This window comes from Rhodococcus sp. NPDC004095, assembly GCF_053604015.1.
Window position 1 is genome coordinate 287329 of sequence record NZ_JBSGGS010000003.1, and the last position, 112047, is coordinate 399375.

Annotated in this window: 111 protein-coding genes, 1 tRNA gene, 1 pseudogene and 1 riboswitch (2 of these 114 cut by a window edge); of the genes and pseudogenes, 60 read left to right on the forward strand and 53 right to left on the reverse strand. The window is 70.0% G+C overall.

Annotated features, from left to right (window positions below; translation table 11 throughout):
• Both ACWEPG_RS07400 and ACWEPG_RS07405 read left to right on the forward strand, forming a co-directional pair.
• Nucleotides 1-156: the final stretch of a DUF2786 domain-containing protein gene (locus ACWEPG_RS07400; protein WP_450113233.1), read on the forward strand. It extends 969 nt beyond the left edge of the window; only the last 156 of its 1125 coding nucleotides appear in the window; its start codon lies beyond the left edge, outside the window; its stop codon occupies nt 154-156.
• Between the two features lie 61 nt (nt 157-217).
• Entirely contained in the window at nt 218-1504 is a 1287-nt protein-coding gene (locus ACWEPG_RS07405; protein ID WP_452594170.1) for an aminodeoxychorismate synthase component I, read from the forward strand.
• Here ACWEPG_RS07405 and ACWEPG_RS07410 read toward each other — a convergent pair.
• Nucleotides 1501-5550, reverse strand: a complete 4050-nt coding sequence (locus tag ACWEPG_RS07410; protein WP_452594171.1) for an nSTAND1 domain-containing NTPase — start codon at nt 5548-5550, stop codon at nt 1501-1503. The genes ACWEPG_RS07405 and ACWEPG_RS07410 overlap by 4 nt on opposite strands.
• 419 nt (nt 5551-5969) lie before the next feature.
• Complete coding sequence (gene rsmI / locus ACWEPG_RS07415; RefSeq protein WP_450113236.1) at nt 5970-6800, reverse strand: 16S rRNA (cytidine(1402)-2'-O)-methyltransferase; 831 nt, start codon at nt 6798-6800, stop codon at nt 5970-5972.
• 23 nt (nt 6801-6823) lie between these two features.
• On the opposite strand from rsmI, the gene ACWEPG_RS07420 reads away from it, so the two are divergent.
• Nucleotides 6824-8383, forward strand: coding sequence for a dolichyl-phosphate-mannose--protein mannosyltransferase (locus ACWEPG_RS07420; RefSeq protein ID WP_450113237.1), 1560 nt, complete (start codon nt 6824-6826; stop codon nt 8381-8383).
• Between the two features lie 61 nt (nt 8384-8444).
• On the opposite strand, the gene ACWEPG_RS07425 is transcribed toward ACWEPG_RS07420, so the two are convergent.
• From ACWEPG_RS07425 to ACWEPG_RS07440, 4 genes are all read right to left on the reverse strand, one after another.
• Nucleotides 8445-8873 (reverse strand): DoxX family protein, encoded by a 429-nt coding sequence (locus ACWEPG_RS07425; protein WP_450113238.1) that lies wholly within the window; start codon nt 8871-8873, stop codon nt 8445-8447.
• Nucleotides 8874-8942: 69 nt separating this feature from the next.
• A complete protein-coding gene (locus ACWEPG_RS07430) occupies nt 8943-9332 on the reverse strand; it encodes a DUF2784 domain-containing protein (RefSeq protein ID WP_452594258.1) in 390 nt (129 codons plus the stop codon).
• Between the two features lie 44 nt (nt 9333-9376).
• The gene (locus ACWEPG_RS07435) at nt 9377-9736 is read right to left on the reverse strand and encodes a GntR family transcriptional regulator (protein ID WP_450113239.1); all 360 of its coding nucleotides are present in this window, start codon (nt 9734-9736) and stop codon (nt 9377-9379) included.
• A 45-nt stretch (nt 9737-9781) separates the two neighbouring features.
• The gene (locus tag ACWEPG_RS07440) at nt 9782-10219 is read right to left on the reverse strand and encodes a nuclear transport factor 2 family protein (protein ID WP_450113240.1); all 438 of its coding nucleotides are present in this window, start codon (nt 10217-10219) and stop codon (nt 9782-9784) included.
• A 67-nt stretch (nt 10220-10286) separates the two neighbouring features.
• On the opposite strand from ACWEPG_RS07440, the gene arsC reads away from it, so the two are divergent.
• A complete protein-coding gene (gene arsC / locus ACWEPG_RS07445) occupies nt 10287-10661 on the forward strand; it encodes an arsenate reductase (glutaredoxin) (protein ID WP_450113241.1) in 375 nt (124 codons plus the stop codon).
• A gap of 55 nt (nt 10662-10716) precedes the next feature.
• Here the strand turns inward: arsC and ACWEPG_RS07450 are convergent, their stop codons facing one another.
• From ACWEPG_RS07450 to ACWEPG_RS07460, 3 genes are all read right to left on the reverse strand, one after another.
• A complete protein-coding gene (locus tag ACWEPG_RS07450; RefSeq protein ID WP_450113242.1) occupies nt 10717-11934 on the reverse strand; it encodes an arginine deiminase in 1218 nt (405 codons plus the stop codon).
• An 88-nt stretch (nt 11935-12022) separates the two neighbouring features.
• Nucleotides 12023-12646, reverse strand: coding sequence for a response regulator (locus ACWEPG_RS07455; RefSeq protein ID WP_450113243.1), 624 nt, complete (start codon nt 12644-12646; stop codon nt 12023-12025).
• A gap of 90 nt (nt 12647-12736) precedes the next feature.
• Nucleotides 12737-13963, reverse strand: a complete 1227-nt coding sequence (locus ACWEPG_RS07460) for a sensor histidine kinase (protein WP_450113244.1) — start codon at nt 13961-13963, stop codon at nt 12737-12739.
• 128 nt (nt 13964-14091) lie between these two features.
• Between ACWEPG_RS07460 and ACWEPG_RS07465 the strand changes: the two genes are divergently transcribed.
• Nucleotides 14092-15159 (forward strand): ABC transporter permease, encoded by a 1068-nt coding sequence (locus tag ACWEPG_RS07465; RefSeq protein WP_452594172.1) that lies wholly within the window; start codon nt 14092-14094, stop codon nt 15157-15159.
• A 24-nt stretch (nt 15160-15183) separates the two neighbouring features.
• A complete protein-coding gene (locus tag ACWEPG_RS07470; RefSeq protein ID WP_450113246.1) occupies nt 15184-15879 on the forward strand; it encodes an ABC transporter ATP-binding protein in 696 nt (231 codons plus the stop codon).
• Nucleotides 15880-15941: 62 nt separating this feature from the next.
• Here ACWEPG_RS07470 and ACWEPG_RS07475 read toward each other — a convergent pair whose 3' ends face one another.
• From ACWEPG_RS07475 to ACWEPG_RS07485, 3 genes are all read right to left on the reverse strand, one after another.
• The gene (locus ACWEPG_RS07475) at nt 15942-17339 is read right to left on the reverse strand and encodes an Ig-like domain-containing protein (protein ID WP_450113247.1); all 1398 of its coding nucleotides are present in this window, start codon (nt 17337-17339) and stop codon (nt 15942-15944) included.
• A 228-nt stretch (nt 17340-17567) separates the two neighbouring features.
• Nucleotides 17568-18404 (reverse strand): SDR family oxidoreductase, encoded by an 837-nt coding sequence (locus ACWEPG_RS07480; RefSeq protein ID WP_450113248.1) that lies wholly within the window; start codon nt 18402-18404, stop codon nt 17568-17570.
• A 105-nt stretch (nt 18405-18509) separates the two neighbouring features.
• Entirely contained in the window at nt 18510-18665 is a 156-nt protein-coding gene (locus tag ACWEPG_RS07485) for a hypothetical protein (protein WP_450113249.1), read from the reverse strand.
• Between the two features lie 134 nt (nt 18666-18799).
• Here ACWEPG_RS07485 and ACWEPG_RS07490 point away from each other — a divergent pair, with 134 nt between their 5' ends.
• Nucleotides 18800-20569, forward strand: a complete 1770-nt coding sequence (locus tag ACWEPG_RS07490) for an AMP-dependent synthetase/ligase (RefSeq protein ID WP_450113250.1) — start codon at nt 18800-18802, stop codon at nt 20567-20569.
• 65 nt (nt 20570-20634) lie between these two features.
• On the opposite strand, the gene ACWEPG_RS07495 is transcribed toward ACWEPG_RS07490, so the two are convergent.
• The 7 genes from ACWEPG_RS07495 to ACWEPG_RS07525 all read right to left on the reverse strand — a co-directional run bounded on the left by ACWEPG_RS07495 (nt 20635) and on the right by ACWEPG_RS07525 (nt 28496).
• Nucleotides 20635-22068 carry an Ig-like domain-containing protein gene (locus tag ACWEPG_RS07495; protein WP_452594173.1) on the reverse strand — a complete coding sequence of 478 codons (1434 nt, stop codon included), beginning with the start codon at nt 22066-22068 and terminating at the stop codon, nt 20635-20637.
• A gap of 61 nt (nt 22069-22129) precedes the next feature.
• The gene (locus ACWEPG_RS07500; protein WP_452594174.1) at nt 22130-24151 is read right to left on the reverse strand and encodes an Ig-like domain-containing protein; all 2022 of its coding nucleotides are present in this window, start codon (nt 24149-24151) and stop codon (nt 22130-22132) included.
• 294 nt (nt 24152-24445) lie between these two features.
• Nucleotides 24446-24521, reverse strand: a tRNA-Ala gene (locus tag ACWEPG_RS07505).
• 99 nt (nt 24522-24620) lie between these two features.
• Nucleotides 24621-25436: a divisome protein SepX/GlpR gene (gene sepX, locus ACWEPG_RS07510; protein WP_450113253.1), complete on the reverse strand. Its 816-nt coding sequence runs from the start codon at nt 25434-25436 to the stop codon at nt 24621-24623.
• Nucleotides 25437-25631: 195 nt separating this feature from the next.
• Nucleotides 25632-26288 (reverse strand): GNAT family N-acetyltransferase, encoded by a 657-nt coding sequence (locus ACWEPG_RS07515; protein ID WP_450113254.1) that lies wholly within the window; start codon nt 26286-26288, stop codon nt 25632-25634.
• Nucleotides 26289-26292: 4 nt separating this feature from the next.
• A complete protein-coding gene (glp, locus tag ACWEPG_RS07520) occupies nt 26293-27552 on the reverse strand; it encodes a molybdotransferase-like divisome protein Glp (RefSeq protein ID WP_450113255.1) in 1260 nt (419 codons plus the stop codon).
• A 23-nt stretch (nt 27553-27575) separates the two neighbouring features.
• Entirely contained in the window at nt 27576-28496 is a 921-nt protein-coding gene (locus ACWEPG_RS07525; protein WP_450113256.1) for a UTP--glucose-1-phosphate uridylyltransferase, read from the reverse strand.
• Between the two features lie 75 nt (nt 28497-28571).
• Here ACWEPG_RS07525 and ACWEPG_RS07530 point away from each other — a divergent pair, with 75 nt between their 5' ends.
• From ACWEPG_RS07530 to mscL (ACWEPG_RS07550), 5 genes are all read left to right on the forward strand, one after another.
• Nucleotides 28572-29171, forward strand: a complete 600-nt coding sequence (locus ACWEPG_RS07530) for a 5-formyltetrahydrofolate cyclo-ligase (protein ID WP_452594175.1) — start codon at nt 28572-28574, stop codon at nt 29169-29171.
• A 97-nt stretch (nt 29172-29268) separates the two neighbouring features.
• Entirely contained in the window at nt 29269-29565 is a 297-nt protein-coding gene (locus ACWEPG_RS07535) for an FmdB family zinc ribbon protein (RefSeq protein WP_450113258.1), read from the forward strand.
• Between the two features lie 87 nt (nt 29566-29652).
• Complete coding sequence (locus tag ACWEPG_RS07540) at nt 29653-30321, forward strand: SAF domain-containing protein (RefSeq protein WP_450113259.1); 669 nt, start codon at nt 29653-29655, stop codon at nt 30319-30321.
• A 120-nt stretch (nt 30322-30441) separates the two neighbouring features.
• On the forward strand, nt 30442-30831 hold the full coding sequence (gene mscL, locus ACWEPG_RS07545; RefSeq protein ID WP_450113260.1) for a large conductance mechanosensitive channel protein MscL: 390 nt from the start codon (nt 30442-30444) through the stop codon (nt 30829-30831).
• Between the two features lie 194 nt (nt 30832-31025).
• On the forward strand, nt 31026-31418 hold the full coding sequence (gene mscL, locus ACWEPG_RS07550; RefSeq protein WP_450113261.1) for a large conductance mechanosensitive channel protein MscL: 393 nt from the start codon (nt 31026-31028) through the stop codon (nt 31416-31418).
• Between the two features lie 93 nt (nt 31419-31511).
• Here mscL (ACWEPG_RS07550) and ACWEPG_RS07555 read toward each other — a convergent pair.
• The 11 genes and pseudogenes from ACWEPG_RS07555 to mrf all read right to left on the reverse strand — a co-directional run.
• Nucleotides 31512-31601 (reverse strand): annotated as a pseudogene (locus ACWEPG_RS07555) (MspA family porin); the annotation flags it as partial.
• Between the two features lie 65 nt (nt 31602-31666).
• On the reverse strand, nt 31667-31858 hold the full coding sequence (locus ACWEPG_RS07560; protein WP_450113262.1) for a hypothetical protein: 192 nt from the start codon (nt 31856-31858) through the stop codon (nt 31667-31669).
• Complete coding sequence (locus ACWEPG_RS07565; protein WP_450113263.1) at nt 31855-32352, reverse strand: MogA/MoaB family molybdenum cofactor biosynthesis protein; 498 nt, start codon at nt 32350-32352, stop codon at nt 31855-31857. The genes ACWEPG_RS07560 and ACWEPG_RS07565 overlap by 4 nt, the downstream gene beginning before the upstream one ends.
• A 71-nt stretch (nt 32353-32423) precedes the next feature.
• Nucleotides 32424-33956 carry a trypsin-like peptidase domain-containing protein gene (locus ACWEPG_RS07570; RefSeq protein ID WP_452594176.1) on the reverse strand — a complete coding sequence of 511 codons (1533 nt, stop codon included), beginning with the start codon at nt 33954-33956 and terminating at the stop codon, nt 32424-32426.
• Nucleotides 33957-34062: 106 nt separating this feature from the next.
• Complete coding sequence (locus ACWEPG_RS07575) at nt 34063-35532, reverse strand: ATP-binding protein (RefSeq protein ID WP_450113265.1); 1470 nt, start codon at nt 35530-35532, stop codon at nt 34063-34065.
• Nucleotides 35532-36218: a response regulator transcription factor gene (locus ACWEPG_RS07580; RefSeq protein WP_450113266.1), complete on the reverse strand. Its 687-nt coding sequence runs from the start codon at nt 36216-36218 to the stop codon at nt 35532-35534. The genes ACWEPG_RS07575 and ACWEPG_RS07580 overlap by 1 nt, the downstream gene beginning before the upstream one ends.
• Nucleotides 36219-36291: 73 nt before the next feature.
• Nucleotides 36292-36903, reverse strand: a complete 612-nt coding sequence (locus ACWEPG_RS07585) for a trimeric intracellular cation channel family protein (protein WP_450113267.1) — start codon at nt 36901-36903, stop codon at nt 36292-36294.
• Nucleotides 36904-36954: 51 nt separating this feature from the next.
• Nucleotides 36955-38415, reverse strand: a complete 1461-nt coding sequence (cycA, locus tag ACWEPG_RS07590) for a D-serine/D-alanine/glycine transporter (RefSeq protein WP_450113268.1) — start codon at nt 38413-38415, stop codon at nt 36955-36957.
• 140 nt (nt 38416-38555) lie between these two features.
• The gene (rpmF, locus tag ACWEPG_RS07595) at nt 38556-38729 is read right to left on the reverse strand and encodes a 50S ribosomal protein L32 (RefSeq protein ID WP_450113269.1); all 174 of its coding nucleotides are present in this window, start codon (nt 38727-38729) and stop codon (nt 38556-38558) included.
• A 25-nt stretch (nt 38730-38754) separates the two neighbouring features.
• On the reverse strand, nt 38755-39015 hold the full coding sequence (locus tag ACWEPG_RS07600; protein WP_450113270.1) for a type B 50S ribosomal protein L31: 261 nt from the start codon (nt 39013-39015) through the stop codon (nt 38755-38757).
• Nucleotides 39012-40265: a ribosome hibernation factor-recruiting GTPase MRF gene (gene mrf, locus ACWEPG_RS07605; RefSeq protein ID WP_450113271.1), complete on the reverse strand. Its 1254-nt coding sequence runs from the start codon at nt 40263-40265 to the stop codon at nt 39012-39014. The genes ACWEPG_RS07600 and mrf overlap by 4 nt, the downstream gene beginning before the upstream one ends.
• Nucleotides 40266-40368: 103 nt before the next feature.
• Here mrf and rpmB point away from each other — a divergent pair, with 103 nt between their 5' ends.
• The 5 genes from rpmB (at nt 40369) to ACWEPG_RS07630 (ending at nt 42419) form a co-directional block, all read left to right on the forward strand.
• Nucleotides 40369-40605 (forward strand): 50S ribosomal protein L28, encoded by a 237-nt coding sequence (rpmB, locus tag ACWEPG_RS07610; protein WP_450113272.1) that lies wholly within the window; start codon nt 40369-40371, stop codon nt 40603-40605.
• Nucleotides 40602-40772, forward strand: a complete 171-nt coding sequence (gene rpmG / locus ACWEPG_RS07615) for a 50S ribosomal protein L33 (RefSeq protein ID WP_450113383.1) — start codon at nt 40602-40604, stop codon at nt 40770-40772. The genes rpmB and rpmG overlap by 4 nt, the downstream gene beginning before the upstream one ends.
• A complete protein-coding gene (gene rpsN / locus ACWEPG_RS07620) occupies nt 40772-41077 on the forward strand; it encodes a 30S ribosomal protein S14 (RefSeq protein ID WP_450113273.1) in 306 nt (101 codons plus the stop codon). The genes rpmG and rpsN overlap by 1 nt, the downstream gene beginning before the upstream one ends.
• A 17-nt stretch (nt 41078-41094) precedes the next feature.
• Nucleotides 41095-41352 carry a 30S ribosomal protein S18 gene (gene rpsR, locus ACWEPG_RS07625; RefSeq protein ID WP_050062834.1) on the forward strand — a complete coding sequence of 86 codons (258 nt, stop codon included), beginning with the start codon at nt 41095-41097 and terminating at the stop codon, nt 41350-41352.
• A gap of 140 nt (nt 41353-41492) precedes the next feature.
• A complete protein-coding gene (locus ACWEPG_RS07630) occupies nt 41493-42419 on the forward strand; it encodes an AEC family transporter (RefSeq protein WP_450113274.1) in 927 nt (308 codons plus the stop codon).
• Nucleotides 42420-42471: 52 nt separating this feature from the next.
• On the opposite strand, the gene ACWEPG_RS07635 is transcribed toward ACWEPG_RS07630, so the two are convergent.
• Both ACWEPG_RS07635 and ACWEPG_RS07640 read right to left on the reverse strand, forming a co-directional pair.
• On the reverse strand, nt 42472-44418 hold the full coding sequence (locus ACWEPG_RS07635) for a VWA domain-containing protein (protein WP_450113275.1): 1947 nt from the start codon (nt 44416-44418) through the stop codon (nt 42472-42474).
• Nucleotides 44418-45827: an ATP-binding protein gene (locus ACWEPG_RS07640; RefSeq protein WP_450113276.1), complete on the reverse strand. Its 1410-nt coding sequence runs from the start codon at nt 45825-45827 to the stop codon at nt 44418-44420. The genes ACWEPG_RS07635 and ACWEPG_RS07640 overlap by 1 nt, the downstream gene beginning before the upstream one ends.
• A gap of 178 nt (nt 45828-46005) precedes the next feature.
• Here ACWEPG_RS07640 and ACWEPG_RS07645 point away from each other — a divergent pair, with 178 nt between their 5' ends.
• The 5 genes from ACWEPG_RS07645 to ACWEPG_RS07665 all read left to right on the forward strand — a co-directional run bounded on the left by ACWEPG_RS07645 (nt 46006) and on the right by ACWEPG_RS07665 (nt 50487).
• The gene (locus tag ACWEPG_RS07645) at nt 46006-46278 is read left to right on the forward strand and encodes a DUF3311 domain-containing protein (RefSeq protein ID WP_450113277.1); all 273 of its coding nucleotides are present in this window, start codon (nt 46006-46008) and stop codon (nt 46276-46278) included.
• Nucleotides 46275-47948 carry a monocarboxylate uptake permease MctP gene (mctP, locus tag ACWEPG_RS07650; protein ID WP_450113278.1) on the forward strand — a complete coding sequence of 558 codons (1674 nt, stop codon included), beginning with the start codon at nt 46275-46277 and terminating at the stop codon, nt 47946-47948. The genes ACWEPG_RS07645 and mctP overlap by 4 nt, the downstream gene beginning before the upstream one ends.
• Nucleotides 47949-48052: 104 nt before the next feature.
• Entirely contained in the window at nt 48053-48625 is a 573-nt protein-coding gene (locus ACWEPG_RS07655) for a DUF4126 domain-containing protein (protein ID WP_452594177.1), read from the forward strand.
• Nucleotides 48626-48673: 48 nt separating this feature from the next.
• On the forward strand, nt 48674-49645 hold the full coding sequence (locus ACWEPG_RS07660; RefSeq protein WP_450113280.1) for an alpha/beta hydrolase family protein: 972 nt from the start codon (nt 48674-48676) through the stop codon (nt 49643-49645).
• Nucleotides 49646-50295: 650 nt separating this feature from the next.
• Nucleotides 50296-50487, forward strand: coding sequence for a hypothetical protein (locus ACWEPG_RS07665; protein ID WP_450113281.1), 192 nt, complete (start codon nt 50296-50298; stop codon nt 50485-50487).
• A gap of 55 nt (nt 50488-50542) precedes the next feature.
• Here the strand turns inward: ACWEPG_RS07665 and purH are convergent, their stop codons facing one another.
• The 6 genes from purH to sucC all read right to left on the reverse strand — a co-directional run bounded on the left by purH (nt 50543) and on the right by sucC (nt 57627).
• Nucleotides 50543-52096 carry a bifunctional phosphoribosylaminoimidazolecarboxamide formyltransferase/IMP cyclohydrolase gene (purH, locus tag ACWEPG_RS07670; RefSeq protein ID WP_452594178.1) on the reverse strand — a complete coding sequence of 518 codons (1554 nt, stop codon included), beginning with the start codon at nt 52094-52096 and terminating at the stop codon, nt 50543-50545.
• Nucleotides 52093-52734 carry a phosphoribosylglycinamide formyltransferase gene (gene purN / locus ACWEPG_RS07675; protein WP_450113384.1) on the reverse strand — a complete coding sequence of 214 codons (642 nt, stop codon included), beginning with the start codon at nt 52732-52734 and terminating at the stop codon, nt 52093-52095. Before purN ends, purH begins: the two co-directional genes overlap by 4 nt.
• Nucleotides 52735-52806: 72 nt before the next feature.
• A complete protein-coding gene (locus tag ACWEPG_RS07680) occupies nt 52807-54417 on the reverse strand; it encodes a cell division protein PerM (RefSeq protein ID WP_452594179.1) in 1611 nt (536 codons plus the stop codon).
• Between the two features lie 13 nt (nt 54418-54430).
• A complete protein-coding gene (locus ACWEPG_RS07685; protein ID WP_450113284.1) occupies nt 54431-55333 on the reverse strand; it encodes a DUF5336 domain-containing protein in 903 nt (300 codons plus the stop codon).
• Nucleotides 55334-55530: 197 nt separating this feature from the next.
• A complete protein-coding gene (gene sucD / locus ACWEPG_RS07690) occupies nt 55531-56445 on the reverse strand; it encodes a succinate--CoA ligase subunit alpha (protein WP_450113285.1) in 915 nt (304 codons plus the stop codon).
• 12 nt (nt 56446-56457) lie between these two features.
• A complete protein-coding gene (gene sucC, locus ACWEPG_RS07695; protein ID WP_450113286.1) occupies nt 56458-57627 on the reverse strand; it encodes an ADP-forming succinate--CoA ligase subunit beta in 1170 nt (389 codons plus the stop codon).
• Between the two features lie 763 nt (nt 57628-58390).
• On the opposite strand from sucC, the gene ACWEPG_RS07700 reads away from it, so the two are divergent.
• Nucleotides 58391-59371 (forward strand): M23 family metallopeptidase, encoded by a 981-nt coding sequence (locus ACWEPG_RS07700; protein ID WP_452594180.1) that lies wholly within the window; start codon nt 58391-58393, stop codon nt 59369-59371.
• 4 nt (nt 59372-59375) lie between these two features.
• On the opposite strand, the gene ACWEPG_RS07705 is transcribed toward ACWEPG_RS07700, so the two are convergent.
• Nucleotides 59376-59753, reverse strand: a complete 378-nt coding sequence (locus tag ACWEPG_RS07705; RefSeq protein WP_450113288.1) for a hypothetical protein — start codon at nt 59751-59753, stop codon at nt 59376-59378.
• A 158-nt stretch (nt 59754-59911) separates the two neighbouring features.
• On the opposite strand from ACWEPG_RS07705, the gene ACWEPG_RS07710 reads away from it, so the two are divergent.
• Together ACWEPG_RS07710 and ACWEPG_RS07715 are read left to right on the forward strand one after the other, a co-directional pair.
• Nucleotides 59912-61114, forward strand: a complete 1203-nt coding sequence (locus ACWEPG_RS07710) for a sensor histidine kinase (protein ID WP_450132889.1) — start codon at nt 59912-59914, stop codon at nt 61112-61114.
• Between the two features lie 17 nt (nt 61115-61131).
• On the forward strand, nt 61132-61800 hold the full coding sequence (locus ACWEPG_RS07715) for a response regulator transcription factor (RefSeq protein WP_450113385.1): 669 nt from the start codon (nt 61132-61134) through the stop codon (nt 61798-61800).
• A 31-nt stretch (nt 61801-61831) separates the two neighbouring features.
• Here ACWEPG_RS07715 and pcrA read toward each other — a convergent pair whose 3' ends face one another.
• Nucleotides 61832-64330, reverse strand: a complete 2499-nt coding sequence (gene pcrA, locus ACWEPG_RS07720) for a DNA helicase PcrA (RefSeq protein ID WP_450113290.1) — start codon at nt 64328-64330, stop codon at nt 61832-61834.
• Nucleotides 64331-64611: 281 nt separating this feature from the next.
• On the opposite strand from pcrA, the gene ACWEPG_RS07725 reads away from it, so the two are divergent.
• The 4 genes from ACWEPG_RS07725 to ACWEPG_RS07740 all read left to right on the forward strand — a co-directional run bounded on the left by ACWEPG_RS07725 (nt 64612) and on the right by ACWEPG_RS07740 (nt 68254).
• A complete protein-coding gene (locus tag ACWEPG_RS07725) occupies nt 64612-64932 on the forward strand; it encodes a chorismate mutase (RefSeq protein WP_450113291.1) in 321 nt (106 codons plus the stop codon).
• Nucleotides 64933-65275: 343 nt separating this feature from the next.
• On the forward strand, nt 65276-66337 hold the full coding sequence (locus ACWEPG_RS07730; RefSeq protein ID WP_452594181.1) for an ABC transporter substrate-binding protein: 1062 nt from the start codon (nt 65276-65278) through the stop codon (nt 66335-66337).
• Nucleotides 66338-66453: 116 nt separating this feature from the next.
• The gene (locus ACWEPG_RS07735; protein WP_450113386.1) at nt 66454-67446 is read left to right on the forward strand and encodes a FecCD family ABC transporter permease; all 993 of its coding nucleotides are present in this window, start codon (nt 66454-66456) and stop codon (nt 67444-67446) included.
• A 22-nt stretch (nt 67447-67468) separates the two neighbouring features.
• Nucleotides 67469-68254, forward strand: a complete 786-nt coding sequence (locus ACWEPG_RS07740) for an ABC transporter ATP-binding protein (RefSeq protein ID WP_452594182.1) — start codon at nt 67469-67471, stop codon at nt 68252-68254.
• 16 nt (nt 68255-68270) lie between these two features.
• On the opposite strand, the gene ACWEPG_RS07745 is transcribed toward ACWEPG_RS07740, so the two are convergent.
• Nucleotides 68271-69326, reverse strand: coding sequence for an ABC transporter substrate-binding protein (locus ACWEPG_RS07745; RefSeq protein ID WP_452594183.1), 1056 nt, complete (start codon nt 69324-69326; stop codon nt 68271-68273).
• A gap of 58 nt (nt 69327-69384) precedes the next feature.
• A riboswitch (cobalamin riboswitch) is annotated at nt 69385-69526 on the reverse strand.
• A 176-nt stretch (nt 69527-69702) separates the two neighbouring features.
• Complete coding sequence (locus ACWEPG_RS07750; RefSeq protein ID WP_452594184.1) at nt 69703-70302, reverse strand: TetR/AcrR family transcriptional regulator; 600 nt, start codon at nt 70300-70302, stop codon at nt 69703-69705.
• A 146-nt stretch (nt 70303-70448) separates the two neighbouring features.
• On the opposite strand from ACWEPG_RS07750, the gene ACWEPG_RS07755 reads away from it, so the two are divergent.
• The 15 genes from ACWEPG_RS07755 to ACWEPG_RS07825 all read left to right on the forward strand — a co-directional run bounded on the left by ACWEPG_RS07755 (nt 70449) and on the right by ACWEPG_RS07825 (nt 87309).
• Nucleotides 70449-72395 carry a multicopper oxidase family protein gene (locus ACWEPG_RS07755; RefSeq protein ID WP_452594185.1) on the forward strand — a complete coding sequence of 649 codons (1947 nt, stop codon included), beginning with the start codon at nt 70449-70451 and terminating at the stop codon, nt 72393-72395.
• A gap of 7 nt (nt 72396-72402) precedes the next feature.
• Nucleotides 72403-73170: an MlaE family ABC transporter permease gene (locus ACWEPG_RS07760; protein WP_450113302.1), complete on the forward strand. Its 768-nt coding sequence runs from the start codon at nt 72403-72405 to the stop codon at nt 73168-73170.
• A gap of 25 nt (nt 73171-73195) precedes the next feature.
• Nucleotides 73196-74050 (forward strand): MlaE family ABC transporter permease, encoded by an 855-nt coding sequence (locus ACWEPG_RS07765; protein WP_450113303.1) that lies wholly within the window; start codon nt 73196-73198, stop codon nt 74048-74050.
• Nucleotides 74050-75213: an MCE family protein gene (locus tag ACWEPG_RS07770; RefSeq protein ID WP_452594186.1), complete on the forward strand. Its 1164-nt coding sequence runs from the start codon at nt 74050-74052 to the stop codon at nt 75211-75213. Before ACWEPG_RS07765 ends, ACWEPG_RS07770 begins: the two co-directional genes overlap by 1 nt.
• Nucleotides 75210-76223 carry an MCE family protein gene (locus ACWEPG_RS07775; protein WP_450113305.1) on the forward strand — a complete coding sequence of 338 codons (1014 nt, stop codon included), beginning with the start codon at nt 75210-75212 and terminating at the stop codon, nt 76221-76223. Before ACWEPG_RS07770 ends, ACWEPG_RS07775 begins: the two co-directional genes overlap by 4 nt.
• Nucleotides 76220-77275, forward strand: a complete 1056-nt coding sequence (locus tag ACWEPG_RS07780; protein WP_450113306.1) for an MCE family protein — start codon at nt 76220-76222, stop codon at nt 77273-77275. Before ACWEPG_RS07775 ends, ACWEPG_RS07780 begins: the two co-directional genes overlap by 4 nt.
• Nucleotides 77272-78465 carry an MCE family protein gene (locus tag ACWEPG_RS07785; RefSeq protein WP_450113307.1) on the forward strand — a complete coding sequence of 398 codons (1194 nt, stop codon included), beginning with the start codon at nt 77272-77274 and terminating at the stop codon, nt 78463-78465. The genes ACWEPG_RS07780 and ACWEPG_RS07785 overlap by 4 nt, the downstream gene beginning before the upstream one ends.
• Nucleotides 78462-78962 (forward strand): MlaD family protein, encoded by a 501-nt coding sequence (locus ACWEPG_RS07790; protein ID WP_452594187.1) that lies wholly within the window; start codon nt 78462-78464, stop codon nt 78960-78962. Before ACWEPG_RS07785 ends, ACWEPG_RS07790 begins: the two co-directional genes overlap by 4 nt.
• Nucleotides 78946-79590: an MCE family protein gene (locus ACWEPG_RS07795; protein WP_452594188.1), complete on the forward strand. Its 645-nt coding sequence runs from the start codon at nt 78946-78948 to the stop codon at nt 79588-79590. Before ACWEPG_RS07790 ends, ACWEPG_RS07795 begins: the two co-directional genes overlap by 17 nt.
• Nucleotides 79587-80768, forward strand: coding sequence for an MCE family protein (locus ACWEPG_RS07800; RefSeq protein ID WP_450113309.1), 1182 nt, complete (start codon nt 79587-79589; stop codon nt 80766-80768). Before ACWEPG_RS07795 ends, ACWEPG_RS07800 begins: the two co-directional genes overlap by 4 nt.
• A gap of 102 nt (nt 80769-80870) precedes the next feature.
• Entirely contained in the window at nt 80871-82016 is a 1146-nt protein-coding gene (locus tag ACWEPG_RS07805; RefSeq protein WP_450113310.1) for an alpha/beta hydrolase, read from the forward strand.
• 46 nt (nt 82017-82062) lie between these two features.
• On the forward strand, nt 82063-83352 hold the full coding sequence (locus ACWEPG_RS07810) for an oxygenase MpaB family protein (RefSeq protein WP_450113311.1): 1290 nt from the start codon (nt 82063-82065) through the stop codon (nt 83350-83352).
• On the forward strand, nt 83349-84653 hold the full coding sequence (gene hmgA, locus ACWEPG_RS07815; protein WP_450113312.1) for a homogentisate 1,2-dioxygenase: 1305 nt from the start codon (nt 83349-83351) through the stop codon (nt 84651-84653). Before ACWEPG_RS07810 ends, hmgA begins: the two co-directional genes overlap by 4 nt.
• A 54-nt stretch (nt 84654-84707) precedes the next feature.
• Nucleotides 84708-86195 carry an aldehyde dehydrogenase family protein gene (locus ACWEPG_RS07820; protein ID WP_450113313.1) on the forward strand — a complete coding sequence of 496 codons (1488 nt, stop codon included), beginning with the start codon at nt 84708-84710 and terminating at the stop codon, nt 86193-86195.
• A gap of 31 nt (nt 86196-86226) precedes the next feature.
• Complete coding sequence (locus ACWEPG_RS07825) at nt 86227-87309, forward strand: lipocalin-like domain-containing protein (protein ID WP_452594189.1); 1083 nt, start codon at nt 86227-86229, stop codon at nt 87307-87309.
• Here the strand turns inward: ACWEPG_RS07825 and ACWEPG_RS07830 are convergent.
• The 5 genes from ACWEPG_RS07830 to ACWEPG_RS07850 all read right to left on the reverse strand — a co-directional run bounded on the left by ACWEPG_RS07830 (nt 87302) and on the right by ACWEPG_RS07850 (nt 92254).
• Nucleotides 87302-87796, reverse strand: coding sequence for a nitroreductase/quinone reductase family protein (locus tag ACWEPG_RS07830; protein WP_450113315.1), 495 nt, complete (start codon nt 87794-87796; stop codon nt 87302-87304). The two genes, ACWEPG_RS07825 and ACWEPG_RS07830, sit on opposite strands and share 8 nt — an antisense overlap.
• 46 nt (nt 87797-87842) lie before the next feature.
• Nucleotides 87843-89249, reverse strand: coding sequence for a wax ester/triacylglycerol synthase family O-acyltransferase (locus tag ACWEPG_RS07835; RefSeq protein WP_452594190.1), 1407 nt, complete (start codon nt 89247-89249; stop codon nt 87843-87845).
• A 24-nt stretch (nt 89250-89273) separates the two neighbouring features.
• Complete coding sequence (locus ACWEPG_RS07840) at nt 89274-89648, reverse strand: putative quinol monooxygenase (protein WP_450113317.1); 375 nt, start codon at nt 89646-89648, stop codon at nt 89274-89276.
• A gap of 189 nt (nt 89649-89837) precedes the next feature.
• Nucleotides 89838-91022 carry an MFS transporter gene (locus ACWEPG_RS07845; RefSeq protein WP_452594191.1) on the reverse strand — a complete coding sequence of 395 codons (1185 nt, stop codon included), beginning with the start codon at nt 91020-91022 and terminating at the stop codon, nt 89838-89840.
• The gene (locus ACWEPG_RS07850; RefSeq protein ID WP_452594192.1) at nt 91022-92254 is read right to left on the reverse strand and encodes a cytochrome P450; all 1233 of its coding nucleotides are present in this window, start codon (nt 92252-92254) and stop codon (nt 91022-91024) included. Before ACWEPG_RS07850 ends, ACWEPG_RS07845 begins: the two co-directional genes overlap by 1 nt.
• A gap of 757 nt (nt 92255-93011) precedes the next feature.
• On the opposite strand from ACWEPG_RS07850, the gene pgi reads away from it, so the two are divergent.
• A complete protein-coding gene (gene pgi, locus ACWEPG_RS07855) occupies nt 93012-94661 on the forward strand; it encodes a glucose-6-phosphate isomerase (RefSeq protein WP_452594193.1) in 1650 nt (549 codons plus the stop codon).
• Nucleotides 94662-94667: 6 nt separating this feature from the next.
• Here the strand turns inward: pgi and ACWEPG_RS07860 are convergent, their stop codons facing one another.
• Nucleotides 94668-95492, reverse strand: coding sequence for an FAD:protein FMN transferase (locus tag ACWEPG_RS07860; RefSeq protein WP_452594194.1), 825 nt, complete (start codon nt 95490-95492; stop codon nt 94668-94670).
• Between the two features lie 124 nt (nt 95493-95616).
• Here ACWEPG_RS07860 and ACWEPG_RS07865 point away from each other — a divergent pair, with 124 nt between their 5' ends.
• The 5 genes from ACWEPG_RS07865 (at nt 95617) to ACWEPG_RS07885 (ending at nt 100492) form a co-directional block, all read left to right on the forward strand.
• The gene (locus ACWEPG_RS07865) at nt 95617-96915 is read left to right on the forward strand and encodes a hypothetical protein (protein WP_452594195.1); all 1299 of its coding nucleotides are present in this window, start codon (nt 95617-95619) and stop codon (nt 96913-96915) included.
• Nucleotides 96916-96960: 45 nt separating this feature from the next.
• Nucleotides 96961-97206 (forward strand): DUF2630 family protein, encoded by a 246-nt coding sequence (locus ACWEPG_RS07870; protein WP_450113322.1) that lies wholly within the window; start codon nt 96961-96963, stop codon nt 97204-97206.
• An 89-nt stretch (nt 97207-97295) separates the two neighbouring features.
• A complete protein-coding gene (locus ACWEPG_RS07875; RefSeq protein ID WP_452594196.1) occupies nt 97296-98747 on the forward strand; it encodes a dihydrolipoyl dehydrogenase family protein in 1452 nt (483 codons plus the stop codon).
• Nucleotides 98740-100227: a carboxylesterase/lipase family protein gene (locus tag ACWEPG_RS07880; protein WP_452594197.1), complete on the forward strand. Its 1488-nt coding sequence runs from the start codon at nt 98740-98742 to the stop codon at nt 100225-100227. Before ACWEPG_RS07875 ends, ACWEPG_RS07880 begins: the two co-directional genes overlap by 8 nt.
• A 136-nt stretch (nt 100228-100363) precedes the next feature.
• Nucleotides 100364-100492, forward strand: a complete 129-nt coding sequence (locus tag ACWEPG_RS07885; protein ID WP_450113325.1) for a hypothetical protein — start codon at nt 100364-100366, stop codon at nt 100490-100492.
• 68 nt (nt 100493-100560) lie between these two features.
• Here ACWEPG_RS07885 and ACWEPG_RS07890 read toward each other — a convergent pair whose 3' ends face one another.
• Both ACWEPG_RS07890 and cobF read right to left on the reverse strand, forming a co-directional pair.
• Nucleotides 100561-101436, reverse strand: a complete 876-nt coding sequence (locus ACWEPG_RS07890; protein WP_450113326.1) for an Fpg/Nei family DNA glycosylase — start codon at nt 101434-101436, stop codon at nt 100561-100563.
• A 76-nt stretch (nt 101437-101512) separates the two neighbouring features.
• On the reverse strand, nt 101513-102253 hold the full coding sequence (gene cobF, locus ACWEPG_RS07895) for a precorrin-6A synthase (deacetylating) (protein ID WP_450113327.1): 741 nt from the start codon (nt 102251-102253) through the stop codon (nt 101513-101515).
• Between the two features lie 97 nt (nt 102254-102350).
• On the opposite strand from cobF, the gene ACWEPG_RS07900 reads away from it, so the two are divergent.
• The 7 genes from ACWEPG_RS07900 to ACWEPG_RS07930 all read left to right on the forward strand — a co-directional run bounded on the left by ACWEPG_RS07900 (nt 102351) and on the right by ACWEPG_RS07930 (nt 107729).
• Nucleotides 102351-103109 (forward strand): thymidylate synthase, encoded by a 759-nt coding sequence (locus tag ACWEPG_RS07900; RefSeq protein WP_450113328.1) that lies wholly within the window; start codon nt 102351-102353, stop codon nt 103107-103109.
• Complete coding sequence (locus ACWEPG_RS07905; RefSeq protein WP_450113329.1) at nt 103109-103591, forward strand: dihydrofolate reductase; 483 nt, start codon at nt 103109-103111, stop codon at nt 103589-103591. Before ACWEPG_RS07900 ends, ACWEPG_RS07905 begins: the two co-directional genes overlap by 1 nt.
• 95 nt (nt 103592-103686) lie before the next feature.
• A complete protein-coding gene (locus tag ACWEPG_RS07910; RefSeq protein ID WP_450113330.1) occupies nt 103687-104016 on the forward strand; it encodes a cupin domain-containing protein in 330 nt (109 codons plus the stop codon).
• 114 nt (nt 104017-104130) lie between these two features.
• Nucleotides 104131-105024 carry an AurF N-oxygenase family protein gene (locus ACWEPG_RS07915; protein WP_450113331.1) on the forward strand — a complete coding sequence of 298 codons (894 nt, stop codon included), beginning with the start codon at nt 104131-104133 and terminating at the stop codon, nt 105022-105024.
• On the forward strand, nt 105021-105398 hold the full coding sequence (locus tag ACWEPG_RS07920) for a DUF4873 domain-containing protein (protein WP_450113332.1): 378 nt from the start codon (nt 105021-105023) through the stop codon (nt 105396-105398). Before ACWEPG_RS07915 ends, ACWEPG_RS07920 begins: the two co-directional genes overlap by 4 nt.
• An 11-nt stretch (nt 105399-105409) precedes the next feature.
• Nucleotides 105410-106048 (forward strand): alpha/beta hydrolase family protein, encoded by a 639-nt coding sequence (locus ACWEPG_RS07925; protein ID WP_452594198.1) that lies wholly within the window; start codon nt 105410-105412, stop codon nt 106046-106048.
• A gap of 106 nt (nt 106049-106154) precedes the next feature.
• Nucleotides 106155-107729 carry a sensor histidine kinase gene (locus tag ACWEPG_RS07930; protein ID WP_452594199.1) on the forward strand — a complete coding sequence of 525 codons (1575 nt, stop codon included), beginning with the start codon at nt 106155-106157 and terminating at the stop codon, nt 107727-107729.
• A gap of 23 nt (nt 107730-107752) precedes the next feature.
• Here the strand turns inward: ACWEPG_RS07930 and ACWEPG_RS07935 are convergent, their stop codons facing one another.
• Complete coding sequence (locus tag ACWEPG_RS07935) at nt 107753-108781, reverse strand: beta-ketoacyl-ACP synthase III (RefSeq protein WP_450113335.1); 1029 nt, start codon at nt 108779-108781, stop codon at nt 107753-107755.
• Between the two features lie 87 nt (nt 108782-108868).
• Here ACWEPG_RS07935 and ACWEPG_RS07940 point away from each other — a divergent pair, with 87 nt between their 5' ends.
• Nucleotides 108869-109477, forward strand: coding sequence for a TetR/AcrR family transcriptional regulator (locus ACWEPG_RS07940; RefSeq protein ID WP_450113336.1), 609 nt, complete (start codon nt 108869-108871; stop codon nt 109475-109477).
• A gap of 13 nt (nt 109478-109490) precedes the next feature.
• Here ACWEPG_RS07940 and ACWEPG_RS07945 read toward each other — a convergent pair whose 3' ends face one another.
• Nucleotides 109491-110141: a response regulator gene (locus ACWEPG_RS07945; protein ID WP_450113337.1), complete on the reverse strand. Its 651-nt coding sequence runs from the start codon at nt 110139-110141 to the stop codon at nt 109491-109493.
• 105 nt (nt 110142-110246) lie between these two features.
• On the opposite strand from ACWEPG_RS07945, the gene ACWEPG_RS07950 reads away from it, so the two are divergent.
• Together ACWEPG_RS07950 and ACWEPG_RS07955 are read left to right on the forward strand one after the other, a co-directional pair.
• Nucleotides 110247-111197, forward strand: coding sequence for an acyl-ACP desaturase (locus tag ACWEPG_RS07950; protein ID WP_450113338.1), 951 nt, complete (start codon nt 110247-110249; stop codon nt 111195-111197).
• Nucleotides 111197-111460, forward strand: coding sequence for a hypothetical protein (locus tag ACWEPG_RS07955; protein WP_450113339.1), 264 nt, complete (start codon nt 111197-111199; stop codon nt 111458-111460). Before ACWEPG_RS07950 ends, ACWEPG_RS07955 begins: the two co-directional genes overlap by 1 nt.
• Before the next feature lie 102 nt (nt 111461-111562).
• On the opposite strand, the gene ACWEPG_RS07960 is transcribed toward ACWEPG_RS07955, so the two are convergent.
• Nucleotides 111563-112047: the 3' portion of a universal stress protein gene (locus ACWEPG_RS07960; RefSeq protein WP_450113340.1), read on the reverse strand. Its footprint extends 421 nt past the window's final position; the window shows 485 of its 906 coding nt (coding positions 422-906); its start codon lies off the right edge, out of view — the gene reads right to left on this strand; it ends in the stop codon at nt 111563-111565.

Here is a 112047-nt window from a genome sequence, read left to right on the forward strand (position 1 = left end):
CGCTCCGACGCGGTGCAGGTCGAGGTGGACCGCCTGTTCGGCCCGAAACTGCGGTCGTGGGGCTTCACCGTCAGCGATCTCGGCGGGGTCGCGGCCGGCCGGTCGGCAGCGGACGCCGCACGTCTGGCCCCCGACCGGCGGGCGGTCGCCGGATGACGGGGACCGCGCGCACCTGCCGGTTTGCCTGACCCGGGTGCGCTCGTGACACCCTTTCCGAATGCGGATCGAACGGTTGGGCACGGGTGGCACCCCGGCAGCGGTGTTGCGAGCACTCGCGCACCTCGCCGCCGTCGGTGGCACCCCGACTCCGGCCGCACTGATCGGCGACTGGTTCGGGGCCAGGGCGATCCTCGCCCCCAGCGTGGCCACCCGTCCGGTGGCTCCCCGGGAGGCATTCGACGTGACGGGGCGCCCGGCCCCCGGGCACCCCACCGACGGTGGAGTCGCCGGGCCACTGCTCGGCGGTGGATGGATCGGTTACCGCGGCTACCCCGACCTCCCCGACAGCGGCCGGATGCCGGGGCTGCCGGAATCCGCGGGCGGCTGGACCGACAGCATCCTGCGCCTCGACTCGGACGACTGCTGGTGGTACGAGTCACTCACCGAGACCCCCTGTCCCCCAGACTGGTTCGCGGCGGTCACCCGGCCGGAGGTGACGCCGCGATCCTGGCGACTCGAGTGGACGCCACCCGACCGCTCTGCGCATCAGTCCGGTGTGCGGCAGTGCCTCGACGCGATCGCTGCCGGCGAGGTGTACCAGGCATGCGTGTGCGCCCGATACACCGGAAGGATCGACGGCGCCCCCCTCGACTTCTTCGCCGACGCGGTGGAGGCGACCCGCCCGGCTCGAGCCGTCTTCCTGCAGGGACGGTGGGGTGCGGTGGCGTCACTGTCGCCGGAGCTGTACCTCTCGCGCCACGGCGACCGCGTGACATCGAGCCCGATCAAGGGCACGCTGCCGATCGGCGCCGACCCGGACCTGCTGCGCGCCTCGGTGAAGGATGTCGCCGAGAACGTGATGATCGTCGACCTGGTCCGCAACGACCTGGGCCACCTGGCGATCCCGGGCACGGTGACCGTCACCGACCTGCTTGGCGTCCACCCGGCACCGGGCGTGTGGCACCTGGTGTCCACGGTCGCGGCGACCGTACCGCCCGAAACCTCCGCCGCCGATCTGTTCGACGCCAGCTTCCCGCCCGCCTCGGTGACCGGGTGCCCGAAACACCGTGCCCGGCAACTGCTCTCCGCGTGGGAGCCGTATCCGCGCGGGGTGTACTGCGGCACCGTCGGGTTCGCCTCCCCGCTGGCGGGCACCGAACTGAACGTGGCCATCCGGACGGTCGAATTCGACCCGCACGGTCAGGCAGCGCTCGGCGTCGGCGGCGGCATCACCATCGACTCGGACCCCGACGCGGAGTGGCAGGAGTGTCTGGACAAGGCGTCGAGCATCGTGACGCTGCGCTCGGCGCACAACGGGTTCCCCACGAGGAGCCGGTCCTCCTAACACTCCCCTCGCGCGGATCCGGTCAGTTCGAAGTCGGTCTCCTGCGGACCGGTCAGCGGGGACGACGCCACGCAGATCCGTTCGATGATCGAGTCCACGTCCAGCCGCCAGGCCCGCAGCACGCCGTCACCGTCGGCGGCGACCACGGTGTCCGAGCCCGGCAGGAACGCCACCTGCCAGCGTCCCGACCCGTCGGTGGCGATCGGACCGCCCACCTCCCGCATCTGCGCCTGATCGGACACGTCCCACAGGCGTACCGTGCCGTCGTCGCTGCCGGACACGACATGGCGACCGTCCGAGTCGAACGACACCGAGTACACGGTGCCGCTGTGCCCGCGCAGTTCCGGCTCCCGCACCGTCATCGACCCGTCCGCGGCACGGTCCCACAGCACCAGCGTCTGGTCGTCGGTCCCGGTCGCCATCACCGTGCCCTCCGGGTTGAACGACACCCCGTTGATCCCGGCACCGCCACCGCCGTCCTCGACGTCGCGTTGCTCCGGCCGGGCCGGATCCGTGACCGTCCACGCGAACACGCCGCCGTCGGCATCGACGGCCACCAGCGACGCACCGTCGGGGCTGAACACGACGGTCCGCACCAGGTTGCTCGGACCGTCGAGACGCTCCCCCCACGGCACCGGGTTCGCCGGATCGGCGAGGTTCCACAACCTCACGCTGGTGTCGTCGTCGCCCGTGGCCAGCGTCCGGTTGTCCGGACTGAACGCCAGCTCCCAGGTGTATCGGGTTTGCGTCGCGATCGGCTCGCCCAACGGTTGCGGCCGCGCCGGGTCGCGGACATCCCAGATCTGCACCTGTCCACCGGTCGTGGCGGCAGTCGCCATCAGTGTTCCGTCCGGCGACAAGGCCACCATGTGCGCCCCGCCGAACGGCCGGGGCAGGGGCACCGACCCCACCATGCGGGCGCGCCCGTCCCTGCCGACACCCCACAGCCTGATCACCGAGTCATAGCCGCCGGTGGCCATCAGCGATCCGTCGTGGCTGATCGACGGCAACGTCAGCGCCGACTCCGACACCGACAGCGCGGACCTCGGCAACGTCCACACCCGCAGGTTCGAGTCCTGACCGCCGGTGACGACGGTCGCGCCGTCCGGCGACAACGCCAACGCCGGGACCCCGCCACCGTTGCCGGTCATCGCCGGCTTCAACTCACGCATTGTGCCGCGGCCCGCGGCGACCGACCATCGCTTGACAGTGCCATCCCAGGACGCGCTGACCAGCGTGGCGCCATCCTCCGCGAAAGCGATCGTCCAGATGGCGCCGGTGTGCGCCTGGACCGGCGTGCCGATCTCCCGGACCGCGCGGACATCCGTGGTGTCGAAGAGCCGGATCACGCCGTCGTCACTGCTGGCAGCGAGGGTCCGTCCGTCCGGCGCAAAGGACACCGAGTGCACCACGTCCCCGAAGTCGGCGTGCACCGGCGGCAGTTGCACCGGCGCCGCCCGGTTTGCCATGTCCCACAACCGGATGCTGCGGTCGTCGCTGGAGGTCGCCATCACGGCGGAGTCCGCGCGGAACGCGATGGTCCGCACCCCCGCCGGGTGCGCCGGCAGCGTCGTCACCGGAAACGGACCCGGCGCCGGCGGTGACGCCAACGCGGCCGAGGTGTCGAACAGGCTCACGGTGCCGTCGTCGTTCGGCACGGCGAGGGTACGGCCGTCCGGGCTGAAGCGGATGTTGTGGACGGACTTCGTTCCCGCCCGCACACCATCGAGCAGCACGCGCGGCGCAGCCGGGTCGGACACGTCCCACAGGAACACCGTGCCATCTCCGGTACCGGCGGCCAGAACCTTTCCGGTCGGAGCGAACGACACCGAGGCCATGTACTTCGCCGACCCGGTCAGCGGCGCCCCGACAGGGCTGGGTCCGGCGGGGTCCTTCAGGTCCCACAACCGGACCGTGCGGTCGTCACTGGCCGAGGCCATCATCGCGCCGTCGGCGGAGATCGCGACCCCGTAGACCGGCCCGGCATGACCGTCGAGAGTCTGCCCGATCGGCGTCGCCTCGGTCGCGATCAGCCGCGAGTAGGCGGCGTCGCTGCCGGGACGCATCTGCCACGCTGCCAGCGACAATCGCGCCGCTGTCGTCGGGTCGGTGGCGCGCAGCGAATCGGCCAGCGCCACGACCTGGCGGAACTGGGCGGCGCTGCGCTCCGATTCGGCGCGGTTCTTCGCCGACACCGCCATCGACACCGCAACCAACGCGACGACGGTGGACAACACCAGCGCGGCCATCACAGTTCGCGCGACCCACGTGTTGCGACGCACGTGCCTCGTCGAGGTCGACAGGAACTCGGTCGCCGACGGGGTCAGCGTCGCCGCCACCCGGCCCGGGTCACGCGTGGCACCCGGATACCCCTGGGCGGCGATCCGCGGCGCGTCGTACTCGCGCACGACGTCGAGGCGTCCGCGCTGGTACAGCAGGCTGCTGTCGCGGTTCGACTCCTCCCAGCGGACCGCATCCTCCTCGATCTGCTGCCGGACCGCCGAATACGACCCGTCCTCCTGGATCCAGGTCTTCAGCCGCGGCCACGCCTCGATCACCGCATCGTGGATCAGCTCGACGCTGTCGGCGTCCGCGACCAGCACACGCGCCGCGATGAACTGGTCGACCACCTTGCGGGCCGCGTCCGCATCGTCCCCGGCGAACGCCAGCAACTGCGGCAGAGTGCGGCGGATCTTTACGTCGGTTCCCGTCTGCGTCACGTACACCAGATGCACCATGATCGCGCGGGCCAGCACCCGTCCCCGTTCGTCGAGGTCCTCCCAAGTGCGCTCCGCGGTCGCGGCGACGGACCCGCGGACGCCGCCGGTCGCGCGGTAAGCGGACACCGTCAGCTGGCCCCCGCGACGGCGTTCCCACATCGAGTCGAGGAGATGCGAGAGGAGCGGCAGCACGGTGCTGCCGCCGTCGTCGGAGGTCAGTACACCGAGGTCGTGCAGGATCAGGTCGACCAGACCCGACTCCAGCTTCAGACCGATCAGCTGCGCCGGCCGGGTGATGACCTCGACCATGTCGGCGCGGGACAGCGGTGACACCGCACGGCTGCGCCGTTCGAGAGCATCGGCGAGGACTGGATGGGCGATCGCCTGCGCATAGAAATCCGACCGCATCGTCGCGATCACCATCGGCGCCGCGTCGGAGGTCTCGTCGGCGTCGAGAGTGGTGGCGGCCTGGTCGAGGATCGTCAGGAAGCGGTGTCGCGCGCGGGCGTCGTCGCACTGGGTGAACAGTTCCTCGATCTGGTCGACGATGATCACCAGTTGCGAGGTACCGAGCCGGTTCGCGGCGGCCCGCACAGCCTGCCGGACGGCCGTTCGATCCGCATCGGCGGACAGCTCCCCGAGTTCGGGAACGGCCGCGGCGAGTGCTGCGAGGGGGGACGGTCCCGGGGTGAGGACGATCGCGGCCCCGGTCGAGGTTCCCGTGTCGGACCGGAGCGATCCGCCGCGGAGGAGTTCCGGTACGAGACCGGCCTGGACGATGGAGGACTTCCCGACCCCGGACGCACCGGTGACGATCGTCATGCCCCGTCCCCGCGCTGCGGTCACGACGTCGATCAACCGCTGCAGGCTCGCGGTCCGGCCGAAGAACAGGCGGGCGTCCTCCGCACGGTACGGCTCGAGTCCGCGGTACGGCCGCACGCCTGCCAGCGGCGGGGACGCCTCCGCCCGCTCCGACTCGGTTCTGGCCCGCGTCGCGGTGCCGCCGTCGCGGGCGGCCTGCCACCACGCGTGCCATTGCTTGAGCGAGTACAGACCGGGCGAGGGTGGCTGGTTGCCGTGCAGGGACTGTGCGGTGCGAATGAGGACGACGAGGACCGGCCGGAGTGCGTCGAAACTCGCCGGCACCCGCTTGCCGGACCGCCAGTCACTCAGCCGCTGGATCGACACCAGTTTGTCCGCGCCGATGGCTCGGCCGAGGGCACTCGCCTCCGATACGACGGTCTTCAGGGGCGGCCCACCGGCGGTCGCGAACAGCAGCCGCAAATGGTCGGCAAAGTGCAGCCTGGCGCTGGGTTCATCCGCCATCCGGTCCGTCCACTCCTCGTTCCCACGTGCGGAAAATCCGCTGCGGAATAGTTCCTCACGCGTTGTGAACAGGGAGAATACCGGGTTCCGGCTTCACACCGATTGGTCGGGTCCGGCTGGACCGGCACAGTTGTCGGCGGTGCAGGTGGGGTCCTGCGCCACACGCGGCGCCGGCGGGGACTGACGATTTTCGAGGGGTAGTTCCCGCCGGGCGCGCACATTCGTTCAGGCGAATGCGACCGGGAACCCGAGGAGCCGACCATGAGCCGAATCGCCGTCAAGATCGTCGCCATGATTCCGCCGACCCTGGCCGCCGCGCTTGTCATCGCGGCCTCGGTCGCCTTGATCGTCGTTCTGGCAGGCATGCCGAACTGACCGCCGGGCCCCGGCCCGCGGCGCCACTGTCCGCGGCCGCGGCGTCATTCCTTACGCGCGGCCAGGACCGCTTCGTACACCTCGCGCTTGGACACGCCGGCGGTTGCCACCGTCGCGCACGCGTCCTTGAGCCGTGCCCCGTCGGAGACGAGCCGCTCCACCTCACCCACGAGGTCCTCGGGCCGCGCCGCCACCGGAGTGGCGCCCTCCAGAACCACGGTGATCTCGCCGCGGGCGCCGTCGCGCGCCCACTGTGCGAGTTCGGCCAGGGTTCCCCGCCGGACCTCCTCGTAGGTCTTCGTCAGCTCCCGGCACACCGCGGCGCGGCGCTCGCCGCCCAGTACGTCGACCGCGTCGGCGAGGCAGTCCGCGAGACGGTGCGGAGCCTCGAAGAAGACGCACGCCCGCGCCTCGGCCTTCAACGTCTCCAGCCAGGCCCGTCGCGGCCCCTGCTTCCGCGGCGGGAAGCCGTCGAAGCAGAATCTCTCGACCGGCAGCCCCGACAGCGCCAACGCCGTCGTCACCGCGGAGGGTCCAGGCAGGCAGGTGACCGGCAGGTCCCGCGCGACGCAGGCGGCGACCAGCCGATACCCGGGGTCGCTCACCGACGGCATGCCGGCGTCCGTGACCAGCAGGACCGTGCGCCCCTCGGCGACGTCCTCGACGAGGGCGGGCAGCCGCGTGGTCTCGACCTGGTCGTAGAAGCTGACCACCTTCCCGGTGATGGTGACCCCGAGCGCCGACGCCAGGTGCCGGGTGCGCCGGGTGTCCTCCGCGGCAACGACGTCGGCGGTCGCGAGGGCCTCCCGCAATCGCTCCGAGGCGTCGCGCACCTCTCCCATCGGTGTCGCAGCGAGGACCAGGCAACCGTTCATGCCCGACAGCCTACGATCGTGCGGTGACCCAGTTGACCGACGAGCGCGCGACGCCCCGCGTCGACCGCCGCGTCCTGGTGAGCCCCGGTCCCGCCGCACCGCTGTCGGACCCCGGCCCGACCGACCGGCTGCGCGGCTGGGTGGTCACCCTGTTCCTTACCTTCGTCGCCGCCGTCACCCGGTTCACGATGCTCGGCTACCCGACCGATGCGGGCACCCCCGTGTTCGACGAGAAGCACTACGCGCCGCAGGGCTGGCAGGTGCTGACCGGAGGCGGGCTCGAGGACAACCCCGGCTACGGCCTGGTGGTTCATCCGCCGGTCGGCAAGCAGATGATCGCGCTCGGTGAGGCGATCTTCGGATACAACGGGTGGGGCTGGCGGTTCGCGGCCGCGGTCGCGGGCACGGTGATGGTGCTGCTGGTGATCCGGATCGTCCGCCGGATGACCCGGTCCACCCTGGTCGGCGCTATCGCGGGAATCCTGCTGATCGCCGACGGCGTGACCTTCGTCTCCTCCCGGATCGGGATGCTCGACATCTTCATGGCGCTGTTCGTGGTGGCCGCGTTCGGCTGCCTGATCGTCGACCGCGATCAGGTGCGGGCCCGGATGGCGACCGTGTTCGCCGAGGGCCGGATCGCGGACTCGGTGTACGGGCCGCGGCTCGGTGTGCGGTGGTGGCGGTTCGGTGCGGGCATCCTGCTCGGCCTGGCCTGCGGGACCAAGTGGTCGGGCGTGTACTTCATCGCGTTCTTCGGTCTGATGTGCGTGGCCTTCGACGTCGCCGCCCGGCGGTACCACGGGGTGCGGCGCCCCTGGGTCGGCACCGCTCTCCGTGACATCGGACCGTCGCTGTACGCGCTGGTGCTGGTGCCGATCGGGGTGTATCTGGCGTCGTACTGGGCGTGGTTCGCATCGGAGACCGGAGTGAATCGGCACGCGGTCGGCGACCAGATCGGGTTCGGCGGATCCTTCTCGTTCGTGCCGGGCGCGCTGCGCTCGCTCTGGTACTACAGCGCCAACGTGCTCGAGTTTCACGGGAACCTGACGAACTCCGCGGGCAATCACCATCCGTGGGAGTCGAAGCCGTGGACGTGGCCCATGGGGCTGCGACCGATGCTCTACTACTTCGCCGAGGGCGATCACGTGTCCGGTTGCGGCGCTGCGAGCTGCGTCAAGGCGGTGATGCTGATCGGCACGCCTGCGATGTGGTGGCTGGCGCTGCCGATGCTGGGGTGGGCGCTGTGGCGCACCGTGGCCGGACGGGACTGGCGGTATGCGGCTGTTCTCGTCGGCTACGCCGCCGGCTGGCTGCCGTGGTTCGTGACGATGGATCGTCAGATGTACTACTTCTACGCGGTCGCGCTGGCGCCGTTCCTGGTGATGGGCCTGGCGCTGGTGTGCGGCGAGGTGATCGGCGCGGCCCGGGCCGCAGCCGAACGTCGCGGCACCGGCCTGCTCGCCGTCGCGCTGTATCTGGGCCTGGTGGTGGCGAACTTCGTGTGGCTGTGGCCGATCCTGACGGCCGTGCCGATCACCCCGGAGATGTGGCAGCAGCAGCTCTGGCTGCCGAGCTGGCGCTGATCCCGGTCACGCGCGGGCGGGTTCGGCCGGGGCCGGAACCGCCCGCGCGGGTGAGTGCGTGCTAGACCTTCACCTTCGCCTGCCGTGCGCCGCCGATCAGGGCGTCGACGCTGAACCGACCGGCACCGATCGCCGCGATCAGCAGCGAGGAGACGCCGAGGGCGAGGACCAGCTCGTAGCCTCCTTCGGAGACGAAGATGCCGTTGCCGGCATGCGTGATGAAGAACGCGCCGAGCATGTCGAGAAACAGCAGGACGCCGACGATCGGTGTGGCGATGCCCGCAATGAGTGCGAAGCCGCCCACCAGCTCGATCGTCGCCGCGAGGACCGCGGACAGGTTGTGCAGGGGCGCACCCATCTGCTCGAACGACGCCTGGACACCGCTGATGCCGTAGGTGAAGAACTTCTGCCAGCCGTGCGCGACGAAGATCACACCGATCCCGAGTCGGGCAACGAGAAGGGCGAGGTCGCGGAGTGCGCTGGATTTCATGTCGTGGTCCTTTGCGAGGTACGGCGCGGGTTCCCACGGTGGGAACGGAACGCACCAACTGTGGCACGACTAAGTTGAAGCGTCAACTATCGCCGAGCGCGCGTTCCGACGTCGCCCGTGGCGCGGGTATCCGGCCCACGAGAGCGCCACCACCGCGACGACCAGGAGCCGCACCAGGTTCACCGCGTCGGCCGGATAGAGCACACCGGTGATGTAGTGCGCGATGAAACCCGACGAGGGCAGCGGCGGTCGGCCGTCGGCGATCCGCGCCCAGTTCTCGACCGCCGTCAGCGGACACTCGTAGCCGACCAGCACCGAGCCCGCTCCCCACACGACCGCGACGACGTGCAGCACGATCGTCCGCGGCCACAGCCAGGCCAGGAAGCCACCGAACACCAGGTACCCGATGAATGCAAAGTGCACGACGACGCTGAGCACCTCGATCGCGCGGTAGAACATCACCACCTCCGCGGGCACACCCCCACGGTTCGAGAGTAGGCCCCTCAGGCCCCGCGAATCGCGGCTTCGACCAGTGCCCGAACCACGTCGTCGGACAGTCCGAGACCGCGCACCGTCGCGACGTACTCGGTCGCCGCGCGTTCGGCCAGTCCGGTCGACGCGTCGCCCATCGACGCGACGAACGACCCGAGCCTGCCCCTCGTCTCGATCGCCCCCATCGACTCGAGTTCCCGGTACGCCTTGGCGACCGTGTTGGCGGCCAGCCCCAACTGCTCGGCCAGGGCCCGCACGGTCGGCAACTTCGTGCCTGCGATAAGCCGGCCGTCACGCACCTGTTCGAGAATCTGCAGCCTGAGCTGTTCGAACGGGGCCGTCGCCGCAGTCGGATCGATGTCGATGCGCATGTCGCGAGGCTAACCCGCCGAGAGCCTGCACGTGCGCAAAGAAACTCACTGCGCGAACGCGTCCTCGGCCCGGTCGAACCAGGCCCCGTCCTCTACGAGCCGGACACTCCGCCAGCCGTTCGGGGTTCGGACCAACTCGTGGTGGTACCAGCCCCCGCAGAAGAACTGCTTTCCGGGCGTCACGATCATCGGGTTGTAGAACATCGCACTGACCTCCGCGGTCCCGGTGACGGCGTCGAAACGTCGGATGTCGACGTTCGTGACGTAGTGCTGGGTGCGGGTGAAGAGCGCGAGCATCGGCTCCAGCTGGGTGATGACCGTCTCGCGGTCCCCCGTCGGCCCACCGGACGTGCTGTAGTCGATGTGTGCGTCCGCGGCGAACACGGTGCGGTAGAGATCCCAGTCCCGGCTGTCGACGGCACGGGCGTACCGGGTCAACAGATCATGGGCCTCGATCCAGAAATGCAGGTACGCGGTATCCATCGGGCCATGAAACCGCACCGAGGCCGCCTCCGTCCGGCGTTCCGGCCGAGCGGGCACAATGTGGTTCATGGCAACGACTTCCGCAACCAGTTCTCCGGCAAGCAGGGCGACGATCTACCACAACCAGCGCTGCAGCACCTCCCGCAAGGTGCTGGCACTGATCGAGGAGGCGGGCATCGTCCCGACCGTCGTCAAGTACCTCGAGACCCCGCCGTCGCGGGACGGCCTGCGCAAGCTCCTCGACGACGCCGGCCTGCACCCGAGCGAGGCCATCCGCAAGAAGGAGGCAGTCTTCAAGGAACTCGGGCTCGCCGACGCGAGTGAGGACGAACTGCTCGACGCGATGGTGGAGAACCCGATCCTGATCGAACGCCCCCTCGTCGTCACCGACCGCGGGACGGTCCTCGCCCGCCCCGTCGAGAAGGTCACCACGATCCTCTAGGGCGTGTCTCCTGATCCCTCTCGGATGAGCCGGAATGGGGATTGGGTGACCTGCGCTAGGACGCGCCCGGGTCCCGGAGGATCGGGCAGGACATGCAGCGGGGTCCACCGCGACCGGAACCGAGTTCGGAACCGGCAATACGCAGGACCTCGATGCCGGACGCCTCGAGCCGGGCGTTGGTCTCGACGTTGCGTTCGTACGCGACCACGACGCCCGGTGCGAGCGCAAGGGTGTTGTTCCCGTCGTCCCACTGCTCGCGTTCGGCGGTGACGTGGTCGAGGCCGGTGTCGATGACGCGGAGCTTGTCGATTCCCATCGCCGCGGCCGCCGCGTCGATGAACGGCTCGGCACCGCGGATCGACACACCGCCATCCTCGTGGCGCAGCGTGAACGCGGACAGGGTGTGCGCGGCGGCCGGGTACATCACCACGGCGTCGACATCGACCATCGTGCACACGGTGTCCAGGTGCATCGACGCGCGCCGCTGCTCGATCGGCACGACGAGCACGGTGTGTGCGAGACCGTCTTCGAAGACGCTGCGCGCCAACGCCTCCGCACCGGCGGGGGTGGTCCGCTCCCCCACCCCGACGGCGATCACCCCGGGCGCGAGCAGCAGCACGTCGCCGCCCTCCACCGGCGCGGTGTGCGACTCGTACGCACGGCGCACCCCGCGGAACCGGGGATGGTGGGCGTAGATCAGGTCGGTCAGCGACGCCTCGCGCACCCGCGCGGGCAGCGCCAGCGAGGTGATCGCCACCCGGTCCCCGATCCAGAACGACGAGTCGCGGGTGAACAGCAGGTTGGGCAGCGGTTCGATGACGAAGTCCCCACCGTGGTGCATCCGGCGCACCAGCGAGGGGCCGCCCGGCCCGATGGGCAACTCGTCGAATGTCATCCCGGCGGTCAGGACGGTCGCGAGCGCGGCCGGGTCGACGGTGCGCAGGTAGGCCGAAAGCTCCTGGGCGAGGGTGTGTCCGAGCCGACGCGGATCGACAGCGGCCGCGATGCCCTGGATGCGGGCCGCGCCGCTGACCGTGAGCGCCTCGGTCAGCACCTGTGAGAGCAGCAGCACCTCCACCCCGCGCGAGCGCAGCAGGTCGGCGAACGCATCGTGTTCGTCCTGGGCGCGATCGACCCATGGCAGCCCGTCGAAGAGCAGTTGGTCGTTGTTGCGCGGAGTCAGCCGCTTGAGCTCGTCGCCGGGCCTGTGCAGCAGCACGGTACGCAGCCGTCCCACCTCGGAATCGACCCTCGGAGACTCGTGCTCGCTCATGGTTAGACGGTAGTCCCCACCCTGGCGGGCCGCGAATCACCACCGCGGCGAGCCGCGAAACACGACCGCGGCGGGCCCGCGTTGACCCTCAGCCGATCAGGCCGCGTTCGCGTGCCACCGCCACCGCAGCGGTGCGGCTGTCCACGCCCAGCTTCGAGAACACGTGCACGAGGTGTGATTTCACGGTCGCCTCGGTGACGAACAGTTCTTTGGCGATGGCGCGGTTGGACAGACCCCGGGCGACGAGTCCGACGATCTCCGTCTCGCGCGCACTCAACTCCACTCGGGGAGAGCTGATCCGGCGGTAGAGACGTTGTGCGACAGCCGGGTTGAGGACCGTCTCACCTCGCGCCGCCGCGCGCACCGCGTCGACCAGCACCTGCGGGTCGCTGTCCTTGAGCAGGTACCCCGACGCCCCCGCCTCCACCGCGCGGAGGATGTCGGCGTCGGTGTCGTAGGTGGTGAGCACGACCACCCGGGGCGGGTCGGGGTCCGCGAGGAGCGCCTCGGTGACCTGCGCGCCGTCTGCGCCTTCCCCGAGACGCAGGTCCATGAGCACCACGTCGGGCCGCCGGGCCCGGACCACCGCCAGCGCTTCCTCGCCGGAGGCCGCCTCACCGACCACCTCGAGTCCGTCCTGGGAGGCCAGCAGTGCACGCAGTCCGGCCCGGACGACGGGATGATCGTCCACCAACACGACCGTCAGTGTCATGACGCGGCCCACCGCGGTGTCATGACGCGGCCCACCGCGGTGTCATGACGCGACCCACCGCGGGCGTCATGACGCGACCCACCGCGGGCATCATGACGGCACCGGAAGCGTTGCGGCCAAGGCCGTCCCGTCACCGATGGCGGACTCGACCACCAACGACCCACCGAGTGAGTCGAGACGGTCCCGCATCGCCTGCAGGCCGAACGTGCCGGGAGCGGGCCCGGCGGCCGGGTCGAACCCGACGCCGTCGTCGACGACGTCGAGACGCACCTCGTCGGGGGTGTACGTCAGCGTTAACCGCACGTGCCGCGCCCGCGCATGCAGTCGCACGTTCGACAGCGCGCTCTGTGCGACGCGCAGCAGTGCGACGTCGTACTCCATCGGCAGCACCGTCGGTTCGCCGTCGACGACGAACTCACCGTCGATGCCGGTGTGCTCACGCAGTTGTCCGACCAGACGACCGAGCGCGGACGCGAGCGAGGCGTCCTCCAACGCGGACGGCGTCAGTGCCCCGACCACCCGTCGCGCCTCGACCAGGTTGTCCTGCGCGGTGCCCGCGATCTGCTCGAGTGCCGCGACCGGGTCCGGCCCACGCTGACCCGCGCGGGCGAGCAGGACTATCGACGAAAACCCCTGTGCGAGAGTGTCGTGGATGTCGCGGGCGAGTCGCGCCCGCTCGGCGACCGCGCCGGCCTCACGCTGAACGGATGCGAGTTCGTCCTGGGCGCTGAGCAATTCGTTGTGCGAGCGGGTGAGTTCGTCGTACAGCCGGTGTCGCTGCTGGGCATCGCGGACCAACTGCTTGTACACGAGCGCCATGCCTGCGGCCGCGCCGGCACCGAAGATCGGCCCCAGGATCGATGCGACCGTGTTGGCGGTGCCGTGCCACAGGATCGTCGCGATCGCCATCGCGGTGATCACCACCGTCGCCGTCAGTGCCGCGACCGTCGACAACAGGTGAAAGCACAGGAAGAACAGCGGGAACGCCACCCACGCGAAGTCCGGGTTCAGCACGGCCAGCCCCAGCCATCCTGCAACGAGGATCGCGAGCCACACTGCCCCGTACCCGCCCCGGCCGGTGGCCGCGGACCTGCGGGCGAACCAGACACCCGTCACATACCAAAGGAGCACCAGGACGGCGAGGGCAACTGCCGGAACGGGATTCGGGTCGTCGACGACAGCGCGCGCGACCCCGACGGCCAGCAGCAGCACGAACAGTGCGTGCGCGCCGAGCGCCATGACGCGCAGCACCGATGCCGGGCCGCGCTCGTGGAGCACCGAGGCCGAGCCCCGATCACGAGGCACAGGGAGTTGCATTTCGTCCACGCTAACACCGCCCCGGGCCGCTGGGCGGCCGGAGCCGCCGGATTCCAACTTTCGATTGAGCACGAAACTCAACCGTTGCGCGATGCCGGCACCCGCCCTCGGCGACGACGCTGGAAGCCATGTTCCTCAGTATTCGTGACCTCAGGTTCGCCAAGGGCCGCTTCGCCTTGATGAGCGCGGTTCTGTTCCTCATCTCGCTGATGGTGGTGATGCTGTCGGGACTGACCGCGGGCCTGGGCAACCAGTCCATCGCCGCGGTGCAGAACATGGGCGCGGACCACTTCGCGTTCGGGGAGCCCGCCGAGGGGCAGCCACTGTCGTTCTCCGATTCCCGGGTGACCGCGGCCGAGCGCGACGCCGCAGCCGCACGTCCCGGCGTCGACGACGCCGCGCTCGTCGGCATCGCCCCGACCCGCATGACGGTCGACGGCCGCGACGTCAGCGCCAGCGCGTTCGGCGTCGACGGGTCCTCGTTCGCCGCGCCCGTTCCGCTCACCGCGGGCACGATCGCGGTCGACCGGGCGTTCGCCGACGACAACGGCTGGTCGGTCGGGCAGCGCGTCGAGGCGGGCGGGCGCCCCTTCACCGTCACGGCACTGGTCGACGACTCCTACTACAGCCACCAGCCCGTGGCCTGGTTCGACCGCGACGACTGGCTGGCGCTGCCGACCGCCGGTGGCAGCGAGGGCACCGTCCTCGCGCTGCGGACCTCCGGCGGGTTCGACGCCGCGGCCACCGCAGCGGCCACCGGAACCGTGATCACCGACGTGGACGGTGCGTTCGACGCGATCGGCGGCTACAGCTCGGAGCACGGGTCGCTGCTGTTGATGCAGACCATGCTGCTGGCCGTCAGCGCCCTCGTTGTCGGTGCCTTCTTCACGATCTGGACCATCCAGCGCGCTCAGGACATCGCGGTTCTCAAGGCCGTCGGCGCCTCGACCGGTTACCTCCTGCGCGACGCGCTGGGGCAGGGCCTGGTGGTGCTGGTCCTCGGCGCCGGCCTCGGTACCGCCGCCGCCGTCGGATTGGGAACCCTTGCCGCCCAGGCAGTCCCGTTCACGCTGACGGTCACCGGTACCCTGCTGCCATTCCTCGCCCTGATCGCTCTGGGCACCCTCGGCGCCACCGCCGCCCTGGTCCGCATCGTCTCGGTCGACCCCCTCACCGCGCTCGGCGCGGCCCGCTGACACCCTCGAAGGAAGGAACCCTCGATGAGCATCTCGCTCAGCAACACCGTCCTGACCTACCCCGACGGGGAGACCAGACTGCGCGCCCTCGACGACGTCTCCTTCGCGGTCGACCGCGGACAACTGGTCGCAGTGACCGGCCCGTCGGGGTCCGGCAAGTCGAGCCTGCTCGCAGTTGCCGGGCTGTTGATCACCCCCGACTCGGGCACCGTCAGCATCGACGGCGTCGACGTCACCGGGCTCGGCCGGTCCGAACGCACGACGGTGCGCCGCGAACGACTCGGGTTCGTGTTCCAGCAGTCCAATCTGCTCGCCTCGCTGTCCGCGACGGAGCAGCTGCTGATGATGACCCACCTGAGCGGAGGCCGGGTCCGGCGTGAGCGGGACCATGCCCGGGACCTGCTGACCACCCTCGGGCTCGGCGGGCACCTCGACAAGCGGCCGCACCAGCTCTCGGGCGGCCAGCGGCAGCGAGTGGCGATCGCCCGCAGTCTGATGAACGACCCGTCCGTACTGCTCGTCGACGAGCCGACCTCCGCGTTGGACGAGGCCAGGAGCCGGGAGATCGTCGGACTGCTGGCGTCCCTTGCCCGCGAGCGGGGCGTCGCGGTCGTGATGGTCACCCACGACCTCGGACAGCTGGACCTGGTCGACGATGTGTACGAGATGCACAGCGGGGCGCTGACACTCGGCACCCGTCCCACGACCGCAGCCGCCTGAACGCACTCCCGCCCCGCCTCGGAGGTTCCGGGGCGGGGCGGGAGTGTGCGGTCGATGATGCGCTACGAAGCGAAGAGACTGTTCAGGTCCAGGCTGCCGCCGCCGGTGCCGGGCACCGGCTCGTCGGTGACGGTGATCGTCGTCGTGCTCTCGGAACTGAGGTAGCCGGGGGCACCGCTGTAGACGGCTCGGATGTCGTACGTCCCGCTCTGGCTGAACATGTAGCTCTGCTGCGCTTGCCCGTCGGACAGGTTCGCCGGGTTGCCGAGCGGCTCGGTACCGCTGAAGTACTGCACGGTCCCCGCGGTGGGCTTCGGCGTGACGCTCGAGCGCAGGAAGAGGTAGTGGCCCTTCTGCGCCTGCGCCGGGATGTTCAGGGTGAGAGTGGTCGCGACATCGGTGGCGCCGGGGGCGGTGACGGTGATGGTCTGCGCCGCCGAGGTCGAACCGGTGAATCCGGGGGCGCCGGAGAACACCGCGACGATGGACTTGGCACCGGTGACGTTGAAGTTCTGCACGATGCCGGCAGTGCCGTCGGCACCGACGTCGGCGGTGCCGAGCACCGTCATGCCGTTCTTGAACGTGACCGTGCCCGCGCCCGGGAAGGGCGAGACCTGCGCCTGGAGTGCCACATCGGTGTTGATCAGCGACGTGGTCGGGATGATCAACGTGGTCTGGGTGCTCTGGTCGCCCGCCTCGATGGCGATGGACTGCGCCGGCGAGACCGACTCGAGCGCGTAGCCGGTGGCCAGGAACTTCGCGGTGATGTCGAAAGTGCCCGCGTCGGTGTTGGACGGCGTCCAGTCGAAGGTTGCGACGCCGCCGTTGAGCGTGCCGGTCCCGACCTCGTCGGTGCCCTTGTAGAACTTGACCAGGTCGCCGTTGCGGCCGCCGAGAACGTTCGCGGTCAGCGTCGACTTCACGCCGCCCTTCAGTGCGCCGACCGGCTTCAGTTCGGTGGTGGTGACGTTCTTCGTGACCGTGTATGCCGGGCCCTGGTTGCGGTATTCGCCGGATGCCGTGGTGCCGCCGTAGGCGACGCCGGTGTTCTGGGCGACCTCGCGGGTGCAGTTCTCGCCGACGGTGTACTGGAACTCGAAGGTCTGCGCGGTGGTGGCGTCCCACGAGCCGGAGACCCTGACGGTGCCGGCGCCGAGGCTCGACACCGCCACCGGAAGTCCGTTCACCTTGGCCGAGTCGTTCTTGTAGTTCAGGCAGGTCGGCCGGACGTCCTCGACCCAGCTGACGGTGTTCCCGGCGCCGGTGATCGTCGTGGTCGCGGTGACCACCTCGCCCTCACCCGGCGTCGCGTTGCTCACGGTGCGACTGAAGCTCAGCGCGCCATCCGACCACGTCACGGTGGCGGGGTCGGCTCCCGCCGCTCCCGCTCCCATCGTCACCGCGAATCCGGCGGCCACGGCCAGCGCGCTCGCTGTCGCGATCGCACGGCGTCCAGACATCCCCGACATGTCATTCCTTCCGAACCGGTGGGCGACCCAGATGAGCCCCCGACTGTGGCAAACGGAGCCCGACGTCCACCGCGTGAATGGACGAAATGCTCCGAAATCGGGGAGCAGTAGATCACGGTTCGATCACCGGCGACGGCGGTTTCGACGAAGTTGGTCGGACGTCCATCCAGACCGATCGCGACCAAGCAGACTTTTCGGTCTGCTCAAGATTGCCGCAGGCTAACGCAGGAATTTGCCGAACTGGTCGTTGGCGAACTGCATGACGAACTCGTACGGCGGGGCGAACTTGCGTGCCCACCAGTAGCCGAAGCGGACGTCCGCCGACGTGTACACCAGGAAACGGTTCTTCTCGATCCCCCGCACGATGCACCGGGCGACCTTCTCCGGCGACGCCGCCCGCTTCTCGAACCGGTGCACCGCCTTGCGCACCCGCGGGTCGTCCCGGTCCACACCCGCGATCTCGACGGTCCCGACCAACGGTGTCTGCACCGCTCCGGGGACGACCAGGGACACCCCGATCCCGTGCCGCTTCAGGTCGAAACGCAGCACCTCCGACACCCCGCGCAGACCGAACTTGCTGGCGCTGTAGGCGGCGTGCCACGGCAGCGCAAGCAGCCCCGCCGCCGAGGAGACGTTGACGAGGTGACCGCCGCGACCGGCTCGGACCATCGGGGGGACGAAGTTCTCGATGACGTGGATCGGCCCCATCAGGTTCACGTCGACCATCGACTTCCAGTGCCGGTGTTCGAGATTCTCCACGGTGCCCCAGGCGGAGATGCCCGCAACATTCATCACGACATCCAGGGCACCGTGCTCGGCGTCGACCTGCTTCGCCCACTCGGTGACGGCCTCGTAGTCGGACACGTCGAGCGCACGCGAGTCGGCCACCACGCCGCCTCGGTCGGTGACCAGCGCAACCGTCTCGGACAATCCGGACTCATTGATGTCGGTGAGGAACAGATGGGCGCCTTCGGCTGCACAGGCCAGCGCCGTCGCACGACCGATGCCGCTGCCCGCCCCGGTGATGAGGCACTTCTTGCCGCCGAGATCCTTCACGCTGCCCCCTGCCGTCCGGACGATCCGAGTGGGGCGGATTCTACGTGGACGGCGCTACGAGCAGCACGATATGAGCGGCCGAGGCCGCCGCTCGCCGCAGCGCTCTCAAGACCGGGTCGCCATCTCCTCCTGGTAGCCGCGGATCGTCCGTTCGAGTTCCTCGGCCGTGGCCGGGTCGTCGTGACCGCGGGCGTAGTCGGCGCGATCCCGCAACATCCGGATCGCCCTGCGCAGTTCGTCGTCCGACATCCTGTGATCCATGTCACCCAGTGTGCCCCGTTTCCCAGCACCGGCCAACAACCCGGAACAGCAGACCGCGCAGCGTTATCCTGAGAGGTGACGTGGGTCACAAGTCTGTCCGGGTTCGCCGGCGCGCGATCTAAGGAGGATCCACCATGAGCCTCGACACCCTCTGCGCGGCGTTCCAGGACACGGCCGCCCGCCACCCCGACAAGGTGGCACTGCGCACGCCCGACGACGAGGTGGCGATCACCTGGCACCAGTACTCCGAGAGAGTCCGCGCCATCGCCGCCGGCCTCGCGAAGCTGGGTGTCCGCCACGGCGACACGGTTGGCCTGATGATGACCAACCGACCCGAGTTCCACCTGGTCGACACCGCCACTCTGCACGCGGGCGGCACCCCCTTCTCGGTCTACAACACCCTCGCCGCCGAGCAGCTGACCTACGTGCTCACCAACGCGGGCAACCGGGTCATGGTGTGCGAAAGACAGTTCCTGCCGGTGCTCCGCGAGGCCGTGCCGGGAACCGCGGTCGAGCACATCGTCTGCGTCGACGACGCCCCCGACGGCACTGTCGGACTCTCGGAGCTCGAGGCGAACCCCGACCCGGACTTCGACTTCGAGGCCAGCTGGCGCGCGGTCCGCCCCGACGACCTGATCACCATCATCTACACCTCCGGCACCACCGGGCCACCGAAGGGCGTGGAGCTCACCCACGCGAACGCCGTCGCGCTCCGCGACGCGATCGCCGATGTGGCCTATGTGACCTCGGACGACCGGGTGCTGTCCTACCTGCCCGACGCCCACATCGGCAATCGCGGAGCGGCCCACTACCTCCCGATCTTCTTCGCGGAGGAGGTGACCACCCTTGCCGATCCGAAACAGATCGTGACGACGCTGCCGAAGGTGCGCCCCACGATCTTCTTCGGGGTCCCGCAGGTCTGGTACAAGGTCAAGGCCGGAGTCGAGGCCGCGCTCGACGCCGAGCCCAGCTCGGCCAGGCGGCGACTGGCAACGTGGGCGTTGGACGTCGGCAGGCGCACCGCTCGCATGCGGTCCGCAGGCACCCCGATCCCCCACCGATTGGAGCTGCAGCACGCGGCCGCAGATCGGCTGGTACTCGCCCCGATCCGGCGAAGGCTCGGCATGGACGAGGCGCGATTCGCCGTCTCCGGGGCCGCGCCGATCTCGCCCGATGTCCTGACATTCATTCTCGGACTCGGCATTCCGTGCTACGAGCTGTGGGGGATGTCGGAAACCACGGCGATGGGGGCCGCGAACCGGCCCGGCTCGATCAGGATCGGGACCGTGGGCGAGGCGGTGACGGGCGTGACCCTGAAACTGGCCGACGACGGCGAGCTCCTGGTCTCCGGGCCGACCGTGATGCGCGGGTACCGCGGCGAACCGGAGAAGACCGCCGAGGCCCTCGATGCCGACGGCTGGCTGCACACCGGCGACATCGCGACCATCGACGCCGACGGTTACGTCACGATCGTCGACCGCAAGAAGGAGCTGCTCGTCACGACCGGAGGGAAGAACGTGTCACCCGCGGCGATCGAGGACGCACTGCACGCGGCGAGCCCTCTGATCGCCGGAGCAGTCGCCATCGGCAACGAACGGCCGTATGTGACCGCGCTGCTCACCCTCGACCCCGAGATGGCGGCGGCGTTCGCGATCCGCACCGGGGGCACCGACGACTCGCCGAGCGCGCTCGCCGAGGACCCGGAGGTGCGCGCCGAGATCGCGCGCGCCGTCGAGGCCGCCAACACCCATCTGTCGCACGTCGAACAGGTCAAGAAATGGGCCCTGCTGCCCGACGTCTGGGAGCCGGGGGGCGATGAGTTGACTCCCACGATGAAGTTGCGGCGCAAGCCGATCGACGCGAAGTACGCCCGGCAGATCGAGGACCTGTACACGGCGCACTGACCCTCCCCGGACAGCACGGATCCCCGCCTCCGCGGACGGTGACGGGGATCCGAGTTTTCGGCGGACTAGCTGGAACCGAACAGCGAGCCCAGGCTGCCGGAGCCGCCGTCACCGCCGTCGCCACCACCGTTGCCGGCCGCGACCTGCACGGACTCCGAGTCGGCGGAGGCGTTCACGTTGCCCGCCCCCGAGTATTCGGCCTTGATCACGCGCTGGCCGGCGGTCGCCGGGGTCCACGACAGGCTGGCGGCGCCATTTGCGTCGACCTGCGCGGTCCCGATCACGGTGTCGCCGTCCTTGAAGGTGACGGTGCCGCCCGCATTGCCCGGGGTGACCTGCGCGGAGAGCATGTTCGCCACGCCGACCTGCGGGTTCGCACCGACCGCGAGGGCGGTGCTGGACGAGACGTTGCCCGCCGGCGCCTGCGCGACGTCGACGGTCGCGTTCGCGGCCGACCCGGTCACGCCGGTTCGGCCCGAGAAGGTCGCACTGATCGCGTGGCTGCCCGCGGTCGACGGCACCCAGGTGTAGGCGGCCTCGCCGTTCGCGGCGACCGGGACCTCGGCGAGGGTGGCACCGCCGTCCTTGAACACCACGGTGCCACCCGCTGCGGCCGGGGTGACCGTCGCCTTCAGCACACTCGGGCTGCCCACCTGTGCGCCGGTGACCGCGGCCAGAGCCGTCGACGACGCGACGTCGGAGTCGGAGACCTGCACGCTCTGCGCGGCCGACTCCGACGCGTCCGCCTTCGCGGTGGCCGGGAACTTCGCGACGAGGGAGTGCGAGCCCCGGTTGCCCGGGGTCCAGTTGTAGGTCGCGACACCGTTGTTCAACGTGCCGGTACCAACCTTGGTACCGCCGTCGTAGAACTCGACGGTGTCACCGTTCGCCCCACCGGTCACCGACGCCGACAGGCTCACCGCCTGACCGACCTGCGCCCCCGACACCGCCGCCAACGTGGTCGTGGAAACATTCTTACGGACCGTGATCGCCGGCCCCTTGTCCTGGTAGACACCCTCACCAAGGCTGCCCGCATAGTGCATCGTCGTCATCAACGGCACGCCGCGCGCGCAGTCCGGCCCGACCTTGTACGAGAACTCGAACGTGTGCGACTTCGGATCGATGTTCGGGTACACCGTCCAGCTACCGGCAACCTTCGCGAAGTCCGCGGCCTGACTGTCCAGCGCACGCGGCGAACCATCGACCTTCGCCGAACCCTCGACATAGGTCAGGCACGTCGGGTGCACGTCCTTCACCTGATAGAGGATCTCGAGCACGGTCAACGCCTTGCGCTCGAACTTCGTCGACGACGTGATCACGTCGCCCTCAGCCGGATTCGCATCACTGATCGTCCGCGTGAAATGACTGCTGCCATCCCACCAGTCGACAGTCGCGGGCGCCGCACCCGCGGCGCCGGCACCGGCCGTCACGGCGAAGCCGGCAGCCACCGCAAACGCGCTGACCCCACCGACGACGCGGCGAATGTTCTTGTCGGACATGCTGTTCCTCTCAAGGATGAGCCGGGACGGCCCGTCTGCTCTGGACTGTGTCGGAACCGGCTCAGGAGCCGAAGATGTTGTCGAGCGATCCGGTGCCCGGATCGGTGCCGGGATCGGTGCCCGGATCGGACACCGTCACCGTGGCCGCCGCGGAGGTGGAGCCCAGGTGGCCCTGCGCACCGCTGTAGACCGCGACGATCTCGCGGCCCCCGGTGAGCGCGAACGCGTGCGACAGGGTCGCCTTGCCATCGGTCACCACGACCGGGCCGCCGATCGGTGCGGTCCCGTCGAAGAACTGGACGGTGCCTCCGGCCGGGCTCGGGGTGACGGTCGCAACGAGGTCCACCGCGGCGCCCTTGACGGCGGTCGCGGGGACGGTCAGCGCCGTGCTGGTCGCGACGTCGGACGGATCCGGATCACTGACCGTGATGGACGCGTCCGCCGCCGTCGACGCCGTGAAGCCGGTGCCGCCGGTGAACCGCGCCTTGACGCTCTTGACGCCCGGCGTGGCGAAGGTGTGGGTGACATCGGCGACGCCGGCGACGACGTTCACGGGCGCGAGCACCTGGCCGTCGACGGTGAGCTCCACGGTGCCGACGGATCCGATCGGGGCACTGTCCGGGCCCGCGACCGTCGCGTAGAGGTGAACGGCCTGCCCGGTCTTCGCGCTACCGGGGACGTTCAGCGTCGTGGTGGTGGCCTTGTCCGTCGGGACGACGGCCGACACGGTCAAGGTACGAGCCTCGGACACCGAGGCGATGAACCCGGGCGCACCCGAGTACACAGCGGTCAGCTGATGGGCACCCAGAGACAGTGCCCGGCTGATCGACGCGGTGCCGTCGGATCCGACGGGCTCGGCCGCACCGATGTTGGTGTCACCGTCCTTGAACTGGACCGTGCCGCCGGCCGGGGTCGGCGCGACCTGGGCGGTCAGCGTGACGGCCTGACCCTCGGTGGCCGTTGCCGGCGCGGTCAGGGTGGTGGTCGTGGCCTCGTCCGGGACCGACACCGTCACGGTGAACGGTGCGGACGTCGAACCGGTGAACCCGGTCGCTCCGGTGTAGACCGCGGTGATCTGGTGGGCTCCAGCGCTCAGCGACGGCACGGTGACAGACGCCTTGCCGTCCGCACCGACCGCGACCGCGGCCCCGAGCTCGGTGGCACCGTCCTTGAACTGGACCGTGCCCCCCGTCGGGGTCGGCGCAACCTGGGCGGTCAGCGTGACGGACTGCCCGTCGACAACGGTCGCGGGACCGGAGACGGTGGTCGTGGTGGACGCGTCGGGCACGGTGGCGGTGACGTTCTGCGCGGCCGAGGTCGAGCCGTCGGTGCGCGCGTTGCCGAGGAACTTCGCAGTCAGCGAGTGCGCACCGCCCGCGGTCGGGGTCCAGTTGTAGGTCGCGACACCGTTGTTCAACGTGCCGGTACCAACCTTGGTACCGCCGTCGTAGAACTCGACGGTGTCACCGTTCGCCCCACCGGTCACCGACGCCGACAGGCTCACCGCCTGACCGACCTGCGCCCCCGACACCGCCGCCAACGTGGTCGTGGAAACATTCTTACGGACCGTGATCGCCGGCCCCTTGTCCTGGTAGACACCCTCACCAAGGCTGCCCGCATAGTGCATCGTCGTCATCAACGGCACGCCGCGCGCGCAGTCCGGCCCGACCTTGTACGAGAACTCGAACGTGTGCGACTTCGGATCGATGTTCGGGTACACCGTCCAGCTACCGGCAACCTTCGCGAAGTCCGCGGCCTGACTGTCCAGCGCACGCGGCGAACCATCGACCTTCGCCGAACCCTCGACATAGGTCAGGCACGTCGGGTGCACGTCCTTCACCTGATAGAGGATCTCGAGCACGGTCAACGCCTTGCGCTCGAACTTCGTCGACGACGTGATCACGTCGCCCTCAGCCGGATTCGCATCACTGATCGTCCGCGTGAAATGACTGCTGCCATCCCACCAGTCGACAGTCGCGGGCGCCGCACCCGCGGCGCCGGCACCGGCCGTCACGGCGAAGCCGGCAGCCACCGCAAACGCGCTGACCCCACCGACGAAACGGCGAATGTTCACATCTGACATGCGTTTCCTCCACGGCGGACCGCGACCGGAGGGTCGTCGGGCCCGTCGTACTCCTGTCTCGGTGCGCCAGTTACCTCGGCATGTGGCCTCGCGGGCACAAAGTCGGAGAGGAGTAGATCACACTGTTCGTCAGTTCAGAGGCGTTTCGGAGGAGAACATGGACGAACGTCCGACACACGAAAAACGGGGAGCGACCGATGTTTCACCAAACGAGCTATCTGGCAGCAATTACCACACGGGCCGGATGCACGAAAGGCGTCACCCGCGGTGCGGGTGACGCCTTTCGTGTCCAACTGGTGGAGCTGAGGGGAATCGAACCCCTGACCTCTTCGATGCGAACGAAGCGCGCTACCAACTGCGCCACAGCCCCAATCCTTGCCCTCCGAAGGAGTGCCCGGCAACTCTAACAGGCCCATCCGCCAACCATGAAATCGGCTGGTCGGCGCCGTTTCCGGCGGACCCTGCGCGGCTACTGACCGACCACCCGGCGCACGTCCTGCGGGCCCTCGTCCTCTTCGAAGTGCGGATCGTGATGGTCGAGGTGATCGAAGACCGGGTCCTCGTCGTCGACCTCGAGCACCACCGCACCGGGACGGCGCAGGCGGGACGGCACCAGCCGCAGTTCCTCGTCGTCGTGCGATTCCACGCCGAGCCGGGAACGAGTCAGCCGAGCCATCCGGCGGAGCCGGATCTCCTGCTCGATCTGGACCTGGCGACGCAGGTACGCGAGATACCCGCCCAGACCGAGGACCGCGGCCACACAGGCCCACCACAGGGCCGGGGAGATGATCAGGGCCAGTGCCGCCGCCATGATCGCGGCGAGCACCAACCCGAGAACCGCCCGCTGCCGGAAGGCGTAGCGGGTCGCGCGGGCGATGGCATCGGCCTCGGGATCGAAGCCGCCGCGTCCCCGGCGGTACGGAACCGAGCCACCGTCGTCGTACCGCGGCACCTCCCGGTCGTCCTCGTCGGCGTACTCGGCGTCTCCCAGGTCGGGGTCGTCGTAGTCGAGGTTGTGGTGGTCCACGTCTGCTCGAGCGTGCGCTTCCATCCAGTCCTCCGCGTGCATCGGGCGATTGGGGTCTGGGCGCCAGTTCGGATCGCTCCGGTGCCCGCTCGCCGGGCCGCGCCGGTTCTGACGGGCGTGTTGTTCGCGATCGAGTACGCGAGTGGCGAGTGCCGCGTCTGTGGTTTGCCGGATCCGGGGACGGCGCTTGGCCTGCATCGGAAGCAGCACGAACAGCCACATCGCCACCAGCGCGACGACGACCAGCGAGTTCGGCATGTCGGGCGACCTCCCTCCCTGTCGGCTGCCAGCACAGCTGTCACCTGCGTATTCGACCCGGTTGGTCCACTCAGGCTAGTTGCGTCGGCGCGCTGTTCCCCGCAGACGCGCCGACTCAGCTTTCTCATATGCCACATTAGTCACTGCTGCCGCATTGGCGCACCCCGGGTAACGGATATGTAGCCAGGGCTACTTTCAGCCCCACGACGCCCGGCCCGCCCGGACCAGTCGATCCGCGACGGTCGCCTCGACCTCCTCGACGGTCATCCCCACCAGGAGGTGGTCACGCCACTGACCGTCCACGTCCAGATACCGCTCCAGCAGGCCTTCCTCCCGGAAGCCGACATTGCGGAGCACCGCCCGGCTGGGCAGGTTCTCCGGACGGACGGTCGCCTCGATGCGATGCAGTCCGACGGGACCGAAGCCGTGGTCGAGCCCGAGGGCGAGTGCCGCGGTCGCCACACCGCGACCACCGTCCTCCTTCGACACCCAGTAGCCGATCCACGCCGACCGCAATGCGCCTCGCACGATGTTGCCGATCGTCAGTTGGCCGCAGAACCGCCCGTCGAGCTCGATGACCATCGGCAGCATCCGGCCCTTCCGGGCCTCCGCCCGCAGCGACGAACACAGGCCGGGCCAGTTCCCGATGTGGTGCCGGGCGTCCCACGGCCCCTCACCGGTCGGCTCCCAGGGCCGCAGGTGGTCCTCGTCCCGGATCCGCAGCCGGCTCCACGTCGCCGCGTCCCGCAACCGGATGGGTCGGAGGGTGACCTGTCCCGCGGGCACCACGAGCGGGCCGAGTCGGGCCGGCCACCCGGGATGAACGGTGTACCGGCGCAGGGCCGTCGACACCGGGTCAGCCCCGCTGAGCGAGGAAGGCGACGTCCACGCGGTCGCCGGTACGGATGTCGGTCACTTCCGGATCGACCAGCACCAGGCAGTTCGCCTCCGCGAGGGTCGCCAGCAGGTGCGAGGACGAGCCGGGGGCCCCGCCGAGCGCCTGGACCAGATATTCGCCGCTCGTCTCGTCGCGCATCAACTGCCCCCGCAGGAATCCCTTGCGGTCCTCGATCGACGTGATCGGTGCGACGGTCCGGGCGGTGACCACCCGGCGCATCGGCTGCCTGCGTCCGAGCGCGATGCGGATCAGCGGCCGCACCATCACCTCGAACACCACCAGTGCGCTCACCGGGTTGGACGGCAACAGGAAGGTCGGGACCTCGTCGCGCCCGAGCTGACCGAAGCCCTGCACGGATCCCGGATGCATCGCGACCCGCTCGACCTCGAGGTCGCCGAGTTCACGCAGCGCCTCCCGGACCTGGTCGGAGGCACCGCCACCCACCGCACCCGCGATGACCACGATCTCCGAGCGAATCAACTGGCCCTCGACGACCTCCCGCAGCCGCCGCAGGTCGGTGCCGGCGATACCGACCCGGTTCACGTCCGCTCCCGCGTCGCGGGCGGCGGCCGCCAGCGCGTACGAGTTCACGTCGTACACCTGACCGGGACCCGGCGTGCGGTCGACGTCGACGAGTTCGCCGCCGACGCTGATCACCGACAGCCGGGGCCGCGGATGCACGAGCACCTTGTCGCGACCGACCGCGGCGAGCAGGCCGACCTGCGCGGCACCGATGATGGTGCCCGCTCGGACCGCGACGTCACCGGGCTGCACGTCGTCGCCGACGCGGCGCACGTAGTCGCCGGATCGCACCGGCCGCAGCACCCGCACCCGGTTCTGGTTTCCGTCCGTGCGATCGAGCGGAAGCACGGCGTCCGCGAGGGTCGGCATCGGCGCGCCGGTGTCCACGCGGACCGCCTGCCGCGGCTGCAGCCGAGTGGGCTGGCGCGACCCCGCACTCACCTCGCCGACGACGGGCAGCACGACCTCGATCGGTTCACCGTCGTCACCGACGTGCCCGCCACCGGCCGCGGACACGTCCACACTGCGGACCGCGTAGCCGTCGATCGCGGCCTGGTCGAAACCGGGAAGGGGGCGCTCGGCAACCACTTCCTCCGCGCACAGCAACCCCTGTGCCTCGGAGATGGCGACCCGCACGGGACGGGGTGCGACTGCGGCGGCGGTCACCCTGGCCTGCTGCTCCTCAACCGAGCGCATGTAGACGCTGCCTCCCGACCCCACTACCGCTCCGTCTGCTGCAGTCTCTCGACGAGCCACTCACGCAGCGACGGACCGTATTCTTCGCTGTCGAGCGCAAAGTCAACCGCAGCGCGCAGGTAGCCGCCGGGATTTCCGAGGTCGTGTCTCCCACCCCGGTGCACCACCACGTGCACGGGATGCCCCTCCGCGATCAGCAACGCGATCGCGTCGGTCAGCTGCAGCTCCCCACCCTGGCCCGGTGTGATCCGCCGCAGCGCGTCGAAGACGGCACGGTCGAGCAGGTAGCGGCCGGCTGCGGCGAAGGTCGACGGGGCGTCCTCCGGCTTCGGCTTCTCGACCATGCCGGTCACCTTGAGCACATCCGGGTTGACCGCGTCCGGGAGCTCCTCGACCTCGAACACCCCGTAGGCGCCGACCTGGTCCTTCGGGACGTCGATCGCGCACAGGACACTGCCCCCACGCTTGGCCCGGACCCGGGCCATGGTCTCGAGCACGCCACGCGGCATCACCAGATCGTCCGGCAGCAGCACCGCGATGGCGTCCTCGTCGTCGTCGAGGACGGACTCCGCACACGCCACCGCGTGGCCGAGCCCGAGCGGCTCGTCCTGCACGACCGACTCCACCTTCAGCAGGCCCTGCGCCTTGCGCACCTTCTCGAGCAGGTGTGACTTGCCGCTGGCCTCGAGCTTGCTCTCCAGCACCAGGTCCTCGACGAAATGCGCGACGACCCCGTCCTTGCCCTCGGAGGTGACGATGACCAGTCGGCTGGCGCCCGAATCGGCCGCCTCGCCGGCGACGAGTTCGATTCCGGGAGTGTCGACGACCGGCAGCAGTTCCTTCGGCACCGTCTTCGTCGCGGGCAGGAATCGGGTACCGAGTCCCGCCGCTGGGACCACCGCGGTGCGGAAGGCCCTGTTCGTGTTGGTGCCGGTGTCTGTCATGGGCACACCCTATCCGTGCCGACTCTCGGCCCGGGCTCTTAGGGTTACCGGTATGAGAAGTCGGACAGTCGGCCCGTGCCGGTGACGAAGACGCAGTGGCGCACGGAGATCCTGGCCCGTCGTCGTGACGTGGCTCCCGGGGTGAAGGCCGGCGAGGACAACGCGATCGCCGCCGCTGTCGCCGGTCTCGGTGCACAGCTCGGGCCGGACGCGACGGTCTGCGCATACGTGCCTGTGGGGCGCGAGCCGGGTTCGACGGCGATGCTCGACGCCCTGGCCGCCCTCGTCGGCCGGGTTCTCCTGCCGGTCGCACACGAGCCGGGCCCCCTGCGGTGGGCCACCTACCTCGGCGTGGACGCCCTGGTCCCGGCTCCCTTCGGGCTGAGGGAACCCGCGCCGCCGTACCTGCCGCCCGAGACCGTCGCCGAGGCCGCGCTGCTGCTTGTCCCCGCCCTGGCGGTGGACCGCCGCGGGGTGCGGCTCGGGCGCGGCGCGGGGTTCTACGACCGCACGCTGTCGCTCGCGGCCGCCGGAGACGGGACGGGCACCCGGCTCGTCGCCGTCGTTCGCGATGACGAACTGGTGGACGAACTGCCGGAGGATCCGCACGACATCCGGATGCAGGCGGTGTTGACGCCGGCCGGCGGGCTGCGCCTGCTCGGGGCGGCGGAATAGGCAGCGGATTACCGGCGTTGGCACTCAGGACTGTAAAGTGCCAGTGCCTGCGGTATCACTTGCCCAGGCTTCGAGTACCCGCGCGGAGGAACCTGCAGTGCCCACCTACTCCTATGCCTGCACCGAATGCGACAACCGCTTCGACATCGTGCAGTCGTTCACCGACGACACCCTGACCGTCTGCAACGAGTGCAACGGGAAGCTGCGCAAGCTGTTCAACTCGGTGGGCATCGTGTTCAAGGGCAGCGGCTTCTACCGCACCGACAGCCGCGGCGGCGGCAGCACCGCCAGCGAGCCGGCCAAGTCGAGCACGTCGACGTCCGATTCCTCGTCGTCGTCCTCGTCGTCCTCGTCGAGCACCCCGGCCCCCGCCGCCAGCGCCACCACCAGCTAGTTCTCGTTTCTCCACAGCCCCCGGATCCCTCCACAGGACGGGTCCGGGAGCAGCCCTGCGCGGTCGTGCCCACCCTAGCGTGAGCACATGACCCGCGACTTCGAGCGGCTCCGCGACGTCCTGTCCCCCACGCCGGTCGACAGGTTCGCGCGGCTCATCCGCCCCGACTGGACCCGCACCGCGCTCGCCCGCCGGGTGCTCGCCGGCGCACTGACCGTGCTGGCCCTGCTGCTGGCGGTGCGCGATCATCCCGGCGACGACCGCGTCGAGGTCGTGACGGCGGCCCACGACCTGAGCCCGGGTGCCGTCCTTCACGAATCCGATCTGCGACTGGCCGCCCTGCCCGCCGCCGCCGTCCCGGGCGGCGCGCTCCGGGGCCTCGACGACGCCCTCGGGCACACCCTGGCCGGCCCCGCCCGGTCCGGGGAGGCGCTGACCGACGTCCGCCTGCTCGGCTCCCGCCTGGCCGAGGGCACCGCCGGACCCGATGCCCGGATCGTGCCCCTGCGGATCGACGACTCCGAGGTCGCCGGACTGTTGCGGGCCGGAGACCGCGTCGACATCCTCGCCGTCGACCCCGAGGGCGGTGCCGCACCGCGCGTGCTCGCCTCCGCCGCGACGGTGGTCCTGGTGGGACAGCGGGACGGTGGACGGTCGGCGCCCGCGCCGGTGGTTCTCGCGGCACTTCCCGAGGCCACCGCGACCGCGGTGGCAGCGGCATCCCTCACCGGTGCGCTGACCGTCACACTGCGGTGACCGTCACAGCGCGCCTGCCGGTCCGTGTTCGTGCGGTTGCCGCCCTTCCCGGACAGTCCCTAGCATCTTGGGTGTCCGATTCCCTTGTCAGATCGAATCGAATCGAAACGAGGACTGGCCATGCTCAAGGGCTTCAAGGATTTCCTGCTCAAAGGCAACGTGCTCGACCTCGCGGTCGCGGTCGTCGTCGGCACCGCGTTCACCGCCATCGTGACCGCTTTCACCGCCAACCTCATCGAGCCTCTCATCGCCGCACTCGGCGGCAGTCAGGAAATGGGCTTCGGATTCCAGATCACCGACAGCCCAGAGACTTTCGTCAACATCGGCGCCGTGATCAGCGCCGCCATCAACTTCGTGATCATCGCCGCGGTCGTCTACTTCGTCCTCATCGTGCCGTACAACCACGCCAAGGAACGGTTCATGACCAAGGAGGAGAAGACCGCGACGGACATCGAACTGCTCACCGAGATCCGCGATCTCCTCGCCGATCGCCGCATCGAACGGGCCTGACCGCACCGCCGCCGACGGAGCACCGGCCGCGTCGGATTCGGCTCGGCCCCTGCTCGGCATCCGGGATCCCAGCGACTCCCACACACGGGTCTCACACCGGAAATTACCGCGTGTCCGTTTTGCCAGTGGGTAACGGTTGTCCTTAGCATTTGAAAGATCCGAGCCCCCGTACCCAATCGAAGCGAGGACCAGGCATGCTCAAAGGCTTCAAGGATTTCCTGCTCAAAGGCAACGTGCTCGACCTCGCGGTCGCGGTCGTCGTCGGCGCGGCCTTCACGGCCATCGTGACCTCTTTCACGGACAACATCGTCAACCCGCTCGTCGCGTCCGTCGGCAGCGCAGACATGGGCTTCGGATTCCAGATCACCGACAGCCCGGAGACCTTCGTCAACATCGGCGCCGTGATCAGCGCCGCCATCAACTTCGTGATCATCGCCGCGGTCGTCTACTTCATCCTCATCGTGCCGTACAACCACGCCAAGGAACGGTTCATGACCAAGGAGGAGAAGACCGCGACGGACATCGAACTCCTCACCGAGATCCGCGACCTGCTCTCCGAGCGCCCGGTCGAGCGCTCCGTCGACTGACGGTCCGCACACCGAATCGGAAAGAGTTGGGGCCGTGACGCTTTCGTCACGGCCCCAACTCTTTTCAGTCGTGTCGGGGGAAGCGGTTCCGGCTCACCCGATGCTGAACGGCTGTCCCCACGGGGTGACACTGCCCGAGACCGTATCCGTGTCCACCGTTACCTGGACGAACGAACGAGACTGGGCGTGGCCGGCCGATCAGCGACCGCCTGGCAACGCGGGCGCGCCGCCAGTCGACGAAGGAGGCGTCAACCGTGATGTGGAGGGACCTGGCGACGCAGCCACTCGTCCGTGGACGCCTCGGCTCCGGCCCCGTCGGAATCGGACCGCTCGTCGCGGGTGGTCTCGGGCAGCACTTCTCCGAAGATGCGCGCCAGCCGGGCCCGAACTTTCGGGTCCCGGCTGGGGTGCGCGCCTCGTGCGTCGTCGGTGTTCGTCATTCCTCGATTCGGGACAGCTCGCCGATCACGGCACTGGCGAGCGGCGTCAGGGTCGCCATCCCGTCGCGAACGGCAGCGCGGGACGACGCCAGGTTCGCCACCAGGGTACTGCCCGACACCCCGACGACTCCGCGCGAGAGGCCGGCGTCGAGCGCACCGGCGGCCAGACCGGAGGACCGCAGCGCCTCGCTGATCCCGGGAATCTCCCGGTCCAGCACCGCAACGGTGGCGTCGGGGGTGACATCGCGGGGTGACACCCCGGTGCCGCCGACGGAGATGACCAGGTCCACGCCGCCGATGACCGCCGTGTTGAGTGCGTTGCGGATCTCGACCTCGTCCGCGGCGACCGCGACCACCGCGTCGACGAAGAATCCGGCCTCGGTGAGCAGCTCGGTGACCAGTGGTCCCGTCGAATCCACTCCGTCACCGTGAGCGGTTCGGTCGTCGACGATCACCACGAGTGCGCGGCCGGCCAGCGGGGCTTCGATGTCCATGACTCCTACGGTAGTGGTACGGGCGCGCACCGGCTCCGGGTGCCGGTCAAACCACGCCGGTCGGGTCGGCATCAACGGCCACCCTGGGTGGGTGCGGCAGCGAGGGTGACCTCGACGGTCTTCGCGTTGCCCCCATTGGGATCGGTGTAGGTGATCTGGACCTTGTCGCCGGGCGCGTGCGAGCGAATGGCCGCGATCAGGGCGTCTCCGCTGTTGACGACACGGTCGTCGACCCGGGTGATCACCACGCCGCGCGGGATGCCCGCCTGCTCGGCGGGACCGCCTGCCGTGACGTCCTGCACCGCGGCACCGTTGGTGACGTCCCGCGAGGACACCGACACCCCGATGATCGCCTGGGTCGCCTTGCCGGTCTTGACCAGTTCGTCGGCGACCCGCCGGGCCTGGTCCACCGGGATCGCGAAGCCGAGGCCGATCGACCCGCCCTGCTGGCCGGCCGCCGCGTCCCCGCCGAGGGTGGCGATCGCGGTGTTGACGCCGACCAGCTTGCCCTCCATGTTCACCAGCGCACCGCCCGAGTTGCCGGGGTTGATCGCCGCGTCGGTCTGGATGGCGTCGATCACCGTGTTCTGGTTGCCGGACTCACCGCTCGTCGACACCGGGCGGTTGAGCGCGGACACGATTCCGCTGGTGACCGTTCCCGCCAGGCCGAGCGGGGAACCGATCGCCACGACCGGCTGCCCGACCTGCACGTCCGCGGATGTGCCGAGCTCGATCGGGGTCAGGTCGGTGCGGCCCTCCACCTTGACCACCGCGATGTCCGACATCGGGTCGGCCCCGACGAGCTTCGCGGTCGCGGTCGTACCGTCCGAGAACGCGACGGTGAGCTTGCCGTCGGCACCGGCACCGGTCGCGACGTGGTTGTTGGTCAGGATCAGGCCGTCGGAGGAGAGCACGATGCCCGATCCCTCACCCTCGGCGCGGGCGCCCGCGACCTGGATCTGAACCACGCTCGGCAGCACCTTCTGGGCGACCGCCTGGACCGTGCCGGCCGGGGCGTTCGCGGTCTGGGTGGCGTTCGTGCGCGGGGCGTCGAGCGAGTTCGTCACCGTCCCGGAGCTGTTCCCGCTCTGGGTCCAGGCACCTACGGCACCGCCGACGCCACCACTGACCAGCGCCAACGCGATCGCGCCCGCCGCCAGCGCGGCGCGACCCGACTTCGGCTTGGTGGCGGCCGGGAACTGCCCGGCGGCCTGCGAGTCGGTGGCCTGCGTCGCGCCCTGCGGCTGGTAGGAGCCGTACGGGGCCTGTCCGTAGCCGGGCCGCTGGTAGTGCTGCGCCGCGGTCGGGTACTGGGCGGTCGGGTGGTCGCCGGTCGGGTACTGCGACGTCGGGTGGTCGCCGCTGGGGTACTGCGACGTCGGGTGGTCGCCGCTGGGGTACTGCGACGTCGGGTTGCCACCCACCGGGTACTGGGCGGTCGGCTGCTCCCCCGCCGGGTACCGCGAGGTCGGGTTCTCGCCAGCCGGGTACTGGGACGTCGGCTGCTCGCTGCTTGGCGGCTGGTTCGGGGTGGCGGGCTGGTTCTGAGCCCAGGGCGAGTTCTCCTGTCCGGAGTCGCTCCGGCCGCTGCGATCCTCGGTCATCGTTGTGTGGTCCGTTCTCCCCTGCGCACCTGTGGGTGCGACTGCGATGCGATCTCGTTGACTCCAGCCTGTCGGGTCGGGCTTAGAGGGACCTGAGACTGCGCTTTCAGTTTGCCGAGACCTTGCTGCCCACACGGTCGACGCGCTCGGCCGGCGCCTCGCCGGGCAGGACGATGGTGATCAGCGCACCACCGCGATCGGATGCGCCGGCCTCGACGGTGCCGCCGTGCTTGACGACGACCTGGCGAACGATCGCCAACCCGAGCCCCGAGCCGGGCATCGACCGGGCCTCGGTGGACCGGTAGAACCGCTCGAACACCAGCTGCCGGTCCTCCTCGGGAATTCCGGGCCCGGCGTCGTCGACGGTCAACGCGAGATGCCCGTCGTCCAGCACCCGCATCCGCACCCGCACCTCGGCACCCGGAGGGCTCCACTTGGCCGCGTTGTCGAGCACGTTGAGGACCGCCCGGGCCAGCCCGGCACCGTCGCCGTGGACGAACCACGGCACGACCTCTGCCTCGAAGTCCACCTCGTTGCGGCGGCGACGTACCCGCTCCAGCGAGCGTTCGACGGTGTCCGCCAGATCGATTCGCTCGTGCACCGTCTCGGGTGCGTCCTCGCGGGCCAGGTCGACGAGGTCACCCACCAGCGTGGACAGCTCCTCGATCTGCGCCATCACGTCGGCACGCAGATCGGCCATGTCCTGGTCCGGGATCTGCGGGGCGCCCGGTCGACCGGCCGCGATCAGCAGCTCCATGTTGGTGCGCAGCGACGTCAGCGGGGTGCGCAGCTCGTGGCCGGCGTCGGCGACCAGCCGGCTCTGCCGGTCGCGGGACTCCGCCAGGGCCCGGAGCATCGTGTTGAACGAGACGGTGAGCCGGGCGAGCTCGTCGTTACCGGTAACCGGGATCGGCGTCAGCTCGTCGGTACGGGCGATCTGTTCGGTCGCCGCGGTCAGCCGCGCGACGGGTCGCAACCCGGTGCGCCCCACGGCCATTCCCGCTAGGGCAGCCAGGCCGACACCGCACCCGCCAACGACGAACAGCACCCACGCGAGCCGCTCGAGCACCTCTCCGGTCGGCGCGAGCCGCTGCGCGATCACCAGGGTCGACCCGAGATTGGTCCGCTGGGCGAACACCCGCTGACCGGCGAACGTGCGCAGCGTCGAGTCGTGTTCACCTCGGGCAACGGACATCTCGGCCTCACCGATGGGCGCGTTCGAGCCCGGCGGCATGTACACCTTCAGGTCCGGGAAGATGAGCGCGACACTGATGTCGTTGGAGTACACCGTCGCCAGCGAGATGGTCCGAACGTCGAGGGCGTCGAAGTTGTTGGCGATCAGCGTCGTCGACCGGCTGCGCAGCTGCGAGTCGACGTCGTTGTACAGCGCGCGGGAGACGACGGCGTACGCCGCGATCGCCATCACGGCGACCGCGATCGCGACCACCGACGCGGCGAGCAGCGTCACCCGCCACCGCAGCGAGACGGACCGAGTCAGCGGCATCGGCGGCCGCATCTCGGGAATCTCGTGCGGTACGGACGAATTCGTGGCCGAGCGGCCGAACGGGGCAGCCATCACGGCGGCGTCTCCCGCAGCACGTAACCGACACCGCGGACCGTGTGGATCAGCCGCGGCTCGCCGTCCGCCTCCGTCTTGCGACGCAGGTAGCCGACGTACACCTCCAGGGCGTTGCCGGAGGTCGGGAAGTCGTATCCCCACACCTCCTCGAGGATCCGGCTGCGCGAGAGCACCCGGCGCGGATTCGCCATCAGCATCTCCAGCAGCGAGAACTCGGTGCGGGTCAGGCTGATCGAGCGACCGCCCCGGTCGACCTCGCGGGTGACCGGATCGAGGGTCAGGTCCTCGAACGTGAGCGCCTCCGAATCCTCGCCGACGTCCGGCACCGCCCTCCGCAGCAGCGCCCGCAGCCGCGCGAGAAGTTCCTCGAGCGCGAACGGCTTCGGCAGGTAGTCGTCGGCGCCCGCGTCGAGTCCGGCAACCCGCTCGGACACCGAATCCCGGGCTGTGAGCACCAGGATCGGCAGGTCGTCACCGGCGCTGCGCAGGCGCCGGCACACCTCCAGTCCGTCGAGACGCGGCATCATCACGTCGAGCACCACGGCGTCGGGTCGCGCCGCGGCGACCTGCTCCAGCGCGTTCAACCCGTCCACCGCGAGGTCGACGGTGTACCCGTTGAAGGTCAGGGATCGGCGGAGGGAGTCCCGCACGGCTCGGTCGTCGTCGACCACCAGGATGCGCATGACCATAGTTTCTACCCGGCAACTGAGATCGCGCTGAGAGGCGGCTGAGCCGTGTCGCTCAAGTCGGTGTCCCTCAGTCGTCCACGTGCCGCGGCCCGGGCAGGTTCCATTTGCGCCACAGCGCGAGCAATCGCAGCACCGACGCCGACACCGTGCCGATCACCAGGCCCGCGTTGGCCGTCAGCCCCAGCGCCGCGCACGCGACCACCACGGTCGAACCGATCAGCGCCGGGATCGCGTACAGGTCACGGTGCAGCAGCAGCGGCATCTCGTTGACCAGGATGTCGCGCAGCACACCGCCCCCGATCGCGGTGGTGGCGCCGATCAGCATCGCGGCCTGACTGCTCGCGCCGACGTCGAGGGCGATCGTCGCCCCGCTACTTGCGAACAGTCCCATCCCGACCGCGTCGAGCACGAGGATTTCGCGGCGCAGCCGGCGCACGGCGGCGTGCGCGAAGAACACCACCACCGAGGTGACCAGCGCGGTGGTGAAGTACTTCCAGGTGTTCAGCGAGGTCGGCGGGGTGATGCCGAGCAGGACGTCGCGCAGCACACCGCCACCGATCGCGGTGAACACGCCGATCAGGCACACCCCGAAGAAGTCGAGGCGTTTGGTGACCGCGACCAGCGCACCGGAGGCCGCGAACGCGATCACCCCGACCAGCTCGAGCACCTTCAGCAGCACGCGTCACCCTCCCGTCGGTCTCATCTTGCCCAGCCGCGGCGGGGGAACGCGTCAGCGTCCGTGCGTGTCGGTATCGATCGGCGCGACCCTCGTGGCCTCGAACGCCGCGGCCCTCGCCGTCTGCACCGGCCGGCGCCGCAGCACCGCCCACACGAGGCCGAGCACCGCGAACCAGACCGGGGTCACGAGCAGTGCCTGCAGGGTGTCGGACTTCTGGGTGAACGCCCACACCAGGAACGCAAAGAACGCGAGCACCACGTAGCACATCGCGACGCCGCCCGGCATCTTGAAGGTGGATCGCTCGTGCAGCTCGGGCCGGCGCCGACGGTAGACGATGTAGCTGATCAGGATCATCGACCACACGAACATGAAGCACAGCGACGAGATGGTGGTCACGATGGTGAATGCGCCGATGATCGAGTCGCCGACCGCGACCATCACCACGCCGGACAGCAGGAACACACCCGACAGGTACAGCGCGTTGGCGGGCACCCTCCGTTTGGTCAGCCGCGCGAACGCCGACGGCGCGTCGCCGTTGCGGGCGAGGCCGTAGACCATCCGGGACGTCGAGTAGATGCCGGAGTTCGCCGACGAGGTGGCCGAGGTGAGCACCACGAAGTTGACGACGGACGCGGCGATGCCGAGGCCGGCGAGGCCGAACATCGCGACGAAGGGGCTGCGGTCGGCGCTGATCTCCCGCCACGGGGTGACCGAGATGATCACCGCGAGCGCGACGACGTAGAACAGCATCACGCGGATCGGGATCGAGTTGATCGCCTTCGGCAGGTTCTTCTCCGGGTCCTTGGTCTCGGCGGCGGCGGTGCCGACCAGTTCGATCCCGACGAACGCGAAGGTCGCGATCTGGAATCCGGCGACGAAGCCCATCGGCCCGGTCGGGAAGAAGCCGCCGTCGTTCCACATGTTCGCGAAGGACGACTCGGCCCCGTTCGGCGCGATGAAGTGGGTGAGCACCATCGCCAGGCCGACCACGATCAGGGCGACGATCGCGACGATCTTGATCAGCGCGAACCAGAACTCGGTCTCGCCGAACGCCTTGACGGTCGGCAGGTTCAGCCCGATCAGCAGCGCGACGGAGACCAGTGCGGGAATCCACAACGGCAGCGAGCCCCACCAGTAGGAGACGTAGCCTGCGATCGCGATGACGTCGGCGATGCCGGTGACGATCCAGCAGAACCAGTAGGTCCAGCCGGTGAAGAACCCGGCCCACGGCCCGAGCAGGTCGCCGGCGAAGTCGGCGAACGAGCGGTAGCCGGTGTTCGACAGCAGCAGCTCACCCATCGCCCGCATGACGAAGAACAGCATCGTGCCGATGATCATGTAGACGAACAGCACCGACGGTCCGGCCAGCGAGATGGTCTTGCCCGAGCCCATGAACAGGCCGGTCCCGATCGCGCCGCCGATCGCCATCAGCTGGATGTGCCGGTTGGTCAGCTGCCGGGACAGGCCCGGCTGCTGCTCTGTCGCACGGGTGATCTGGGTGTCTTCGGACACGGATGCTCCTCGCCACGGCGGCGCCGTGAATGAATGCGTTGGACGTCGGCGGACGTCGGGCCCGAGCGCGTTGGACGACGTCAGGCGGTAGTTATCGTAGCGAACGACCGGTCGGCGCCCGGGCACCGACCGGTCGGGTATCACCTCCGCGCGGGGTCGTACAGGCCGAGCCGCACCGCCCGGACCAGCCGTCTCGGCACCCGGTGCGTGACGCCGCCGACGGTCACGTCGACCAGGTCCGGGGCCTGCGCCTTCCACCGGGCGCGCCGGCTGCGGGTGTTCGACCGCGACATGCGTCGCTTCGGTGCTGCCATGGTTGTGCCTCCTCGTTGTGGGTGGTCAGCGCTCCTGCGGGCGGCGCGATCCGTAGCGGCGTTCGAACTTCTCCACCTGCCCGGCACTGTCGACGACGCGGGCCGAACCGGTCCAGAACGGGTGTGACGCGCTGGTGACGTCGACGACGATCAGCGGATAGGTGTTGCCGTCCTCCCACACCGTGGTCCGCTCAGCGGAGGCGGTGGACCGGGTCAGGAACCTCGTGCCGGTGCTGCCGTCCTGGAAGACGACGGGGCGGTAGTCGGGGTGCGTCGATGTCTTCATGCCTTGTCCTCTCGGTGTGCCTGCTGGAAACGGGTGTCGGATCGGCCCTCGTCGCAGGGCTCGGCGTGCCAGTCGCCGAATGGGTCCGGCCAGGTGGGCCAGGCGTGCTCGCGCCCGAACTCGGCATCGGTGAGCACCGCGTGACGCAGCGCCCGGTCGACGGCGCGCGGATCGGTGTCGTGGACCAGCACCACGAGGGAGGTGTGACGGTCGCCGTGCCGGGTGTCCCAGCGCAGCGCGGCCAGTGCACGGCGCGTCGCGTCCGCACCGGACTGCTCATCGGTGCTCATCGCGGCGAGCCAGCGTCCGGCCCGGCCGACGCGGAGGCCGCCACCGGCGGATTCGAGCCACAGCACGTGCTCGGGCTGGGTCGCCAGCCACATGCGGCCGCGCGCGGTGACGACACCGTCGAGCAGTACGTCGACCGCCTCGTGCAGGCGTTCCGGGTGAAACGGCCGGTCCGCGGTGAACTCGACGAGGGTGACGCCGCAGTCGGTGGCCAGCGGCGGCTGGCCACGCAGCAACGGCTCGTGCGCGCCCCCGACGGCTCCGCGCCGGGCATCGGAGGGCACCCGCGCGAGCACGCGGTCGCCGTCCGGCGCGAGGTCGTCGCCGATCCAGTCGATCGGCGCGGTCGGGGCCAGTCGGGTCAGGACGGCGTGCAGCCGGGCCTGGCTCCACCCGTCCGCACCGCGTCCGGCGACAACCAGGGCGTCGGCGCAGGCGACCTGCCCGACCACGACCTGCGCGACGGTGCGGTCGTCGTCGGCGGTGGTGGCGAGACCGCGGTCCGCGAGGTCGTCGTCACCAGTCGCGTCGTCGAGCCAGGTCGCCGCGTCCACGCAGGTCAGCACCGCCTCGATGCGGACGTCGCGGGATGCCGGACCGTCGAGTTGCCCGATCACCCCGCCCACGTGGACGTGCTCGATCGCCTCGCACACCGCCTCCGGTTCGAGTGTGCGATCGAGCTGCAGCACGATCCGGCGCACCGAGCCGCGCGCGTGCAGTCGCCGCAGCAGGGGCACGAGGTCCTCCCGCAGGGTGCAGCTGACGCAGCCGTGGGCGAGTTCGAGCAGCGTGGTGTCGACCACCCCGTCCGAGCCGGTGACGGTGCGCCGGACCACACCCTCCCGCAGGTGGTCGAGGTCGTGGTGGACGAGGACGGTTTCGGCGGTCAGCAGGCTCGCCGCAGTGGCCTCGGTGTCGGCCCAGCCGGCGACGAGGACGACCGGGGTTCGGCGGTCGGTCACTATCACTCCTTTCGACAACGATTGTCATTTCAGTGAAGGAACGGTACCGTCCCAGGCGGCATTTGTCGAAAACCATTTTCAACACTGGGTGAAAGGAGGCAGCATGTCGGCGCATTGCCAGGTGACCGGGCGCAAACCCGGATTCGGCAGGTCGGTATCGCACTCACACACACGGACGAGTCGGCGGTGGGATCCGAACATCCAGCGCAAGACCTACTTCCTGCCGAGCGAGGGCCGCCGGATCACGCTCACCGTCTCCGCAAAGGGGATCCGGACCATCGACCGCGACGGCATCGAGGCCGTCGTCGCGCGCATCCGCGCCGAGGGGGTGCGGATCTGATGGCCCGCAGCACCGAGGTCCGCCCGATCGTGAAGCTGAAGTCCACCGCGGGCACGGGCCACACCTACGTCACCAGGAAGAACCGTCGCAACGATCCCGACCGGCTGGTCCTGCGCAAGTACGACCCCGTCGTCCGCCGCCATGTCGACTTCCGAGAGGAGAAGTGATGGCGAGGAGGTCGAAGATCGTGAGAAACGAGCAGCGAGCGCTGGTCGTCGCGCGCTACGCGACCCGGCGCGCGGAACTGAAGGAGATCGTGCGCCGGCCGTCCAGCTCCCTCGAGGAGAGGTCCCGGGCCCAGGCGGCACTGCAGCGTCTTCCCCGCGATGCCAGTCCGGTACGATTGCGTAATCGTGACGCTGCGGACGGTCGTCCGCGCGGTCACCTGCGAAAGTTCGGGCTCTCTCGCGTGCGCGTGCGCGAATTGGCTCATCGTGGGGAACTGCCCGGCGTACGCAAGTCCAGCTGGTAACACTCGAGAGGGAAGCAATGGCAGTCAAGAGGGGCCCGTCCAAGAAGTCCCGCGGCGCGGACACCGGCCGCAAGCCCAAGAAGAACCCGCTGTTCGCGGCCAAGATCGAGCACGTCGACTACAAGGACGTGAACCTGCTCCGCACGTTCATCTCCGACCGCGGCAAGATCCGCAGCCGTCGCGTCACCGGCCTGACCCCGCAGCAGCAGCGTCAGGTTGCCGTCGCGGTGAAGAACGCCCGCGAGATGGCACTGCTGCCGTTCACCAGCCGGTAGCAAGAGTTTCCCGAAAGGCCGCACGGTCCCCGACCGTGCGGCCTTTCGCGTACCCGGCGGATGCACGCTCGGCGGCGGCCGGATTCGTTAGAAAGGCTGACGACTAGACTCCTCGGGGTTTGTTCGTCGAGGAGGTCACGGTGTCCGGAGTGCTCTCGGGATTCGCCGTCATCTTCGTCGTCATCGCCATCGGCTACGTGCTCGGCCGCTCCCGGGTTCTCGGCGAGCAGGGCGAGTTCGTCCTCAGCCGGCTGGTGTTCTTCGTCGCGACGCCCGCGCTGCTGTTCGACTCGCTCGCGAACGCCGACCTGTCGGTGATCTTCTCCCCCACCCTCGCCGTCGCTGCGGCCACCGCGTTCGCGCTCGGCATCACCTACTTCGCGATCACCCGCACCGTCATGCGCCGGCCGGTCCCGGAGTCGACGATCGGCGCGTTGGCGGCGTCGTACGTGAACTCGGCGAACCTCGGCATCCCCATCGCGGTGTTCGTGCTCGGCGACGCCTCGTTCGTCGCGCCGCTGCTGCTGTTCCAGATCGTCGTCTACTCCCCGATCGCTCTGACCATGCTCGATCTGACCACCGGACGAAAGAGCAGTTCCTGGGTCGAGACGGTGACGACGCCGTTCAAGAACCCGATCGTGCTGGCCGGCCTCGCCGGGCTTGCGGTCTCGATCACCGGGTGGACGCCCCCGGCCGCGATCACCGAACCGTTCCGCATCGTCGGCGGTGCATCGGTGCCGGGCGCGCTGCTGGCGTTCGGCATCTCGCTGTACGGCGTACGGGTGCTGCAACGCGGTGTCGCGCCACGCCGCGAGATCGCGCTCGCCTCGGTGCTGAAAATCGTCGTGCAGCCGGTCCTCGCGTACCTGATGGGACGGTTCGCCCTCGGCCTGGACGGTCACGAGCTGTTCGCGGTGGTCGTGGTGGCGGCCCTGCCGACCGCGCAGAACGTCTTCGTCTACGCCAGCCGGTACCAGCGCGGCATGGTCCTGGCCCGCGACACCGCCCTGGTCACCACCCTCGCCTCGATCCCCGCCATCGGACTGGTCGCCGCACTGCTGGCGTGACGCGACCGCGCCGCCCGTGCGTGAAGTGCCCGCTCACCGGGGTGAAAATCACTCACAGGCGGCGGAGCCGCACGAAGTCGCTGACCACCGCGGCTCCCAGACCGTCGAGATCGGGCGCCACGACCCGCCCGCCGACACGCTGCGCCATCCTGTCCACCACCCGGGCCAGGCCGGGATCGTCACCGAGCCGGAAGATCGTCACCTGCGCGCCCAGCTTGGCGAGGTTGTCGAGTTCCCGGACCGTCAGGCCCAGAGTCTTGGGGTGCGGCGGATAGTCGAAGAACGCCCGGCCGTCAGGCTCCAGATGTGCCGTCGGCTCACCGTCGGTGACGATCAGGACCACCGGTTGGGCGTTCGGGTTCCGGCGCAGGTGCCTGCCCGCCAACAGCAGGGCGTGATGCAGGTTGGTGCCCTGGTCCCACGCGCCGTCCAGGCCCGCCAATTCCTCCGGGGTGACGGTGCGGGCCTGCCTGCCGAACGCGATCAACTGCAGGTCGTCGCCGCGGAATCGGGTGCGCACCAGATGGTTCAGCGCCAGCGCCGTCCGCTTCATCGGCACCCAGCGCCCGTCCATCACCATCGAGAACGAGGTGTCCACCAGCAGCGCCACCGCGGCCCGGGTGCGCTGCTCCGTCTCGGCGATCTCGACGTCGGAGACCCGCAACCGAACCGGAACCGACACCTGCCCGGAACCCGCCTCGCGGAGAACGGCATTGGTGACCGTCCGCGTGACGTCCCACGGTTCGGTGTCGCCGAACTCCCACGGACGGCTGGATCCGGTGGGCTCCCCCATCGCCCCCGCCCGGCGGGTGTCGCGGGCACCGTCGCGCCCGGACAACCGCTGCGCGACATCACGCAACGCCGACTGGCCCAGCTTGCGCATCGCCCTCGGCGACAGTCGCCACTGGCCGTCCGCACCGCGGTCGAGGAAGCCCTGCTGGTGCAGCGCCCGCTCGAGGTCGGCGAGGGTGCGAGCGTCGGCGGCCGCCTCCGGTCCGAGCTGCCGCAGCAACGCCTCCGGGTCGATGTCGTCGAGTTGCGCGCCCGCGTACTCCTGCGACAGCTGCTCACCGAGCTGTTCGAGTTCGGCGATGTCCGCCAGCGCGGACGTGCCGTCACCGAGGCCCATGCCGTCGTCGCCGCGGAACCGGCGACTGCCGTCCCAGTCCTCGCCCGGCCGCGCCGCCCGCAGGTTCGCGTCCAGCCGGTCCAACTGCTGCATCAGGCCGGGGCTGCCGAACGCCTGCTGCGCCAACGCATCCAGTTCGGCGCGCTGCTCGGGGGTCAGCGAGTTCCGCAGGCGCTGTGCAGCGGCCGCGCGGCGGGCGAGCGCGTCGAGCAGCTCCTCCACGTCCCGCGGGTTCTCGGGGAAGAACTCGCCGTGATCGGCCATGAACTGCTCGAAATCCTCCGGGGTGTCCTCACCCCGAGAGTGCTTGTCCAGCAGGTCGTTCAGGTCCGACAGCATCTCGTCGACGCGCCGGCGGTCCTCGTCGGTGGCGTTCTCGAGCGCCTGCTTCATGCCGTCGAACCGCTGGTCGAGCAGTTCCCGGCCGAGCAGGTCCCGGATCTTCTCGTAGTCGGCGCGGGCCTGCGGATCGCGCCAGTCGTAGTCGGACAGGTCCCGCACCGCCTGCGCGGTGGACGGCGGCAGCTCCGCGAGCTGCATCTCCGCGAAGCGGGCGTCGTCGTCGAGCGACCGTGCCAACTCCTTGCGTTCGGCGAGCACGGCACGGTCGAGCAGCTCGCGAACCTCGTCGAGGGTGCCGCCGAGGTTGTGCTCGCCCAGAAGCTCGCGGCGACGCCGGTTGGCCTGCGCGGCAAGCCGGTCCAGCCCGCGCATCGTCGAGGTGCCGCGCCGGAGCAGCTCGCGGAGCGCCTGCCGCGGCGACGAGCCCTCGAGGACGTCGTTGCCGATCGCCTCGAGCGCCTCGCGCAGGTCCACCGGGGGTGCCAGTGGATCCGGTCCCCCGTGGTAGCGGCCGTAACGCTGGTACATCAGCTGTACACCAGCTGCCCGTCGTCGTCGGGGTCCTTCGCGATCCGACGTGCCAGATACAGCCCTTCGAGGGCCAGTTCCACAGCCGATGCGCGGGCGCCGACCGTCCGGGCACCGAGCCGCTCGGCCACCTGGTCGACCACCGCCAGGTCCGGCAGTTCACCGAGCAGGTCCTTCGCGGTGACCCGGTCGCCGGTCACGACGGGCGATCCCTCCTCGACCGCCGCCACCAGCTGCCCGAGATCGATGCCGCCGAGCCGTTCACGGACGGTCTCCGCGGTGGCCCGCCGCAGCAGGTGCTCGAGGATCTCGCTCTCTCGGCCCTCCTCGCCGGACTCGAACTCGAGCTTTCCGCGCAGGACGTCGATCACCGTCCCGAGATCGACGGGGCGCGCGGTCGGGTCGGACTCGCCGAGGATCGCACCACGGTGCACCGCCGCCGCGCCGACCGTCTCCGCCGCCGCGACCGCGAACCGGGCCGAGACGCCGGAGCGCTGGTCGATCGACGGGGACTCGCGCAGCAGCCGGGTGAACCGGGCGAGGATCTCGAGCAGGTGCAGGGGCACCTCGGCGCGCAGCTGCGCCTCCTGCTCGATGACGGCGACCTCGTCGTCGACCTCGAGCGGGTAGTGGGTGCGGATCTCGGCACCGAACCGGTCCTTGATCGGGGTGATGATGCGTCCGCGGTTCGTGTAGTCCTCCGGGTTCGCGCTGGCCACCAGCAACACGTCGAGCGGCAGCCGCAGCGTGTAGCCGCGGACCTGGATGTCACGCTCCTCCATCACGTTCAGCAGTGACACCTGGATCCGCTCGGCGAGGTCGGGCAGCTCGTTGACCGCGACGATGCCGCGATGCGCCCGTGGCACCAGTCCGAAGTGGATGGTCTCGGGGTCGCCGAGACTGCGCCCCTCCGCGACCTTGACCGGGTCGACGTCGCCGACCAGGTCCGCGACCGACGTGTCCGGGGTCGCGAGCTTCTCCGAGTACCGTTCGTCGCGTCCGCGCCAGGCGATCGGCAGGTCGTCGCCGAGTTCGGCGGCCCGCCGGATGGAGGCGGGGGTGATCGGTTCGTACGGGTGCTCACCGAGCTCCGAACCGGCGATCACCGGCGTCCACTCGTCCAGCAGCAGCGGCAGCGTGCGCAGCAGCCGGGTCTTGCCCTGCCCGCGCTCGCCGAGCAGCACGATGTCGTGGCCGGCGATCAGGGCGCGTTCGAGCTGCGGCAGGACGGTGTCCTCGAAGCCGACGATCCCCGGCCAGGGGTCGCGGCCGTCTCGCAGGGCGGCGAGCAGGTTGTCGCGGATCTCGTCCTTGACCGGACGCTGGACGTGGCCGGACGCGCGCAACTCGCCCACCGTGGCGGCGGTGGGGCGCGGCGACCGGAACTCGGGGCTGGGCGCAGTCACCACTCCACGCTACGAGGCTTCCGCCGAATCGGCACCCCTGTCGCCGATTCGAGATTCGGATCCGCCGACGCCGGCCGCCCGGTCGGAGTAGTTTTCCGCGCGGGCGGGGCGAGTTCGGACCCGACCAGCGAGGGCGCCGAGCTGTGCCATCGACACCTACCCGTTGGGGACGGAGACCGCCGTGACCGAGCCGGACGAGACCACCACACCACCCGCGAACAGGGCACTGCTCGCCCTGGCCGCGGTGCTCCTGCTGATCCCGATCGTCGCGATCCTGTGGGTGCCGTTCTACGCCCGCGAGGAACCGAGGTGGGGCGGCTTCCCGTTCTTCTTCTGGTATCAGTTCGTGTGGGTGTTCCTCTGCGCCGGAGCCACTTTCGCGGCGTACCGGATCGTGCTCCGGGCCCGCCCGCACCGCCCGATGCGGGGCGCCGACGAGGACGGCGACCGGTGACCGCCGAGGTGCTGGCGGCCGGCCCCGGCGACGGGGTCGATGGGGTCGCGCTTGCGGTGCTGGTCGCACTGTTCGCCCTGGTCACGGTGCTCGGATTCCTCGCGTCCCGGTGGCGGCGGGCGGCGAACCTGGCCAGCCTCGACGAGTGGGGACTCGGCGGCCGCAGTTTCGGCACCTGGGTGACGTGGTTCCTGATCGGCGGCGACATCTACACCGCGTACACGTTCATCGCGGTGCCCGCCGCGATGTTCGCCCTCGGCGCGGTGAGTGGGTTCTTCGCCATCCCCTACGCGATCGTCGTGTACCCGATCATCTTCGTGTTCATGTCCCGGCTGTGGTCGGTCAGCCACCGTCACGGCTACGTGACCACCGCGGACTTCGTGCGCGGGCGGTACGGGTCGCGCTGGCTGTCGCTCGCGATGGCGCTGACCGGGATCCTCGCGACGATGCCGTATGTCGCGCTGCAACTGGTCGGCATCCAGGCGGTCCTCGAGGTGATCGGCATCGGCGGCGCGGACAACGTGATCGCGAGGGACCTGCCGTTGTTCATCGCGTTCGCGGTCCTCGCGGCGTACACGTACTCGTCGGGGCTGCGGGCGCCCGCGATCATCGCGTTCGTCAAGGACACGCTGATCTACCTGGTGATCATCGTCGCGGTGATCTACCTGCCGTCGAAGTTCGGCGGCTGGGCGCACATCTTCGACGCCGCGCAGACCAAGATGGAGACCCCCAACCCGGCCACCGGCAAACCCACCGGGACGTTCATTCCGAGCAGCCAGCAGTTCTGGGCGTACGCCACCCTGTCGTTGGGGTCCGCGCTGGCACTGTTCATGTACCCGCACTCGGTGACGGCGACGCTGTCGGCGAAGTCCCGCAACACGATCCGGCGCAACGCCTCGATCCTGCCCGCCTACACGTTCCTGCTCGGCCTGCTCGCCCTGCTCGGCTGGGTGGCGATCGCCGCGGGTACCAAACCGATCGGGCTCGACGGCAAGCCCAACGCCCAGTTGGTGGTGCCACAACTGTTCGAGGACGCATTCCCGTCCTGGTTCGCGGGTGTCGCGTTCTCCGCTATCGCGATCGGTGCCCTCGTGCCCGCCGCGATCATGTCCATCGCCGCGGCGAACCTGTTCACCCGCAACGTGTATCGCGAATGGTTCCGGCCGTCCGCGACGCCCGCGCAGGAGGCGAAGGTCGGCAAGATCGTCTCCCTGGTGGTCAAGTTCGTGGCGCTGATCTTCGTGCTCACCCTCGACAAGCAGAACGCGATCAACTTCCAGCTGCTCGGCGGGATCTGGATCCTGCAGACCTTCCCGGCAATCGTGTTCGGGCTCTACACCCGCTGGTTCCACCGCTGGGCGCTGCTCGCGGGCTGGGCGGTGGGCATGGTCTACGGCACCGTCGTCGCCTACAACACCTCGTCCCCGACCACGGAGCACTTCGCCGGGTCGCTCGCCTCGATCCCCGGGATCGCGCAGATGGGATACGTCGCGCTGACCGCGTTCGTGATCAACGTCGTCGTCGCGGCCGTGCTCACCCTGGCACTGCGGGCACTGAACGCACCCGACGGCATCGACGCGACCGTCACCGGCGACTACTTCGCGGACACCGGCGACCCCCGCGTGAAACCGCTACCCACCACCCCGACGGAGGCCACGCCGAGTCCCTGAGGCGGCTGCGCCGCTCGTGTGCGCTTCGGTGAGTCCAGGAACTCACGAGACACGCGCGAGCGCCGGAGGCGCCCTCGGTGGTCCCCGATTCGTACACTGCGCCCATGGACACCTGGGTGCTCCCCGCTCTCCTCGGTCTCGGCCTCGCCGCCGCGACCGGGCTGCGGACCTTCCTGCCGCTGCTGATGCTCAGCACCGCCGCATATTTCGGACTGTTCGGCATCTCGCTGGGCGAGTCCTTCGCCTGGGTGGGATCGGCAGGTGCACTGGTGGCGCTCACGATCGCGACCGCCGTCGAACTCCTCGCGGACCTGATCCCGTTCGTGGACAACGCACTCGGCGTGTTCGGCACCGTCAGCCGCCCGATCGCGGCCGCGATCGCCGCCGGGGCCGTGTTCACCGATCTCGAACCGTCGACAGCGGTGATCGCGGGCATCATCGTCGGCGCACCGACCGCACTCGCGTTCAGCACCGCCCAGACCGGTGCCCGGGCGGTCAGCACCGCGTCGACGGCGGGAGTGGCGAATCCTGTGCTCTCCGTCGCCGAGGACGGCGCCGCCTTCACCCTGGTCCTGGTGGCTTTCCTGCTGCCGCTGCTGATCCCGGCTGTGCTCGCGTTCGCGCTGTGGTTCGCGTGGAAGGGTGTTCGCCGGCTCCGGCGCCCGGTGAACGGCTGACGCGGGTCGCACCCGGGCCCGCCCCGCCGACCTGAGAGACTGGCCCACATGGCCGACACCGAGATCACGTTCACCAGCGGCGACGTCACCGTCCACGGCAGCCTCCTCGTCCCCGACGGCGTCGACGGCCCGGCACCCGCCGCGCTGCTACTCGCGGGCAGCGGCCCCACCGACCGCAACGGCGACAGCGCGGTGATGCCCGGCTCGATCGGCACCCTGCGCTTCCTCGCCGACACCCTCGCCGAGGCGGGTATCGCGAGCCTGCGGTACGACAAGCTCGGCAGCGGCGTGACCGGGCTCGGTCCCTACTCGGTCGACGACGTCGCCGACCTCGGGTTCTCCGTCTTCGTCGACGCCGCGGCCGACGCGCTGCGCAACCTCGCCGCGCAGCCCGACATCGATTCGCGCCGGCTGCTGGTGATCGGCCACAGCGAGGGCGCGCTGGTCGCGATGGCCGTCGCCGTCCGCGACGACACCCCCGACCTGATCGGGCTGGGCTTGCTCGAGCCCCTCGCGGTGCGGTTGCTGGATCTGCTGACCCGGCAGATCACCGGGCAGGTCGACGCGGCCGTCGCGGGCGGCCAGCTGCCCGTCGAGCTCGCCGACCAGCTGCGCACCGGCCTCGCCGACGCGGTCGAGTCGCTCCGCACCGACGGCACCGTCTCCGACGACCTGCCGGAACCGCTCCGGCTCGCCGGCCTGGTCTCCGTCAACGCCAAGGCCCTCGCCGAGGAGGATGCGCTCGACCCTCGCGCACTGGCCGCACAGCTGCCCGCCGGCCTGCCCGTGCTGACGAGCTGCTCGGACCGCGACATCCAGGTCTCCCTCGAGGACGTCGATGCCCTCGACGCCGCCCTGACCGGCGCGAAGGTCACCCCGGTCCGGATGACGACGGCGAACCACGTGCTCAAGGAGATCGGCGAGCGCCCCTCCACCGGCGCCGACTACGTCGAGGACCTGCCGTACTCGCCGGAGTTCCGGACCGCGTTCGTGAACTGGCTGGGCGCTCTCCCCCGCTGACGCCGAGTGTGCACCGCCCTCGCGCGCAGTCGGTGCCCGCGGCGGGGGTGCACACTCGCAGGCTGTGGACGACGGCGCAGGTTGTCCACAGCCCGCGTCGCGGCACCACCGGGGCGCGCGACAAGATCTGCATCGTCGGCTCGAGCCACCGAGAAGTACCGTGGCACAAGGGAAATCGTTGGTCTCCGCCAGGTTCTCGATCTGATCGACGGCGGCGCCGAGTCGCCGCCCGAGACTCGAACCCGGCCGACGCTCGTCGACAGCGAACCGCCGCGGCCGACGGTCGCAACATCGGGTGAACACCCGGCGGGACACGCCGGAATCGAATACCGGGATGCGTGGACCCCACCCGGTGATGTACCGTTCTCGGCTAACAACCAGCTGCGAGAAGAAGGGAACCCGGCCATGTCGAAGTTTGCGCACGTATCGGCAGCACACGTGGCCATGTGGCGTTCCTGCATTTTTGCCAAGCGTGTGCGCCGAGAACCATTCTGACGACAAGCGGATCGAGTTCTCGGCACCCAGGGCACACAGCCCGGGTGCCTTTTCTTTTGTCCCGAGTTTTTCCCGAACCGTCGCCCCGACGAAACCTTCCGAACACACGCCGCCGACACACTCGAAGGCGCGAGACCGAGCTAAGGAGCTCCGACATGAAACTTCGCTTCAACCAACTGTCCCCGACGCAACCGCTGGCGGACCTGCCTGCGGACCTCACCGGCCACGCCGTCACGCTGGACCTGTCGCACACCGACGCCGGGCAGCGCGCCGCGGCCACCGATCTGGCCCGCGAACTGCTCGACCGCGGCGCCGCCCGGATCGTCATCTCGGGTAACGCCGCCTGAAACGCACGAGAGGTGCACACCCGGCAGGGTGCACACCTCTCGTGTGTCGTGTCGATCAGTGCGCGAAGTGACGCGCCCCGGTCAGGTACATGGTGATGCCGGCTTCACGCGCGGCCTCGATGACCTCGTTGTCCCGGACGGATCCACCCGGCTGCACGACCGCCTTCACGCCGGCGTTCGCCAGCACCTGCAGGCCGTCGGGGAACGGGAAGAAGGCGTCGGATGCGGCGACCGACCCGGTCACCCGGTCACCACCGCGGTTCACCGCGAGGTGCGCGGAGTCGACCCGGTTGACCTGCCCCATGCCGACACCGATCGACGCCCCGCCGGACGCCAGCAGGATCGCGTTGGACTTCACCGAACGGCAAGCCCGCCAAGCGAATTCGAGATCCTTGAGGGTCTGCTCGTCGGCCGCCTCGCCGACCGCGAGGGTCCAGTTCTTCGGGTCGTCGCCCTCGGCGTCGAGGACGTCCCGCTGCTGCAGCAGCGCGCCACCGGAGATCGGCCGCAGCTCGACGCCCGTCTCGGTCGGCGCGACCGCCTCGAGCACGCGCACGTTCTTCTTGCGCGCCAGCACCTCGACGGCACCGGGCGCATAGGACGGGGCGATGATGACCTCGGTGAAGATCTCCGCGACCTGCTCCGCCATCTCGACGGTGATCTCGCGGTTCGCGGCGATGACGCCACCGAACGCGCTGACCGGGTCGCAGGCGTGTGCCTTGCGGTGCGCCTCGGCGATGTCCGCTCCGACCGCGATACCGCACGGGTTGGCGTGCTTGATGATCGCGACCGCGGGAGCGTCGAAGTCGTGGGCGGCGCGCCACGCGGCGTCACCGTCGGTGTAGTTGTTGTACGACATCTCCTTGCCGTGCAACTGCGTCGCCTGCGCGAGGCCGGCGGGCGCGGCCGGGTTCACGTACAGCGCGGCGGCCTGGTGCGGGTTCTCGCCGTAACGCAGCACCGCGGTGCGGTCCCAGCTGGCGCCGGTCCACTCCGGGAACTGCGAGTCCGACTCGACCAGCGTCGACGTCATCCAGGACGCGACCGCGACGTCGTAGGCGGCGGTGTGCTGGAACGCCTGCGCGGCGAGCGCGGTGCGCTCGGCGAGAGTGAACCCGCCGGCGGCGACGGCGGCCAGCACGTCGGAGTACTTGGCGGGGTCGACGACGACCGCGACCGAGGGGTGGTTCTTCGCCGCGGCGCGCACCATCGACGGGCCGCCGATGTCGATCTGCTCGACGCACTCGTCCGGAGTGGCACCCGAGGCGACGGTCTGCGTGAACGGGTACAGGTTCACCACGACCAGCTGGAACGCCTCGATGCCGAGCTCCTCGAGCTGCGCGAGGTGGTCGGGCTTGCGGGTGTCGGCGAGGATGCCCGCGTGCACGCGCGGGTGCAGCGTCTTCACGCGACCCTCGAGGCATTCGGGGAACCCGGTCAGCGACTCGACCGGCGTGACCGGGATGCCGGCCTCTGCGATCTTCGCGGCGGTCGATCCGGTCGAGACCAGCTCGACGCCGGCCTCGTGCAGGCCGGTGGCGAGCTCCACCAGACCGCTCTTGTCGTACACGCTCACCAGTGCGCGGCGCAGTGCCTTACGTTCGGTCACTTCGGGATCACGGCCTTTCGTCCATCGGAAACAACTCCTCGGGTAGCGACGGCGGCGATGACCTCGACCAGCAGTCGCCGTTCCACGGTCTTGATGCGTTCGTGCAGCGTCGACTCGTCATCGTCGTCGAGCACGATCACCGCCTCCTGGGCCAGCACGGGCCCGGTGTCGACACCCGAATCCACAAGGTGCACGGTCGATCCCGTCACCTTGACGCCGTAGGCGAGGGCGTCGGGGACGGCGTGCGCGCCGGGGAAGGACGGCAGCAGCGCGGGATGCGTGTTGATGATCCGGCCGCCGAACCGCGACATGAACTCCGGGCCGAGGATCTTCATGAACCCGGCGGAGACGATCAGGTCGGGGGTGTGCGCGGCGACGGCCTCGGTCAGCGCCAGGTCCCAGGCGGCACGATCGGGGTGCTGCCCCAACGCGACCTTGAAGGCGGGGATTCCGGCGGCCTCGGCGTGCTTGGTGGCGGCGCACTCCCGGTCCACGCCGACCGCGACGATCCGTGCCGGGTAGTCGTCGGTGGCGGCCGCGATCAGCGACTGCAGCAGGCTTCCCGTGCCGGAAGCGAGGACCACGACCCGGACCGGCGTACCGGTGTCATCGGGCCGGAACACATGCGGGGCAGTCAGCGCTCTACTCCTCGGGGCATCGGCCGGGGCCCGGCCGTGAATACCGTCGGCTGCCGCCGACACCCGGTAAGACTAGTCGCTGCTGGTCCGGGTGCCCTCGGGCAGGTCCTCCTCCGACTTCGGCTCCGTGACCTGCACCACCCCGGCCTCGGTCGCCCCGGTGTCGCCGGGTTCGTCGACCACCTCGGCGTCGACCACCGACCCCGGTTCGATGTCGACGACGGGTGGGGCGGTCTCGGCGTCCTCGAGCAGTTCGGCCTCGATCACCGCGGTCCGCGGAGCCGCGCCGTCCGGCGCGTCCGTCCCGTCGCCGGGCCCGGGAGCCTCGGACGGCGGTGGGACCTCGCCCCCGCCTGCCTCGGACTCCGCAGCCGCGGTGTCGTCGGCGATGCGTCCACCGGGCAGTGCCGGGGTTTCCGGAACGACGTTCGGCCGCGGCGGCCGCGGCGCACGCTCGGGTGCCGGTTCCGGTTCCGGCCGGGCCCGCCATCGCGTCACCGCCGCCGCGGCAGCGCCGCACAGGGCGAGCCAACCGAAGGTGGCGCCGGCGAACGTGGCCACGGTGACGCCGACCGAACCGAACGACCCGAGCGCACCCCCGGCGACGAACCCGAGCACCGCGAACACCACGGCGACGGCGAACGCCCCGACGAGCGCGGTCTTCGCGGCCAGCAGCGGGGAACCGGACCGGCGGGCGCACTCGCGGCCGAACAGCACGCCGATCGCGGCGGGGATCACCAGTGCCGCCAGCCAGCCGTCACCCCAGGACTGCTCCGGCAACGCGCCGAGCACCGGCAGGGCGGGAACCGGCCCACCGACCACGTCGAACAGGCTCACCGACGCGGATCCCACGTGGACGGCCGACCCGACCAGCACCGCGGTGGCCCCGACGACGACGTTCGGCAGGTACAGGATCGACAGCAGGGTCAGCCCGAGCCCACCGGTGAAACCGTCCCCGGCCTCGACGAGCATCCCGACCGTCGACCAGGATGCGAGCAGCGAGGCGACCGTGATCGCCGCGCCGGTGGCCAACAGCGCCATCGCAGCCCGCATCGCCGGACGCGCGGCGGCGAGCACCCAGTCCGGCACGCCGAGGAAGGTCACGGCCGGCCGCCACAGTCGCATTCCGATCCCGATCCCGGCGCCGGTCAGGTGCACCGCAGCCACCCACGCGAACGCGGACAGCGGGTTCGGCGTCGACAGGGCGATCACCGATGCGGCGTCGGCGACCACGGCCAGGGCGATCGCGGTGACCACCAGCGGACCCGCGACCGCGGCGCCGAGCACCCACCAGCACTCGTGCCGCGGGGTGGACGCGTGGACGACGCGGGAGCAACCCCGGGCCACCGCCGCGACCATCACCAGCGTCGGCAGCAGTGGCAACACCCCGAGCGACGCGCCGCCGATGGTCAGCGGCACCTGGTGGACGGCGAGCCACCCGGCCGCGATCGCACCGCTCGTCCCGGTCAGGTCGCTGTTCGCCGCGACGAGGGTGACGAGCATGCACGTGGCGATGACGACGAGGGCGAGCAGCGCAGGCCGCAGACCGAGCCCGAGCAGGGCCCGCACCTGCTCCGGGGTCGGGCTGGGGCGGGTGCCGGTCGCGGGTTTGCGGATCGGGGGGCGCGGGGTGCGCCGCTGACCGTCGGGACGGGTGGCGGCGCGGCTGAGCGCGGAATTCATCGGGCCGACTGCGTCAGTCGTCGGTACGTTCGGGCTGGTCGACGCCGAAGGCACGAGTCTGCGCCGCGGAGTCCTCGCCTGCCGCGGCCTCATCCGGCGAGGCCGGTGCGCTGCCGGCCGGCGGCTGACCGTACGGCTGCTGCGGCGGCGGCCCGTAGGGCTGCGGCGGGGTCTGCTGGGTCGGCGCGCCGTGGCCGGGCGCGGGCGGCGGGGACGCGGGCTGCGGCGGCGCGTACGGGTTGGGCACCTGGCCGTAGCCGGGCTGCGGCTGACCGTAACCGGCGGGCTGGCCGTAGCCGACCGGCTGCCCCGGCGCGGGCGGCTGCCCCGGACCGTAGCCGGGAGGGAAGCCGGGCGGCGGACCGTAGCCGGGCGCGGGAGGGCCGTACGGCTGCGCCGGGTACGCGACCGGGCGCGGCGCCGGCATCCGGACCAGGCCCAGGGTGAGGGCGAGCGCGGCGATCGCGACCGCCGCCTGCACGAACCCCAGGATCAGGTTGAGGATGCCGCCCCACGCCAGGCTCACCCCATCCGAGAGGGTGAACAGGAAGAACAGCGAGACCAGGAAGCCCACCAGGGAGGTCACCGCAACGATCGGGTACTGGTCCTGCCCGGGCAGCAGCGACAGCCCGGCCAGCAGTCCGCCGACCAACAGCAGCGCCAGGGCGATCACCGGGTAGCCGCCTTCGAAGGAACTCTGCGTCAGCGGGGTCTCGCTGAAGGTGGTGACCTTCGCGAAGGGCGCGAACCCGACCAGGAAGTTCACCACGCCGAGGGCGAGCACCGCGATGCACAGCAGGTGCGGCAGCGGCTTGGCGGCGAGACCGCCCGCCGGCTGCGCCGGCGGGACCGGCGGCAGGCCCGGACCCGCGGGGCCCGCGGACGGATAGCCGGGTCCTGTGGGCGGATACGTCATCGTCGGCTCCTCGTCGATACGCGGCACTGGGCTCTCGGGCAGGTCGGTGAACCAACGCTAGCGCACCTCGTCGCGGTGGGCCGATGGCGCGCTGCACGGGTGGACCACGGCGTCGGCCGGGCCTACCGGACACGGACACGAAAACGCCGACGGGCACCTGCGCGATGCAGGTGCCCGTCGGCGTGAACGAGAGGGTGTTACGCGCCCACGGTCAGGGTCTCGAGGATCTCGCGCGCGAGAGCGGCGGTCTCGGACGGCGTCTTGCCGACCTTGACGCCGGCCGCCTCGAGGGCGTCCTTCTTGGCCTGGGCGGTGCCCGAGGAGCCGGAGACGATGGCGCCGGCGTGGCCCATGGTCTTGCCCTCGGGGGCGGTGAAGCCCGCGACGTAGCCGACGACCGGCTTGGTGACGTTGGCCTTGATGTAGTCGGCCGCACGCTCCTCGGCGTCGCCGCCGATCTCGCCGATCATGACGATGAGCTTGGTCTCCGGGTCCTTCTCGAACGCCTCGATGGCGTCGATGTGGGTGGTGCCGATGACCGGGTCGCCGCCGATGCCGATGGCGGTGGAGAAGCCGTACTCACGCAGCTCGAACATCATCTGGTAGGTGAGGGTGCCGGACTTCGACACCAGGCCGACCGGGCCCTTGCCCGCGATGTTGGCCGGCGTGATGCCGACCAGCGCCTCGCCCGGGGTGATGATGCCGGGGCAGTTGGGGCCGATGATCCGGGTCTTGTTGCCCTTCTCGACGTTGTAGGCCCACGCGTACGCGGAGTCCTGCACCGGGATGCCCTCGGTGATGACCACGAGCAGCGGGATCTCCGCGTCGATGGCCTCGACGATGGCGTCCTTCGAGAACGCCGGCGGGACGAACGCGATGGAGACGTCCGCGCCGGTCTCCTTCATGGCCTCGGCGACGGACGCGAAGACCGGGAGCTCGACGGCGTTGCCGTCCTTGTCGGTGTGCGAGACCGTGGTGCCGGCCTTGCGGGCGTTGACGCCGCCGACGACCTGGGTGCCTGCCTTGAGCATCAGGGCGGTGTGCTTGGTGCCCTCGCCGCCGGTGATGCCCTGGACGATGACCTTGGAGTCCTTGGTGAGGAAGATTGCCATTGTTCTAGTCCCTTACTTCGCGGCGAACGCGAGTTCGGCGGCCTTGTCGGCGGCCTCGTCCATGGTGGCGACAACCGTGACCAGCGGGTGGTTGGCCTCGGCCAGGATGCGGCGGCCCTCTTCGACGTTGTTGCCGTCGAGACGGACGACGAGCGGCTTGTTGGCCTCGTCACCGAGGGTCTGCAGGGCACCGACGATGCCGTTGGCGACCGCGTCACAGGCGGTGATGCCGCCGAAGACGTTGACGAAGACGCTCTTGACCTGGGCGTCGTTCAGGATGACGTCGAGGCCGGCGGCCATGACCGCAGCCGAGGCGCCGCCACCGATGTCGAGGAAGTTGGCGGGCTTGACGCCACCGTGCTTCTCACCGGCGTACGCGACGACGTCCAGGGTCGACATGACCAGGCCGGCGCCGTTGCCGATGATGCCGACCTCGCCGTCGAGCTTGACGTAGTTGAGGTCGTTCTCCTTGGCCTTGAGCTCGAGCGGGTCGGTGGCGTCCCGGTCCTCGAACTCGGCGTGGCCGGCCTGACGGAAGTCGGCGTTGGCGTCCAGGGTGACCTTGCCGTCGAGGGCGAGGATCTGATCGTCAGGGGTGCGGACGAGCGGGTTGACCTCGACGAGGAGAGCGTCTTCCTTGATGAAGACCTCCCACAGCTTCTGGATCGTGTTGGCCGCGGCGTCGAGGACCTCGGCAGGCAGCTTGCCCGCCTCGGCGATGCTGCGCGCGAACGCGAGGTCGACACCCTTGACGGCGTCCACGGGGATCTTCGCGAGGGCGTCGGGGTTCTCCTCGGCGGTGACCTCGATCTCGACGCCACCCTCGACCGAGCACATCGCCAGGTAGGTGCGGTTGGTGCGGTCGAGCAGGAAGGAGATGTAGTACTCCTCCGCGATCTCACTCGCCTCGGCGACGAGCAGCTTCTTGACGACGTGGCCCTTGATGTCGAGGCCCAGGATGGCCTCGGCGTTCGCCTGCGCTGCATCCGCGTCTGCCGAGTACTTGACGCCGCCGGCCTTGCCGCGGCCGCCGACCTTCACCTGCGCCTTGACCATCACGGGCTTGCCGATTTCCTCGGCGATCTCGCGGGCACCGGCGACAGTGTCGGTAACACGGCCGGCCGACGTCGGCACGTCGTGCTTGGCGAAGAGTTCCTTCGCCTGGTATTCGAAGAGATCCATCTGCTCACCGTCTCGTCTGCGTTGACGCCCGCTCGAGGGGTAGGAGCGGGTCCGTTCGGGACAATATCTAGTTGATTCCGCGACACAGCCCTCGCGTCGATGCTATGTGGCATATGTCACGGCCTGGGGTGCGTGCGCCGCAGGTCACGGCCGCCGGACACAAGGGCCTTGGCGGCTGACTCGTGGAATAGCGCCGCACCGGCGATCGCGAGCCGGTCCGTCGGCGCGATCTCCGACTCGGCGACCCGACCATTGGTCAAGGGCCACCCGATCAGGTATACGCCATCGCGATCGCCACGCCCACCGCAGCCTCCCGTTGCGCCATGGCCCACGCGACGAAACCTCTCAGGGAGTGCCGTCCGCCGCCCCACACAGCGGAGCAGCGCCCCAGCTCGTCCGTGATCAATTTGTGATGGATATCACAATGGCTCGGCGGGTCCCCTCCAAAGGTTGCGGGTGTTGCGACCGTTTCGTTACCGTCGCTGAGTCCAAGTCACAGGCAGGTCACGAACGGAAGGACGGCAGGTTCTTGTCCAGGCACCGCGCGCCCTCCACGACCAGCCAATTCGGCACCGTCCCAGTACCGGACACCGCATACGCCGAAGAATTCGCAGCTCAGACCGTCGCAGCCCATCCGGGAACGGCACCTGCCCCCAGTAAACCGAGGGACTGGTTCGCCGCCGACGACGCGAGCAATCAGTCATATCCGCAGTACTCGGCACAGCGTTACACCGGGTCATCACGTTTCGAGACCCACGGCTCCATGAATTACCGCACCACTGATTACCGCAGCACGGATTACCCCGGCACCGATTACCCCGGCACCGATTACCCCGGCACCGATTACCCCGGCACCGATTACCGCAGCACCCCCCTCCAGCAGATCGACTCGTTCGACGACGACCCGACCGCGGTCGTCACGGCGCTTCCCCACGCGAAGCCCACCACGGACCCCACCGGGTCCGACCTCGCGAATGTCGCAGCTCCCGCTCGCCGCGGTGGAGCGCACCGCATCCCCACTCCCCCCACCGCCCTCAAGGGCCGCGCCGCGGTCGTGGCCGTCGCCGCCGGCGCCGTGGTCGCCGCGGGACAGGCCGCGAACAGCGGCCCGGAGCAGGCCCCCGAAGTCGCGCTCGCCGCCGACGACGCCTCGACGATCGCGTCCACCGCCGAGCCGCAGGCCGCCCAGTTCGCCGCGACCACCTCGAGCACCGCGCCGTCCCAGGCCCCGCAGGTCCTCAACGTCGCCGACCCCGCGGACCTGACCCAGTTCTCGAACCTGCTCGCCAAGGGCCAGCGGTTCAGCGAGGAGCGTGCCGCCCGCGAGGCCGCGGCGCGGCGTCCGCTGTTCGTGCTCCCGGCGCTCGGCACCTACACCTCCGGGTACGGCTCCCGCTGGGGCACCCTGCACGCCGGCGTGGACATCGCCAATGCGATCGGTACCCCGATCTACGCGGTCGCCGACGGCGTCGTCATCGACTCCGGGCCCGCATCCGGATTCGGCATGTGGGTGCGTCTGCAGCACGCCGACGGCACCATCACGGTGTACGGACACATCGATTCCTCGCTCGTCTCCGTCGGCCAGCAGGTCATGGCCGGAGACCAGATCGCCCGCATGGGCAACCGCGGCTTCTCGACCGGCCCGCACCTGCACTTCGAGGTGCACCTGGCCGGCGACAACAAGATCGACCCCATCCCGTGGCTGGCCACCCGTGGCATCAGCCTGGGCGTCGAGCGCGACTGAGGCTCTACCCCGACACCGCCGCCGTGGTGCGGCCGGTCAGGTAGGCGTCCGCCATCCGCTGTTCCCCTCGTTGTTCCCGGCGCAGTGCCGCGGACACCGCGGCCCCGGCGTCGAGCACCGCGCGCAGCGCGGGTTGCTCGTCCGCCAGACGCAGCCAGGCGTCCCGGGGTGCCGTGCCGTCCTCAACCGCCTGGTCGAGCAGTGCCGCGAGGTGACCGCTCCACCGATGCTGCAAGGCGAGCAGGATCTCGTCGGGCGACCTGAAATACGCTCGGGCGCCGGGTATCTCGCCGAGCCGATGCACCACGCCCGGATCCGTCGCGGCTCGGTCCAGCACATCCTCGAGCACTCGTCGTCGTTCTCGGAATTCGGTCCAGGACATCTCGCCACCTCCATGGAACGTCGTTTCACCCACGCTACGAACTCGGCGCAGGTCTCGTCGCCGTGCCGGAGTCGGGACTTGCTCTCCTACCCAGGGCGGAGGCCGACTCCACCCCCGAACGGATGCGCGGGCCCCCGACCGGCGTTTACGCTGCCCCTGTGCAGGTCACGGAGTTCTTCCGTCAACGGCTGGCGGAGAGCGGGTACGACTACCCGATGGCCGTCCCGCTGTTCGAACACGCCGCCACGGCGGTGATCGCGGTGATCGCGGTCGCGCAGCGCGATGCCCTCGTGCCTCCGGGCTGGCCGCTCCTGGTCGGGGCGATCGTCACGATCACCCCGATGATCGGCGACATGGTCAGACCCGGGATGCTGATGCCACGGCCGGCACTCGCCGCCCTCGTCATCACCGCGACGACGCTGCTGATGCTCGACCCTCCTGCCACACAGTTCGACTTCGCGCCGCTACTGCTGGCGATGACGGCCGGCGAGGTGGCGGCCACGTCGAGACCGGCGGTGAGCCTGGTTGCCGCGGCCGCGGCCGCGGCGGTCCCGATCGCCTTCGCGGCCGGCGGCCGACTCGACGGGACCGCGACCTGGTACGTCCTGACCATCGGACTGGGCTGGATCATCGGGCGGCTCATGCAGATCCAGCTCCGGTTGCTGCAGCAGGAACGTGAGGCGCGCGCCATCCAGGCCGAACAGTCGGCCGCGGCGGAGCGGCATCGCATCGCACGCGAAGTGCACGACGTGATCGCGCACTCGCTCAGCGTGACCCTGCTGCACCTGACCGCGGCGCGCCGCGCACTCGAACAGGACCGCGACGTGGACGAAGCGGTCGACGCGCTGACCGATGCGGAGCGGCTCGGCAGGCAGGCCATGGCCGACATCCGCCGCACGGTGGGCCTGCTCGGTACGGGGCCGTCCGGCGCGCATCCGGAACCGGGTATCGGCGACGTCCCCGATCTGGTCGACGACTTCCGGCGCGCTGGACTTCCGGTCCGGTTCGAGTTGCACGGAGATCCGTCCGCGGTCACCGCCGCGACCGGGCTCGGAATCTATCGCGTCTCCCAGGAATCCCTCGCCAACGTGGTCAAACACGCCCCCGGCACCGACGCCGACGTTCGGGTCGCGATCGGGACCGACGCGGTGACCGTCGACGTTCGCAATCGGCTTCGGGTGCCGGCTGCGCCGAGGTCGACGGGCAGCGGGCTGCGCGGCATGCGTGAGCGGGTCACGTTGCTCGGCGGGGACCTGCGCGCCGGACCGGACGGGGACGGCTGGCGGGTGCATGCGCGGATGCCGCTGCCCGGCGGCCCCTGCCCGACCGGGATCCTGCGCCGGATTCCAGGGCTGTCGTGACAGCTCCGGAGGTGCGGGTGCTGCTGGTCGACGATCAGGAGCTGGTCCGGTCGGGGCTCCGTCGGATCCTGCGCCGCAAGGACGGTTTCGTGATCGCCGGCGAGTGTTCGGACGGGTCGCAGGTCCCGGCGGCGGTGCGCGAGCACGCCCCGGACGTGGTGCTGATGGACCTGCGGATGAAGAACGTCGACGGCATCACCGCGACCCGCGAGCTCCGGGCCCGGAACGAGCATCCACCGGTGCTGGTGCTGACCACCTTCGACGACGACGAACTGCTGTCGGGTGCGCTGCGGGCCGGGGCGGCCGGGTTCATCCTCAAGGACTCCCCCGCCGAGGAGCTGATCCGCGGGGTGCGCACGGTCGCGGCCGGTGGGTCGTGCCTCGATCCGTCGGTGACCGGACGGGTGCTGCACACCTACCGTTCGGCGGCTCCCGTCACGGACGGACGCGGCGCCTCGGACCTGACGGCGCGCGAGACCGAGGTGCTGGCGCTGATCGGACGCGGCCGGTCCAACACCGAGATCGCCCGGGCCCTCGGCATTTCGGAGGTCACGGTGAAGAGCCACGTCGGCCACATATTCGTCAAGCTCGGCCTCCGTGACCGAGCGGCGGCGATCGTGTACGCCTTCGACCACGGGATCGTCACCCCGGGCGCGCCTCCCCTCGGCTCCTCACCCCCCGGCTGAAGCGCGAGGGTAACGACGAACGGTGGAGGGATCAGAGCTTGACCATCGGCACGCCGCCGATGAGCATCAGCCGGACCTTGCCGGAGGAGCCGAAGTCGACGGTGACCGTGGCGGTGGTGCCCGCCCCCTTGGTCTCGATGACGGTGCCGAGCCCGTACTTGTCGTGGCTGACCCGATCCCCGACCGCGAGCACGAGGTGGTTGTTACGGGGCCGGGCGGCACCGAAGCTGGGTGTCGGCTCGGCCTTCTCCCGTCCGCCGAAGCCGCCACCGTAGCCGCCGCCACCAAAGCCACCACTGCCGTAGCCGCCGCCGTACCCCTGGCCGCCACGGAACCGGCCGCCACCGATCGCGCCGCCGAGCCCCGGCCCGGGATCCTCCCGCCGCCAGTCGATGAGATCCTGCGGAATCTCCTGCAGGAACCTCGATTCCGGGTTGGTGATGGGCTGACCCCACGCCGACCGCATCACGGCGCGGGTCACGTACAGCCGTTGCCGGGCGCGGGTGATACCGACATAGGCGAGGCGCCGCTCCTCGGACAGTTCCGCGGGGTCCCCGAGGGCGCGCATGTGCGGGAACTGACCGTCCTCCCAGCCGGTGACGAACACGACCGGGAACTCGAGGCCCTTCGCGGTGTGCAGCGTCATCAGCGTCACCACGCCGTCACCGTTGTCCGGCAACTGATCCGAGTCCGCCACCAGGGACACCCGTTCGAGGAACGCAGCCAGCGACCCCGGATCGGGTTCGCCGTCGGTGAGCGCCGGGTCGTCCTCGCCTGCCGCGGCCAGCGCGCCCTCGAGAGCCTCGTCGATCTCGGTGTCGAGCCCGGCGGCGTTGCGCGCATCGGAGCTGAATTCACGTGCGACGCTGACGAGTTCGTTGAGGTTGTCCAGCCGGGCGCCATCCTGCGGGTCGCTGCTGGCCTCCAGTTCGGCGCGGTAGCGGGTCTTGTCGAGGACGGACTCGACGATCTCGCCGATGTCGATCAGGCCGGTGTCGTCGGGCTGCATCGACTCGCGGATCTCGTCCATCATGTCGATGAACGCGGCGATCGCCTTCTGGGATCGGGTGTTCAGCAGCGGGACGGTACCCGCCGCGGCGTCGCGCAGTGCGGCGGCGAACCCGATGCCGCGCTGCTCCGAGTGCACCGCGACGCATGCCTCGGCGCGGTCGCCGATCCCGCGACGCGGGGTGTTGAGGATGCGGCGCAGGCTGACGGTGTCGTCGGGGTTCTCCAGCACCCGCAGGTACGCGACGACGTCGCGCACCTCCTTGCGCTCGTAGAACCGGACGCCGCCGACCACCTTGTAGGGCAGGCCGAGGCGGATGAACACCTCCTCCAGCGCGCGGGAGGAGTTGTTGGTGCGGTAGAACACCGCGACGTCACCGAACCTCGTGTCGCCGCCGTCGACGAGCCGGTCGATCTCCGACGCCACGAACGACGCCTCGTCGTGTTCGTTGTCGGCGACGTAGCCGGTGATCAGCTCACCCTCGCCGGAGTCGGTCCACAACTTCTTGTCCCGCCTGCCGGTGTTGCGGGCGATCACCGCATTGGCGGCGGTCAGGATGTTCTGCGTGGAGCGGTAGTTCTGTTCGAGCAGGATCGTGCGGGCCTGTGGATAGTCCCGTTCGAACTCCTCGATGTTGCGGATGGTGGCGCCGCGGAACGCGTAGATGGACTGGTCGGCGTCGCCGACCACGCACAACTCGGACGCAGGTACCGGCGCAGGGCCAGAAGGCGGCACCGCCGCCGTGCCGTCCTCCCCGACCAGCGTGCGCACCAGCACGTACTGGGCGTGGTTGGTGTCCTGGTACTCGTCGACCAGGACGTGCCGGAAGCGGCGCCGGTAGTACTCGGCGACCTGCGGATGGTTCTGCAAGAGCGCGACCGTCTCGCCGATCAGGTCGTCGAAGTCGAGCGCGTTCGCCGCACGGAGCCGAGCCTGATAGTGCCCGTACACCCGCGCGACCAGCCGGACCACCTCGTTGGTGTCGCGGTCTGCGTCGGCGGTGGCCTGCTCCGGCCCGATCAGCTCGTTCTTCAGGTTCGAGATGTGGGTGGCCAGCAGCCGCGCCGAGTACTTCTTCTGGTCGATCTCGAGGTCCTTCGAGATCATCGTCAGCAGCCGGCGCGAGTCGTCGGCGTCGTAGATGGTGAAGTTCGAGTTGAGTCCAGGCAGCAGCGCGGCCTGCATCCGCAGGATCCGCACGCAGGTGGAGTGGAACGTCGCCACCCACATGCTGTTCGCGCGGGGCCCGACGAGCTGGGCCACCCGTTCGCGCATCTCCGCGGCGGCCTTGTTGGTGAACGTGATGGCCAGGATCTGTCCCGGGGTGACATCGCGTTCGGCGAGCAGGTACGCGATGCGGCGGGTCAGGACCGCGGTCTTGCCCGACCCGGCCCCAGCCACGATCAGCAGCGGCGATCCGGTGTGCACGACCGCGTCCCGCTGCGGCGGATTCAGTCCCGCGAGGAGATCAGCGGTCGAGGTGCGGGGGCCGGCCTGGGCTGCAGCGGAGAATGTGTTCATCGCCCGTCCACGCTACCGCCGCGCACCGACAATCGGCGCCGCGCGGCACCCACACGTGGGTGCACCTCGTCACGCATGGCAAAATGGGGTCATGCTCAGCGCCGATGATCGCCACCCCTGGCGATTTTTCTACGGGTACCGGACTCCGGTGCCCGTGGCCTGATCAACCCCACGAGCCCCGCGGTCCGACTACGGATCCGGGGCTTTTTCGTGAGACGGCCTGGATCGGGTAACGACCCGCGGGACCGACGACGATCCAGTGAGTGACACGAGGAGTACAAATGGGCGCCCCCATCCCATCGAACGACGACGCGACGAAGAACACCGACACCGACGACACCACCGGCCTGCCGACCACCGAGGCCGAGATCGACGAACTCCGCAAGGAGATCGACCGGCTCGATGCCGAGATCCTCGCGGCGATCAAGCGTCGCAGCGAGGTCTCCCGGATCATCGGCCGCACCCGGATGGCATCCGGCGGCCCCCGTCTCGTGCACAGCCGCGAGATGAAGGTGCTCGAGCGGTTCAGCGAGCTCGGCCAGGAGGGCCACACCCTCGCGATGCTGCTGCTGCGCCTCGGCCGCGGTCGCCTGGGTCGCTGACGCACCTGCGCTTCGCACCTGTGCAGAGCGGCGGCTCCGCTGCGCTTCGCGCCTGTGCAGAGCGGCGGCTCCGCCGCGCTCGGTGCCTGTGCGTGATCCTCACCCAGCCGGTGAGGATCACGCAGGAATGACGGAGCGGCTGCCCGGACAAATCGGGCAGCGACCCGCGGTATACGGTGGCCTCGGCCGCCCCGCGGCCCCGATCGGCGAGGGAACCCGGTGAGAATCCGGGACTGACGCGCAACGGTGACGGCACGAGTGGCCGAAGTCCGAATGCTCTCCGGATCGGGTCAGGTTGACTCAGGCCCCGCGACCGGGCCCCGCACCAGGAAGTTCCGCTCCCATGCGCCTTCGTTCCGCATCCGCCGCCGTCTCCGCCGCCGCGGTTCTCGCACTCACCGGATGCTCCGGTTCCGGCTCCCCCACTCCCCACTCGGCTGCCTCCGAGAACGCCACCACCGGTGTCCCCCCGATGACGACCCCGAACTGCGGCCGCACCGTCACCGTCGACGCGCCACCGGAGCGGGTGGTCTCGCTGAACCAGGCGTCGACCGAGATCCTGCTCTCCCTCGGTCTGGCGGACCGGATGGTCGGCACCGCCACCTGGACCGACCCGGTCCGGGAGAACCTCGCCGAGGCCAATGCCACCGTGCCGCGGCTCGCCGACAAGAAGCCGTCCCTCGAGGTCGTCCTGGACGCCGACCCGGACTTCGTCACCGCGTCCTTCGCGTCGTCGATCGGCGACGGCGGCAGTGCGGGCCGCGACCAGTACGAATCGCTCGGCGTGCCGACCTACCTGTCCCCCACCGACAACGGCTGCAGCGGCACCGCGAACGCGGCATCGAACGCCGATGGCGCCCGCACCGAACCGCTGACGCTCGACAGCGTCTATCGGGAGATCCGGGAACTCGCAGCGATCTTCGACGTCCGTGAGCGCGGCGAGGCGTTCGTCACCGAGCTGCAGCAGCGGTACACGCGGGCCGCCGAGTCGGTCGACGCTTCGGGCGTGTCTCTGGCGTTCTGGTTCGCCGACACCAAGACCCCGTACATGGCGGGCTGCTGCGGGTCCTCCGGGATCATCGCGAACTCGGTCGGCGCGACCAATGTCTTCGGCGACACCACCGACGAATGGCCGCAGGTCAACTGGGAAACGGTCGCGGACCGCAACCCAACCGCGCTTGTCCTCGCCGACCTGAGCCGGCGCAGCATCGACGGCGACGCGCTGGACAGCAAGATCGCCTTCCTCGAATCGAACCCGGTGACCTCGCAGATGCCCGCGGTGCGGGACAGGCGGTACGTCATCGTCAACGGCGCCGACCTGAACCCGACCATCCGCACCGTCGACGGTGTGGAGAAGGTCGCTGCCGCACTGCAGCGGTGGAACCTGGCAGCGCCCCAGCAGTGAACGCCCCGGCTGTGAAACCCGCGGCGACCACCCCGGCCGGCGGCACCCGGCGTGCCGACGTACCCGGTTCGTCGGCAGGGTCACCTCGCACCGAGTCGCGACCGTTCCTCACCGCGGTGCTCGGCGGCGGCCTGATCCTGCTCGTCGCCTCGATCGCGGTCACGATCACGATCGGACCGGCGAACCTGTCGGTGCGGGACGTGTACGCGGTGGTGCTCGAGCATCTGGGTGTCGGCTCGTCGGGCCTGAGCCGACTGCAGGACGGCATCGTCTGGGATCTGCGACTCCCGCGGACACTTCTGGCAGCGGTGTGCGGGGCCGGGCTGGCCCTGTGCGGCGCGATCATGCAGTCGCTCCTGCGCAATCCACTCGCCGATCCGTTCGTCCTCGGCATCTCCTCCGGCGCGTCCACGGGTGCGGTGCTGGTGGCAGTGCTCGGCATCGGTGGCGGCGCCATCTCGCTGTCGATGGGTGCCTTCGCGGGCGCTGTGGTGGCGTTCGCCGCGGTGATCGCGCTCGCCGCGGGGGCCGGTGGTGGCACGGCGCGAGTGATCCTCGCCGGTGTCGCCGGTACCCAGCTCTTCTCCGCGCTGACCTCGTTCATCGTGATGTCCTCGGCGGACGCCGAGCAGACGCGCGGGGTGCTGTTCTGGCTGTTGGGTTCGCTCAGTGGGGCGGACTGGACCGATGTGCTGCTGTGTGGCGGTGTGACGGTGCTCGGCATCGTGATCTGCCTGGCGGTGGCCTCGTCACTGGATGCGCTGACCTTCGGCAACTCCGCGGCGATGTCGCTGGGCGTGTCGGTGCGCAAGATCCGGTTCCTCCTGCTCACGGTCACCGCGCTGATCACCGCGGCGCTCGTCAGTGCGGCCGGTGCGATCGGTTTCGTCGGTCTGGTGCTGCCGCACGCCGCGCGGTTCCTCGTCGGCCCGCGCCACAGCCGCCTGCTCCCGGCGACCGCGCTGATCGGCGCGATCTTCATGGTGTGGGTGGACGCGGTCGCCCGCACCCTGTTCGCACCGCAGGAGATCCCGGTCGGTGTCGTCACCGCGCTGATCGGTGTCCCCGCGTTCGCGGTCATCCTGTTCCGGATGCGAAAAACCTCATGACACGCGAAGGACGGTGCCGCTGATGCCCCTGCACGCCAAGCACATCGGGTGGAGTCGGGGCGGAAATCTGGTCCTCGACGGGGTGACCGTCGAACCCGTCCCGGGCGAGACCATCGGGCTGCTCGGGCCGAACGGGTCCGGGAAGTCCTCGCTCCTCGGCGTTCTCGCCGGCGTCCACCGACCCGACTCCGGCCGGGTCCTTCTGGACGGCAGCGACATCCGGTCGATGCGGCGGCGCCAGATCGCCCGCCGGGTCGCCACCGTCGAGCAGCACGCCGACACCGAGGTCGACATCACCGTCGCCGATGTCGTTCGTCTCGGCCGGATCCCGCACCGTGGCGCGTTCGGCGGCGACGAGGCCGCGGACTCGACCGCGATCGAGTGGGCGTTGGCCCACACCGGTATGACCGAGCACGCGCATCGACGGTGGCACACCCTCTCCGGCGGCGAACGCCAGCGCATGCAGATCGCCCGCGCGCTCGCGCAGGAACCGGACGAGATCCTGCTCGACGAGCCGACGAATCACCTCGACATCGCGCACCAGCTCGACATCCTCGCGCTGGTCTCGGAGCTCCCGATGACCAGTTACATTGCGCTGCACGACCTGAACCTGGCCGCGATGTTCTGCGACCGGGTGGTGGTGCTGGCCCACGGGTCCGTCGTCGCTGCGGGCACACCCGCCGAGGTGGTCACCGAGGAACTCGTCGAGCACGTGTACCGGGTCCGGGCCACCGTCGCCCTCGACGACGGGGTTCCGTCGGTCAGCTACCGGCGCGCCACCCGGACTCCCGTCCCGGCCGCACCGTGACGGGAGTCCGGGTCGGTCACTGCCGTGTCGAATGCAACCCCGCAGCAAGTTTCTCCACCGCGTCGACCTCGCGGATTCCGGGGTCCAGTTCGGAGCCGGTGAGCACGACGTAGCGTCGTTCGCGCACGGCAGACAGCTCCTTCGTCACCGGATTCGATTCCAGGAAGGTGATCTTCGTATCCAATGAGTCGCCGTCGACCCGCTTGCGGCTGAGGTCGCCGAGCACCAGAACATCCGGGTCCCGGTCGGCGAGGGTCTCCCAATTCACCTCGGGCCAGTCGTCGCGAGCATCGGCGAACACGTTGACCGCTCCGGTCTCTTCAGCGAGAAGTCCCGGTGAGGAGCAGCATCCGGCCATGTAGGGCGCCTCGAGACCCGAGAACCAGAACGCGACGGTCGGCCCCGTGCCGTCCCGTGTCGCTTCACCGGCGACCGCGCGCGCGGCAGCCATACGCTCCTCGAGTTGCGCCACCAGCGCCGCTCCGCGATCGCGGACGTCGAAGATGGCGGCCAGCTCGCGGATCTCCCGGTAGAGCGTGTCGATCGCCAGCGGCGCGTCTCTGGTGACGGTCTCGCCACTGACCGTGGAATCGACACACACGGACGGCGACTGGTAGGTCGGCACTCCGAGCTGGGCGAAACGGGCACGATCGGCGACGACCGCCGATGTGAAAGTGTGCGCGCTGGCCGAGGTCACCAGATCTGGCTCGGTGGCCAGCACCGTCTCGAGCGACGGATCGTTGTCGGCCAGCCGGGGCACCCGCTGGTTGTCGGCCTCGAGACCGGGCAGAACCGGGTCGAACCAGGTCGACGTGCCGACCATCCGATCCGCGAGACCAAGGGAGAGAAGGATTTCCGTCGAACTCTGATACAGCGACACCGCTCGCTTCGGGGGCGCCTCGAACACGACCTGCTCCCCGCAGTTGTCGATCGTCAACGGGTACGCGGTTGCGCCCACGGCGTCGATCGGCCGGACGGAGTCGGTTTCACCATCGGATGGGCTGCTGCAGCCCGCGAGGAGGGCTGCGGAACATGCTGTGACCGCAAGGCGGCGAGCAAGATGGAGCACCATTGGGGCTTCCTTTTCGTTGAGGGCCCTTTCGCGGGGCCCGCCGAGACAATCCGGCATCGTCGGATGCCGCGCCGGCGAGCATTCGGACTCGGGATTTCTCCCTCACCGCTGCGCGTCAGTCCCGGATTCACACCGGATTCCCTCGCCAGGCCGCTCGACTCTAGCAAGCTGGATTGCCAACCGGACTCCGGTCAGAACATCGCGGCGAGGTTCACAGGTCAGGTCTTCGGCCTCGCATGCACCGGTGTCGTGGGCGCTATGCCCGGGAAGCGACCGCCAGTAGGTCCGTGTCGGTCCGCCACCTGTCGGCCAAGTCCTGCGCGGCGAAACCGGCCACGAGGCGCGGTCGGGTTGCGACAGACCCCTCGTCCGGTCGTCAGCCCCGAGCGGTGAGGAGCGCGAAGATGCGCCGCAGCTCGTCCACCGTCGGCTCGGGCAGGTGGTCGCGCGCGTGCAGGAATCCGACACCCGCGTAGACCAGCACCCCACTGCGCAGCCGGGCCTCCTCCGCGTCGAATCCCAGGTCGAGGAGAGCACTCTGGACGACGGCGAACACCTGGTTGTCCAGTCGGGCAACGGAATCGGCGACCTGTGCGTCGCTGCGCGCCCAGTCCCGGACCGCGACTTCGACCGCCCAGCCGCGCTGCGAGGTCAATTGCGCGGCCATCGCCTCGAGTCGTTGGTCGCCCGGGATCGACGTCGTCTCCTTGAGCGCCTGCAGTGTCTCGTTCTGGATCTCGCACCACCGGTCGGCCACCGCCTTCATCAGGTGGTCGATGTCGGTGAAGTGCCAGTAGAAGCTGCCCTTGGTGACGCCGAGCTCCTCGCACAGCCGGGTGATCTTCACCCCGGTGACACCTTCCCGGACCAGTAGGTCGAGGGCTGCCTCGATCCAGTCGTCGACGGACAGCCTGGCCTTGCCACCGGCGGCGCGGGCCGGCTTCTTCGCACCCGCCACGCCCTGTTTCGCCACCATCTCGCCTCTCTTCGAATGCCGTACTGCCATTCCAAGCTACGGCGCCCGCGGCCCGTTCACGAACCGTTCGGTGGGCAATCCCGGCACACCGCGCACGTGTGCGGCGAATCTCCACACAAACCCCGGCCCATACCATACAGTGCGGTATGGTCCTCGGTCCGAGGGAGCCGAGAGTCTCGACAAGGGGTGTCACCGTGCAGGGACGGGCAATTGGACGCCGAAGTGTGTTGCGCGCACTCGGAGTCGGCGGGGTCGCGTTCGGGCTGGGCGTGGCACGTCCGGTCGCGCAGGGGACGGCCCAGACCGACGGGTTCAAGAGCCCCCTGCTATTCCATTCACCGCCGACGACCCCGTTCCGTGCCGGCCTCGAACCATTGCCGACGGTGTCCGGTTCGAGGCTCCGAGTCGCCGCGGTCAACGCCTCCCATCGGTTCCACCCCGACCACGGCCCGGCCTCGACACTCGCCTACCGGGTCGACGACACCGCCGTCTCGTACCTGGGCCCGACGATCGAGGCGCACGTCGACCAACCCGTCGTGATGGAGGTGACCAACGAGATTCAGGGCCATCCGCTCGCCGCGGACCTCGACCTCAGCCTGCACGGCGTCTCGCACAGCTACCGGTCGTCCCCGCCGATCGTGCTGCACCTGCACGGCGGCGAGACGCCACCCGACAGCGACGGCCACGCCGAGCAACTGATCCATCCGGGCACCACGCTGACGCACCGGTTTCCGAATCACCAAGAGGCCGCGCACCTCTGGTATCACGATCACGCCATGGGCATCACCCGCGCCAACGTATACGCCGGTCTCGCCGGCACCTATTTCCTGCGCGACCGCTTCGACACCGGAACCGCCGACAATCCCCTGGGCCTACCCGCCGGCGAGTTCGAGATGCCGCTGATCCTGCAGGAGCGGATTCTCCGTGCCGACGGCGGCCTGAGCCTGCGGTCGACGCCCGTCGTCCCCTCCGGTTCGTGGGAAGGCGGTGCCGTCGGAGATCTCGGCCTGGTGAACGGGGCGGTGTGGCCGGACATTCCGGTGGCGCGCGGGCTGTACCGGTTTCGGGCGATCAACGGCTCGTCGTACAGCGTGTGGAACCTGCACTTCGACAACCACATGCGGTTCTGGGTGATCGGCAACGACGGCGGTCTGCTCGACGCACCGGTCCCCACGACGTCGATCCGCATGTCGCCGGGCGAGCGCTACGACCTGCTGGTCGACTTCTCCGATTTCGACGCGGGCGGTTCGGTGCACCTCTGCAACGACGAAGCACCCCCATTCCAGGCGGCGATGCTCGGCGAGGTCGCGATGCCGCTGTTCTGCCGCTTCACCGTCGGTTCGGAGCGCGGGTTCCGCGGACCCGTCCCGGCCACGCTGCGGGCGGGCGGACGCACACCCGATCCGCTGCCACCGCTGCCGACACCGTCCGTGATCCGGAACGTCTCGGTCAGCCAGCCGTACGCCTTGCGGATTCCTCCGGCGTACATGGCATTGAACAACCTTCGCTACACAGATCCCGACATCGAGATGCCCCGCGCAGGCACGGTTGAGCAGTGGAACATCGTCAACGTCACCGACGACCCCCACCCGATCCACCTGCACCTGGTGATGTTCCGCATCCTCGGCCGCGCGCCGCTGCGCACCGTGGAACTGCAGGCGACGAATCTCCAGCCGCCGTTGGGAATCCGCTGGACACCCGACCCGGAGCCGTACCTCGCGGGACCGATGCTGCCACCCGCGCCGTGGGAGGCGGGATGGAAGGACACGGTGCGGGTCGACCGCGGGACCGTCACCCGGATCCTGGTGCGTTTCCCGACGGCCGACGAGCTGGGCTTCGACCCGGACGCCTCCTTCCCGGCACCGTCGGCGCCTGCGCCGACGATGCAGGGGTCCTGGACGCCGATCCACAACGGGATCGATCACGGAACCGGGCACGGCGATCCCGTGGCCGACACCGAGAACGCCACCACCGAGCACGCGGACCACGCCTCCCACCCCGCGGGCGGTGATCTGCAGGGCTACATGTGGCACTGCCACATCCTCGATCACGAGGACCACGAAATGATGCTGCGGTACCGGGTGGTCACATGAGGTGCGCGTGACCACCCGCCCCGGAGCGGCCGCTGTCTCCGCGCTCGGCGAGTTCTACGCGCTGACCCTGGACACGGCGGCGGCCCTGTGGCGCACACCGTTCCAGTGGCGCGAATTCCTCGACCAGTGCTGGGCCGTGATCCGGGTGGCGCTGCTGCCGACGATCGTGATGTCGATCCCGTTCACGGTGCTGGTGGTGTTCACCCTGAACTCGTTGCTCACCGAGATCGGGGCGAGCGACCTGTCCGGCGCCGGCGCCGGGCTCGGCACGATCACCCAGATCGGTCCGCTGGTCACGGTTCTCGTGGTTGCGGGTGCCGCCGCGACGGCGATCACCGCCGACCTGGGATCGCGGGCGATCCGCGAGGAGATCGACGCGATGGAGGTGCTCGGCATCGACCCCGTGCACCGGCTGGTGCTTCCCCGGGTGCTCGCCGCGACGGTGATCGCCACCCTGCTCAACGGCGCGGTGTGCGCGATCGGTCTGGTCGGCGGATTCGTCTTCTCCGTGTACCTGCAGGACGTGAACCCCGGCGCCTACGTGCAGGGATTGACCCTGCTCGTGGGACTGCCGGAACTGCTGCTGTCGGAGGCGAAGGCCGCCGTGTTCGGTGCGGTCGCGGGCTTGATCGCCTGCTACCGCGGGCTCGCCGTCACCGGCGGGCCGAAGAGTGTCGGACAGGCCGTCAACGAGACGGTGGTGTTCGCGTTCGTGGCGCTGTTCCTGGTGAACATGCTGCTGACATCGATCGGGCTGGCTTTGACCGGGGCGTGACAAGGCACAACCGACAGGGGGGTTCGTGGCGAGCATTCTGACGACCACTGCGACACATCGCATCACGCGCGGGGCGCGGTCGGCGCTCCGGGCGGTCGACGACTTCGGCCGGCGTGCCCTCTTCTTCGCGGCGGCGGTGTGGTCGACCGGCAAGGCGTTGCGCCGGTACCGATCCGAGACCCTGAGGGCGATCGCCGAGGTGGGGCTCGGCACCGGACTGCTCGCCGCGGTCGGCGGCAGCGTCGTCATCATCGGCTTCATCACCCTGTTCGCCGGTGCGACCGTCGCGGTGCAGGGTTACCACTCGCTCGACAACATCGGCATCGACGCCCTCACGGGGTTCCTCGCCGCGTACGTGAACGTGCGGGTCGTGTGTCCGGTCACCGCCGGGATCGGACTGGCGGCGACGATCGGTGCCGGCACCACCGCCCAGCTCGGTGCGATGCGGATCAGCGAGGAGATCGACGCCCTCGAGGTGATGGCGATCCGATCGGTCCCCTACCTCGTCGGCACCCGGCTGCTCGCGGGCCTGGCCACCGTCGTTCCGCTGTACGCCGTCGCACTGGTCACCTCGTTCGTGTCGAGCCGGATCACCACCGTCCTGCTGCTCGGCCAGTCCGGTGGCGTGTACGACCACTACTTCTCGACGTTCCTCGTCCCCTCGGACGTGCTGTGGTCGTTCGTTCAGGTGATCGTGATGGCGTTCGCGGTGATGCTGATCCACACGTACTACGGCTATCACGCGAGTGGCGGCCCCGCCGGGGTGGGCACGGCGACGGGCCGTGCGGTGCGCCTGTCGCTGATCGCGGTGGTGACCGTGACCCTGGCCGTCGCGCTGGCGCTGTACGGCAGCGCCCGCGCGGTGCACCTGGCGGCGTGATGGCAACCAGATTCGCGGCAATCGTGTTGGCGGCCTTGCTCGTCGGGCTCGCCGTCCTGACCTGTGCGGCGTACACCGGAATCCTGGCCGCCGATCCGGTGCGGGTGTGGCTCGAGGTGCGGCGCGCCGGCCTGCTGCTCCAGAACGGGTCCCTGGTCAAGTACCACGGTGTCGAGGTCGGACGGGTGGTCGAGGTGTCCCGGGAGGAGCAGGGCGCGGTGGTCCGGGTCGAACTGGCCCCCGACGCCGCGACCGACGTCCCGGCCGGGGTCGGCGCCGACATCACCGCGACCACCGTGTTCGGTGCCAAGCAGGTCGTGCTCACCGATCCTGCCGTCGCGGCCACGGGCCCGATCGCCGACGGCGCGGTGATCCGCGCGGATTCGGTCACCGCCGAAACGAATTCGATCCTCGACCGGCTCACCGCCGTCCTCGACGTCGTCGAGCCGCAGCAGTTGCAGGCCACCCTGAGCGCCGCCGCGACCGCACTGCGGGGCAGGGGAACGGACCTCGGCCTGGCGCTGGACGACATCGACGCGGTGCTGGCCACGCTCGACCCGGCACTCGGAGCCCTGTCCACCGACATCTCCGCGGGCGCAGAGGTGTCCGGAACACTGGGCGACGTCGCCCCGAACCTGGTGGCATCGGCGCGGTCCGCGACCGTCACGGCCGACAGCGTGGTCTCGCACCGACAGTCCCTCGACGCTCTGCTGCTCGGCGTGATCGGTGTCGCCGACACCGGGACACCGGTGCTGGCCGACAACACGCGAGCCCTCACCGATGCCGCGGCACTGTCCCGGCCGACGACTGCGCTGTTCGCGGAGTACTCGTCCGGGTTGACCTGCTTCATCCAGGGCGCCGACGTGGCACGGGTCGGGGCCGAGAAGGTGTCCGGGGGCAACGGCCGGTCGATGCTGCTCAACAGCACCATCCTGTTCGGCGTCGACGCATACCGCTACCCGACCGACCTGCCGGAGGTGCGGGCGACCGGCGGACCCCGGTGCGGGGCGCTTCCGGAACTGACGGCCGCGGACGTTCCCGCGCCGTACGTCGCCGCGGACACGGGGGCGAACGTGTTCGGCCACGGGCGCACCGGCCCCACCGTCGACCCGAACTCGCTGCTGACAGTGCTGGTCCCCGGGCTGCCCGGCGGTGCACGATGACGGGCCGGGCGGTGGGGGTGGCGGTGTTCACCGTCGTGACGCTGGCGATCACCGCCGCACTGGTGCTGGTGTTCGGCCAGTTCCGCTTCCAGCCGACCACCGGGTACCGGGCGCTGTTCGTCGACGCATCCGGTTTGCATGCGGGCGATTTCGTCCGCATCTCCGGTGTCGAGTCCGGGCGGGTCCGCGACGTCACGATCACCCCGGACGGCGCTGCGCTCGTCGCATTCACCGTCGACCGGGCGGTCACCCTCACCGGCGACGCGTCCGCCGCGGTGCGCTACCAGAACCTCGTCGGCGACCGGTACCTGGAGGTCCGCCCCGGCACCGGCGCGGGCACCCTGCCCGGCGGGGCGACCCTGCCTCCGGAGCGCACCGAGCCGGCTCTCGACCTCGACGCACTGCTCGGCGGGTTCAAGCCCCTGTTCGGGGTGCTCGCGCCCGATCAGGTGAACGCGCTGTCCGGCGAGCTGATCGCGGTACTGCAGGGTCAGGGCGGGACCGTGGAATCGGTTCTGGCGCACACGGCTTCGTTGACGACGACCCTCGCCGACCGGGAGGAGGTGATCGGGCGGGTCATCGACAACCTCGACAGCACCGTCGAGACCTTGGCCGGCCGCCGCGACACCCTCGCCACCGCAATCGATCGGGCCGCGCAGCTGAGCAGCGGACTGGCCCGCGAGCGGCAGTCCTGGGGCGTGGCGCTCGAGCGCATCGACACCGCCGCCGGGGAGGTCGCCGGCCTGCTCGACACGTCTCGCCCTCCGCTGCAGGGCACCGTCGGCGAGTTGGGCCGCACGACAGCGCAACTCGACAGCGGACGCGACACCCTCGACAGCGTGCTGACGCGACTCCCGGACACCTACGCGGCGCTGAGCCGGCTCGGCGTCTACGGGAACTTCTTCAACTACTACCTGTGCGCGTTGCGAATCAAGTACACCGGGCCCGACGGCACCGATGCCACCACCCCGCTGTTCGGCCAGCCGACCGGGAGGTGTGGTCCCCGATGAACGAAAGGTACCGGCAACGGAACACCCTGCGGCTGGGCATCATCGGCACTGTCCTCGTCCTCGCCGCGGTCCTGGCGGGGCTACAGGTCCGGTCCCTGCCGTTCGTTGCGTCCGGCGCCGGCTACCGGGCGCTGTTCCTCGACACCGGCGGACTGCGGGTCGGCGACGCGGTCCGCGTCGCCGGTGTCGACGCCGGTCGGGTCACCGCCATCGAGATCGAGGGCGCCGCGGTCGCCGTGGCGTTCCGCCTCGACGCCCCCGTCCGGCTCGGCGACCGGACCCGGGTGGACATCGCGACCGCAACCGTACTGGGCGCCAAGAACCTTCGGGTCACGCCGGGCGGCGAGAATCCACTGCGACCGGGCGCGACGATCGGCACCGAGTCCACCACCTCGCCCTACCAGCTGACCGAGGCGCTCGGGGACCTCACCGATCGGGCGGAGCGGATCGACACCGACCGGCTCGCGGAGTCGATGCGCGTCCTGACCTCGACCCTGCGCCGCGTTCCGGACGACGTGCGGGCCGCGGTCGACGGAGTGGGACGGTTGTCGGCGACGGTGGCCGACCGCGACGAGTCGCTCCGCGGCCTGCTCGCATCTGCCGAGAGCGTCACCGGCGTCCTGGCCGAGCGCAGCGGGCAGATCGACACGCTGCTGACCGATGCAACTGCGGTGCTCGGCGAGCTGCGGGACCGCCGCGCCGTGATCGACACGCTGTTCGACAACGTCTCCGCGCTGTCCCGGCAACTGGACGGGCTGGTCGCGGACAACGAGGCGGCGATCGGACCGACGCTGGCGTCGCTGCAGTCGGTGCTCGCGGTGCTGCAGACGAACCGGGCGTCCGTCGCGGCCGCGATCGAGCGGCTCGGTCCGTACATCACCGAGCTCGGCGAGGCGGTGTCGAGCGGGCCGTTCTTCAACTCGTACATCCAGAACCTGATCCCGGGGCAGGTGATCGCCCCGTTCGTGCGGGCCGCCCTCGGGCTGGGACCGGCGCCGGGCGAGAACAGCACCGTCAATCCCCTGTCCGCTCTGGACGGGGCACCACGATGAGCGACGCCGAGGAGAAGGGAGCGGCCGTGGAGCCGGTCCGCAGGATCCGCCGCACCTGGGTGGTGCTCGGTGCCGTGGTCGCGGTCCTCGTCGCGGCCTCGTACCTGGTGGTGCCTCGGGTGACGACGATGGTCGTGGAGGCCGAGTTCACGAGCACCACCGGCCTGTATCCTGGGGACGACGTCCGCGTCATGGGAGTGTCCGTCGGCCGGATCGAGTCGATCCGGCCCGGACCCACGGCCGCCCGGGTTCGGATGCGGATCCAGCGGTCCCAGCCGATCCCGGTGGACGCCGACGCGATCATCGTCAACCAGAGTCTCGTCGCGGCGCGGTTCGTCCAGCTGACCCCCGCCTGGACCGGGGGCGAGCGGCTCCGGGACGGGGACACGATCGGCCTGTCGCACACCGCGGTTCCGGTCGAGTGGGACGCGATGACCGCGCAGCTCGACCGGCTGGCCACCGCCCTCGGCCCGCCGGATCCCACGCACCCCGAGACGGGCCCTGCCGGCGACCTGGTCGACGCGCTCGACGCGACCCTCGACGGCGAGGGCGAGAATCTGCACACCACCCTCACCCGGCTCTCCGACGCGATGCGGATCCTCTCCGACGGCCGCACCGACCTGTTCGCGACGGTGCGCAACCTGCAGGTGTTCGTCGCCGCACTGGCCGACAGCGATCGGCAGATCGTCGAGTTCAACGACCGAATGGCCACGGTCACCGAGGTTCTCGGCTCCGACACCGACACCATCGGCGCCGCGATCACCACCCTGGACACGGCGGTCGGGAACGTCACCCGGTTCGTCCGGGACAACCGGGACGCGGTCGGCGCGTCGGCCGACCAGCTGTCCGACGTGCTCGCGACCCTCGCCGCGCAACGCGACGGTATCGCGCAGATCCTGCACGTCGCACCGACCGCGCTGGCGAACATGAGCAACATCTACCAGCCCGCCCACAACGCGGTGGTCTCCGCGTTGGCGCCCGACAACTTCGCCAATCCGGTCGACTTCATCTGTTCGGCGCTCGCGGCGGCGGAGCAGGTCGGTGCCGAGCGCGGCGCGGAACTGTGCGTCCAGTACCTCGGGCCGGTCCTGAAGACCCTCGCGATCGACTCCCTTCCGCTGCAGTCGAATCCGACCCGAGGGGTGACCGCCCTGCCGGGCCAGGTCGTGCAGAGCGGAGACGGCGAATGACCAGGCTGGCCGGCGTCGCGCTCACCGTGGCCGTCCTGTGCACCGGGTGCGGGTGGCGCGGGGTGGAGTCGCTGCCGCTGCCCGCGACCGAGGGCCGCGGCGCGGGCGCGTTCACGGTGCGGATCGAGCTGCCGGACGTCTCGACCATCACGCCCAACTCGCGGGTGCTGGTCGACGACGTGACAGTCGGGTCGGTCACGGACATCGCGCTCGGCGACGGGCACGCCGTGGTGACGGTCGGTCTGCGCGGCGACGTGAACCTGCCCGCCAACACGACCGCCCGGATCGGCCAGACCAGCCTGCTGGGCGCCACCCACGTCGAGCTGGCCGCGCCGACCGGGGAACCGCCGGTGGGACACCTCGGCGACGGCGCGCGGATCGGGATCGACCGCGCCCGACGCCTATCCGACCACCGAGCAGACGCTGTCCTCGCTGTCGCTGGTGCTCAGCGGCGGCGGGCTCGCGCAGGTGCAGGAGATCATGACCGAGGTCGATGACGCGCTGGGCGGCCGCGAGGACACGGTGCGCGACCTGCTCGGCCGGCTGGACACGCTGCTCGCCACCCTCGACGGCCAGAAGTCCGACATCGTGCGCGCGATCGACGGCCTCGACCGCCTGGCCGCCGAGGTCGCGGCGAATCGTGACGACGTGACGCGCGCGATCGACAGTCTCACCCCGGCGCTGGGCACCCTCGCCGACCGGCGCGAGGACCTGGTCCGGGCGCTCGACTCCCTCGGCAGGCTCGGGGACGCCGCGACCGCCCTGGTGACGAGCACCGGCGAGGACCTCACCGCGAATCTGCGCTCGCTGCAACCGGTCCTGCGCTCACTGGCCGATTCCGGTCCGTCCCTGACGGAGTCGCTGCGGTACCTGCTCACCTACCCGTTCCCGATTGACACGTACCGGAACGCGGTGCGCGGCGACTACGCGAACGGGGAGGTCACCCTCGACCTGCGGGCGGCCACCCTGGACAACGCACTGCTGCTCAGAACACCACTGGCGGGCCGGCTCGCCGGACCCGAGGGTGCGGTCGGGGCGCTGGCTCCCGCCACCGCGATCACCCTGCCGGACGTCGGCCGCCTGTTCTCCCCCACCGCACCTCGGCCCGCCGGAGGTACCCCATGACTCGATCGATCCGCCTGCGCCTGCTCGTATTCGGCCTCCTCGGGGTGGTGGCGATCGCGGTCACGGCGGTCCGGTACGCACACCTTCCCGAGCAGGCCGGGCTCGGCCGATACCACGTCACCGTGCTGCTACCGGACGGGGCGGGACTGTATCCGCGGGCGAACGTCACCTATCGCGGCACCACGATCGGCACCGTCGCCGAACTGCGCGCCGATCCGGTCGGGGCGCGGGCCGTCCTCTCCCTCGACTCAGACGTCCCGGTCCCGGCGGACCTCGACGCCGAGGTGCACAGCCTGTCCGCGATCGGCGAGCAGTACGTCGACCTGCTTCCCCGGTCGGCCGACGGGCCACCCCTCGCGGAAGGCGCGGTCGTCGCCCGCGAGCGCACGACGGTTCCACAGCGGATCGGCCCGACCCTCGACCACCTGCACGCGGCCCTCGCGTCGGTGGACCCGGACGCCCTGCGCCGCGTGCTCGACGAATCCTTCACCGCCGTCGACGGAGCCGGGCCGGACCTGGCCGCGCTGCTGGCCTCGACGTCGTCGTTCGCGGCGGACGCCGCGGCCGATCGCGATGCGCTGACCGGACTCGTCACGGACGCCGCCGCCGTTCTCGACCCGCTGGCGGCGAGCAGTGCACCGATCCGCTCGTGGGCGGCGTCCCTCGCGGATGTCAGCGGGACCCTCGCCGGGGTCGATCCGGCCCTCCGATCGGTGCTCGAGCGTGGTGGCCCGGCAACGGTGGAGGCAACCGCACTGCTGGACCGGCTGCGTCCGACTCTTCCTGTGCTGCTGGCGAACCTGACCAGCGTCGCGCAGGTGGCGCAGGTCTACGATCCGGCGATCGAGCAGCTCCTGGTGCTGTACCCGCCGATCATCGCGTCCACCCAGAGCGCGGGACTGGTCAACGCCGACGATCCGGGGCAGAACACCTTCTTCCTCGCGCAACTGAACGACCCCCCGCCCTGCACGACGGGCTTCCTGCCCGCGTCCGAGCGCAGGTCCCCGACCGAGACGGACACGGTTCCGACGCCGCCGGGCCTGTATTGCTCGGTGGCACCGGGTGATCCGACCGCGGTCCGCGGCGCGCGCAATCTGCCGTGCCTGGAGCATCCCGGGTACCGGGCCGCGACCGTCCAATTGTGCCGGGAGGCCGCCGAATCGGACTCTCCACGATGATTCCGAAAACACCTCTCCATACCATCGAGTACGGTATGGTTCGCCTGTCAGCGCGCCGCGCGTCCGTGTTCTACCGTCCGTCCCGGAAGGTGTGACCGAGCAGTGATCGTCGACCATTTCCAACGCATTCCGTACGAACCGGCCCGCGACGGCAGGGTGGAGATGCACTCCGGCCTGTCCCGCCACTATCCGACCCTGCACGCGAATCTCGTGGCCGCGCCGGACCACGACCGTTCCGTCGGTATCGTGATGGCGCACCCGGCCTCGGACTTCCTGTCCCACTTCCTGCTTCGCGGGTTCGCCGACGCCGGGATTCCCGCGCTCGGGGTGAACACCCGCTACAACTCGAACGAGCCGGCGCTCATCATGGAACGCGCCGCACTCGACCTCGGCTCGGCGGTGCGCTGGATGCGGGAACGACTCGGCTTCGAACGGGTGATCCTGCTCGGGTTCAGCGGCGGCGGCTCCCTCGCCGCGTTCTACCAGGACCAGGCGGAGAATCGGACCGTCACCCACACCCCGGCCGGCGACCCGAGCGGGTTCGCCGACGCCGACATGCCCCCGGCCGACGCATTGCTGCTGATCGGCGCGCACACCGGCCGGGCCCACGTCCTCCGGCACTGGATCGACCCGGCGGTCACTGACGACGAGCAACCGGACCGCACCGACCCGGACCTGGATCTGTACGCGCCGGACCGGACCGCACCGCTGGACCGCGACTGGGTCACGAAATATCGTTTGGCGCAACTGGACCGGATGCGCCGAATCGACACGTGGGCACTCGACCGGCTCGCGGAGCTGAACCGCACCGGCGAGTCCGACCACGGCTTCGTCGTTCATCGCACGGTCGCGGATCCACGGTTCGTGGACATCACCCTCGATCCGAGTGACCGCGCCGTCGGCAGCATGTACGGGGACCCGGCCCGGGCGAACACGGCCGCCGGCGGCCTGGCCCGGTTCGTCACCGTCCGCAGCTGGCTGAGCACCTGGAGCGTGGACCACACCAACGCCGACGCACTCCGCAACCTGCCCGGTGTCACCTGCCCGACGCTGGTGATGTCGCTGCTCGGCGACCAGGCGGCGTTCGCCTCGGAGTCGCGGGCCATGCACGCCGCACTCACCGGCGCGCCCGCGACCCTCGTCGAGGTCCCCGACCTGAACCACTACCTGGTGGACCAGCCGCACGGCGTCGCGCACGTCACCGGCGAGGTCCGCACCTGGCTGGCGGGCCACGACCTCGCCGCCTGAATCTTCCACCAGCTCAAAAAAAGACGATTCGCGGGAGCGAGAGATCATGGCCATCCACCCCGAGACGGACAGCATCACGACACCGGTGCCACCGATCCGCGAGCAGCGCTGCCCCAGCGCGTTCACCTACTGGGACCGCAAGACCGGTCCACGCGTCCGGCGCGCCGAGCGGGCGCTGCGCCGCGCCTTCGGCTACGAACTGTTCCCACCGGACGAGCTGGCGCATGCGTTCTGCGAGAGCCTGTTCCACGGCGACCCGCTGGCCGAGCACTTCGTCGATCAGGTGTACGGCACCGACCCCGCGACCGGACGGGCACTGCTCGACCGGGCGCTCGCCGAGGGCCTGGAGTCGGTCCCCGAGGCCCCCGAGAGCATGCGCGAACTGTTCACCGAGTTCGAGACCGTCCCGGACTGGGTCGACCGGGACCTCGTCGAACGTGGCGCCGCGATCTGGCGACGGTGGGGCACCATGCTGTTCACCGTCGCCGGCGGTATCACGCTGGAGATGTACACCGAGGCCGCGGTCGCCACGCCGCTCTCCCTCGCCGGCGGCTACGCCGGTGACAACGCGCTGCGCCGCTACCTCGAGACGTCCCGGTTCTGGATCGACGTCTCCGAGCCGGGCGCACTCCTCACCCCGGGTTCGGCGGGCCGCGCCACCGCGATGCGGGTTCGGGTCATGCATGTCGCGGTCCGGCGGCGGGTCGACGGTCACGCCGAGTGGGACACCGAGAAGTGGGGATACCCGATCAGCCAGGGCTACCAGATGTTGACCCTGCTCGGCGGCAGCACCGTTCCGGCACTGGCGCTCCGGCTCGTCGGCATCCACACCAGCCGCTCGGACATGACGGCGTTGCTGCACTTCCAGAAGTACATGGGGTACCTGCTCGGCGTCGACGTGCGCCTGTTCCCCGAGACCATCGCGGACTCGATGCGACTGAACGCCATGGTCTCCTTCAGCCGCAGCTACGACGCCGGGGTGCACGGCAAGGAGCTCATCGAGTCGTTCCCCGCCGCATTCGCGCCCCGACCGGAGCAGCGCGGACTGCAGCGCCTGCGCGCCCGCTACACCTACGGCATGTACAGCGCCTACACCACCCTGTTCATGAGCCCGGTGACCCGCGCCCGCTACGACATGCCGTCGCCGCTGCCGTGGATCCTGGTGGTCATCGCGCGCTGGCCGCTGCTCACCGCCGCCGAGTACGTCCGCCGCGTCTCGCCCCGGGTCGACCGGCTCTGGGACCGGATCACCTCCCGGCACCGCGAGAGCTGGTACCGCGCGCAGATGGCAGGCCGGGAGGCGGAGTTCCAGGCGCGCAGCGGATTGCGCCGATGACCACACCCATCGCCACCCTGGACTACCTGCACGGCTTCGGCAACGAGCACCACTCCGAAGCCGTGGCCGGCGCTCTGCCGTGGGGCCAGAACGGACCCCAGCACGCCCCGCACGGCCTGTACGCGGAGCAATTGTCGGCCACCGCGTTCACCGAGCCGCGCGGGCGGGGCCGCCGCACGTGGGTGTACCGCATCCTGCCGTCCGCCCGGCACGGGGCGTTCCGGCGCATCGCCGACGGGAACCTTCGTGCGGCACCGCTGTCCGGCGGGGTCCTCGACGTCAACCGGCTGCGCTGGGACCCGATGCCGGACGCCGGTCCGGGCGTCGACTTCCTCGACGGGCTCTACACCCTCGCTGCGAACGGCGACGTCACCTCGCAGACCGGCATCGCGATCCACACCTACGCCTGCACGCGGTCGATGGAGTCGCGATACCTGTTCGACCTCGACGGCGAGCTGCTCCTGGTTCCGCAGTCCGGTCGGCTCCGAGTCCACACGGAGGTGGGCATTCTCGACGTCGCACCGGGAGAGATCGCGGTGATCGGGCGGGCGATCGGCTTCCGCGTGGAACTGCCCGACGGCGGTGCCCGCGGGTACGTGCTGGAGAACTACGGCGCGTATCTCGCACTCCCCGAACTCGGACCGATCGGCGCCAACGGCCTCGCCCACCCGCGCGACTTCCTGTATCCCGTTGCCTCGTACGAGGATCGGCTGGAGACGGTCGAGGTGGTGCGCAAGTTCGGTGGGCACCTGTGGGCCTGCGAACTCGACCACTCGCCCCTCGACGTGGTGGCCTGGCACGGCACCCACGGGGCCTACAAGTACGACACCGCACGGTTTCACGTGATGAGTTCGGTGACCTGGGACCACCCCGATCCCTCGATCTTCACGCTGCTGACCTCCCCGTCGGGGCGCCCCGGCGTCGCCGACGTCGACGTGGTGGTGTTTCCGCCTCGATGGAACGTCATCGAACACTCCTTCCGCCCACCGTATTTCCACCGCAACGTGATGACCGAGTTCATGGGGCTGGTCACCGGCGTGCACGATGCGAAGGCGGAAGGCTTCGTGCCGGGCGGGGCGAGCCTGCACAACATGTGGGCGCCGCACGGCCCCGACGCGACGACCTACGAGGCGGCCGTCGCGGCCGATCTGACACCGCAGAAGCTCGACGGCTCACTGCCGTTCATGTTCGAGACCCGGCGACCGCTGCACGTCACCGACTTCGCCCACGCCGCCGAGCACCGGCAGCCCGACTACGACTCCTCCTGGCGCGATCTGCGGCGCCACTTCCCGGCTTCCTGAATCAGTTTCCCCACAAGCAGTTCATCCCGATCGACCCGACGAGAGGACGAGCAGATGACCACCACCGTGCGCAACATCCCCGACTTCACGATGCCGGATCCGGTGCACCGGATCGGTGGTCGCGCCACCGCCGGTGACGGCGGCGCCACATTCGCCTCCACCGATCCCACCACCGGCGAGCAGGTCGCCGAACTCGCGGCGGGCACCGAGGCCGACGTCGACGCCGCCGTCGCCGCCGCCCGCGCCCAGTTCACCGACGGCGAGTGGTCGAGGTTGCCCGCCGCCGAACGCGGGAAGATCCTCAATCGCGCCGCCGACCTGATCGAGCGGGACGCGCAGACCCTCGCCGCGCTCGAGGCCGTCGAGATGGGCAAGCTGTACCGCGATTCCGTCGCCGGCGACATCCCCGCCGCCGCCGCGGTGTTCCGGCACTTCGCCGGGTGGGCGGACAAGCTGACCGGGCAGTCGGCCGCCCTGTGCGACATCGGGCCGCAGAAGCGGTTCGGCTTCACGATGCGTCAGCCGCTCGGCGTGGTCGCCGCGATCACCCCGTGGAACAACCCGGCCGTCATCGCGGCCTGGAAGCTGGCACCGGCGCTTGCCGCCGGCTGCACCGCCGTCGTCAAACCCGCCGAGGACGCCTCCCTGTCCACCCTGCGTCTGGCGGATCTGCTCACCGAGGCCGGTCTGCCGGACGGCGTGGTCAACGTGGTCACCGGTCTCGGGCCCCAGGCCGGCGCCGCGCTGGCCGGACACCCCGGTGTGGACAAGGTCTCGTTCACCGGCAGCCCGCGGGTCGGCCGCGGCATCCACTCATACGCGGGCACCACCTTCCGGAAAGTGACCCTCGAATTGGGCGGCAAGTCACCACAATTGATCTTCCCGGACGCCAACCTGGAGGAGGCGCTGCCGTGGATCGCGATGGGCAACTTCTACCACCAGGGCCAGGTGTGCGCAGCCGGCACCCGGGTGATCGTGCACGAGTCGATCGCGGGCGAGGTCGTCGACGGCCTGGTCGCCGCCGCCGAGCAGGCCGTCATGGGCGATCCGTTCGCCGAGTCGAGCACGATGGGCACCATCGTCAACGCCAAGCAGATGGACCGGATCGTCGGCTACATCGAGAAGGGCCGCAGCGAGGGCGCCGACCTCGTCACCGGCGGCCGGCGCCTCGACGGGCCCGGGCTGTTCGTCGAGCCCACCGTGTTCCGCGGCCACAACGACCTGACCATCGCCCGTGAGGAGATCTTCGGTCCCGTCGCCACCGTGATGACCTTCCGCACCACCGAGGAAGCGGTCGCGCTGGCGAACGCCACCGAGTTCGGCCTGAACGCGATGATCTACTCCTCCGACATCGGCCGCATCCATTCGGTGATCGACAAGCTGCGCGTCGGCATGGTGTGGGTGAACGGCTGGGGCGTACCGGATCCCGCGCTCCCCTGGGGTGGGCGGGGCGGCAGCGGCATCGGCCGCGAACTCGGGCGGTCCGGCATCGAGGCCGACACCGAGGAGAAGACCGTCCACATCGGCTACACGGGGTTGTGAGCCGATGACCGTCACCGAGAGGAACACTCCCATGTCCCCCAGCGCGGGAACAGATCTGGAAATCACCGAGGCCTGGAACGGTCTCGACGGCGAGGACGACACCCTCACCACCGTCCTGCCGCGGCACAATGCCGCACATCCGGTCCCGCGAAACCTGGCGTTCGAGCACTGGTACTTCGACGCCACCCTCGCCGACGGACGCACCGTCATCGGATTCCTCAACATGCGCCGCCCGGAGGAACCGGCGGCGGTGGCACGACCGAACGTCGAGATCCTCGTGTACGCCCCGGACGGCACGCGACGGCAGGTGCGCAAACGGTATCCGCGGTCGCACGCGAGCGCGTCGATCCGCAAGTGCGACGTGCGGATCGGCGGCAACCACGCGCACGCCGAGTTCCCCGACGGCGGGCTGCCGGTGCACCGGGTGCACCTGTCGGAGGACGGGATCACCCTGGACCTGACGTTCGTCAACGAACTGCCCAGCTGGATGCCCGGCGGCGGCGAGACCCGTTTCGGCAACACCGACGTGTTCGGATGGTGCGTAGGCGCTCCCCGCGCCGCGGTGAGCGGCACCGTCGTCATCGACGGGGTGCGCTCGGACGTCACGGGCCGCGGCTACGCCGACCACAACTGGGGCTTCGGCGACATGACGAAGGTGATCGACCACTGGCACTGGGGCCGGCTGTACGACGACGACTACTCGTTGCTGTTCGCGTCCGTCCTGACGCAGGAGCGACTGGGACGGCACCGCAGCCAGCCGCTGATGCTCGCGTATCAGGGTGAGGTGGTGATGAGCACGGGGAAGACGGTGCTGAGGGAGGGCCCACCCGTGTTCGACGAACGCGCCGGCCGCACCCGCCCGGAGTGGATCGAGCTGGAGGTTCCGGATCGGCTGTCGCTGCGGCTGGACGTCGACGAGGTGGTGCACGCGCACGACCTGCTCGACGACGTGCCGGTGGCGCGCACCAGGCTGGTGCGCCCGCTCGCCCACCGATTCATCGGACACCCCGGGTACTTCCGGTTCCTGTCGTCGTTCGAGCTGACGGTCGAGCGCGACGGCACCACCGATGTCCGCCGCGGCCGGACCCTGCACGAGCTGGTCGCACTCAGCTGACGACGATGCGAAAGACCGGGTACTGCGCGGCGATCCGCTCGAACTCCTCGAGCGGGGCGTCGCGGTCCACCGGAAGGTGCGGCCGGGCTCCAGGGGCGAGGGCGAGGTAGCGGCGCAGGATGGGCGCGCGGGCATCCGGGTCGACCTCGTCGAGACGCACCGCTGCGCTCCGGCCACGCCTGAGCACCGCCCTCCCCTCGGCCGCGCGGACGTTGCGCACCCAGTTCGCGTTGTTGCCGAGCATCGACACCAGGTACCGCTCCCCCTCGTAGTCGGTCACCACCAACGGAAACGAAATGGGACGGCCCGTGCGTCGCCCGCGTACCTCCAGCGTCACCGCACGTTTCGGCGACAGCACGCCGGCCGCGAACTGGAACGCGGAGATCCGGTTGAGAGCTCGGGCCAGGTTCCCGGGCCGTCCGCCGCGGTACATTCGACGCCGCGCCCGATACCGCCAGCCTCGCACCAGGCCTGGTCCCTCACCCATCGCCGAGCCACCTCCCTCGTCCGATTCACACTTCCGCACGTCCTCGTCATCGTTGCGGTCGGACACCAGCAGACCCCAGGACCGATTGCGCGAGGTCGTCGAGGGCGCTGCGTACCCCGCGGGCGAACACCTCCACGTCCGGGCAGCTGTCCTGGTCAGCGGCGGCAGTGAGGTTGAGCTGGCCGGCGTACGACAGGGCGGCGACCACCAGCGTCAGGTTGCCCATGGGCGGCAGCAGGGGGAAGACCTCCAGCAGCGGCGCGCCGGCGAGATACAGCCGCATCGGCGGGCCGGGGACGTTGCTCACGACCAGGTTCACCGACCGCTGCCGCGGAAACAGCCGGTACCAGATACGTTGGCAGGCGACGAATCTGAAGATCCCACTGCCCGCCTCGGGGCGAGCCTTGCCCTTCCGTGCCCCAGTTTCTGCGGCTATCGATGTGAGCCGGCGCACCGGGTCCGGCTCACCGACCGGCAGCGGCACCATCATCCATCCGGGCGTGTTGCCTTGCGCCTCCCCGGGGCGCGCTTCGTGGTGGGAGATGGTCACCATCGCGCGCTGGACGATCCCGTTGACAGCCTCGCCGCGGCTCGCCAGCAGCGCGCGTAGACCGCCGGCCACCGCGGTCAGCACCACATCGTTGACCGAGGCGTGATGGATATGGGCGACCTCTTTGGTGGGGTCGAGGCGAGCGCGGACGACCGCCAATCGACGCTCCGGGCCTACGGGGTGGTTGAGGCTGGTCCGCGGGGCAGGCCTGTCGGTGAGTACCTCCCGCCAGGCCGGCAACGCGCGGCGCGCCAACCGCAGCGTTCTCCTCGGATGGACGAGGCCCGACCACCCGCGCGCCAGTTCCTGTCGGCGGCGTCGCAGGTTGTCGCGGAGCAGCTCACCGGTGGACGGGATGGGTGTCGGCGTCCACGCCGGTGCACCCTCGACGGGCGCGTCGGCGGTCCGGTCGAGCAGCGCCCCGAAGGCGGCCATCGCGGCGGGGCCGTCGGCGAGGACGTGATGCAGCTTCAAGAACGCGCCGACCCGTCGGTCCGGCAGGCCGGGTAGCAGCCACAGCTCCCACAGCGGCCTGGCGGGATCGAACGGTCGCCGGGCCAGCTGCCGGCATGTCTCCAGCAGCTGGTCCTGGCCCCCGGGCGCGGCGAGCGCACGGACATGGACGTGCTCGGCGACGTCGAAGGAGGGCGCGTCGACCCACAGCGGCCAGCCCAGCCCGAGGCGAGGCCGGTACAGCAGCTGTCTGAAGCGAGGCACCAGGTGCATTCTCGGCTCGAGGTGTCGCCGGACCTCGTCGAGCCGGACGCCGCCATCCTCGTCGAGCAGGCTTGTGCCGTCGAGGACGGCGAGCCCACCGATGTCGGTGGACCAGCCGTAGTCGTCCCAGAGCAGCAGGAACAGGTCCGAAGCAGTCACCCGTTCCAGGAGCCGCTTCTCGGCCATGACCTCACGTCCCTTCCCCGTGGCCTAGACGGCCGCCGCGGTTCCGAGGCCTTGGAGGAACGAGTAGACGGCGATTCCTCCGGCGTGTTTGCGTGCGAGGTCCCTGAGCTCCTGGGAGACCTCGCCGAAGGCTGTCATGCGGTGGTCGTACGCGTACTTCTCGAACAGGAGCGCCCGCGCGTCCATGATGTGTGTGTTGTGCTCGATCAGCGCTTCTCCGCTCGGGTACGTCTCGTGGACCTCGCACTCGGTTCCGTCCTCGCTGATGAACCAGTCGTAGCGAAGGGTCTGCGTGTCCTGCTCTCGGGTCAGCCGCATGATCTCGACCGCTTGAGCCTTGAACCCTTCCAGTTGACCTGGACGGATCTTCAGGTGTGCGTGCAGTTCCAGATGTCCCATGACTCCTCCCGTCGTCGACTCCGGGTGTTGTCGTCGTGACCCCCTCTTCTTCACATCCTCGTCGTCCGGACGTCCTCGCGGCAGGGTCGAAGGTCCCCCGCACAGGGCCGACCGGCCTGACTGCCGGGGTCCGATTCGTGGAGAGGTCGCCGCGGTTGCGCCGCCGACGCGCACATGAACGCCGCGGCGTCAGACCGTTGTCCGCACCGGCGCCGTCCGTGCAGGCGCCGAAACCAGCACGACGCCGACGGCCGTCACGGCCGCACTCACCGCGGCCGCGAGACCCGCGGTCACCGCCGAACCGAGTGGCGCCTGTAGCGCGCCGGCGATCATGTAACCGACCGGCATGCACACATTGGCGAGGGTCGCACCCAGTCCCGCGACTCGTCCGAGCATCGATTCGGGCACCCGCGTCGCCACGAGGACATCTGCCCAGACGCTGCCCACCCGAATCGCGGCTCCGACGAACAGTGCAACCACGGCCATGACGGAGAACGGTGGATACAGGCTCAACGCCACGAGGCCGACGCAGATCGCCCCCTGCGCCAGCAGCGCCGACTGCGCTGTGCGAGACGGAATCCGCTTTCCCAGCAGGCTCGTGGCGCCGATGCCACCGAGCGCGAACAGCGCCATGATGTATCCCTGGGCGCCCGCGAACCATCGCTCGCTCGACCCAGCGTTGACGATCAGGAGCCAGGCCGGGACCGGTAGTGCGGTTTGTGCCGCAGACACCAGGATCACCGTGCGCAGCCAACGACATTCGCCGACGTAACGGAGACCCGCACGCGTGTCCTGAACAATCCCTGTGGGCGGGTCCGTTCGCGACGGGCCCGGGGGGACCGCACCCGCGCACGTGGCACCCACGGCCACAGCCGCGACGAGCAGAATTGCCGACACCGCGGGTCCGGTGGCCGAGATCAGCAGTGCCGCTGCAGCGGGCGAAACCACTTGTACGGTCAGGCTCAACGAGTGCCAGATCGCCAGCCGGTCGGCCCGATCGTCTCGTGGCACCGAAAGATAAACCGCAGTCGTCGCGGCCGGCTGCGAGAGCCCACTACACACGCCCAAGGCAATCATGACGGGCAGAACGTGAAGTCCACCCGCAAGTGCAGGCAGTATGGCGATCAGCGCGCCACGACCAGCATAAGTCGACAGGATGATCGCCCGTTTGTCGAGCCGGTCCGCCAACGTGCCGGCGATGACCCCGGCTCCGAGAATTCCGATGCATCGAGCACCGAATGCCAGCGAAAGCAGCGCCGCGTCTCCGCCGGCCGAAACAACCAACCCGGCCGTAATCACCACGATGGCGGAATCTGCGACCGGACCGGCGAGGAGGAAGACGAACCCCAGCCTGGACCGGAGTTTTCCGCGCATCACGTTCCTACCGGGACGTAGAACCTCATCGAAAAGCCCTCGGGGGTGAGAGTTCTGCGCTCGTTCACCTTCAGTTCGGCACCCGACAGCTGAATTCGCATCGTGGAGTTTCGGACGATCTCACCCAGGACGGTTGACAGCTCGCGTTCCGCGAACTTCGCGCCCACACACCATCGCGGCCCACCGCCGAACGGTATGAACTCGCCGCGCTGTGGCGCCGCATCGATCCACCGCTCGGGCCTGAAGTCGCCACCGGTCGGCGCGAAGGTGGGCGATACCCGGTGGGTGACCCAGCTGGATACCATCACCACGCTGCCCTTCTTCATCTCCCAGTCCCCGAATCGGATGTCCTCGGCCGCGTCACGGCCCAGCATCCACGACGGCGGCCACAGGCGGAGCGTCTCGGACACGACGTGTCCGAGTGCGTCGGCACCGTCCTCACCTCGGAGCTGCTCTTGCACGGCGCCACGTCCACCGAGCTCGACCATCCCCCACAGGATCGCCGCCGCCGGAACGCCGTGCGCGGCCAAGAGTGTCGAAATAACCATCTGCACAACGTCTTTGGATGGAAGAGATGCGCGTCGCAGGTCGTCACACAATCCGTCCGAGCCCGGCGCCCGCACCAGCTTCGCCACGACCGATTCGAGATTGCGCAGGGCCCTGCGGACCCGCAGATCGGAAGGCCGCCAGCGCAACCATCGGGGCAGGACGAATGGGCTCGCCGTGATCGGGAAGAGAGCATCGAGAAGTTCTTGTGCGAGAGGGGGTATCTCGTCGAAGTTCCGCGTTCCGAAGCAGTACCGACTGATGGACGCGGACGTGAGCACCTGCAAGGTGTCGATCAGTTCGCGATCGTCGACTGTCCTCCCCAGCCAACCCCGGAGGATCGCGTGTGTGTCGTGCACAAGTTCGACCTGGTGGTCCTCGAGACGATCACGCGAAGCCAATGCCGCGGACGCCGCCTTGCGTGACGTCATCCACCGCTGCACCGATTCGGATCCGAGGTCGCCCGACACCTTGTTCCGGAGGAAATTCTGCGTCGACAAGAACTTGCGATTCGACCCGACGAGTACGTCGTGTACCTCGCGGTGACCCGAGACCAGGAAGGTTCCCGGCCAGAGTTCGACTATCGGCCCGAGTTCTGCGGCGTCGAGCAGAAAGGTCAGCCGCCCGCGATCGTACTTTTCCGCCAGTGCTGCTCGCGACGCCCCGAGGACTGGTGGCCTTGCCATGTGAAACTCCTAACGAGAGTGCGGGCGGCGAAACAAAGTCCACCGCCCGCACGTGTGAGATTCTCAGGACCATTCGTACATGCCCGGCGCTTTTCGCGGCACGAAGCCGACGAGCGCTGCGACGGTGAACTTGATGCGACGCATTTCCTGCACCTCCTTTCTGTGCTCGATGTGACATGAACAAGACTGCGCCGTCGTCGCGGGGTCCAGAAGCCGACCAAGGTGTGGAATCCGCTCACCCCCTGAGGTTTTCTCACCGGGTCGGCGCGTGAACGTGCGGCAGGACCAATCACCGTGTCACGCAGGATCACCGACAGCTGGTTGGTGGCGTGACCGACGGCGGTGCGCCAGGTCGCGCACACCGCGGTGCGCCGGACCTGGCGGGGTCGACGCCGGACTGCGGGCGCGCGGCACCGCGCAGTCCGTACGCGACCACGAGCCCGACCAATGCCGGGATCTGTCGTCACAGATCGCCGTCGGCGCGGAAGACTGCCGAGGCATCCTCGAAGCACGCGATTGCGTGGCGAAGAGCGCCGGCGTACAGCCCCGCAGTCCCGGATCGTGCCGGATTCCTTCACCGCCGCCGTCTCGACGGGGATTCGACTCCGCGCCCGACCTGCGGGCCTCCTCACGGCCGGGTGCGGCGAACCGACCGTGCGTACCAGGACCGCCGGAGCCGGGCCTGGTTCGATTCAGCCGCTCTCGATTGCCGACAGCACCCCAGCGCTCCCGATCCGCGGGCATTAGTGTCGAGTGCATGAGCCTCGACATCACCGCGACCTCGGCCTGGCAGAAGCTGCGCGCGCACCACGAGCTGGTCGCCGACCGGCACCTGCGCGAGCTCTTCGCCGAGGACCCGGAGCGGGGCCGCGAGCTCACCCTCACCGCCGGTGACCTGTACATCGACTACAGCAAGCACCGGGTGGAGCGGGAGACGCTGCAGCTGCTGGTCGAGGTGGCGCGCGCGGCCGGCGTCGAGGAGCGCAGGGACGCGATGTTGCGCGGTGAGCACGTGAACACCTCCGAGGACCGGGCGGCGCTGCACACGGCGTTGCGGCTGCCCCAGGACGCCGAACTGACCGTCGACGGGCAGGACGTGGTCGCGGACGTGCACAACGTGCTGAGCCGGATGGGCGACTTCACGGACCGGCTCCGGTCGGGTGAGTGGCGGGGCGCCACCGGCGAGCGCATCACCACCGTCGTCAACATCGGCATCGGCGGTTCCGACCTGGGCCCGGTGATGGCGTTCCGGGCGCTGCGGCACTACGTCGACGCCGGGGTCACCGCCCGGTTCGTCTCCAACATCGACCCCGCCGACCTGGTCGGCAAGCTCGCCGGCCTGGACCCGGCGACCACCCTGTTCATCGTGGCGTCGAAGACGTTCTCCACCCTGGAGACGCTCACCAACGCGACCGCGGCGCGGCGCTGGCTGGTCGACGCGCTCGGCGAGGACGCGGTGCCGAAGCACTTCGTCGCCGTGTCCACCCACGCCGAGCGGGTCGCCGAGTTCGGCATCGACCCCGTCAACATGTTCGAGTTCTGGGACTGGGTCGGCGGACGGTACTCGGTGGACTCGGCGATCGGGCTGTCGCTGATGTGCGTGATCGGCCGGGAGGCGTTCGGCGAGTTCCTGGCCGGCTTCCACACCCTCGACCGGCACTTCGCCGAGCAGCCGCTGGAATCCAACGCGCCGGTCCTGCTCGGCATGATCGGCCTGTGGTACTCGACCTTCTTCGATTCGGATTCGCGTGCGGTGCTGCCCTATTCGAACGATCTGGGCCGGTTCGCCGCCTACCTGCAGCAGCTGACGATGGAGTCGAACGGCAAGTCGGTGCGCGCGGACGGGTCGCCGGTGTCGACGCCGACCGGGGAGATCTTCTGGGGCGAGCCCGGCACCAACGGCCAGCACGCCTTCTACCAACTGCTGCACCAGGGCACCCGGCTGTCGCCGGCGGACTTCATCGGGTTCGCCGAGCCCACAGACGATCTCGCGACGATCGACGGCGAGGGTTCGATGCACGACGTGCTGATGAGCAACCTGTTCGCGCAGACGAAGGTCCTCGCCTTCGGCAAGACGGCGGAGGAGATCGCGGCCGAGGGCACCGATCCGGAACTGGTGCCGCACAAGGTGATGCCGGGCAACCGCCCGTCGACGACCATCCTCGCGCCGAAGATCACCCCGTCCGTGCTCGGTCAGCTGATCGCGCTGTACGAGCACCAGGTGTTCGTCGAGGGCGTGGTGTTCGGGATCGACTCGTTCGATCAGTGGGGCGTCGAACTGGGCAAGGTCCAGGCCCTCGAACTGGAGCCGGTCCTGACCGACCCGGAAGCACCGGCGCAGCAAGGTGATTCGTCGACCGACATGCTGGTGCGCTGGTACCGCAACCGCCGCGGCCGGCAGGCCTGAGACGGCTCAGGCGACGTGATCGTGCGGGAGTAGGTGCACCCACGCGTCGGTCGTCCGCACACTGCCGTGCCGATAGGTGACCCGCCCGGCGAGGTCGTTCTCGCCGAGCCACCGCAACGCCGCCACGCCTCTCCGCACCGCGGCGAGGGCAGCCGCGTACGCCCACAGACCGTCGTCGGTGATCACCGTGACGCAGTCGAGACCGGTGTCCGGGACGTCGGGGTGCGGCGCCGGCGCCCTCGCGGACGCCATCGCACTACCCGACCGCACCTCGACATGCAGTCCGTGACCCGGCACGACGGTCCCGGTCTCGACCTGCCACCCCCCGATCGGGCAGTGCCCCCAGGTCGCGACGACGTCGTCGACTCGCACCAGCACGCCGCACTCGAGGGTGTCCGCCGCGCGCCGGGCCACCCGGTGCGCGGCCCCGGCCTTGGCGGTACTGGTGACGTCGAGGAACACCCCGAACGGCGCGAACACGGTGTCGCCGTCCATCCGCACGTCGTGGAAGCCGACTTCCGGCAACGACGGCACGGTCCGGTCCGGGTCCATTGCCTCGATCGACACCGGCGTAACGGCGCCGTCGGTCATCCGGGCCGCCCACAGCGCCGCACGAATCAGGCCACCCAGTTCGTCACTGACCCGCACCGGAGTGCCCTGAGCCTGGTTGACGGCGTGAATCTCCGCATCCCCGCATCCCAGGTCGCAGACGGCCCTGACCTGCGACAGGACCGCCTCCACGATGGATGCGGCCTCGGACAGGGCGGCCCACTCGGTGACGCGCACCTCGATCTCGCTCCCCCAGGTGTTCCAGACTGTGCTCGGGGCCATGATCCTGCGCTCCACGACGAACTCGGCTATGAAAACCCTTGGTCAGCAGGGTGTTGAACTCTCAGTATGCGCCCTGTTTCTGTGGACGGACCGAGGGTTTTTGCGGTGCGGTACCGTCGCCGGCATGTCCCCGCCGACGCCGCCGAAGGTCCGCGCGCAACGCCTGTCGGTCGTCGACGAGATGTTCCTGCGCGCCCACCACGGTCTCGGGACCCCGGTGGTGATGCAGGGGCTGTGGCGCGGCGGCGACGTCGACCCCACCGACCTGCTCGGCGTGCACCGGGATTTGGCCCGGGGACCTTTGTCGCGCATCGTGATTCGTGCCGCCGTCCCTGGCGCCCGGCCGCGATGGCGGTCCGGGGCGAGGGTGTGGCCGGTCGACTGGGCGCCCGAACCGATCCCCCGGGACGAGGTGGTGCGCTGGGCGGACGCAGCGGCCGGTCTCCCGGTGGACCCCGAGGCCGGCGCCGGGTGGCGCCTGGCCGCGGCTCGTCTCGCCGGCGGTGGGACGGTGGTGTCGCTGGTGTGTTCGCACGTGCTCGCCGACGCCCGCGGTCTCGCGGCGGTGCTGGCAGCGGCGATGTCCGGGACCGCGGCACCGATGCCGGCCGACCCGGCCCGGCCCCTGCTCGACGATCTCTCCGACGCCGCCCGGATGGTCACCACCGTCGGCGCCCGCACGCTCCGCGCCGTCGCCGGACTGGCGCTGCACCCGTCGCGCCGCGCCGAGTTGCGCTCCGCGCCGGTCCGTGAATTTCGCCCCGACGAGGGTGGAGTGCACGCACGGGTGCCGGAGGCGCTGATCATGGACATCGACGCCGGCGACTGGGACGAGGAGGCGGCCCGCGCCGACGGCACGCCGAACTCGCTGCTGGTCACGCTGGCGGTCGGGATCGCGGCGACCGGGGAAGCGCCGCTGCAGGTCAGCGTGCCGGTGGACCGGCGGCGCGGCGCGGGCCCGGCGGACAATGCCGTCGACATGACCGAGGTCGCGGTGCGCCGCGGCAACTCCCCCGCTCTGGTGCGGTCGCTGCTGCGGCAGGCGTATGCCCGGCCCCCGATGTCGAGTCCCGCCGGGTTCCCACCCGAACTGCTCCAGCTCGTTCCCGAGCGCGTCGCGTACCGGCTAGCCCCGGACCCCGGCGAACGCGACGTGCTGTGCTCGAACATCGGGACGATCCCCACCGCGCTCGGCTCGGTGGGCGGGCAGCGTGCCGACGCGATCGCGACCCGGGCGGTGCACCCGGGCATCACGGCGCGGCAGCTGGCGACGTCCCGCACCCGGTTGTCGGCGTACCTGTGCCGGTTCGGCGACAGATATACCCTCGCCCTGGTCTCGAAGGACCCCGGCCTGCGGGAACGCGCCGAAACCGCGCTGGCCGCCCACGGCCTCCGCGCGCAGCATTGGGACGCACCGGCATAGGGTGGAACCGACAGCGGACGTCCCACCGACCGAGTGGAGTCACCGATGAGTGAACACGAGATCCTGACCCGCATCCGCGAACTCGTCGACACCGAACACGAGTTGCGCGCCAAGATCGAGACCGGCCAACTCGACCCCGACACCGAACAGGCCCGGCTCGCCGCCGTGGAGCAGACCCTCGACCAGTGCTGGGACCTGCTGCGGCAGCGCCGGGCCCGCGCCGACGCCGGCCTGCCACCGGACGAGGTACCGGTCAGCCCGGCCGGCCAGGTCGAGGGCTACCTGCAGTAGGACGGCAGCCCGCCTCTGTGGTGTCACCCAGCGGCTCGCCGCCGTGATGTAACTCAGCGGCTCGCCGCCGGCCGTTCTACGGTGTTGGCATGTCCCCGACACCGGAGAACGAGTTCGACGTCGTCGTGATCGGTGGTGGCCCGGCAGGTGAGATCGCGGCCCAGTACGCCGTCGCCGGTTCCGAACGCACCGCGGTGATCGTCGAACACGAGTTGCTCGGCGGCGAATGCTCCTACTGGGCGTGCATGCCGAGCAAGGCGCTGCTGCGGCCCGGCAACGTCCTCGGTGCGGGGCGGGCGATGCCCGGCGTCCGGGAGCCACTCGGCGCGAGCGCACTCGACGTCCCCGCGGTGTTTCGCCGCCGCGACGCGTTCACCTCCCACCACGACGACTCGGGTCAGGTGCGATGGGCGTCCGGCGTCGGTGTCGACGTGATCCGCGGGTCCGGAAGGCTCGCGGGCGAGCGCACCGTCGAGGTCACCGGACCGGACGGCCCCCGCACGGTGCGGGCCCGCGTCGCCGTCGTCCTGGCCACCGGGTCCACCGCGACGGTGCCCGCCACCCCGGGACTGCGCGAGGCGTTGCCGTGGACGTCGCGGGACGCGACCAACCTGGTGGAGGTTCCGGAGCGGATCGCCATCGTCGGCGGCGGGGTCGTCGCGTGCGAGGCCGCGACCTGGCTGCTCGACCTCGGCGCCCGGGAGGTGACGCTGCTGGTCCGCGGACCGGCGCTGCTCGCGTCGGCGGAACCGTTCGCCGGCGAGGCCGTCGCGACGGCGCTGCGGGCCAGGGGCGCGGCGGTGCGTACCGGCACCTCCGTGACCGCAGTCCACCGCGACGCTCCCCGCGAGACCGGCATCGGCCGGATCCGCGGCGGCCCGGTGACACTGACCCTCGACGACGGCTCCGGCCTCGTCGTCGACGAGATCCTCGTCGCGGCCGGACGCCGACCCGCCACGGCGTCACTCGGCCTGGACACGGTCGGGCTCGACGCGGTCCACACCGACGACCACCTCACCGTCGCGGGTGTGCCGGGCGACTGGTTGTACGCGGTCGGCGACGCCAGCGGCCGCACCCCGTTGACCCACATGGGCAAGTACCACGGCCGGGTCTGCGGTGACGTCATCGCCGCACGCACCGAATCCCGCCCGCTCGACGGTGCCCGCTACCTGGCGAGCGCCGACGGATCCGCGGTCCCGCAGGTGGTGTTCACCGCACCGGAGGTCGCGTCCGTCGGTCGCACCGAACATGCCGCCCGCACAGCGGGATTCGATGTCGAGACGGTGGAGGTCGACATCGCCGTCGCCGGTTCCTCGCTCTCCCGCGACGATTTCACCGGGCACGCGAAGCTGGTGATCGACCGCACCGGCGACACCCTGCTCGGGGTGACGTTCGTGGGCACCGAGGTCGCCGAACTGCTGCACGCGGCGACCGTCGCGGTGGTCGGCGCCGTGCCGCTGAGCGCGATGTGGCACGCGGTCCCCGCATACCCGACCGTCTCCGAGGTGTGGCTGCGCCTGCTCGAGGCGCACCGTGCCTGACCCGCTGGTGATCGCCACCGCCGACGGCCCGGTGCAGGGACGCGAACACCACGGCCTGCGGTCCTGGCGGGGCATCCCGTACGCGGCGCCGCCCGTCGGCGAATTCCGGCTGCGCGCACCACAACCGGTGACGCCGTGGACCGCGGTGCGCGACACACTCGAGTTCGGCAGCGCGCCACCGCAGTCCGGGCGCGTCGGCCGATCCGGCCGGATGGGCGAGGACTGCCTGACCCTCAACGTCCTGGCCCCCTCGTCCCGCAGCATGCAGCCGCGTCCGGTGATGGTGTTCATCCACGGCGGCGCGTACAGCGGCGGCGCGACGTCGACGCCGCTGTACCGGGGCGACGCACTCGTCCGCCGCGGCGACGTCGTCTACGTGTCGATCGGCTACCGGCTCGGTGCCCTCGGCTACCTCGACTTCACCGAATACTCCACAGCCGAAAGAACATTCGACTCGAACCTGGGACTGCGCGACCAGGTCGCGGCACTGCAGTGGGTGCGCCGCAACATCGCCGCATTCGGCGGCGACCCGGACAACGTCACGGTGTTCGGGGAGTCGTCGGGCGCCAACGCCGTCACCACCCTGATGTGCACGCCGTCCGCGGCGGGCCTGTTCCAGCGGGCGATCGCCGAGAGTCCCCCCGCCGCGTCCGCCTACGGACCGGACCGCGCCCGGGTGTGGGCCGCCGAGTTCCTCGGACTCCTCGGCGGCACCGACGACCCCGTCCGCGCCCTCACCGAGGCGACCCCCGACGCGTTGGTCCGGGCCGGGGACGCCCTGGCCGCGCGCGGCGCCGACGAGGCACCAGGCACCCGCGCCTTCGCCCCGGTCGTCGACGGGGAACTGCTGCCCCGACATCCGCTCGACGCGTTCGCCGCGGGCCTCGCCCATCCCGTCCCGCTCATCGTCGGCACCAATGCCCGCGAGGGGACGATGTTTCCGCGGTTCCTCGACATCATCCCGACCGACCCCGTGCGGATCGAGAAGATGTTCGCCGAGACCGAACCCCGGGTGAAGGCCCGCATCCTCGCGGCCTACCCCCGCTATCCCGACCGCCACGCCGCGGTCCAACTCGGCGGCGACGTCACCTTCTGGGAGCCGGCGATCCTCGTCGCGCAGGCACACACCACGACGGCGCCCACCTACGCCTACCGCTACGACTACGCGCCGAACCTGCTGAACTGGACCGGTTTCGGCGCCACTCACGCCACGGAACTGCTCGCCGTGTTCGGCGCCGTCGACCATCCGCTCGGCAAGGCCGCCACCGCGGTCGGCGGCCGAGACGGCCTGCGCGCGGTCACCAACGTCCTGCAGTCGCACTGGTTGCACTTCGCCCGCCACGGCCATCCCCGGGAAACCTGGCCCCGCTACAGCATCGAACGTCGGGAGACCCTGATCGTGGACACCGACACCCACGTCGAGAACGATCCCGACGGCGACAAACGCCGCGCGTGGATCGGGTACCGGCACCGTCGGTGAAGAATCGCCGTCAAGACGGGGGCCGGGCCCGTAAATATCGCGTTGTGCTCATTGCGGCGCCTCGCCGCGGCAACGAAAGCTGTCCGAGGGATTCACGTCCCACGACATTTCCGTGCAACAACATAGGAGAGCACTGATGGGTTCCGCCGAGATCATTCCGTTCCTCGACTTCGCCGCCGATTTCACCGGCGCGGCAAGCGATCTGCTCGGCGCGGTGAGCTTCTTCACCGGTTCCGCCGGGGCGGCCGAGGAGCTGCTCGGGTAGAACCCGGCGTCGCGGCACACGAGTCGAGTGGGGTCACCCCGTGCGCGGGGACCCCACTCGACTCGTCGCTACTTGAGCAGCTTCGACATCCGCCGGTCGGCGAGGACCTTGCCCCCGGTCTGGCAGGTGGGGCAGTACTGGAAGGAGCGGTCCGCGAAGGAGACCTCCCGCACCGTGTCCCCGCACACCGGACAGGGCAGCCCGGCGCGGGCGTGCACCTGCATCCCGGACCGCTTCTCGCCCTTGAGGCGGGCTGCATCCTGACCGACGGAGCGGGTCACCGCGTCGGTGAGCACCGACCGCATCACCGCGTGCAGCGTCGAAACCTGTTCGTCGGTCAGCTTGTTCGCGGTCGCGAACGGCGACAGCTTCGCCTCGTGCAGTATCTCGTCGGAGTAGGCATTGCCGATGCCGGCGAGCACGGACTGGTCGGTGAGCACGGTCTTGATCCGCGCCGCGGACTTCGAGAGCAGCTCGCCGAACGCGGGCGCGGTGACATCGAGGGCGTCGGGTCCGAGCTTCGCGATGCCGGGCACCTCGGCGGGAGTGCGCACCAGCCACACCGCGAGCCGTTTCTGCGTGCCCGCCTCGGTGAGGTCGATGGCGGGGGTGGTGCCGTCCGGCGCAAACAGGTGCAGCCGCAGCGCGAGCGGACCCTTGCCGGGTTTCGGTGGTGTCGCGCTCGGGTTGTCCTGCCAGCGCAGCCAGCCCGCCCGGGACAGGTGGGTGATCAGCCAGAGCCCGTCCTCGGCGCCGCACCGCAGCCCGAGATGCTTGCCGAACCGGGCGGCACCGCTGATGTCGCGGCCCTGCAGATCGGAGATCGGCGGGTCGAACGTCTTGAGCACGCTCAGCGCCGCGACGTCCACCCGTCCGATCACCGCGCCGACCGCGTGGTCGCGCAGGAACTGGGCCAGGGCCTCCACCTCGGGCAGTTCGGGCATGCCCACCACACTAGGCGCCTCCGGCGCTCGTGCGCGGTTTACGGGTCCAGAGGCCCGCAAACCGCGCACGAGCGCGTCAGCGCCTGCGGACCAGGTAGGTGTCCATGATCCAGCCCTTGCGCTCGCGCAGTTCGGCGCGCGTCCGGACGATCTCGTCCGAGACAGAGCGCAGGTCCCCGGCGATCAGCGTCTCGTCGGCGGTCCCGAGGTAGGCGCCCCACCAGATGTCCCAGTCCCCGTCGAGGGTGGTGAAGCTGTTCTCGGCGTCGAGCATCACCACCGCGTCCCGGACGCTGTCCGGCAGGCCCTCACGCAGCCGGCGGCCGGTGGTGGTCAGAACCGGCTCGCCGATCCTGTTGAGCACGATCCGGTGCTGCGCCGCCAGCGACGACACGCTCGTCACGCCCGGGATCACCGAGTACTCGAAGTCCACGACTCCGCGGCGCAGCACGCGCTCGACGATCCGCAGGGTGCTGTCGTACAGCGACGGATCACCCCAGACCAGGATCGCGCCGACGCCGTCGACCGCGGCGAACGCGTCCTCGAACACCTGCGCGCGGCGGTCGTGCCAGTCGTCGACGACGCCCTCGTAGTTGCTCGGGGTCCGGTCCCGGGGTGGGTCGACGATGTCGACGATCCGGTAGTCGCCGCGCATGTGCTCGTCGAGGAGACCGGTCCGCAGGTCGACCAGGTCCTGCTTCTGCTCGCCCTTGCCGATGACGAAGAACACCTCGGCCCGGTTCATCGCCTTGATCGCCTGCACAGTCACCTGGTCGGGGTCACCGGCGCCGACGCCGATCACGAGGAGTTCACGCATGTTCGGCGACGCTACCTGCCGGTGCCCGGCGCTGAGATGCCCGCCCACTAGACTGGCTGCCGTGCACACGCCCTACGAAGATCTATTGCGCCTGGTCATGAATACCGGGACCCCGAAGGCGGACCGCACGGGCACCGGCACGCGCAGCGTGTTCGGGCACCAGATGCGCTTCGACCTGCGCGAGGGCTTCCCGCTGATCACCACCAAGAAGGTGCATCTGAAGTCCGTCGTGTACGAGCTGCTGTGGTTCCTGCGCGGCGACTCCAACGTCACGTGGCTGCGCGAGCACGGCGTCACGATCTGGGACGAGTGGGCGGACGCCGACGGCGAGCTGGGGCCGGTGTACGGCGTGCAGTGGCGGTCGTGGCCGACACCGGGCGGCGAGCACATCGACCAGATCACCAAGGTCATCGAGACCCTGCGCTCCAACCCCGACTCGCGGCGGATGATCGTCTCGGCGTGGAACGTCGCCGACCTGGACGAGATGGCGTTGCAGCCGTGCCATGCGTTCTTCCAGTTCTACGTCGCCGACGGCCGGCTCAGCTGCCAGCTGTACCAGCGCAGCGCCGACCTGTTCCTCGGCGTCCCGTTCAACATCGCCAGCTACGCGCTGCTCACCCACATGGTCGCGCAGCAGGCCGGGCTCGAGGTGGGCGAGTTCGTCTGGACCGGCGGCGACTGCCACATCTACGACAACCACGTCGAGCAGGTCACCGAGCAGCTGTCGCGGGAGCCGTACCCGTACCCGACGCTCACCCTGCACAAGCGGGACTCGATCTTCGACTACACCTTCGAGGACGTCGAGATCACCGGCTACCGGCACCACCCCGGAATCAAGGCGCCGGTGGCCGTCTAGTGATCGGTGTGATCTGGGCACAGGCCCACCGCGGCGTCATCGGCCGCGACAACACGATCCCGTGGCGCATCCCGGAGGACATGGCGCACTTCGTGGACGTCACCACCGGGCACCCGGTCGTCATGGGCCGCCGCACGTGGGATTCGCTGCCGCCACGGTTCCGGCCGCTGACCGACCGCCGCAACATCGTCGTCACCCGCGACCGGAACTGGTCGGCGGACGGCGTCGAGGTCGCGCACTCCGTCGACGACGCCCTCGCCCTGGCCGGCGACACCGAGACCTGGGTGATCGGGGGTGGCGAGATCTACGCGGCCGCCCTGGACCGGGCCGACCGGATCGAGGTCACCGAGGTGGACCTCGACGTCGACGGCGACGCGTACGCACCCTCCCTTGGCGGCGAGTGGGTCGCCGAGAGCACCGGCGACTGGCAGACGTCGAGCCGCGACGGTGTCCGGTTCCGATTCGTGACCTACGCCCGCTGACCCGTTCGGCGAGTGCGGCGCCATACGCCGCTCGGTGGTCCATACTGCATGGGCACGACGACCCCATTCGGTCTTTCCCAGCGAGAGGCAGCCACATGGACAAGAAGTCGCTGACCGCCGTTGCACGGCAACAACTCAAGCTCGCGACCGCGGCCACCAGCGGACGCAGTTCGCAGACGATCTACGGCGGCCACCAGCGCAGCCTGCGGCAGACGGTCGTCGCCCTGACCGCCGGACAGGAACTGGCCGAGCACGACTCCCCGGGCGAGGCGACGCTGCTGGTGCTCAGCGGCACCCTGACGCTGATCGCCGGCGACGACTCGTGGAAGGGTTCGACGGGCGACCTGCTGGTCATCCCCGCCGCCCGGCACCGCGTGGAGGCCGTCGAGGACGTCGCGTTCCTGCTGACCGTCGCCAAGAAATAGGGACCACGACAAAAAGTGTGAATTTTGGTCACACACACCTCTTGACCCGGCGAGCGGGCGGGCCTACCTTTCCAGGTGTCACGGAAGTCTCCGATGCACACGGAGGGTCACCGCATGCCAAGTACCACTCCCACGGACCGTGAGGTCGTGGCCGCCCGACTGCTCGCCGGGTCGATCAAACGCTCCTACAACCCGGTCGTCGATCTCGACTGGGACGCCCCGCTGGCCGAGGACCTGTACTTCCTGCCGCCGACTGTGCTGTCGCTGTACGGCACGCCGATGTGGGAGTCGATGAGCGAGGACCAGCGCATCGAGCTGTCCCGGCAGGAGGCCGCGAACATTCTCAGTGTCGGCGCCTGGTTCGAGAACATCCTGCTGCAGGCACTGCTGCGCGACCTGCTGCACCGCGACCCGACGTCGCTGCACACCCGGTACACGCTCACCGAGATGGGCGACGAGTGCCGGCACATGACGATGTTCGGCCGCGCCATTGCAGCCATGGGCGCCAAGCCGTTCCAGCTGCGACCGCACCAGGCCGTGGTGGCGAATCTGCTCCCGAAGACGTTCCGCGGCACCATGCTGTGGGTGGCCGCGCTGATCGGCGAGGAGATCTTCGACGCCACCCAGCGCCGGGTCATGGACGACCCACAGCTGCAGCCGATGGTGTCGAGGCTGATGCGGATCCACGTCACCGAGGAGGCCCGGCACATCACGTTCGCTCGTGAGGGCGTGCGGCGGCGGGTGACAGGCACCCACCCGATCGAGAAGCGGTGGGTGGGCACGATGCAGGGAGTCGGCGGCCCGCTGCTGCAGCGCCTGTTCACCAATCCCGCGATGTACCAGCGGGCGGGCCTGGACCCCAAGGAGGCGCGGCGACAGGCGTTGGCGAATCCGCACTTCCGCGCGAACCAGCGCCGCGGCTTCGCGAGCCTGGCCGCATTCCTCGAGGAAACGGGACTGATGCGGGCGCCCTCGCGCGCGATGTGGCGACGGGCAGGGTTCCTGTGATCCGGGGGCGCCGGAAGCGGGCCCCGTCCCAGTCCCCCGCGGCGCTCGCCCCCGAGATGCTCGAGCCCGACACCGCCTACGACGGCCCGGCCGTGCTCGCCACCGGCACCGCCGCCCTCGACGTCGTCGTCCACCTCAATGGGCACTTCGAACCGCTCGACGGGCACTTCCACTGGTACGGACGGGTCGACGGCCCGGATCTGGCCGGTCTCTCCGGACGCGACCGGGCGCGGTTGACGCTGACGATCGACGCCGGGGAGCCGCGCCCGGCCGTCCTCGGGGAGCAGGATCCGTGGGGGCACCTGCGGATAAGCGGCACCGGCGCGCCGCCGTACCCGCTCGACGAGGTCGAACTGGACGTGCCGATCCCGTAGTTTCGTGTCTCATGAGCGAGTTGTTCGAGCGCGACGATGTGGTCGGGGACCTGCATCGACCCGACGGCGATCCGGTCGCGGCGCTGCTACTGGCGCACGGCGCCGGCGGCGACCGCAACGCGAAACTGTTGCAGCGCGCGGCATCCGAGTTCGCCGATGCAGGGCTGCTGGTGCTGCGCTACGACCTACCCTTCCGTCAGCGCCGGCCGAAGGGCCCGCCCAGTCCGTCGACCGCGGACAAGGACCGCGACGGCATCTCCGCCGCCGCGGCCGCGATCCGTGAATCGTTCTCGGGCCCACTGATTCTCGGTGGACATTCGTACGGTGGTCGGCAGTCGTCGATGCTCGCGGCGGAACGTCCCGACGTCTGCGACGGCCTGCTGCTCTTCTCATACCCCCTGCACCCGCCGGGCAAGCCGGAGAAGGCTCGCACCGCACACCTTCCGGACCTGCGCTGCCCGTGCGTGTTCGTGCACGGCACCCGCGACCCGTTCGGCACCCCCGACGAGATGCGCGCCGCCATGGACCTGATCACCGCACCGCACACCCTCGTCCTGGTCGAGGGCAAGGGCCACGACCTCGCGCCCGACAAGAGCCAGGCCGTGCCCTCGGCCGTCGACGCCGCCGCCACCGCCTTCGGCCTTCGCTGACGGACCACCGCCCAGCGGGCGCCGTGGCGGCCGGGGCCGCACGCCCGGGGCGAGCGGCGGGAGTGCCCACGACCGAACGCGCGCCCGCCCCCAGTAGGCTCGGGGCATGGTCGACGATCCCGCAGGCAGCCTGAACGGCCTGCTCGACACCGTGCACCGGCGACTCGGCGAGGACGTCAGCTCCCCCGGCACCCTGCGCGATCTGCTCGAGGCGGTACTGGTGGTCGGCGCCGGCCTCGACCTGGACACCACGCTGCAGCGGATCGTGCGCGCGGCAACCGAACTGCTCGGCGCCCGCTACGGCGCGCTCGGTGTCCGCGCCCCCGGCGGCGGGTTGTCGGAATTCGTGTACGAGGGCATCGACCCCGGAACTCGCGCGACGATGGGACATCTGCCCGAGGGGCGCGGCCTGCTCGGCCTGCTGATCAACGAACCCCGCCCGGTGCGGATCCGGGAACTCGCCACCCACGCCGCGTCGGTCGGGTTTCCGCCCAACCATCCGCCGATGCACAGCTTCCTGGGCATGCCGATCATCGTGCGAGGGGAGGCGTTCGGCAGCATCTACCTCACCGAGAAGCGCGGCGCACCGGAGTTCAGCGACGAGGACCAGACGATCCTGACGGTGCTCGCCGAGTCCGCGGCCCTCGCGATCGACAACGCGCGCCTGTTCGAGCAGTCCCGCACCCGGGAACGCTGGCTGAGCGCGATGTCGTCGATCACCTCGCGGCTGCTGATCGGCGGGTCGGTGCCCGAGACCCTTGACCTGCTGGTCCGGCAGGCACGGGAGCTGGGCACGGCCGACGCGGTCACGCTCGTCGACACGGTGGACGACGCGAGCACCGTCCTCGCGACCACCGATTCGCGGCTGACGGTCGGGCAGGACGTCGACTTCGCGGACTTGAGCGCGGGCACGACCCGGTCGGCGACGCTGCCGGTGGCCGGTCCGCAGCACGTCCAGGGCGCCCTGGTGGTCAGCGGCGAAACCGGTGGGCCCGAATGGGATCCGGACGAGCTACAGCGACTCGCGTCGATGGCGGACCTGGCGGCGGTGGCCCTCGAATTCGCGCACCAGCAGCGCCAGCAGCGCCTGCTGGACGTCCTCGCCGACCGCGACCGGATCGCACGGGACCTGCACGACAACGTCATCCAGCGCCTGTTCGCCACCGGCATGAGCCTGCAGTCGGTGTCCGCTGCGACGGAGGGCCGCACCGCCGAGGTGCTCGCCCGGGCGGTGGAGCAGCTCGATCAGACGGTGCGCGAGATCCGCACCACCATCTTCGACCTGCAGTCCGCCGACGCGGCGCCGGCCGCCGGTCTGCGGCGCCGGCTACTCGACGTGATCGGCGAGCTCACCGCCGACGTCACCCCGTCCGTACAGTTCTCCGGCCCGATCGACACCCTGGTTCCGACGTCGGTCGCCCCCCACGCGGAAGCGGTTCTGCGGGAAGGACTCTCGAACGCGCGTCGGCACGCGAACGCCACGACCCTCACGGTGACGGTGTCCGCGGCCGAGGACTTCACGATCGTCGTCGACGACGACGGCATCGGGATGACCGGCACCGAACCCCACAGCGGGCTGGCGAACCTGGACCGGCGTGCGGCCGCCTGCGGCGGCCGCTGCGAGGTCCGCTCAGAGCCCGGCGCGGGAACCAGGCTCACCTGGCGGGTCCCGCTCCACTGACGCGGAGCGGGCGGCCCGACGGCTCAGGCGATCGCGGGAAGCCGGACCACCTGCCCTGCGTAGGCCAGTCCGGCACCGAAACCGAGCAGCAACGCGGTGTCACCGGGCTGCGAGGCCCCGGAGCGGAGCAGCTGCTCCATCGCCATCGGGATCGACGCCGCGCTGGTGTTGCCGGTCTCCACGATGTCCCGGGCGACCGCGACGGTGTCGGGCAGGGCCAGCGTCCGGATCAGCGCGTCGGTGATCCGGCTGTTGGCCTGGTGCGGCACGAACGCGTCCAGGTCGTCGGCCGCGACCCCGGCCTTCTCCAGCGCGTCGCGGCACGCCTTCTCCAGGAAGGTGACCGCCCAGCGGAACACGGCCTGACCGTTCATCCGGATGTACGGGCGCTCCGCCTCGGCGCCGCGCTCGAGAACGTCGGCGAAGAACTCCTTGAAGTCCTTGTCCTGCTTGATCGCCGTGGTCTGGGTACCGTCCGAACCCCACGCGACCGGCCCGATCCCCTCGGCGTCGGAGGGACCCACCACGACCGCGCCCGCGCCGTCGGCGAAGATGAACGCGCATGTCCGGTCCGTCGGATCGAGCAGGTCGGACAGCCTTTCCACGCCGATCACCAACACGTGGCGGGCCTGCCCGGCACGAACGAGGCTCGCGGCGTTGCCGAGCGCGTAGCAGAAGCCCGCGCACCCGGCGGAGATGTCGTAGGCCGCGGTGTCCTGCATTCCGAGTTCGCTGGCCACGATCGCGCCCGCCGACGGGCCAAGCACCATCTGCGATGAGGTCGCCAGCACGACGGCGTCGATCTGCTCGGCCACCAGACCCGAGGCCGCGAGCGCGTCACGGGCGGCCGCGACGCTCATCGAGACGATGGTCTCGTCGGGCTCGGCCCAGCCGCGGGCCGTGATGCCGGACCGGGTCCGGATCCATTCGTCGGAGGAGTCGATGAGGTCGACGATCTCGGCGTTGGGAACGACGCGCCGGGGTCGGTACACACCGAGGCCGAGAAGGGCCGCGTGGGTGACGGGACTGGCGGTGGCGATCTTCGCGGGCATGACATCCTCTCCATGTGAACCGATCGGTTCATCTCCAGGTCTAACATGAACCGATCGGTCCACACAAGCGTTTCGGAAGGAGCTCACATGACGACGGCGCGACCGCGCGCTCGCCTGCTCGCGACCACCATCACGATGGTGCAGGAACTCGGCGTGAATGCGGCCGGATTGACGGAATTGCTCAAACGCAGCAACGCGTCGCGCAACTCGCTCTACCAGCACTTCCCCGAAGGCAAGGGCCAGCTCGTGGAGACCGCCACCCGGATCGTGTCCCGCCTGGTGCAGTCACACCTGACCGTGATGGCGGACAAGTTCGCGACCGCACCGTCGATGGACCGGTGGCTGGACGAGCTGTTCGCGTTCTGGCTCGAACCGCTCGAGTCGAGCGACTACCGGCTCGGTTCGTTCATGATGGCGGCGGCACTGGACGAACCGGATCCGGCGGTCCGGTCCGCGGCAGGCCAGGCGTTCACCGAGTGGACCTCCCGCCTCGCCGGCGGCATGGTCGCGGCGGGCCTCGACGAGGCGACCGCGCGGTCGACGGCGGGACTGCTGCTGTCGGCGATCGAGGGCGCCATCGTGCAGAGCCGCGCGCTCAAGTCGACCCGCCCCTTCGACGACGCCCGCACCCAGCTCGACTTCCTGCTCGGTCGACTCCTCGCCGAGCGGGCGGTGGCGGGCGGGCTGACGTCCTGACCCCCGGCCCGGGTCACCGTCCCCGCTCGGGTCGACCGCGCAGCTCGGTGGCCAGGACCGCGGCCTGGGTGCGACGCTGCATCCCCAGCTTCGACAGCAACCGCGACACGTAGTTCTTCACCGTCTTCTCGGCGAGATGCATGCGGGCGCCGATCTCCCGGTTCGTCAGACCCTCACCGATGAGATCGAGCACCACCTTCTCCTGGTCGGTCAGTTCGTCGACGAGCCCACTCTTGTTGCGCTGGGCCCGAATCCGCGCCAGGACGGCGGACGTGGCCCGGTCGTCGAGCAGCGACCCGCCGGCTCCGACGGTCCGGACCGCGGCGATCAGGTCGGTGCCGAGGATCTGCTTGAGCAGGTAGCCGGACGCTCCGGCGAGCACCGCGTCGAAGAGGGCTTCGTCGTCGGAGTACGAGGTGAGCATCAGGCACCGCAGCTCCGGGTTCGCCGACCTCAGTTCCCGGCAGAGCTCCACCCCGGAGCCGTCCGGCAACCGCACGTCGAGGACCGCGACGTCGACCCCCGACGCCGGAAACGTCGCCAGCGCTTCCGCGACGGAGGAGGCCTCCCCGACCACCGTGAAGTCGGGGGCGCCGCCGAGGAGGTCCACCAGGCCCCGCCGGACGATCTCGTGGTCGTCGACCAGGAAAAGCCGTGTCTGCATTCCTCAATCCCAACACATCGGGACTTTCGGCACTATCGGCCAGGGGTCTCGATCCGCCAGGCTCATCGCTGGACTTCCGGCACTGCGAATGGGGACGAGGACACCGTGGCACGAGAACTGACCCAACTCGAGTTGCTGCACGAACTCGAGCCCGTCGCCGAGGAGAACGTGCACCGGCACCTGTCGATGGCGAAGGACTGGCACCCGCACGACTACGTGCCGTGGGACGACGGCCGCAATTTCGCGGCACTCGGCGGCGTCGACTGGGACCCCGAGCAGTCGCAGCTGACGGACGTCGCGAAGGCCGCGATGATCACGAACCTGCTCACCGAGGACAACCTGCCGTCGTACCACCGGGTCATCGCGGAGAACTTCTCCCGGGACGGAGCCTGGGGTACGTGGGTGGGCCGCTGGACCGCGGAGGAGAACAAGCACTCGGTGGTGATGCGGGACTACCTGGTGGTCACTCGCGGGGTGGATCCGGTGGCGTTGGAGGACGCGCGGATGGCCCACATGACGCACGGGTTCAACCCGAACCTGCAGGAGGGCATCCTCGACGCGGTCACCTACGTGACGTTCCAGGAGCTGGCGACCCGGGTGTCGCACCGCAACACCGGCAAGGCGTGTGGTGACCCGATCGCCGACCGGATGCTGGCCCGGGTCGCAGCCGACGAGAACCTGCACATGATGTTCTACCGCAACATCACCGGTGCGGCGCTGGACGTCGCTCCGACACAAGCGATGCGCGCAATCCTCAAGATCCTCACCAACTTCCAGATGCCGGGCGCGACGATGCCACAGTTCCGCCGTAACGCGGTGCTCATCGCCAAGGGCGGCATCTACGATCTGCGCCAACACCTGGACGACGTGGTGATGCCGGTGCTGCGCACGTGGAAGGTGTTCGACCGCACCGATTTCACCGGGGAGGCGGAGACGCTCCGCGAGGAGCTGGCGGTGTTCCTCGAGAGTCTGCACGCCGACGCAGCCAGGTTCGAGGAGTCCCGCGACCGGGCACTGGCCCGTGCGGCGGCCCGTGGACAGAAGGTGGGTGTGTGATGACGGATCTGACGACCGAACGACCATCGACCGACACCCAGGCGCTGTTCGAAACGGCGCTGGAAATGGCGTCCGCGGCCAAGCGCGGCAACGTCACCCGATGGGCGGAGGCCAAGTCCGCCCGGCACGACCCGGATGCGCTCGCGTTCCTGAACTCGGTGCTGCTCGGCGTGCTGATCGAAAATGACGCCGTCCGGCGTGGTGTGCACCCCACCGATGTGTGGGCGCGGCTGCGGGCGGGCGGGCTCGACGAGTTCGGCTGAACCGACAACGGCCCTGAACCGACATCCGGGGCAGACTCGTCCGCACGAAACGAAGGGTCGGTCCCCTCCCGGGGACCGACCCTTCGTTTCGGGTTCGGTGAACTATCCGGCCAACTGTGCCGGGCGCACGATCAGCACCGGGCAGTCGGCGGTGCTCATCAGTGCCGCGCTGGTGGAGCCGAGGAGCATGCCCTTGAACCCGCCGCGGCCGTGGCTTCCCACCACGAGAAGCTGTGCCTGCTCGGAGAATTCGCTGAGCACCCGCACCGGACGGTCGCGGCGGACCACCCGCTGCACGGGCACGTCCGGATACTGTTCGATCCACCCGGCGAGCCGCTCGGACAGCACCGCCTCCTCGGCGGCCTGGATGGAAGTCCAGTGCGGGTCGTCCTCGGTCGCACCGAGCGACGGCTGTACGGACACGTCACTCCACACGTTCACCGCGATGAGCTGCGCGCCCAGCGCCGACGCCTCCTGGAATGCTGCGGCGAGGGCGTCCTCACTGATCTCCGAACCGTCGACACCGACGACGACCGGGCCCTCGGTCGGCGGCCGGCCTTCGAGCGTGCGACCACGGACCACCGCGA

What these genes read in the sequence shown, in the direction of transcription:
- ACWEPG_RS07700 (WP_452594180.1), top strand. Translation starts at nt 58,391, where the DNA reads ATGAATTACCGCACCACTGATTACCGCAGCACGGATTACCCCGGCACC.
- ACWEPG_RS07410 (WP_452594171.1), bottom strand. Translation starts at nt 5,550, where the DNA reads ATGGCGGATGAACCCAGCGCCAGGCTGCACTTTGCCGACCATTTGCGG.
- ACWEPG_RS07425 (WP_450113238.1), bottom strand. Translation starts at nt 8,873, where the DNA reads ATGAAATCCAGCGCACTCCGCGACCTCGCCCTTCTCGTTGCCCGACTC.
- ACWEPG_RS07600 (WP_450113270.1), bottom strand. Translation starts at nt 39,015, where the DNA reads ATGAAGACATCGACGCACCCCGACTACCGCCCCGTCGTCTTCCAGGAC.
- ACWEPG_RS07430 (WP_452594258.1), bottom strand. Translation starts at nt 9,332, where the DNA reads ATGTTCTACCGCGCGATCGAGGTGCTCAGCGTCGTCGTGCACTTTGCA.
- ACWEPG_RS07875 (WP_452594196.1), top strand. Translation starts at nt 97,296, where the DNA reads ATGTCCCCGACACCGGAGAACGAGTTCGACGTCGTCGTGATCGGTGGT.
- ACWEPG_RS07915 (WP_450113331.1), top strand. Translation starts at nt 104,131, where the DNA reads ATGCCAAGTACCACTCCCACGGACCGTGAGGTCGTGGCCGCCCGACTG.
- hmgA (WP_450113312.1), top strand. Translation starts at nt 83,349, where the DNA reads ATGACCACACCCATCGCCACCCTGGACTACCTGCACGGCTTCGGCAAC.
- ACWEPG_RS07500 (WP_452594174.1), bottom strand. Translation starts at nt 24,151, where the DNA reads ATGTCAGATGTGAACATTCGCCGTTTCGTCGGTGGGGTCAGCGCGTTT.
- ACWEPG_RS07845 (WP_452594191.1), bottom strand. Translation starts at nt 91,022, where the DNA reads ATGCGCGGAAAACTCCGGTCCAGGCTGGGGTTCGTCTTCCTCCTCGCC.
- rpsR (WP_050062834.1), top strand. Translation starts at nt 41,095, where the DNA reads ATGGCAGTCAAGAGGGGCCCGTCCAAGAAGTCCCGCGGCGCGGACACC.
- pcrA (WP_450113290.1), bottom strand. Translation starts at nt 64,330, where the DNA reads ATGAACACATTCTCCGCTGCAGCCCAGGCCGGCCCCCGCACCTCGACC.
- ACWEPG_RS07495 (WP_452594173.1), bottom strand. Translation starts at nt 22,068, where the DNA reads ATGTCCGACAAGAACATTCGCCGCGTCGTCGGTGGGGTCAGCGCGTTT.
- ACWEPG_RS07450 (WP_450113242.1), bottom strand. Translation starts at nt 11,934, where the DNA reads ATGAGCGAGCACGAGTCTCCGAGGGTCGATTCCGAGGTGGGACGGCTG.
- ACWEPG_RS07680 (WP_452594179.1), bottom strand. Translation starts at nt 54,417, where the DNA reads ATGAATTCCGCGCTCAGCCGCGCCGCCACCCGTCCCGACGGTCAGCGG.
- ACWEPG_RS07485 (WP_450113249.1), bottom strand. Translation starts at nt 18,665, where the DNA reads ATGGATCACAGGATGTCGGACGACGAACTGCGCAGGGCGATCCGGATG.
- ACWEPG_RS07795 (WP_452594188.1), top strand. Translation starts at nt 78,946, where the DNA reads ATGACCGAGGTCGATGACGCGCTGGGCGGCCGCGAGGACACGGTGCGC.
- ACWEPG_RS07745 (WP_452594183.1), bottom strand. Translation starts at nt 69,326, where the DNA reads ATGGTGCTCCATCTTGCTCGCCGCCTTGCGGTCACAGCATGTTCCGCA.
- ACWEPG_RS07910 (WP_450113330.1), top strand. Translation starts at nt 103,687, where the DNA reads ATGGACAAGAAGTCGCTGACCGCCGTTGCACGGCAACAACTCAAGCTC.
- ACWEPG_RS07565 (WP_450113263.1), bottom strand. Translation starts at nt 32,352, where the DNA reads ATGGACATCGAAGCCCCGCTGGCCGGCCGCGCACTCGTGGTGATCGTC.
- ACWEPG_RS07635 (WP_450113275.1), bottom strand. Translation starts at nt 44,418, where the DNA reads ATGTACCAGCGTTACGGCCGCTACCACGGGGGACCGGATCCACTGGCA.
- ACWEPG_RS07810 (WP_450113311.1), top strand. Translation starts at nt 82,063, where the DNA reads ATGGCCATCCACCCCGAGACGGACAGCATCACGACACCGGTGCCACCG.
- ACWEPG_RS07560 (WP_450113262.1), bottom strand. Translation starts at nt 31,858, where the DNA reads ATGACGAACACCGACGACGCACGAGGCGCGCACCCCAGCCGGGACCCG.
- ACWEPG_RS07890 (WP_450113326.1), bottom strand. Translation starts at nt 101,436, where the DNA reads ATGCCCGAACTGCCCGAGGTGGAGGCCCTGGCCCAGTTCCTGCGCGAC.
- ACWEPG_RS07835 (WP_452594190.1), bottom strand. Translation starts at nt 89,249, where the DNA reads ATGGCCGAGAAGCGGCTCCTGGAACGGGTGACTGCTTCGGACCTGTTC.
- glp (WP_450113255.1), bottom strand. Translation starts at nt 27,552, where the DNA reads ATGCGCTCGGTTGAGGAGCAGCAGGCCAGGGTGACCGCCGCCGCAGTC.
- ACWEPG_RS07725 (WP_450113291.1), top strand. Translation starts at nt 64,612, where the DNA reads ATGGGCGCCCCCATCCCATCGAACGACGACGCGACGAAGAACACCGAC.
- ACWEPG_RS07830 (WP_450113315.1), bottom strand. Translation starts at nt 87,796, where the DNA reads ATGGGTGAGGGACCAGGCCTGGTGCGAGGCTGGCGGTATCGGGCGCGG.
- ACWEPG_RS07540 (WP_450113259.1), top strand. Translation starts at nt 29,653, where the DNA reads ATGACCCGCGACTTCGAGCGGCTCCGCGACGTCCTGTCCCCCACGCCG.
- ACWEPG_RS07860 (WP_452594194.1), bottom strand. Translation starts at nt 95,492, where the DNA reads ATGGCCCCGAGCACAGTCTGGAACACCTGGGGGAGCGAGATCGAGGTG.
- ACWEPG_RS07460 (WP_450113244.1), bottom strand. Translation starts at nt 13,963, where the DNA reads ATGCAACTCCCTGTGCCTCGTGATCGGGGCTCGGCCTCGGTGCTCCAC.
- ACWEPG_RS07490 (WP_450113250.1), top strand. Translation starts at nt 18,800, where the DNA reads ATGAGCCTCGACACCCTCTGCGCGGCGTTCCAGGACACGGCCGCCCGC.
- ACWEPG_RS07465 (WP_452594172.1), top strand. Translation starts at nt 14,092, where the DNA reads ATGTTCCTCAGTATTCGTGACCTCAGGTTCGCCAAGGGCCGCTTCGCC.
- rsmI (WP_450113236.1), bottom strand. Translation starts at nt 6,800, where the DNA reads ATGAACGGTTGCCTGGTCCTCGCTGCGACACCGATGGGAGAGGTGCGC.
- ACWEPG_RS07865 (WP_452594195.1), top strand. Translation starts at nt 95,617, where the DNA reads ATGTCCCCGCCGACGCCGCCGAAGGTCCGCGCGCAACGCCTGTCGGTC.
- ACWEPG_RS07850 (WP_452594192.1), bottom strand. Translation starts at nt 92,254, where the DNA reads ATGGCAAGGCCACCAGTCCTCGGGGCGTCGCGAGCAGCACTGGCGGAA.
- ACWEPG_RS07575 (WP_450113265.1), bottom strand. Translation starts at nt 35,532, where the DNA reads ATGGCTGCCCCGTTCGGCCGCTCGGCCACGAATTCGTCCGTACCGCAC.
- ACWEPG_RS07740 (WP_452594182.1), top strand. Translation starts at nt 67,469, where the DNA reads ATGCCCCTGCACGCCAAGCACATCGGGTGGAGTCGGGGCGGAAATCTG.
- rpmF (WP_450113269.1), bottom strand. Translation starts at nt 38,729, where the DNA reads ATGGCAGCACCGAAGCGACGCATGTCGCGGTCGAACACCCGCAGCCGG.
- ACWEPG_RS07665 (WP_450113281.1), top strand. Translation starts at nt 50,296, where the DNA reads ATGAAACTTCGCTTCAACCAACTGTCCCCGACGCAACCGCTGGCGGAC.
- ACWEPG_RS07570 (WP_452594176.1), bottom strand. Translation starts at nt 33,956, where the DNA reads ATGACCGAGGATCGCAGCGGCCGGAGCGACTCCGGACAGGAGAACTCG.
- rpmB (WP_450113272.1), top strand. Translation starts at nt 40,369, where the DNA reads ATGTCGGCGCATTGCCAGGTGACCGGGCGCAAACCCGGATTCGGCAGG.
- ACWEPG_RS07930 (WP_452594199.1), top strand. Translation starts at nt 106,155, where the DNA reads ATGGTCGACGATCCCGCAGGCAGCCTGAACGGCCTGCTCGACACCGTG.
- ACWEPG_RS07475 (WP_450113247.1), bottom strand. Translation starts at nt 17,339, where the DNA reads ATGTCTGGACGCCGTGCGATCGCGACAGCGAGCGCGCTGGCCGTGGCC.
- ACWEPG_RS07790 (WP_452594187.1), top strand. Translation starts at nt 78,462, where the DNA reads ATGACCAGGCTGGCCGGCGTCGCGCTCACCGTGGCCGTCCTGTGCACC.
- ACWEPG_RS07705 (WP_450113288.1), bottom strand. Translation starts at nt 59,753, where the DNA reads ATGTCCTGGACCGAATTCCGAGAACGACGACGAGTGCTCGAGGATGTG.
- ACWEPG_RS07685 (WP_450113284.1), bottom strand. Translation starts at nt 55,333, where the DNA reads ATGACGTATCCGCCCACAGGACCCGGCTATCCGTCCGCGGGCCCCGCG.
- ACWEPG_RS07940 (WP_450113336.1), top strand. Translation starts at nt 108,869, where the DNA reads ATGACGACGGCGCGACCGCGCGCTCGCCTGCTCGCGACCACCATCACG.
- mscL (WP_450113260.1), top strand. Translation starts at nt 30,442, where the DNA reads ATGCTCAAGGGCTTCAAGGATTTCCTGCTCAAAGGCAACGTGCTCGAC.
- ACWEPG_RS07840 (WP_450113317.1), bottom strand. Translation starts at nt 89,648, where the DNA reads ATGGGACATCTGGAACTGCACGCACACCTGAAGATCCGTCCAGGTCAA.
- mscL (WP_450113261.1), top strand. Translation starts at nt 31,026, where the DNA reads ATGCTCAAAGGCTTCAAGGATTTCCTGCTCAAAGGCAACGTGCTCGAC.
- cobF (WP_450113327.1), bottom strand. Translation starts at nt 102,253, where the DNA reads ATGCGTGAACTCCTCGTGATCGGCGTCGGCGCCGGTGACCCCGACCAG.
- ACWEPG_RS07750 (WP_452594184.1), bottom strand. Translation starts at nt 70,302, where the DNA reads ATGGTGGCGAAACAGGGCGTGGCGGGTGCGAAGAAGCCGGCCCGCGCC.
- ACWEPG_RS07440 (WP_450113240.1), bottom strand. Translation starts at nt 10,219, where the DNA reads ATGGATACCGCGTACCTGCATTTCTGGATCGAGGCCCATGATCTGTTG.
- ACWEPG_RS07775 (WP_450113305.1), top strand. Translation starts at nt 75,210, where the DNA reads ATGACGGGCCGGGCGGTGGGGGTGGCGGTGTTCACCGTCGTGACGCTG.
- ACWEPG_RS07780 (WP_450113306.1), top strand. Translation starts at nt 76,220, where the DNA reads ATGAACGAAAGGTACCGGCAACGGAACACCCTGCGGCTGGGCATCATC.
- ACWEPG_RS07435 (WP_450113239.1), bottom strand. Translation starts at nt 9,736, where the DNA reads ATGCGCATCGACATCGATCCGACTGCGGCGACGGCCCCGTTCGAACAG.
- ACWEPG_RS07870 (WP_450113322.1), top strand. Translation starts at nt 96,961, where the DNA reads ATGAGTGAACACGAGATCCTGACCCGCATCCGCGAACTCGTCGACACC.
- ACWEPG_RS07580 (WP_450113266.1), bottom strand. Translation starts at nt 36,218, where the DNA reads ATGCGCATCCTGGTGGTCGACGACGACCGAGCCGTGCGGGACTCCCTC.
- ACWEPG_RS07770 (WP_452594186.1), top strand. Translation starts at nt 74,050, where the DNA reads ATGGCAACCAGATTCGCGGCAATCGTGTTGGCGGCCTTGCTCGTCGGG.
- ACWEPG_RS07660 (WP_450113280.1), top strand. Translation starts at nt 48,674, where the DNA reads ATGGCCGACACCGAGATCACGTTCACCAGCGGCGACGTCACCGTCCAC.
- ACWEPG_RS07925 (WP_452594198.1), top strand. Translation starts at nt 105,410, where the DNA reads ATGAGCGAGTTGTTCGAGCGCGACGATGTGGTCGGGGACCTGCATCGA.
- ACWEPG_RS07945 (WP_450113337.1), bottom strand. Translation starts at nt 110,141, where the DNA reads ATGCAGACACGGCTTTTCCTGGTCGACGACCACGAGATCGTCCGGCGG.
- ACWEPG_RS07455 (WP_450113243.1), bottom strand. Translation starts at nt 12,646, where the DNA reads ATGACACTGACGGTCGTGTTGGTGGACGATCATCCCGTCGTCCGGGCC.
- arsC (WP_450113241.1), top strand. Translation starts at nt 10,287, where the DNA reads ATGGCAACGACTTCCGCAACCAGTTCTCCGGCAAGCAGGGCGACGATC.
- sucD (WP_450113285.1), bottom strand. Translation starts at nt 56,445, where the DNA reads ATGGCAATCTTCCTCACCAAGGACTCCAAGGTCATCGTCCAGGGCATC.
- ACWEPG_RS07755 (WP_452594185.1), top strand. Translation starts at nt 70,449, where the DNA reads ATGGTCCTCGGTCCGAGGGAGCCGAGAGTCTCGACAAGGGGTGTCACC.
- pgi (WP_452594193.1), top strand. Translation starts at nt 93,012, where the DNA reads ATGAGCCTCGACATCACCGCGACCTCGGCCTGGCAGAAGCTGCGCGCG.
- ACWEPG_RS07800 (WP_450113309.1), top strand. Translation starts at nt 79,587, where the DNA reads ATGACTCGATCGATCCGCCTGCGCCTGCTCGTATTCGGCCTCCTCGGG.
- ACWEPG_RS07820 (WP_450113313.1), top strand. Translation starts at nt 84,708, where the DNA reads ATGACCACCACCGTGCGCAACATCCCCGACTTCACGATGCCGGATCCG.
- ACWEPG_RS07900 (WP_450113328.1), top strand. Translation starts at nt 102,351, where the DNA reads ATGAATACCGGGACCCCGAAGGCGGACCGCACGGGCACCGGCACGCGC.
- ACWEPG_RS07655 (WP_452594177.1), top strand. Translation starts at nt 48,053, where the DNA reads ATGGACACCTGGGTGCTCCCCGCTCTCCTCGGTCTCGGCCTCGCCGCC.
- sepX (WP_450113253.1), bottom strand. Translation starts at nt 25,436, where the DNA reads ATGCCGAACTCGCTGGTCGTCGTCGCGCTGGTGGCGATGTGGCTGTTC.
- rpsN (WP_450113273.1), top strand. Translation starts at nt 40,772, where the DNA reads ATGGCGAGGAGGTCGAAGATCGTGAGAAACGAGCAGCGAGCGCTGGTC.
- ACWEPG_RS07935 (WP_450113335.1), bottom strand. Translation starts at nt 108,781, where the DNA reads ATGCCCGCGAAGATCGCCACCGCCAGTCCCGTCACCCACGCGGCCCTT.
- ACWEPG_RS07885 (WP_450113325.1), top strand. Translation starts at nt 100,364, where the DNA reads ATGGGTTCCGCCGAGATCATTCCGTTCCTCGACTTCGCCGCCGATTTC.
- ACWEPG_RS07955 (WP_450113339.1), top strand. Translation starts at nt 111,197, where the DNA reads ATGACGGATCTGACGACCGAACGACCATCGACCGACACCCAGGCGCTG.
- sucC (WP_450113286.1), bottom strand. Translation starts at nt 57,627, where the DNA reads ATGGATCTCTTCGAATACCAGGCGAAGGAACTCTTCGCCAAGCACGAC.
- ACWEPG_RS07825 (WP_452594189.1), top strand. Translation starts at nt 86,227, where the DNA reads ATGTCCCCCAGCGCGGGAACAGATCTGGAAATCACCGAGGCCTGGAAC.
- ACWEPG_RS07730 (WP_452594181.1), top strand. Translation starts at nt 65,276, where the DNA reads ATGCGCCTTCGTTCCGCATCCGCCGCCGTCTCCGCCGCCGCGGTTCTC.
- ACWEPG_RS07785 (WP_450113307.1), top strand. Translation starts at nt 77,272, where the DNA reads ATGAGCGACGCCGAGGAGAAGGGAGCGGCCGTGGAGCCGGTCCGCAGG.
- ACWEPG_RS07405 (WP_452594170.1), top strand. Translation starts at nt 218, where the DNA reads ATGCGGATCGAACGGTTGGGCACGGGTGGCACCCCGGCAGCGGTGTTG.
- ACWEPG_RS07470 (WP_450113246.1), top strand. Translation starts at nt 15,184, where the DNA reads ATGAGCATCTCGCTCAGCAACACCGTCCTGACCTACCCCGACGGGGAG.
- ACWEPG_RS07525 (WP_450113256.1), bottom strand. Translation starts at nt 28,496, where the DNA reads ATGACAGACACCGGCACCAACACGAACAGGGCCTTCCGCACCGCGGTG.